Consider the following 115,343-nt stretch of genomic DNA (forward strand, 5'->3'; position numbering starts at 1 on the left):
GAGCCTTCATTTTGTCCATTGGCGGTTATTTCCGCTTTTAACGCAGTAACAAAGGAAGATTCATAGGTATTGGTGCCCGTGGATGCAAACAGCGTTCCATTGTCCTGCAGGAAAAAGGTTTCTCCGCCGTCATATGGGGTCATTGTGCGAAGCATATCCGCAACCTTCTCCTTGTCGAGACGGATTAACAACGCTCCGAAAGGTTTTAAGCTGCCCCCCGGAATATGGTGAACCAGCGTCAGCTCCTTGTTCTCGGGACGCTGCGGTTCAAACGACATTTCGGTCCAATAGGTTACTTTGTCGGATTCCAGCAATCCCTCGTAGAGGTTACGTTCCTGCTTATTCGTAAGAGGAGTGTATTCAGGCTCGAATAACACAGGCTCCTTGTCTCCGCCTAAATACAGCTCAACGGTCTTATTTATTGTATTCGAGCCCTGCATAACTAGCAGCGTCTTAGATATGTCTCTCGCCTTCTCGAAATCCTGAATGAAATTGCGGCTTTCGAGACTGTAATCAAATTTCGAGTCAAATGCCCAATGGGAGAGCGTCAGCTCCAAATTCGTTAATTGCATGTCTATGTTTCGGGCTCTCTGCTCGATTTGCGTGTTGTGCATTTGCAGCAGCTCACTCTCCAGCCGCCCGCCAGCGATGCCATACACGAGCGCGCCAGTTATTAAGCCAGGTATGCTGGCTACTAGCAGAATCATAATTAAGCTTTTCCTGTAAAAGCGCCGCTTCGTGCCTTTTTTCGTTGTTTTGCCAGCGATGATCTTTGATTTCAATTCCTTCAGCATATTCTCACCAACCGAATCTGAAATGTATTTCCCATCATTAACCCATTAATGTAAACGCATTCAATTCCATTGTCCAAGAATATCTCGCATTGAGGAAATGAACAAGACCTTTTTTTTACTTCTTTTATAGTTCTTTCGGATTATGCCAATAGACAGAGACCCGCTGAATTCAAAGCGGACTCTGTCTATTATGCTGCTTAATTTATTTGCTTGCTGCGTAAAGCTCATTCATTTCTTTGATCAAATCGTCGCCGCCGTTTTTCTTCCATAGCTCGATGGCTGCAGCGAAGCCCGCTTCATCAATCTGTCCAACGATAAATTTAATGCGCGCGTCATTTAATATACTATCAAGCTGCGCGCCTTTCTCGGTGTAAACCTGAGAGATGAACGGTTCTGCCGGATTCGTTACGATATATTTCTCATTCTCCTTTTGAAGCTCCGTTTGTTTCAATCTTAGCGGCGTTTGCTTTACTTTCTTCGAGCGGTCCTCCGGAATAAAGGTCAGCATTTGATTAAGGCCCTCTACCTCTGATTCCAGCAGCACGGTATCCTTACTCATCACGACCGAGTCCTCTTCGATCGTGTGATGCTTACCTTCGAGTCCATAGCCAAGCATTGTTTGCAGCTCTGGCGCATTAAGCTGATCCATGAATGCCAGAACGCGTTTAAGCTCGTCTTCCGTCTTAACCGACGATTTCGGCACAGCGAGCATACCCGCAAATCCAGAGGTTGGCAGTGTGTGAAGCACGCCTTCCGCATCCTTCACGCCGCTAAACACGTCCATGAAATGCTGATCCGGCTGATCCTTTCCTTCTGCCACGAGCGCTGCATGGATTTTGTCATCGACGCGGGCAGCGCCGTCTATTACGTCAATAATAACGCCAGCCTGGTTGTTTACGAGCGGATCGGTCCATTTTGCGGAATCCATAATGGCAAAATCTTGGTTAATAAGCTTCTCGTCATACAGTTTTTTCATAAATTTCAAAGCATCTAGGTATTCCGGCGTCATATGCTCGGGCACAAGCTTACCGTCTGATTCGCCCCATTTGTTCGGCGCTCCGAACCATAATTTGATGTTATCGAAGCCGCTGGACCATTGACCGGTCCACTTCACAAGCACAAGGCCATACGTGTCTGCTTTGCCGTTTTTGTCCGGGTCCTTTTCTTTAAACGCTTTCAACATGTTATAGAAATCATCAATCGTCTCCGGTACGGGAAGCCCTACGTTATCCAGCCAGTCCTTCCTGTAATAAACGCCGTTTCGCCCCAGCGCTCGGCCCCGATAAATGCCATAATTTTTCCCCTCGATGGAGGAATTGCTTAAGATTACGGGGTTGGCTCCGCTCAGGTTGGGATAATCCTTGAGATAGCCACCCAGTTCCCAAAAAGCGCCTGATTTGGCCGCATTCACGAAGCTTGGCGATTTCACGTCCGGCACATACATAATCGTCGGCAGCTTGCCTGATGCCAGCGTAATATTGAATTTATCCACATAGGATGCATTCGGCACCCACTCGAAATGAATGTCCGAGTTCGTGCTCTTCTCTAGCTCGGCGGCAACGGGACTATCGTCCTTCGGATAATTCGTTTTGAAAATCGGCAGCATGATGCTGAGCTTAAGCGGGGTTTCTGCTTGGCTGCCTCCGTTTGTCGGCGCCGTTTCCGGGGATGCCGTACCGGATGCCCCGTTATTCGCTCCGTTATTTTGCTGCGAGCAACCGATAAGCGTACCTGCGGCAAGCGTTCCGACCAGCAGCAGCGATGCCCATTTTTTCCCTTTGATCCGAGTTCCTTTCATGCATGTACCTCCCTTAGTTATTTGTATTATATCGTAAAACCGCCTGCCTTCGGCCAATCAACCATCCGGCAGTCGGACGTTACCGGGATTAGCCCTTAATCGATCCAATCAGCACGCCTTTGGCAAAATGCTTCTGGAGAAACGGATAGACCATCAAAATAGGCACGGTTCCAACAACGATGACGGCCATTTTGATCGATTGGTCAGGCGGCTTGACGAAATTCGGGTCCATGGAATTCAGGTCGCCCGCCGCAGCCTGCGACAGCAGCACGATTTGACGGAGAAGCACCTGCAGCGGCCATTTTTCCGGATTGTTAATGTAGAGCAGCGCGGCAAAGAAATCATTCCAATGCCCTACCGCATAAAACAGCGTAAAGGTTGCGAGTACCGGTTTAGAAAGCGGGAGCACGATTCTCCAGAGCAGGCCAAGCTCCGTGCAGCCGTCGATCTTTGCAGCCTCTTCCAGCCCAGGCGGGAGCTCCTGAAAAAAGTTTTTGACGATGATCAAATTAAACGCGCTAATCGCGCCGGGCAAAATAAGCGCCCAATACGAATCCAGCAGCGACAGCTCGCGGATGACCAGATAAGTCGGAATCATCCCGCCGCCGAACAGCATCGAGAAAACAACCAGGTTAAGGACCGTATTTCTTCCCATTAAGCTGCGGCGTGCGAGCGGATAGGCCATCGTAACGGTGAAAAACAAATTGACAGCCGTTCCAATGATCGTTACGTACATCGATACGCCAATGCTTTTCAGAATCGTATTGGTTGAAAATATAAACTCGTAGGCTGCTATGGAAAATGTCTCCGGTATAAGAAATACCGCCCGTTTCGTCAGCTCCGCATCCGTCGCGAAGGAACCGGAAATGACATAAATAAACGGCAGAATTGCCGCAATGGCGAACATGCCCAAAAAGAGATAGTTAGCCACGTCAAAAATCGTACCCGAAACCGTTCGATATGTTTTTGCCACAAGCCTGCTCCTTTCTCTCGCGACTCCTTAGTAGAGTCCGGATTGACCGAATTTTTTCGCTAGATAGTTGCTTCCGAGCACGAGAATGACTCCGATAATCGATTTGAACAAACCAACCGCCGTACTGTAGCTGAAAGCCCCTTGCGTAATCCCCATCATATAGACGTAAGTATCGAATACCTCGGCGACCTCGCGATTAAGCGGGTTAAGCAGCAGGTAAATCTGTTCAAAGCCGTTCTCAAGCACGTTCCCCATCCTTAGGATAAGCAAAATAATAATCGTGCTGCTGATCGACGGCAGCGTAATATGCCAGATTTGTTTCCAGCGGTTAGCCCCGTCCATGATCGCCGCTTCATATTGCTCGACATCTACAGCTGCGAGCGCTGCGAGGAATATAATCGTTCCCCAGCCGCATTCCTTCCAAATCGTTTGCAAAATAATAATCGGACGGAACCAATCCGGACTCGCTAGAAACTCGATTTTTTGACCCGTATACGCATAAATCAGTTCGTTAACCGGACCGCCTGCCGTGGTCAAAAATACATAAGTCATACTGGCTACGATAACCATGGAAATAAAATGCGGCACGTAAATCATCGTTTGAACCGAGCGTTTGAAGAATGCGATCCGTACCTCATTCAGCAATATCGCTAAAATGATTGGCGCCGGGAAGAAAAACAATAAATTATAAAAGGATAGGAGCAGCGTGTTGCGCAGCAGCATGAAGAACTCAGGGTTTGAGAAAAACAACCGAAAATGCTCCACACCCACCCATTCACTGTTCCAAAAGCCTGTATAAGGCTGATAGTTTTTGAAGGCGAGCAGCACGCCCCACATCGGAACATATTTGAATAGTAAGAAATACAGCAAGCCTGGCAGCAGCAGAAAATAAAGCCACTTGTCCTTTTGCAGCCTGCGCAGCACATTCGGTCGGTAGCCGGAAGATGGCTTGTTTACATTTGGAACTGCAACCTGCTTCATTAACGTTCACCTCCGGATGTCGTTCATCGCCTCGTCGGCGGTGTACACCCATTATGCAAACATCGCTTGATTTCCGGCAATCAGACATTTTTGTCCCCGGTTTATAAGGACTTTCGCGCTGCCGCACAAGAAAGTGCAAAGCCTGCAAAACTATCCTAATACCCTTGCTGGACCCGCCAAAAAAGTCTGATTGTTCGCAATCCCCCCTTTCCTTACAGTAGAAGAAATGGAATTGGAGAGGATGGTAAGCATGCGGAGTAAAAAGCTTTATCACGGAGCTGCTTGGTATCCGGAGCTCTGGGAGCAGGGTGTGCTGGAGCAGGATATTGCCTATATGCTTGCGGCAGGCATCAATGTCGTTCGCATCGGTGAATTCGCTTGGTCTACCCTAGAGCCAACGGAAGGAAAGATAGACCTCAGCTTCTTTGTCACTGTTATTGGGCGGCTTTACGAAAACGGAATTGAAACCATCATGTGCACGCCGACGGCCACGCCTCCCATCTGGCTGTCGCATGGCCATCCGGACCGCATGTATGTTAATGAACGCGGGGAAACGATGGGCCACGGCTCCAGGCAGCATGCTTGTACGAATAACGCTTATTTTCAGAAGAGAAGCTCTATCATTACGAAGCATATCGCGCGAGCTGTCGGTTCGCTGCCAGGTCTCATAGGCTGGCAGCTTGATAATGACTTTAAAGCACATGTATCAGAATGCATGTGCCTTAGCTGTCTTGGACTATGGCATCGCTGGCTCGAGAAACGATATGGCGATATCGAGCAGTTGAATGATGCGTGGGGGACTCAAATATGGAGCGAGCGTTACTCAACCTTCGAGGAAATTCCGCAGCCCGGCCCTGTTCCTTTTCTTCATAATTCCTCGCTGAAGACGATGTATCAGCTCTTTTCAATGGTAATGGTTGCTGATTTCGCCAAGGAGCAGGCCGATATGATCAGGACATATTCGAAAGCGCCGATTACTCATAACAGCAGCATTGCCTTTCATCTGGATAATGAACAGCTGTTTGACGGTCTGGATTTCGCTTCTTATGACACCTATGCTTCCGCAAGCCATTTTCCCGCTTATATGATCAACTGTGATTTATGGAGAAACGTAAAGCGCGGAAAACCTTTTTGGATCATGGAGACAAGCCCTTCCTTTAGCGGTTCCTTGGAGAGCTATGCCGTTCCGCATCCAAGCGGCTATGTTCGAGCGGAAGCGGTTGCCGCTTTCGCGCTTGGCGCGGGAGGGTTTTGTTACTGGCTTTGGAGGCAGCAGCGCGCGGGCTGCGAGCAATTGCACGGTTCCGTTTTAAGCACATGGGGTAAACCGACAATCGGCTACCATAATGTGTTGGAGGTGACAAAGGCAAAAAACGAGTTGGAGCCTATTTTGCTGGCGAGCGAGCCAATGCAGGCTGAGGTAGCGATGAGCTACTCCGATCGATCAAAAGCTTTTTTTAAAACAGAGCCCATGCGCAAGCTGAATTTCCGAGGTTTAATGACCGATATTCGCGATTGCTTCATATGGGGATTCATCGTGACTTGCTTTTGGAGGGGGCACGCTTAGAGGGCTATAAGCTTCTGCTTACACCTTATATGCCGTATGTATCGGCAGATTACCTGCAGCGGGCACTAGCATTCGTGAAAGAAGGCGGGATCTGGATCGCGGGCCCGCTGACAGGAGGAAGAACCGAGCAGCATACGATGCCAACGGATGCCGCGCTTGGTAAGCTCGAGCATGAAGCAGGCGTAGAGACGGTTCATACCTATCCTATGGATGATACCGGCGCAATGGGCAAAGCCTTCGGCTGTACAGCCCCGCTTGGGATGTGGAGTGCTTTATTTGAACCGCGAGAGGTGACTGCCAAAGCTGTCGGATCGGTTGCAGAGGGAATAACACCGGGGTTTTCATTTCTGACGGAACGGGAATACGGCCGCGGAAAGCTCGTTATGCTGGGTTCGATGCCGCAAGGAGAAAACGGAGATGCCATGCTGAAGAAGCTAATCGACCACTACTGCATGGAAGCAGGTGTCACCCTGCGGTCAGATGTGACACCCGGCACTATCGTGGCACCTAGAAGAGGTGACGGCTTAACGTTCTGGATCGTTATTAACATGAACGGCGCAGGCGGCAGCGTTACGCTTCCGGTTGGGGGAACCGATGCAGTTTCAAATATGTATCTGCCGCCCGGCCGCCTTGAAATAGGCAGATACGAATACCGGGCCATTCAATTCAAAGGCACCCTATAAGCAATGATCTTTAACGCTTCGTGACAATCGGCTTTTCCAGCGCGTAAAGCTCGTCCTCCAGTGTTTGCATTCGCTCAAGTACTGCTTTGCGCGCATCATTTATCGCATGATTGTACAGATGCGGTCCTATTTCTTGTATCATAAAATCAAGCAGCTGCTCCGCTGCGATCGAACCGATCGTCTCCGAGCGCTCCAGCTCGAAATAGTGCTGGATTCTTGCGGCCAATTGCTCCTTCTGCTCCTTAGGCAGCTTCATCATCAACATAGTCTCACTCCTCCAATTGTCCCTTAAGAATCGTTACGGCTTGTCCAGACAAATAAACGCGATCGCCCTCAGGCCTTACCCTTACGACGCCGCCGCGTTCTGAGGCTTGGTAGCCGACCAGCTCTTGCTTTCGAAGCCGCTTCGCCCAGTAAGGCGCGAGCGCGCAATGAGCAGAGCCTGTTACGGGGTCCTCATCAACTCCCGTGCCTGGATAAAATGCCCGCGATACAAAATCATAAGGCGAGCCTGACCCGCGGCTCGTTATGATGACGCCGCGCGCGTCCAGCCTCGCAAGCAGTCCAAAATCCGGACGCAAGGTTCGGAGCGTCTCCTCGCTGTCTACCTCAACGAAAAAATCCATCCGATTTCGGCCAACGAATCGCGGAATAAGTCCAAGCCCTTGAACAAGCTCCTCTGGCGCAACTGCAGCCACAGGCGGCTCTGCGGGAAAATCCATGTCGATCCATGTTCCGCTTTGTTTAGCTGTTAGAAGCCCGCTTCTCGTCATGAAACGTGCCTGCTCCCCTTGAGGCAATCTGCCAGATTCCCATAAGATATGCGCTGTCGCAAGCGTAGCATGACCGCATAAATCCACCTCTACGGTCGGCGTAAACCAGCGGAGGCCATAGCTCTCTTCACCCGGAACCACAAAAGCCGTTTCCGACAGATTCATTTCCGCAGCTACCTGCTGCATCCAGCCTTCTGACTGCGGCTGCTCCAAGAAACAGATTGCAGCCGGATTTCCTTTGAAGCGTTCCTTGGTAAAAGCATCTACGATATATAAGGCAAAGCTCATTTTTTATCCCTTCCTTTCTCGATCCACAATTTCCCGAAATACGCCAGCACTGTGCCGTAAAATAGATGGCCTGTAATCCACCACATCAAAGCAGCAATATCGACCGAGGATGGTACTCGTTCCGATAGCTGGGTCAGCGGTATCCATGTACAGCATGCGAGGGCTAGGCCCATTCCTAGACCGAGCCCAAGCGGAGATTTCCAAATCCGCAATAATACCAAAAAAAGCATACCAAGCGGCAGAGCTACAATCAAATGCAGCGCAAATTCTGCCAGTTCGGACAGTGGATGCGGCAGCCACTGAATAAAATCAACATTCAAGAGGTGCATGTAGACTGCTGACCCTGTCAATCTTTCTAACAGCTTCATGGTAATGCCAAGAACTAATCCGCTTAACACGCCGGCTAATAATCCATATCGCAGTATTGGAGTCGTTCCACTTATGAACGCATCTATCCCGTCGTTTCTCTTCAATCCAATCACGGTTCTCCTTCTCACTTCCTCAAACAAAAAATGCCTGCCTTCGCAGAATGAGGCGTATGGAATGTCAGCCATTCCATATGCCGTTCATTTGCGCGCAAGCACTTCATATAAGTTATCCTTTGAGAGGTATAAGCAATTCGACCGGCTCTTCCTCCAAATGATGCTCGTCAATATAAAATATTTCCAGCGACACAGCGTTTTCCTGCTTCTCTAGCCGCATCTCATTGATCCAAGCGTGCAGCAGCTCATACCCCTCGCCAATCCTTTTATTGGAGCAGGCGACCATCGCGTAACGATGTTCGGGAATGGTGAACTGTACCATGCCTAGCGGAACTTCTTCCAGATGCTGAACCTCGTAGGCTGCCCAGTAAGTGGCAAACACTTCATTTCCGAAATACGGACTGTATAGCACCGTAGATTTGACTGCGTCGTTGAGCTCATGTTTGCGTGTCAAAAACTCGGTTTGCAGCCTGATCGCTTCATCCGGAAAGGATGAATAGGGACCGCAATAGCTAATTCCTGCCAAATGAAGCGCAGGCTTTGTTACGATTGAGCAGTTTTCCACGCGATTTCCTCCTTCGGATCTGTCAGGACTTGTGCGCTAGGATGAGCTTTCTCTGCCCATAGTGTATCATGTTTTACAAGGAAATGGATAGTTGTTTACATTTTAATCATCCTTTGTACCAAGTTAGCTTCGTGCTACAAAGAGCTTATTCAACTTCCAAGCGTTTCATGAATTCTTCCACTGCGCTGTATCCCTGCTGCTTCAAATACCAATTGTTCGCAGCCGCTTCAATTAATCCGGCAACATCCCTTCCGGGCTGAAGCTGAATTTCGATATGCGGGATTTGTACGCCCATGTATTCCGTAAACTTAGGCTCCAGCTCCAAATCATTGTTCAGGTCATTGTCCCGCCACTTTGTCAGTTCAATGTCCAGTACGATTCTCGTCTCGTCCTGAAAGGCTTGCCTGCCGTATAGTCTCACGACGTTAATAAGCCCAATGCTGCGCAAGGCCAGAAACTCCTTGGTCTTCTCGTTATGGGTGCCCAGCAGCGTTCGTGAGCTCAGCTTCTTCAGCACGACGATATCATCCGCCACTAGTCTGGAGCCTCGCCGTATCAAGGTATGCGCGGTTTCACTCTTTCCAATGCCCGACTTGCCGCGGAGCAAAATACCGATGCCCGACACATTCAAGCAGATGCCGTGAATGGAAATTTCAGGTGCGAGTGTCTTAAGGAGATACGCATCCAGCATCCCGAGAAACTGCGCCGTCACCACGTTAGTTCGCAGCAGCGGGATGCCCTCCTGATCGCAATATTTGGTCAGATACTTCAATCCTTCTTGACCAGCAGTTACGATGAAACACGGCGGATGATATTTAACGATATTTCCTATATGGTGATTTCGCTCAGCCTCGGTTAGGCTATGCAAATACGTTATTTCTTTCTTGCCTAAGATTTGAATATGCTCCTGCGGAAAAAACTCGAAATATCCGACAAACTCCAGGCCTGGACGGTAAGCTCTCGCCTTAACAATCTGCCGCTCCAACTGATCGACACCCGCCAGCACCTCTAATGAAAACTGCGCCGCGAGCTCTCGGACCGCTATCGATTTCAAAATGCTGTTCCCCCTTAGCCGTTATAATCTCCATTCATTTCATTATAGCGTTTCCACATCTCTCATCATTTCCCTGCCGCTGTAACCAAATCGTCATCATCTATGAGCCCGTGGAGCGATAATGACGAACCCCAAAGCGCCATACCAGCAGACAAGGGATAATAAAGAGAATGCCGGACAGCGGTGCCAGCATGTACGGCAGCTGATTCCCAGGCGCTTTGTCCAGCAGGTAAAGCAAGGGTAAGTAGTTGACGCACCCAAAAGGAATAATGAAGGTGAAAAAACGTTTTACCCATTTCTGATAAATATTTAGCGGATACTGCGCCATCTCTCTGCCGCCGTCCGTGAATATATTTGCGATCTCCAGCCCCTGAACCGTCCAGAAGCACATCGCTGCAGCCAGCATAAATATTCCCGTAAAAATAAAAACGCCGCTTGCGATCATCAAGAGAAGCGTGATGATCTTGAGCACCGTCCAATCAATCGACAGCCTGCTGATTGCCCAGCTCAAAATGATCACGCTTTGCAGCAGCCTGCCAACGCGGGTGAATTCGAACTTCGAGCCAAGCACCTGAAGCACCGTGCCGCGGGGACGGACAAGTAAACGGTCAAAATCTCCGTTGCTAACCAAGCTCGAAAACGAATCGAAGCCGCGAGCGAAGCATTCGCTAATAGCAAAAGCCATGTGAATTATCGAGAAGCAAAGGGCCACTTCGTGGAAGCTCCAGCCCTTGATCTGTCCGAAGCGTTCAAACATGAAATACAATCCCGCGAATACCGTGAATGGCACAAGAAATTGCCCAAAGGCCAGCAGCCAAAACGAGGTCCTGTATTGCATTTGCGATTTGAATAGGATAACGATGTATTTTCCATACAAGCTCATTTCGCTTACCCTCCTTGAACGACGACTTTGTTCAATGCCTTGGCCATCGCCACCCTGCCGATGCTGACCAAAACAACAAACCAAACGAGTTGAATGCCGATACCGATCAACGCTTCTTCCTTTGAGATATGTCCGGAATAGACGCGGAATGGAAAGTCCGCGGTCCAGCGGAATGGAAGCACGTAGACGATATCTTGAAGCCAAGCTGGCATTAGCGGAACCGGGATGACCATGCCTGCAAGAAATTCCCCAATTACGCCAAACATCAGCAGCGAGCCTGCGGGGGAAAGCGTGACAAACACGGAGATGTACATCAGCATGGAAAGTGATACGATCATAAGCAGTCCTAACAGCAGCGCGATGATAAATAATAATAAAGCTGCAAGGTCTGACGGAAGCGGCATCCGGTAAGGCTGCGGCAGGAAGAAGGCAACCGCCAAGATGGGAATGCTCCGCAAGAGGGCGCTCGCAAGCCGCTGCGCAAGAAGTTTGGCATACCATAGTCCGTAGATTTCATTCGGCCTGCACAGTTCATAGGCAATGTTGCCCGTCGTTATGAGCTGAAACAACTCATTATCACGGAACCATAACATGACGAAGGCCAAAAAGGCTTGCTGCAGCCACACATAGGTAATGAGCTGCGATAATGAAATCGGGGTCTGAACGGCAGTACCGCTGTAAAACGCTTCAAATACCATGATGATGACGAAGCCCCAGAAAAATTGCGTCGCCATCCCCGCAAGCGCTGCGGTTCGGTATTGCAATCCGTTCTTCAGCCGAAGCTTAAAAACCGAGACATAGGCCCGCATTATATTTGATGCTCCTTATATAGCTGTACAATCATATCTTCAATCGGAAGCGTGTCGATCGTGACGTCAAGCAGGTCAACCTGCTCAGACAAACGGATCAACACCTCGCTTATGACGATCTCCGCCGTATCGACGCGAAGCACGGCCCGTTCGGGCGACCAAGACTCCACGGTCGCTCCATCCACCCGCAAAGGCTCCGAATGATGGTTGTAGACGACCGTCATTGTTTTTTGCGTGCCAAATTGACTGCGTATCGCACTCAGGCTGCCGTCGTACAGCAGTTTTCCTTTACCGATGAGAATAATGCGGTTCGCCAGCGCTTCGATATCGTTCATGTCATGCGTAGTCAGAATAATGGTAACGCCCTTCTCTTCATTAATCGTCCGGATGAAGCGGCGAACGGCTATTTTGGACACCGCATCCAAACCGATTGTTGGCTCGTCAAGGAACAGCACGCTTGGACTGTGCAGCAGGGAAGCCGCAATTTCGCAGCGCATCCGCTGTCCTAAGCTAAGCTGCCTGACCGGCATTTGAATAATTTCCTGCAGTTCCAGCGTTTCTGTAAGCAGAGCCAGCGTACTTCTATACTCCTCCTCTGGCACCTTATAAATATCCCTGAGCAAGTCGAAGGAATCGATAACCGGAACATCCCACCACAGCTGGGAACGTTGGCCGAAGACCACACCAATATTTTTCACATAGGCAACCCGATCCTTCCATGGCGTGTACCCCATAACCGTACAAGTGCCGCTGTCCGGCACGAGTATCCCGCTCATGACCTTAATCGTCGTGGATTTCCCGGCGCCGTTAGGACCGATATAACCTACGATCTCGCCTGGCTCGATCGTGAAGGAAATATCGTTAAGCGCTTCCACGATTTTATATTCCCTTCTGAATAATGCTTTCACCGCCTGTTTAACGCCGGACGAGCGCTTTGCAACCTGGTAGGCTTTGCTTAAACCATGAACTTTTATCACGCATGTTACCTCCGCACAAGATTTGAGAGGGAAATATTAACATCAAACCTATGTTGTGTCAATCCTTTTTCAAACACGTCATTCGGAGCGGAATTAAAGCGACTCTCATTAATTTTTTCCCGATCATATTTCGGTTACTATAAAAAAAAATCGCTCCCAGCCAGCCGCAAGGGACCGGACAAAGAGCGATTTTTTTGGTGCAAATTAGGATGAAACAGGACGCAATAACCGGATAAAAAGGCCGCCGACGACAGATCGGTTTTGAAAGTTCAACTGCTCGCCCGTCAACGTATCATACCAATCGGTCATTGGAACCCGGCTGGGAGATTCGTTCAAGAAATGCAGTATTGGATCAATCATCTGTTCAAAATCTACTTTGGACTCCACCATGGCTGCGCACCAAACGAGCCAATCTAGCTTCGTATACGTGTTTCTGCTATCGAGCGGAACACCGTACTTATTTTGTTTGGTAGTATAATATCGAATTTCTTCCTCGATAATATTTTCCGGAAACAGGTGAAGCCTGAATAGACGGTCCCAAATCAGATTATACTTCAAACTCCAAGTTTCCGGTGTGCTGTCAAAGGTTAGCTTGTAATGATCGCCTGCCTTCGCCATACTCGACCAGTTGGCTGCCATTTCTTCAGCCGCTTCATAATAAACGTCCGCCTCTTTCTCCCCTAGCATTTTGCATAAAATGGAATAGGCGCCGATTCCGATGATCGCTTTAATCGAAAGGTTCGTATTATGAGCCAAATGACCAGCAAAATCATCTGTGCACAATTGATTGTCCGGGTCCATTCCGTGTTCTTTTAGATAACCGGCCCACTTTGTCAAAAGATCCCAATGTTCTCTGGCAAAGCTCGCATCTTTCTCATATAAGCAAACCGCAGCGGCCATAATGAGCATATTCCCGCATTCTTCGATCGGCATCTGGTTTTCTGGCTCATTCTCGCCGTATACTTGGCCGTTTGCTTTCGGGTAACAGCCCACATCATGCGGCGCAAAATTAAACTTCCAAGCCTCGCTGTCTGCATATCTGAATATCGGCCTCATCATGCCCTTAACCAGCTCGGGATTATAGAGCAAAAATAACGGAATTGACGGGTAGCTGACATCCACGGTGGCGATGCAGCCGTTGCTGAAGTTTTCTTTGGAGAAAAACAAGATATCTCCGTTTTCATCGCTAACCAGCTTATGCGCCGCAATGGCCTGCCGGTATGCAAGCGAGAGCAAATTCGTATAGCTGTCACCGCCCGCCATTCCGCTCTCTTGTGTCAGCTTACGGTTGAAAGTATCGCATTTCGTTTGGATTTCTTCATATTGCTCCACAGCCAAGTCCAACATTTCCTCGAACGTCATCCCTGTCCTGCGCCAATAAGCATCCAATCTCTTGCCAAAATATTCGATCGACTGAATGTCATCGTATGCTGCGATCACGTATTGTGATGCTTGCCGTTCATTTACCTGGTTGAAATCCAATACGGCAGCCATGACCGGCGTATTTTCCGCAGCGGGGCGCGGCTGAGATTCATCGTCTCCCTGCGGCAATTCGCCGGTTTCCAAGAACTGTTTTCTTACCTGATAAGAATGAATCGTTGTTTCAAGACTGCTTGTGTGTGGCGCTGCCAAATAAACGTATCCCCAGTCGATCCTCGTATCGTCTCCGGTACGCGCTAATACCGGCTGTTCCTCGGTACCCATACGCATGGCGGCGATATTGCCATTGATTGTTTTGCGCGACCAGCCTACGGATTGATCCCCTGTATTCACGCACAAGTCAGCGGATAAATCGACATATACCTTAACGTCATGCGGCCTGCCGTCTATCGAACGAACACGGAACGTCATGTAGGAAACCGGTCTTGATAATACATCCAAATCATCAAGAAGCAGCGGTGTAGCAAATACCGCCTCCAGCTCGATACCGTCCGCTTCAAACGTGTACGTGCTGGTTAAAGCTTCAACCTTCAAGCTTGTTTGCTGCATCGCTGAAGGTTCGTTAACATATGTATCTTCAGACAGCTCGATCTTCCCCATAAAAAGGCTTGGCTTGCCATCTATCCTGATGATGCCGGTCATGCTGTTGCGTTTGTTGGTCCAATGCTTCGTATGATCATCGGATAGCTGATCCGCCGCCGACCAGACGCTGAAGTAAGGATCTACCGCAATGAGCGGTACGGAGGGTGGTCTAAAAGGGTGGGACACTGTAAACATCTCCTCTGTCTCCATAATTAAAGGGAGAGCGTAACCGCTCCCCCAGCAGCCCAAATCAGTTCGGCATCTGCATCATAACGACTTCTTTGCCTTTCAGGCTGTCATTCGTAAACTTCATTGCCTCTTCGTATCCGGTTTTTCTCATTTGATCGCGGAGCTCATTCAAAATTTTCAGCGCCGCTTCATCCGATTTGGCGTATACCGCCTCTTTCCATGCATCGCCTGTTTTGTCCATCGAAGGCTTCAACGACTCCCACTGATCGGACTTAATGATGACATCTCCCGGGTTATAGGCGGTAATTACCTTGATGCCATCCGGACGTAAAATTTTACGGGCATTATCCATTGCGGCAATCCGCTCTTGATCCAGCCAGATATCGCCGCCTCCAACGGAATTAATACGATCCATCCCTGACATGGAATTAAAACCGATATCGATTCCTTCGTTTTTGCGCGCGAGCAGCTTACCCGATGTATCAGCCGCAAATTTATCGAACCATTCCTTCTTCGCTGTCGGCTTGCCGTTCTCCATATCCCAGTGCACGCCTTGAACGCCGTAACGAACGAGCATGAAGCCCTCATCAGAAGCGAGATAATCCAGAAGACGCAGCGCGGCGTCCACGTCTTTGCACGCTTTCGTAATCGCCGTTACGTTGTTGCCTTGAATCCCCAGATCGACCGGACGGTTAGGCTCCGCGCCTGCCCGCTCCAATGGACCTACAGGCACATAGTCGCTGCCCGGATTCGACTTGACGTATTCCTTGGATGCATCAAGAATAGCGGGGTAATGAGCGGCAAGAACCGCGACGCGTCCCTGCAATATTTTCTCTTTCGCAATCGGATCCGTTTGGGTGAAAGCTTCCGCATCCAACAGCCCTTCGGACAGCAGCTTGCGATAATACAACGTATACTCGTCATACCCTTTGGAGAAGAAGCTGTTCTCGAGTGTGCCGTCGCCTTTGTCGACATAGCCGGCGCCGCCATAAAACATCGTATTGGCGATTCCCACGGCCCAGCCGTTACTGAATCCTCCAAGCGGAATAACCGGTTGGCCGTTCGCCTGCAGGTTCGCATCCTGGATCTTCTTCAGAAATTGATAAAAGTCGTCTTTCGTTTTGACGGATTGCGGGTCGACTCCGATAGCCGCCGCGATATCTTTGCGCACGTAGAAACCGTACAGCCAATCCGAGCCGTCCTTATCCGTGGCAGGCTGGTTCTGCAGCAGCAAATATTTCTTGCCGTCATATGCATCGATACCCTTCTCGTACAATGCAGGCGGCACGTTCTCTTTGGCGATCGACTTCGCCAGGTTCGGATATTTGTCCAGCTTATCCGAAAGGTCGACCAGCTGATCTTCCTTAGCCGCTTTAATCATGCCGTCAAGCTCACCGCCCCATGCCGGACCCGTATAAATATCGGGCAGATCCTGCGTAGCGAAGATCGCATTCACCTTCTCAGTTTCGCTGCCTGTCGTATATTCCCATTCCACGGTGACCCCGGTCTTCTCTTTGATGACTTTCTCTACTGGTGTCATGTCAACCTCTGCTCCCGAGGAACCGTTCCAGTTATGAAGGACTTTCAGCGTGACTTCCTTCGTTCCCGTAGTGCCCCCGTTAGCACCCTCGTTTTCGGATTCCTCTTTGTTCATACAGCCTGCCAAAACGCCGGTAAATAGTGCCGCTGCCAGTAAAACTTTTGCCCCTTTGTACCAAATCTTCTTCATATTAACCCTCCATTTCGAGTTATGTTTATATGATAAAGTCCTTGGAGCGGACCGTTATCCTTTAACCGAGCCGATCATGACACCCTTTACGAAATACCGCTGCAAGAACGGATAGATGCAAAGGATCGGGAAAACGGTAATAACGAGCAGTGCCATCCGAAGCGATTCCGGCGTGGATCCGGCCACGCTGCCGCTGATGGTCTGGCCGCCCTGCTGCGCCGATCGCTGCATGGAAGAAGATAAAGCCTCCGCTTGCGTCAGCATCTCCTGCAGCAGCGTTTGGACGGGAATCAAATCTTTATCCGACACGTAGTAGGCACCCGTAAACCAATCGTTCCAGTGGGCGACGCCGATAAATAATGAGATCGTCGCAAGCACCGGACCCGAAAGCGGCAAAATGATGCGCATGAAAATCTGAAAATCACCGTACCCGTCAATCCGCGCCGACTCCTCCAGCTCCTCGGGTATTCCTTGCAAGAAGGTTCGAATGATGACAATGTGCATGAAGTTAAACAGCATTGGAATGACGTACACCCAGAAGGTGTTGATCAAATGAAGCTTTTGAAGGGTGATAAAAAACGGAATGAAACCCGCGCTGAAGATGGTCGGCAGGAAAATATAGAAAGCGAAAAACGATCTCCCCGGCAGCGACTTTTTGGACAAGGCGTATGCCATCAACGTACTTAGCCCCACATGCAGGAAAGTGCCTAGAAGCGTCCGCATCAACGTGATTTTGTATGCCTTCCAAATGCGGGCGTTGTCAAACACCTCCGCGTAATTATCAAACGTGAGTTTGCGCGGCAGGAAATATAAGGCGCCGAGCATCGAGTCTTTCCCGTCGTTCAACGAGTAAACGAGAATGTAAATGAACGGGTAAATCATCGAAAATCCGACCAAAGCCAGAAAAATATAGTTGATTGTCGTAAAAATGGACAAATGGCGTTTCATCTCGTCACTTCCTTTAGAAGAGGGATACGTCGCTGGCTTTGCGAGCGATTCGGTTGACCGTCAGAATCAGAATCAAGCCAATGACGCTTTGGAACAGTCCCACCGCCGCCGCGTAGCTGAGCCTGCCCTCGCTTATGCCGGATTGAATGACATGCACGTCCAGAACGCTGCCGATTCCGGCAGTAGCCGGTCCGCTTAGAAGGAGAAGCTGCTCGTATCCGGCGCTCATCAAGCTTCCGATCGATAGAATGAATAGAATAATAGCGATATTGCGGACACCCGGCATTGTCACATGCCAAATTTGCCTAAACCGGTTCGCTCCGTCAATCTTTGCCGCTTCATACAATTGCTGATCAATGCCGGCAATCGCGGCCATATAAATGATGGAGTTCCAGCCGATGCTCTTCCAGATTTCCGAACCGACGATGACCTGATAGAACCAGGATGTGTTGTACAGGAATTGGATAGGCTTCATACCAAGAGCCATCAACATCTCGTTGACCGGACCGCCATTTAACGTTAAAAGCCGCTGCATCAGGGTGACGACGACAATCCAGGAAACGAAATGCGGCAGGTAGGAAAGCGTTTGCACGGTTTTCTGAAATTTAAGGTTTCGAACCTCGTTTAATAGAATCGCCAGCACAATCGGCATCGGGAAACCGATCGCCAGCTTCAGGAAGCTGATGATAATCGTATTGCGAAGGATCTCTTCGAACTTGTAATAATCGAAAAATTGCTGAAAATATTTCATCCCGGCCCATGGGCTTCCGGTAAAGCCTCCCGAGAAGGTGTAATCCCGGAAAGCTACCTGAATACCGAATAAGGGAACATAGGAAAAGATGAAAAACCAGACGATGCCGGGCAGCAGAAATAAGTAAAACACTTTATGCTGCCAGATCCTCTTCCACAGCAGTGATGCTATCATAAGCCGTACCTCCTTTACTTAAGAATCGTAGCTTGATGTGTCAATCGCAGCGTTTTGATCTCAAACGGGGTAAAAGTAAGCTCTACTTTTCCGCCGTCTAAAGGTAAGGATTCGATTTTTTCCTCCATCAAATCAGCCAGCCATGCCTTCTCGACATGGAATCCGAAGGACAACGGCGTTTGCACGCTTGTCCCCGCCGTTTCGTACATCCGGACGATGAGATCCTCTCCGTCCTCTGCCTTCTTTACGGCTTCCACCATGACGTTCGGGTGATTCGGATGCAGAAACATCTGCGATGCCGGAAGTCTGTCTGAATCATCGGACTGCGGAATAGCGATTGCCCGCAGCGGGATATTCAACTCATAACCTTGCTTGTAGACCTCGGCTTGCACATGGTCTCCTTGATGCGGATAGAGCGAATAAGTGAAGGTATGCATCGCCCGATCCGCTTCGGGGTCGGGACTGGAAGTGCTGCGCAAAAGGTTCAAATCGAGCACATTTCCATCCGCGCGGTGCCCATACTTGCAGTCGTTAAGCAGAGCTACGCCGTAATCCGGTTCCGAGAGATCTACCCAATGGTGTGCGCATATTTCATCCTTAGCGTAATCCCACATCGTATTGCGGTGGGTCGGACGCTTCAAGTAACCGAACTGGATTTCGCAGCTGACGCTTTCTGTGCGTACATTTACCGGGAAAGCCGTGCGGAGCATTTTTCCTGATTCCCGCCAATCGACTTCGGTTACGAAATCGATTCTTCTGCTGCCTTGGGTCAGCACAATTTTTTGCGTTAACACGGACTCTCCGAACTGGTACCGTTGTATAAGGCCTGACGTGGGGCCGTCTGTGAATTCAGCGGTCTCGTCCGGCAGAAGCAGCATCCCGCCAGCCTGGCGGTAATCCTGGCGGAAATCCCAAGCGTCACCTGAATCATGATAAATGCGCAGTTCATTGGCGCGCTGGTCCCGCTGAACAACTTCCCGCCGGTGCTCCTTATCGTAAATCGACGTGATCGAGCCGTCTGCTGCCAGGGTGATCGCAAGAAGATCGTTTTCCACGAGACGGGCTGAAGCTTGAGCCTGCGGCTCTGGAACCGAAGACACCGTTTTCACTTCCGCCGCGGCCGCTGACTCGGCTGATGCCTCTGAAGCTGCAATCGGTTCTGCGGTCGCGTATCCCATCGACGGCACGCTTACGCGCATCCATTGCCCATCCTTCTTCACCCATTCATTGCGTTCCCAAGACAAGGAGTTAAAGACGGCGAGCTGCCTGCCTCCAACTTCTTCAGGCAGCTGCCTAGCCAACGTTCCGTAGGTTTCGGCAATCATGCTCTCGACACGTTCCTGCAGTATCGCATAACGTTCAAGCGACTCATCATATACCCGTTTAATCGAGGAGCCCGGTAAAATATCATGGAACTGGTACAGCAATACTTCTTTCCAGATCTCCTCCAGCTCCTCAGCCGGATACGGGTTCCCATTCGCCATTCCGGCAAATACCGCGGCAAACTCCAGCTCCCGCAGCGCTTTCTCCAGCTTTCGGTTGTACCATTTGTTGCGTGCTTGGCTCGTTAACGTTCCCTGATGCTTCTCCAGATACAACTCTCCGCGCCATGTTTGATAGCGATCCTTGCCTTCATTCAGCTTCTCGAAAAAGACCGAAGACGGCTCTTGCTCTACTGGACTCAAACCGAGCAAATTTTTCTCGCGGGCCAGTCGTTCCAGATGCTCTTCACCAGGACCTCCGCCGCCATCACCAATTCCGAAAAGCATGAGACAGTTGTCCGACACGTTTTTATCCAAATAATCGGTTTCCGCCTTTATAATGGAGCGCGGCGCTGCCGGGCTGTTGTATGTATCTTCCGGCGGCATGTGCATCAGCACCTCCGTACCGTCGATACCCTGCCACATGAAGGTATGGTGAGGATGTTTGTTATACACGCTCCAGGACAGCTTCTGCGTCATCATGTAATCGACGCCTGATTTTTTCAGCAGCTGCGGCAGGCTCGCGGTATATCCGAATACATCCGGCATCCACAGCGATTTCATCTCTTGACCGAATTCCTTCTGAAAATACCGCTTCCCGTACAAAATCTGCCGGACAAGCGATTCTCCACCGGGCACATTCGTATCCGATTCTACCCACATTGCACCCTGAAGCTCCCAGCGCCCTTCCCGCACACGCTGTCCGATCTGCTCGTACAGCTTAGGATAATGCTTCTTCATCCAATCATAGAGCTGGGGCTGGCTCGCCCCGAACACATAGTCAGGGTAACGTTCCATCATGCGCAGCGCTGTCGAGAAGGTTCTCGCGCCTTTACGGACGGTTTCACGGATCGGCCAAAGCCAGGCCAGGTCGAGATGCGCATGGCCGACGGCGCTAATCTTCAGCACCGGGTCTCCGCCTCGTTTCGCAAGCTGATCGCCAAGTATTTGCCTTGCTTTGCCGACACGGTCATCTGACAATTCGGTCAGCAGCAGAGATACCTCATACAATGCCTGCAGTATCCGTTCTTTCCGCGCCGAGCCGGCGGGCAGCCGTTCCGCCGTTTCAAGCAGTACCTCAGCATCGTAATAGAGCTGCCGTACTTCCTCCCGGCATACGGCGATACTGGCTTCTTTCAGCGTCCCGCTGCGGAAACGCCCGAATAAATCATTGCAGCCCCCATCGCCCCACAGATCGATCGTCTCTTTACCTGTAGACGATTCGCTCACGTGCACGACCCGTTTGCCCGGCAACCCAAGGGAATAATCGAATTCCGAGTTGATGTTCGTCAATCCCTGCACCGGTGAGCCCTCGTCGTCGACAAGGCACAGCTCGCCGTTTATATCGATCAACAATACGATCTTGGCGCCTTTGGCGGATACCGGCAGTTTGCCGCTAAAATGAAACCAAGCGCAGTCCCACAAATTTCCCCATCGATCACCGGGCGAGAGTTCTACGAGCCGTCCAGACTTTCTCTGTTCATAGGGAACAGGTTCCGGCGTCACCCAAGCCGTAACGCGCAAATCCTCCAGCGGTATATAAATTTGTTCCTTCCACTCATTTATCATCGATTTCAACTGCTCCGGCCTTACAATTTCATATGGCATATCCTGTCTCCTTTTCCGGAAAATGATCAAGTTTCAAAGTTTACTTTCACTACGACATCCGTATCGCTCAAATGGTAATACTGGAGTAAAACCGTTTCCGAAGCAGCATCCCACTCGAACGGAATCGATTCCGTCTCGCCGCGGTAATCCAGTACGGCAGATACAGGCTGGCGCGGACAATAGAATCGCGCCGTCGCCCGCATATCTTCGGGTCCCTTTACCTGAAATTCAAATCCCGATTCACTCAAGGCGAGTGTTTCGATCCGCGATGACGCTGCGATACAGCCAATTGCAACGTCAACAGGCCGGCCTTTCTCCAAATCGAACAAAAATGCTTGTTCACCGGCTTCAATCTTAACTTCTTGCAGCACGGAAAGCGCTGGATCGAACAGATCGACCAATTGGCCCGAAATCGTTAGCGGCGTATCCGCAATCGATTCATTCAGTACGGCGGCAATGATATAAGGACCGCGCCGCATCTGGAAATAATGCTTTGGATGCAGCTGGAAACCCGGATCGCCGAGTGCTTTAATCGTCTCCGCAACCGTCCTGCGCAAGGCTGCAGCGCCTTCAACCGATTTCGCACATTCATCGGGGGCGACGGCTAGATAACCGACTGCACCTTTGCCTGCATGATATACGCCGTTCCCAGCTCCCTGCAGGTCCAACTGCTCAAATAGATGCTCGCGGGGAGAATAATAATTTGAACCGCCCTCATTCCACCAAGCGCGAATGCTGTGGTACGCATCGGAGTCGTCTCCGACATACACCAGCGCGCCTCCGTTCCTGACCCATCCGGCTAAAGCGAAATGAAGATCAGGATATTCCGGTTTCATAAATTCGTAGCTGAGCAGCAGCACACGGTAGTCCTTCAAGTAATGGGGGAACCGCCGCACGTTGTCGAGCTGGACAGGGCGAATCGGAATTCCGTGTTTGAGCAAAGGCAACGCGAGCCCGTAGAATGGGGAGAAATCGAGCATCTCCGTATCCCCTTCCATTCCGAAGGCCTCTGTATTTGTACCGTCATATTTAGTGAGTTGGTCAGGCGCTTGGTCGTCCATCCTTAAACGCTGGAACATAGCCGAATCCGCAATCAAAACCCCGACTTGCTGCATCGTTTCGTCCGTCTGCTCCAGCTCTTGTTCCATATTCCCAAGCGTGTGCATTACGTTCAACAGCGTCGTTGCATACTCCGGTGGGATTCCTTCTTTCCCTTTTCCATCCTCCGAAGGGTATTTCCCTTCAAAAACCCGTTTCGGCCATGGGGACACCTCATAATGGGAAACGGCTGGATGCAGGAGCGATGCTGTAACGATCTGGAAGTAGTTCTGCTTATAATCCGTCCATGTATAGTTCGGATTGTCTTCGATCGGATCATGTAGAAACCACATCCGCCGATCCGTACCCCTGACCAGCTCCTGCATGATGCCATATTCGAGATAGGCGGTTTCGAAAGTCCTTTCTTTCCGTATGCCGTGGTATACATTGGCCGTCCTTGAAGTTCCGGTCCAAATCTGGGCAATGTAACCGTCAATGGAAGGAAGGTCGATCAACTGCGACTCCGGACTGACGATTCTCCATTGCGTGTAGTTGATCAGACTGTGCGTTGGGACATAAAATCGTAAGTCCCGGCCATACGTCGTCAAAGCATATTCCTTTAATTCCGTGCACAGACGATCCAGGCTGCGCGTGTATAAGTACGCTTTTAGCTTTGAAGCTCTGAACTGCGCATCCGGGGATTCGTGCGGGGCCGACCACGGCTCCTTATAGTACAGCCTCCATTCCCGTTTGAACGCTTCGGAATAGCCGCCGTTTACCCAAAACTCAGGCTCCTCCAAATGAATCGCTTCAACGCCCGCATCAACCGCAAGACGAATGGGTCCTGCCAAAAAACTCGTATAAGAGAGGGTCGGCACCATATATGGAATATCTGGTGTATCGCCATGTATGATGTGATCCCCGTTTCTGTCCATCTGCGCTTCATCCCAGTGGCTCCGCCCATCTATTTCGCCATTCAGATATTTTTGGTAATTACCCCATGCTACTCCGGTCATCAAGTGAACGATATAGCCCTTTTCCTTCCACTGCCGGATCCGTTCAGGCATCGTATTATCGATCCCATACACCATGATGAAATCTGTCTGCAAGTCATATGCAGCGCGATAGGGAGCAGATTCCTGAAAGCCTGTTCTTTCTTCCCTTCGATCTCTGGCCAAGCGCAAGACCTCCTTACCGGGTTTTCCTTCTTTTCGATAAATGAATAAGGTTGGTTTTTCCTTCCTCAGTATAACCTTTATTATGTATATATTCAATATAATTTTATAAACTTTTATTCATGCTGATTGCTCCGTCAATTTCAAAAATAGATGAAAATAAATGATGAAACGTTTATTTAGAAGCACTAAAAGGAGTGAAAATTGCATTTAACCACTGACTTTCAACCTATTTTAAATAACTTTCGTTGTCATTTGGTGATAAATCCTGTCGATTTTCAATAGTTTTCGATATTAATATATTGAATATATATTTAAAGAGCATTATGACGATTCCAAATCAATTCTTCGAAAAAATGAATCCTTCGCCAAGTCGTTTTTGCAATGCGAGAGGTATTATTTGCATGTTTACAGTCCGTTAGAGGAGCTAAAAGCAGACATTGACGACTACATCTACTTTTACAATAACGAGCGATTACAGGAAAAATTAAACGGCCTCAGTCCAGTGGAATTCAGGACCAAGGCCGCTTAACGGACTTTTATTTTTTTTATTATCTACTTGACGGGGTACATTTCATCCTAATTATGCTAGCTTGTTCAACAAATTGTATATGACTTGCGCAGCTTCAGCACGTGTAGTCATTCCTTTTGGAGAGAATTTGTTCCCATTACGTCCTTTGATGATACCTAGCTCTACAGACGCATTCATAGCATTCACAGCCCAAGATGAAGTTTGATTCATATCATCGAACTTGGAGTCCGTGTAAACGTCAAGCTTCTTATTTGTTGCCGCTTCGTAGGCTTTTATCACCATTGTGACCATTTCTTCACGCGTAATCTTACCGTTCGGATCGAACACAGACTCACTCTTTCCGTTAACGATGCCCGCATTCACTGCTATGGAGATAGCCTCCTGGTACCAAGCATTGTCCGCTACATCCGCAAATTTGATTTCGCCAGGCGTTGTGAGCTTCAACGCCGCCATTAGCAGAGAAGTAAATTCAGCCCGGGTTATCGAACGATTAGGCTCGAATGCAGTAGGGCTGGCGCCTTTAATGATCTGCTTCGCAGTCAATGCTTGTATGGTGTCAGCAGCCCAGTGCGTACTAGGAACGTCCGCGAATTCTTTCTTAAACTCCAATACCGCGTAATAGCTGAAATGAATGACTTTAGCGACCATTTCTCCATTCGTATATTCTCCTCCGATATATTCCAAAGTACCGTTATCGGAAATATTGTAGATTCCCGCTAAGTCCGGGTTTATGGACGGGTCCGTTTTCAACCGAACGGTAACCGCTTGTTCGAATTGTGATAGAGTCGTTGTTTTGCCGGCTTTCGTTACGATTGAAAGGCTAAAATCGTATATTTCGCCAGAGAGTTTAAGTTTTGCATGGCTAAAAGCCTCTCCTTTGGCCAGAATCGCCGTCGCGGAAGATTGGGACAACGGATTGATCGTCAGCACGATGCTGCAGTCCTTCAGATCATCAGCTGATACCAATGCAGTCAACTGTTTAATGATTTCAGCGGATAAAGCTAACGACAATTTATCCGTTTGAACCACTAATTGATTTTGCCCGAGCAATTCAGCTGTGTTGGCAGGAAGCATGATGTGCTGCGCATCATCCGAAATGGGCAGGATAACCTTGCCATCTACCGCCGGTTTTCGGATTTCATCAGGCAGAACGACATGTTTGCCCGGCTCTGCGCCGCTCGAGTCGCCGCCTACGGTTCCGCCTGGATTATTGCCCCCAGAGTTATTATCAATCTTCTTAAACGTGGCATGAATCGTATGAGAGTCGGATATGTTTGTAAATGTGTAGCTATTGTCCACCGTTACCTCCATGCCGTCTACCATCACCTCGTCAATCGCATAACCGTTGTCAGGCGTAATCGAATAGACTTGGTTTGCCCCTTCCATGACATGAACGGCGCCGCTCGGAGTAATGACACCGTTCTCGCCTGCACTTGCTGTAATGGTATGGGTTTCTACCGCTTCGATTACGATTTGACCATCGGTTGCAATATTTGAAATTTCGATCTCATTTATTTCATAATAAGAAGGAGAGCTATAGAATCGGCCGTCGTAAATGACGATCTGCATTTCGGTAATGCCTTCCTGTGCAAGGATCGGCAGCGGTTCATTGTGAAAGCCGCCCTTATTCTCCGTGTTGATCCCCTCGTAAAGAGGCCAAAATACCAAATCGCCGCCCTCTTCCCAGTACCATGTATAATTGTCAGACATGATTTGGGTCCATGGGTCTTCCGCAGCTTTCCTCACTTTTATCGCGAGAACCGACGGTTTATGGTCAACAGCCCCGTCAGGAACGACCATGGTTACCGTATTGAAGGTTTGAGGCGTTGCCCATTTTAAATCAATTGTATGGGGAAATTGAAAGTCATCCCAATTACTTCCCTTACCATTAGTAAATACGGTGGTGTGATCTCCGTCAATGAGACTAGCAACATCCGTTGCGCCTTCCCTTACCTTATCCAAGGCAATCGAAGACACATTCGCAGCAAGATTTTTGACCCTCTTGATCGCGATGTTGTATTCCTTAAAGGCCCCTTCGTCTCCAATGGCTTTTACCGTCAAGGTTTGCTGTCCCTCGGGAATGGCTGCTGCAGCGATCTGGCTTGGCGAGATAGGAACGCCGTTAATCTCAAGCTCCCCATAATTATCTTTCAGAGATGGCGCAATCGCGATTTTATTTATTTCCATCCCGATTTCAATCGAATAATCCCTTACATTTGGATCAAACGGAAGCTCAATCGGCAAGCCGCTGTTCCAATCCTTTATTTCCAATCCGGACAACTGGGCTTCCTTCGTTACTTTTATGTCGCTAATCTCGCCGTTCTCCGGCAAGCTGTAAAGCTCCAGTTCATAAACGGCGTACATATTCCATGATTTATAGTAAGCGTCGTTAATTTGCACTCTCAGCTTGAGAACGTCACTGACTGCCGGGATATTGGCATACGTGTATTCCATCACGCCGTCGTCTTTGTCACTCTTCCAAATAAGAGGAACTCTCTGTGCTACCGTCTCCCAGTTCTCTCCGTCTTTAGAAACCTGGACATCCACATCATTGATGCCCTGAATAAGGCCGGAGGCAGTCGCCATAACAATGGTGTTAAAGACCTGTGGCTCATCCCAAGCCATTACGATCTCGTGCGGGAAAGGATGAGTATCGTTATAGCCCTGCAAGCTGGCGAACATGGTCCCGTAGTCCCCATCTGCCAATTTAGCCGGACCGTAGGTAACTCCTTGGTCACCCGAACGCGCGGCTGATGCCGTGATTTCAGAATAAGCTCTGGCCGCATTGGCGCCAGCTTCATTCACATTGCCCTTCAAAAAGTTCAACGTATACAGCTTGGTCGTTACCCCGTCACTGGCCGTGCTCAATAGATGGATGCTGCTCTTTCCATTCGGAATCGATGCAGTGGCCACCATACCGTCTCCAATACTCTTGCCATTGATTGCAATCGTGCCGCCTTTGTCCATTAACGTCGGAGTAAGAGTAATCGTATTTACATCCTCCGGCAGCATAATTTGGTAATTGGTAATGCTTTTGTTGAATTTAAAATTAGTCGCGTTGGTAATAGTAAGGCTTGCCAGAGAGGCATTGTAAATTTGCTGGCCTTCGTACATTTTCACTCTGAACGCGTCAATGCTAAGCTCTTTGTTTTCCAAGTTCACAACCTTTACCGTATGTCGCTCGCCTTCCGACAGATTGTTTATGCTGAAAATCGTATAATAGTCATGTTGAACCTTCTCATACAGATCAACCGTAACCGGGTCTGACCCGTCAACGGAAATGGCGGCTTTACCGGATAATTGGTTCTTTTCGACGACTACGTCAATTCCGGAGCCGACAAAAGTATATTCTGCGTAAGCATTGGCGCCCGATGTCGCCTGAGCGGTGCCAAGGTACGCGAACTGCCGGTTTCTTCCGAACCAGCTGCCCGAATATTTGATATCGCTGTCCGTATTGTCTGCCAGGTGAGTCATGGGCAGTTCCTGTCCGATGAATGGATTCACGGGCTCCGGTATCTCTCTCATTATTTCACCTGCGGCTGCCATAACCGAATAATCATGAAGCGTTTTGACGTAGTTCGGGTCTAGTGTGTATTTTTTCGGGTCATCGCGATTAACAACGATATTGGCAAGCTGCTGAGCCAGCTCCGGATTCGTTTGCTTGATGATGTGCAGCAGCTCGTAATCTTCCAGTCCGTCCCTCATGGCTTCATGACGCAGAGAGCTCTTTATCGTCATATTTTTCTTGTCCGGATAGACAATATAGGAATCGCCGTTCCAAGGTCCCACATACCATGCATTCCATGCCCAGTGCAGATGGCCAGTGACGTTCTCTTGGCTAATATTCCAGTATAGCAGCCTTCCGGTCAGGGTTGGCTGAGTCCAAAAACGATTCAGCCACGGCGGTTGATTCACTTCCATCGTGTAAACCCATAGGTCTTTACCGGCAGCTTGCTCCGCTTGATACTGATCCTTCAGTTCATGGAATTTGGTCGTATAAGGAACCATGACATCCAAATAATCAATGGTTCCATCTGCCAATAACAACGCGTTTGGATCCGCGTCCATTGTTTTAAATTCCGAACCGAAATCCGCGTTGATCTCTTTTATTTTTTTGGCAACATACGTCCACCAGTTTTTGTGGATGTCATTTTGCGGCTCATCGAGAATATGTTGATACCAAGTGAAGCCGTTCTCACCCAGCCAACCTTTATCCTTCAAATGGTCGTACAGGGCGGTCAGGTAATTCTTCAGAAACGCGTCGGTTACGGGAAGCGATTCGGGCAGTGCCGTATTCCACGCCGCCGTAGGTTTTTCATCGTCAGGCATTTTATTTAAGTAATGGATTAAATGCTGGTTGGCAAAGTGTGTGACACCATTCTTCATATAGGTTTCAACGTATCTGTCAAACAGAGACCAGTCGATGTCGGCAGGAATTCCGTCAACAAAGTCCGAAAGCTGTGTCCCCGTAGCATTTAAGAAAAGGTCAGTACGGACCCAGACCATGTTCGTCCGATATTTGCTCATGGCTTCGGCGAACTCATTCATCAAATCGAACCATTCGTCGCTGTAAGTTTCTACGCCATAATAATATTTGCCTACGTCATATGCTTGAGATCCGCTGCCCTCCCATGTCACGCCGTCCCATGTAAAACCGTTCGTCATATTCCAATGGTAATTGACGAAATCGGTCTTATCTACTTCGGGAATGGTTACATCGTATACGCTCACACGGATGGGCACCGTATAATCGTCTAATGACGTTTTTACCGTTATGATCCCCTCATAGATACCGGCTTTCGCATCAGAAGGAACATAATTGGTAATAAAAATAGGCTGTGTTGCATTTGCAGCAACCCCAATAGACCCTTCGTTTGAAAGCGGATCAGGAACATCTGAGAGCGGATAGAGCTCAAGCCCCTCTCTTTCCGGCCAGAAGGGATTCGCTTTGGCCGTTTCCTTGTCTTCGTATTCAACAAAGTGGTAGGAAAGATTGCTAGCTGCAATGATGTCATTTCCCGGTGATATCAGGTCAGAAAACTGTACTTCGGTGATGTCGAAGGCTTTGCTGCTTCTAACGGCAATTTGCGCACTTTCATATTCGTTTTTGGCCGATACTATATCGATTTCCGGCTGGAGGCTTTGGGGCATGGTGCTGGTTCGATACACGGTTTTCAACGCATTTTCCACCCAAACGTCTATCTCGCCGGTTTCTACATCGCCTGTGCCCGCATAGGTTACAGGCGCGGCGGACAAGAGTAAGCTGATCACAAGAACGAAGGACAGCATCTTTATTCGCATTTTCTTCACTCGCTTTCATTCAGAATGTTGAACCCCTTAATAAGCCGGTTGACTTCCATTCTTTTCTCCAACAACCAACTGCTGCTCTTTGGATATTGACTAAAGGTGAATGGATGATTGAGGCCCCTCTCCAACAGCTCCAACACACTTTCCCTTCCAATGAACCTTTCCAGAAGCTCACAGGCGGCCCTCAGGTCTTGCAGTGCTTCATATAAAACTTCCATGCGGATGGACTCATTCGGCCCGACCTCCCCTGGATAGACAAGGAAAGCATCTCCGGAAGTAAAAGCACCGTCAACATCGGTTAATTGATAAGCGTTTAATTTATTGATGGAATATTGCGAATACCAAAAGTTATATCCCCAGTGCAAAAATCCTTTTAGGTTGAATTTATACAGCTGCATGCCAAGGATCCGGTTGCGGAATGATGGGAAGGCGAGAAAACGATTAGAAACTTCCTGTACGCAGCAATAATAGGTCCACAAATCCTTCACATCGCGACTAAGAAAGGGTTCCAAGTGATTGCTCGCGCTCACAGGCTGTTTAACAGCGAACTCAAACATCTTGTTTCAAGCCGAATTGCGTTTTCGCTCATGTTAGACCTCCTTGCCGGATGTCATATCCTCTTTTGCTTCCCAGCAGCAAGCCTAAAGCTCAATGACGATCATCTGATGGCAATCGACTTTGGGCACCGTATATTTCAAAATTTTATCCCGCTGTTCGAAGGCAAGCGGTATCGATTGAGGCGCAAGGTATACTCGCTTCGCGCATTCAGGCAGCCTCAATTCGACCTCTACATCATAAATCGGGACGATATCTTCAATAACTTCGGTATTTTTACCTCGTCGCACCGGCGTCCGGATCGGCAGAGAAATTTCCCTTGCGGTTACGGCTTCCAGAGGCAAATGAGATCGCTTCCAGTGACAAAAGAGCGACATCAGCGACACTTTGAACGTCTGAACACCATTCTTCCTTCGCCTCCACTTCGCTGTAAGCGGCACCGATCAACCGATAAGTCGCTTCATCCATTAATCCTCTCGGGTGAAGCTGATCCCCGATGGAGCACCCCGCTCCATTGGCGATGCTGAGCGCTGTCTCGTACCTTAGTGCGTTTGGATGCTTGTAGCCGCCGAATTCCCCCCATGTTGTATGAAACTTTCCAGTCATGCCAAGAAAAGGCATGCCGATCGTCTGTGAATACCGCGCGGACAACGGGAAATGATCGTAACCCCAGCCACCGGTCGGCAAGGATTCCAGCTCAAGATGGGTATTCTTTTTTGCCAAATCGCGCCTTCCGCGCCTGATATGACCGCCATTGTGGAATATGTTCATCCCAGGCTTAATCGCTTGAACAGCTTCCTTGATTCTGTTCGTATAAATCGCGTATACCCTTTCGCCCAAAGCTTTCACCGCTTCATCATCCCGCGGATCCCGTCCCTGTTTCCGAAGGGCCGCTACACAATGCTGACAATAGCACATCTGAACCCCGACAATATCGAGAAAGATCCCGTCGACATCATAATTTCGTACTACTTCTTCCACTTGGCTGACTAGCACGTCCAAGTAGGGCGTGTTCATACAAAAACCATGATAACCGGGTTCCATAAAACTTAATGTCTGGTCTTCTTTGTCGCGGCTCAGCCATCCGACCCGGCGTCTCGCCAGCTTTTCATCCAAACCTGCAGAGAGGTACGCCGGTGTCTTCACACCGATTTCATGTGCTGCTTCGATCATTACGCCAAGGAGATCGAATTTCAGTTCCGGATGCATTTCGTTTGCGTCGGACGGGTGATAAGCCCAGCCGTGGTGACACTTCGAGAAGAGGGTAATGGAGTCCACATGCCCTTGCTTCAGCATGTTCTGAAATTGATGTTTGGAAAAGTCAGCACCTATGCCCGAGATCGCTTCGGACGTATGGAAATCAAGATGAACCTGTCGAAATCGCATCGATCCTTCGCCTGCCTTTATTCAGCTTTACACACGCACTTTAATGAACTCATCCAATCGAACAACACGTTTTTCCTTTCGTGAGCGTTCTGCGGCAAATGCCATCATGTGGCTTTCCACCGATTTGGCGGCCGACGTTAACGTATCTTGGCTGCCGTTTTTACGGATGACATTAACAAAATCACGTATCAATCCGTAATCGCCTCCTCCATGTCCCACATGTCCGCCCTGCTCGGTAAACGTGATGAGCTCTCTTCGACCGGTGCCGAAATACCGGATTTCAATCTCGTTTTTCTCCATTGAGCCCCGGATTTCGCCTTTGGTGCCCATCAGCTTGATCGTCCTGTCGCATTCTTCCGTAAAAGCCGTCATCGTAAATACAGCGGTTACTTCATTATCAAACTCCATACTGACTACTTGATGATCCACCACATCGTTATCGCAATGGTACACACAACGGCCGTATGGCCCCGTAAGAAGCGCTTGATAGCGTGCTTCATAGCTGAGATCATTACTGATTGCCATATCCATCCATCCCGGTTGATTGGTCAGATAAACCTTTGGCGCATAATAAGCACATGTATCGGCAGCCGGACATCCGTCAAGACAGCGCAGCGGCGCTCCCTCAGGAGCTTGCTCGGCTTTGAAATGGGATAATGCCCCGTAGGAATTAAGACTGCTGCAATCCGCTCCTGCCAACCAAAGCAAAATATCCATGTCATGGCAAGACTTAGCAAGAATCATCGGACTCGATTCCCTTTCATTACGCCAGTTTCCCCTTACAAAGCTGTGCGCTTGGTGCCAATAGCCTACATTTTCATTATGCTGAATAGACATAAGGCACCCGATCTTGCCTTCATCCAGCAAACTCTTAAGCGTTTGAAAGAAACGCGTATAGCGGAGCACATGGCAGATTGTAAGCACGCGATTGTGCTTTTCCGCCTGTTCTTGCATTTGAATGCATTCTTCGAAGCTGGCGGACATCGGCTTTTCAAGCAGTACATGATATCCGGATTCCAAAGCCTGCATTGTCGGTTCGAAGTGCATTTTATCTTGTGTGCAGATCAGGACCGCATCCGCACTCACCTCCGCGTCCAGCAGCTCCTCCCACTTCTCAAAACACATCTCATTATCAATGCCGTGATCCTTCTGCAGACTTAACCGGCGCTGCGCATCTGGTTCTGCTACAGCAACCACTTTCATATCCAGCGGATTGTTCAGCGCATAGCCCGTATAAACCCCGCCTCGCAATCCAGCACCAATTAACGCAACGGTAATCTGTTTCATAATGATTCCCTTCCTCTCTAAAGCGGCGCGAAATATCCTTCACGCTCTCTTATTCTTTAACACTGCCGATGGTCATTCCCTTAACAAAGTATTGCTGCAGGAAAGGATAAACCAGCATGATCGGAAGTGCGCCTAGAAATATTTGCGCCGTCCTGAGCGTTCTTTCGCTTAAATTTTGCAGCATCGACAGATCCTCGGTCGTAATCATCTTAATATTAATGGACGTTACCAACGTTGAAAGATAGGTTTGCAGCGGATAATTATCCGGTGAATTCATGTACAATATACCGTCAAACCAGGAGTTCCAATGCCCAACCAGCGTAAACAGGCCGATTGTTGCAATGGACGGAAGCGACACGGGCAAATACACTTTCCATAGGATAGACCAGTGGCCGGCGCCGTCGATCAAAGCGGCCTCTTCCATCTCTCTCGGAATTCCCCTGAAGAAATTAAGCATCAATACGGCATTCCATACGCTAAGCGCACCGGGAATAATAAGTGCCCAAATGCTGTTCATCAAGCCAGTCTCTTTGACGACGATATAAGTCGGAATGAGACCACCGCCAAAAAACATCGTTATCGCAAAAAACCAAACATAGACGACTCTATGACGGAATTGCTCAAATGTCTTCGAAAGCGGATACGCGGTAATAAAAACAAGAAACATATTAATCGCCGTTCCGAGGACGACCCGCTGCAGCGTTATCCCAAGCGAACGGAGAAACTCAGGCTTCTGCCCGAGAAAACCGTACGCTTCAAGCGTAAATCCGATAGGCCACAGTTTTACCGAGCCGGCTGATGCGGCCGCGTTTGAGCTTAACGATACGGCTAGCAGATGGATGAAAGGAACAACGCACAAAAACGTTATAAATGTCAGAAAACATAGGTTAACAATATTGAAGATTTGTCTCCCGGCAGACTGCTTATAGAAATGCAATAGGTTCCACCCGCCTTCTAGAATATTCTATAGTTGCTGAATCTGTATGCGAGGTAGTAAGACAGCGATACCAAAACGACCGAAATAGCGGATTTGAACAATCCAATAGCCGCAGCCGGCGCATATTGATGATCGAACAAGCCAAGTCGGTACACAAAGGTATCTATTACATCGGCTTTCTCATACACGATCGGATTATACAGAATCAAGATTTGATCGAATCCTGCATTCAGYACGCCTCCCAAGCTCAACGTGCAAATCAGGATAATAATCGTAGACATTCCCGGCAGCGTAATGTGCAGCATCTGTTTCCATCTGCCTGCTCCGTCAACCTCGGCAGCCTCATAGAGATTAACGTTAATGCTGACAATGGCAGCCAGGAATATGATCAAGTTGTATCCCATACCCTTCCAAACGTCGGATGCGATGATGATGGAAACAAACCAATTGTTGCTCGCCATAAACATAATCGGATCAACGCCGAAGAAAGACAGCAGGCCATTAACAGGACCGCTGAGCGAAAATAGCTCGATCATAATTCCGCCTAGCACGGCCCAAGAAAGAAAGAAAGGCAAAAAAATGCTCGTCTGAATCATCCGCTTGAACCAGTTTTTCGCAACCTCGTTCAGCAATAAGGCCAAAATCAACGGAACAGCCAAGCCGAAAATAATTTTTAATAAGGAAATGAAAGTGGTATTCCACAGTACCTGATTAAAATCAGGCAAGTTAAATACATAACTGAAATTTTTAAAACCAATCCATTTGGATTTAAAAAAACCGAGCGCCGGTTGAAACTTCTGAAATGCCATCACGATCCCTAACATCGGTCCGTAAGCATAGATCAGCGTTACAATAACGCCGGGGATAAGCATAAGATGCAAAGGGAGTACCCTTTTCAATTTCCAGCGATTCTGAGGCAGTGTCAATGATACATTTCCGATGTTCGTTTTCGTTTGCTTCACATCAGGAGCCCTCCGATTTTTAATAGAATGTTAGAATAAAAAAGAAGGGGAACGATGCTGTGCATAGCTTCCCCTCCCTTGCCCTTCCGATGGACCATGCCTTTATTTATTCGCGTTTTCGGTATACCATTTATTCACTTCGGCGGTAATGTCGTCTCCGCCCAGCTTCTTCCAGTCCTCGACGTATTTATCGAAATCGGAAATAGGAGCGGAGCCTACGATAATCTTCATGAACGTTTCATCCCTCATCTTGTCTAGCGATGAACGCCGTTCGATCATTGTTGGTGTAGGAGGTCCGAAATACTCGTCCCATACGACCATTCCATCGTCAACAATCTTCTTGGAGAAACCGATTCCACCGTCTCTGGCTCCTCGGCTAAACCACATCCCCCAGGCGGCGTTGTCTGTCGGATCTGCAGCGTATTTCTTCGCGTTCTCGAAAACGGCCTGCGCTTCGCCTGCGCTCGGGAAATCTTCAGGCAGATTAAGTGTCTCCTGGCCCGCTTCCACGGCTGCGCTGACTGTTTCCATTATCAGATCAAATACGCCAGGATAATAAAATCTAGGTGTGTACCAATTATAAATGTATCCGTTGGATGGTCCTTTATAATCATCACTTTTTTTATCTGTATACTTGGGTTTATTCGTCTCAAGGAAGTAATTGGCCATCTTGATCGCCGCTTCCGGATGCTTCGCTTTTTTATTGACGACCAAAATGCTGTTAATAGATCTTTGATTCAAAGTCTTACCCGGTTTGCCTTCAAAGGATGGCAGCTGCAGCGGAATCCAGTCTGCTTTCGGATCGTTATCCTTGTTCAGGTTAAGCGGCCAGTTCGGATACCACCATTCTCCAAATGAAATCCCTACTTTGCCGACCACGATATCTTCACTGATCTTGTCTTCATCCGCAAGCATGAACTCTTTATTCAAAATCCCTTTCCCGTACCATGATTGCAGAGTTGATAGCGCTTTTTTTGTTTCTGGCTGAATATTGCCAGATACAAGTTTGCCGTCAGAATTCTTTAACCAGGCATTCGGATAGGAACCGTGGCTGTAGAACAACCCTTTGGCATCAAACCCCCAGCCAAAAATATTTTTGTTTAGTATGACGCCGTAAGTATCATCTTTGCCATTGAGGTTTGGATCATCTTTAACGAACGCCTCTGCTACCTTTTCCAGTTCTTCCAATGTAGCAGGAGGCTGCAGCTTAAGGTTGTCAAGCCAGTCTTTGCGAATCCATACGATTTGTGTCCCACCCGTTCCGCTTCCCGTAACGCCCAGCAATTTGCCGTCGAAGGTAAGGGAATTCAACGCAAAACGATCGTCCTTCTCGATGATTTTCTTCAATGCCGGCGACGCATAATTTTCATAAGCATCAGTCAGGTCAGCCAAAATGCCCTGCTCCCGGAATTTCTCAAACGTTGTCAAATCTACCTGCATGACATCGGGCAGATCACCTGACGCAATCGACAAGCTAAACTTCTGATCAAATTGGTCTTGAGGGACAGACCATAAATACTTAAGATCAATGTTCAGCATTTCTTTTAAATCCTTGACAAACCCGCTAGTTTCAGGCTTGACGCCAGGCAGGGCGTCGGCATCCTCAGGGGGGCGGTATGAAAGGACCTGGGTAACGGTTACAGGCTCATCATATTTGCCTAGTGGATCAAAATTTTCTACCTCATTCGTTTGAGTATCACCTGCTGGCGGTTCTGTGGTAGTGTTGTTTGCAGTCTCCCCATTGCTGCATGCAGGCAAAACCACAAAAGTAAAAATGGTTGAAACGATGAGTGCATAGCTAGCAAACTTTCTCCTCATGTTATTCCTCCCCTTTAATTCGTGTCCGTTTTCTTTACAAGTTCATCATATCCCGGCCATTACTTCGGAACAATAATAAGATCTTTACATGCTTCTGTTCTATTTACTTTTTATGATAGCAGTCTCTCTATACTCCTGAGGCGTAGATCCAGTCATTTTTCGGAAAAAGGATGTGAAATAAGAAGGCGACTCAAACCCCAGCTTAAGGGCGATTTCATTCACCTTCAACTGCGTGTGCATAAGCATGTCCATCGCCGCTTCAGCTTTCGTTTCATTGATGAAATCAGATAAATTACGTCTGGTCAGCTGCTTATAAAAGCGGGAAAGATAGGATGGATTGAAATAAACAACTTCCGCAATGCGGGCAAGCGATAGATCATTTCCTAAATTTTCGGTCACGAAACGGTGAATCCTCTCCACAATCTGATTCTCGCTTTTCTCCACCTGCTCTTTTTTTATATGGCAGATCAATACGCATAATCGGTTCAACTGCTTTTCGATTGTCTCCCATTCCGCTGCCGGCTCCATAACCGAAATACTTGCTACCCCGATGTCATGGAACGATTTATCGTAGCAATCCATGCTGTTTAATGCAGACAGATAGACTAGAAGAAGCTTATAATACCGCTCCATCCCGACTATATAGTTAGGATTTATCTCCTTCTTTAACCTTTCAACCAATTCGGAGGTTAACGAGTACGCTTCCTTCTCGTCTCCTTCATCAAGAAATTTTTCTAACACCTTAAGTTTTTTATTGAATTCAACCGCTGGAGGTACAGCGGACTTTCTTGTTTCCCCCTTGAACCATTCGTCGGACTTGTCGAGATCGATGATTGCCATTACCGGTCCGAATACGGCTCGTTGCTTGAAGGCCGCTTTTATCAAATCAAACGTTTGTCCAATTCCATCCCATTCGACGGCTCTCTTACCAACGACAAACGATATCGGAATTCTGAGTTCATTGCGGCAGCTGTTTTGTATCGGCTCCAGCATCCCTTTCAAATAAAAGACCAGCGCCTGCCAGTCCGTTGCGCCGCTTTCTTCGTTAAATTTATCGGCAGCCGCGTCAGGCTGTACAAACCACACAAGCTCACTGCGGTCATGGATGACTGTTTCCGCTTTGATTTGCAAAGGCAGATGCTCAGCAAATAGGCTCTGAATAGAATAAAAGAGTTCCATTTTTTTCATGTAAGTAGTTTTTTCTTCCCATAGATCCACTTTTCCCGCAATAATCATTAATGGCCTTCCAAGCTCGATTCGCAGAGAAAGCCCCTCATACCATTCGCTGCGCCAAACATTTACGGCATTATCCCCTGTCAGCAGCGCTTCAAAAAATTCTTTTTTTAATAAAGGCTCTGCCACCGTTAGCTTCAAGCTGGCCCTCTCAAGCAGATTCCGATTACGGTGTTCCTCATCAAGCTTGTTAATCGCTGTGCTTACCGTTTGATGAATAACCTCCATTCCTTCCATTTTCAGAATATAGCTGTCCACATTTTTCTGAATCGCTTTATATGCATAATCAAACTCACTATGTCCGGTTAACAGAATAACCCTGCAGGAAGGCCAATAAAACAATACATCATCGACAAGCTGCAGCCCGCTTTTACCAGGCATCCGGATATCGCTTATAAGCAGATCGATCTTTGTTTTTTTTGCAATTTCCAACGCCTCGAGCGCCGAATACGCTTTGCATATGTCGAGCTCCCATTCTACATTTTCCTGAAAATGCTGCAGCAATCCGTCTACAATGGAAGGCTCGTCGTCAACAATCAATAATCGATACATCTATCCCATCTCCTTAAATGTCAAAGTAAATGCTGATCTCTGCTTTTAATCCGCCCAATGTACTGCGGGAAACAAAAACACCGCTTCGTTCCCCGAATTGAAGCTGAATCCTTCGGCTAACGTTAATCAGTCCCGTTTTTTCAGGGATAGATGAGGCAATATTTAGTTTTTTTCGAAGTTCAAAAAGCGAATCTTCCGTGATTGCGCTGCCATCGTCCTCCACAACAATGGACAAATGGTTATCCTGAAAAGTCGTTTCCAGTCTTACGTTCCCACGACGCATCCCATTTTCGAATGCGTGTTCAAAGGCATTTTCTACAAGCGGCTGGACGATCAAACGAGGAACCTCAATCGATTTAGCGGCCTCGGGCAGCTCAGTCGCTTCCACATTTATCCGATTGGAGAAGCGGATGCTTTGAATTTCACAGTAGTCAAGCGCATGTTGATACTCCTCTACGAAATGTACCGAATCCTTCCCGCTGCGCGTTATGAATTGGTAATAGCCTCCAAGCTTTTGTGCTAATGTCGCAGAGCTATCCATATCACCGCTCCGGCAAATCATATAGAGGTTAAAAAAACTGTTATACAGAAAATGAGGATTGATCTGCGACTGCAGCTGCTTCAGCTCGGATTGCTGGAGAGCGATTTTTTGCTCATAATTTTCATTGATCGATTGCCTCAGCTTATCGACCATCTGGTCAAAATTACGGTACAAATAACCAAATTCATTATCGTGCTGCTGGTTCCGAAGGGAGACGATCAGGTTGTCTGTCTCTAATTTTTTAAACGCTTGGATTAGCTTTTTTATAGGCCTGTGGATCATCAAATTTACTGAAAAGGAAAACATGATAACGATTGCTATCGATACGAAGGAAAAGAGGATTAACCAGAAGTTGAAGTTTTTGAGCGGTTTGATCACTTCGCTCTCATTCATATAAGTGTATAACGTCAATCCAAGGGCTCGAATATCCGTACTGGTGATCATATAGTTTTGACTCTCAACCTTAACCATAGTAAAGTCCATTGTTTGTTCAGGTTCATTAAGCGCTTTAGTTGCTTTAATAAATCCCATTACCGGATCTTTAGCTTTCACCGATATAACGTTATCGAGCTTTTCATCTGCCAGCAAAGCGCCAGAATCCTGAGAGTGCTCAACAAGCTTTAAAAGCGTCTCCTTAAGTTTCGGGATGGAGAGCTCCATATACACTATGATATTGCCGTTGTTTCTGGATTCGATAAAGAGCATTTTTTCATCATCGAAATAGAATGGCTGTGCAGGCTGCTGGCTACTATAGCTCGATATAATGGAAAATTCCGAATTTCCTTCGGTCTTCTCGACACCGCTCTGCGTTGATATCGTTCTGCCGAGGGATTTCACATATGCTCCTACGTTAACGAGGAAATCGCTAGAGTCTTGAATCGTGACCAGCCGTTCAACGATTCGATTCACTAATTGAAAATCTTCAAATTCATTAAGCTGTTCGCCAAGAAAACTTAACTTTTGTAAATCGGAGTCATTCAAAAGATGCAGCTGCTGTTTGCGGACAAAAGCAATTTGATCATCCAACTGGCTGGAATAAAAAGTGACATTTGACAAGCTTGAATTGGCATACCCCTGTTTCATAAGCGAGAGCCCCGACATATTCATCCATAGATTAATCAGATAAACTGGAAGCATCATCACCATAAAAACGATGATTACCTTCTGATATACGTGCAAATGGGACAGCATGTTTAGTTTCTTCAAAGCTCGGCTCCTTTCAATTGAGATAATCGCAGTTTTGCCCAGAGGTAGTTAGGTTGTTTTGTATCATTTACGACTCATTAAGTAAAATATCCTTCTTTTTCGACCTCTAACATTGGTTAATAGAAACCGGGCTATCTGGACCGTGATATGCCCCATTTAGTAGACAGGTTAAATAATAAGACCTGCGTGTGAGAGGAGCTTGTTCATGTCAAAAGAACAGTATAGCGCACTAGAGAAGCTTGCGATCCTTGATGAAATAAAGAGGGGACAAATTGTCATTAAGGCTGCAGCTGCTGAATACAGCTCAAACAAAACAACCTTGGAAAAGTCGAGTCGTCGTTATGAGGGATATGGATATGAAGGGGTGTCTCAGTATCAGGAAGCGCTTAAAGGCAAAATTAAACGGCCTCAGTCCAGTGGAACTCATGACCAAGGCCGCTTAACGGGCTTTTATTATTTACTTTCTACCTGACGGGGTCCAGTTCACAGACCAAACAGTCTTTTCTTGCTTATCTTCTTATTTACATTCACTTGTCGTATGACGGGTAATCAACTCTGGTTTTATTAATATTTTGTTGTATTTCCCCTTAGGCTCCCCATCGGCGTTTATGCGGTTAAGCAGCAGCTCTGCCGCTTTAAATCCGATTTCATGCTCGAACTGCTTTATGTGGGTGAAGTTGGTGACGCCTTCCATGATTGCAGTCGAATCATCAAACGTAATGATCGACAAGTCCAGCGGCACATTAAGCCCTGCCATCTCAGCCATTTGATGAATATAAGCGCCAAGCCTGCCGTTTAAAGTAATATAGGCGGTAGCCATCCGGTTTTTCACATATCTGAACAAAGGATGAGCTTTAACATCATCCGATGTTCTCAAGCTGAATTCGGTAATAATGTGCGCGGGATTAATTAGCGCTCCTTTATTTTTAAGAGCGTTCATATATCCGTCTATTCGCTCTTGAACCGTTACCGTCTGAAGAGGAGAATCGGAGCATATGGCGATTTCACGGTGACCCAGCTCCCATAGATAATCTACAGCAAGCTGCGCGCCGATTCGGCCGTCCGATGCAATGTAATCCGTCTCCACGCCAGGCAAGAAGCGGTCGATTAGCACAAACGGAAATCCACTGAACTTCATGCTTAAAATTTCTTCGTTATACTGCCCTTCGTCAACCGGGAAAATGAGCAGACCTTCGACACCAAAGTCCATAAACAACTTTATGGCTTCTTTTTCTTTATCCAGCTGTCCTCCGGACAACTGAATCACAGATCGATATCCTTTTTCAAGCAGAGCTTTCTGCATCCCGTCAATCAAACGTATCGAGAAATAATCTTCAATCGTCGGCATCACGATGCCTATTATTTTTTCCCTAAAGCTGCTTTCCCGCTGCTCATGCAGATGGCTTGCCGGGCGTCCGGTATCGGGCGTCTCCATCTTCGCTTTATTTACGAAACTGCCTCTTCCTGGAACGCGGGTGATCGAGCCTTCATTCGATAACCCTGCCAAGGCATTGACGACCGTAATTTTACTCACATTAAAAAGCTCCATGAGTTCCTTCTCGGTCGGAATCCGATCACCTTGCTTCAGCCCCGAGGACTGAATGAGCTCTTTAATATAATCCTGAATTTGCTGATACAGCGGCATTCTCTCATTTTTCATGTTTATTCACCAAAAATTCTGTATATTTGTTATGTTATATATAATATATGTTTGTTCTCTTTTTTTCAAGAGAGTTCGAAAACAAATTATGCCCGAAAACGTTTTTCGGGCATTGGTTTACCTTATATTTCTTCGGCATACGAGCCTAAAGTTCTTCATGCTCCTTCGCTAAAAGGAGTGTTGTACAAGCGCAAACGGCTGTCGCCGTCCTCTGTGGCAAAAGTAGTCGTTTCGCGGAGATATATAAGCACATTTATATGTGAAAACATATAAATTCTTATATATTAAAAATAGAGAGGACAACCGATACAAACGGCGTCCTCTTCTATTCAATCGTGCAAGCTCTATTAAGGCTTAGCTGGCAGCCCGTTTGCACTGCGAATCAATGAGAAATACTGATCTGCGCGAACCGCTTTGTACTCAGGTCCGAGCGACGCTTGCAGCTCAGCGATGTCTGAAGGCGTCATGCTCCAAGCAAGCAGCCCCAAGGAGATGAACAACGGCGACTTCCCGTCCCATTTCGCCTTGGCATCAGCAAGAATCTTCTCACCGTCTTTCACCGTGCTTATGCCTTGAATAGTCGAGACAGGAAGCTTTCCGCCTACAATCTCTACGCCATGACGATCTTCCCAGCTTAGGAACATCCCCGAAGGCTTATACTCCTTGATATAGGCAGCAGCATGAGCATCGCTGAGCGGTATGTTCTGACTGTTGATACGGTTCAAAACGTAAGGTATCGTCATGCCAGTCTTCTCCATATACGAATTGGACTGCTTCAAGAAGTCAGCAAATGATTTTGCAGGCCATGCATTCGGATAGAAGTATCCGGCGCCGGACGGTCCTGCGATAAGCAGGTCGTTATCCGTAGCGGTCTCCCGGTAATAATTCAACATCACAGGCGCACCATCGTAGAGCAGCGGACTGGAGGTCCAGTTCAGCGGAACCTTACCTCGGCTCGGATCATCCCATAGGATGCGCATTCTATGTTGATTATATTGGAAGTTGTCGCCTTCGCTGAATGTATACGTTACATAAATTTTGTTCTCAAGCTTAGGTGTGTTCACTGTTTTGGCCTTAACTGCATTCGCCTTGGTACCGGAGAATACTGTCAGGTTACTGAACCAATCGGCCGCCAGCACATAGACACCATAATTAGAAGTAATCTCGACGCCGCTGAATTCTCCGTCCGTATCATTGCTGAACCAGCCTAGATAAGGCGTGCCCGGCTTTACGCCTGAGAGAATCTTCTGGAAAAGTTCCTTTTCTTTCGGCACGTTGGAATCCAGCCAGAAAACCATCGCTTTGTTCGCTACCGCATAATCGCGCAGGTAGCCGTACGGCTCTTTCTGTTCAGAGGACACTGGTTGTACGTTACCAACTGACACTTTATATTGATTCCACATGTCCACAGAAGCCGTCAACTGCTTCGTACCGGCAGGCGGCGTGAATTTGTAGATAAAGTAACGGCCGTTGTCGGCGAATCGATGTCCTCCGTTACCTGCAGATACCTGCGAGCTCTGCCGATCGTATAAGAAAGGCTCCTCTTCCGGCGTACCCGGAATAAACTCCGCGATCGTCTTCCCGTCAGCTTTAATCGTAACCTGATGCACAGCAGCTCCCCAGCCGTCCTGCGTAAACGCATCGTCAAAACGGAGAAAAACATCCGTTTTACCGAGACTCGAACTGAGGTCAAGATCATATACTTTTCTATTTTTACCGTCTCGTTCCTGTGTTTTATCCTCGTCAATAACCTTGAACAAGTCCGCTTGGTTTTCCGGAAGCTTGATTGAAGATTCCGGATTAAGTCCTACGAGCATCCGATGCGTCGTCTGACTCCATAGATTCTCATACTGCCATGTGTAAGCATCAAGTCTATCCTTGAATTTCCCTTGAAGATCGTCCAATACTTTCAAGCTGAATGGTGCTGCTTGCAGCTTCTGCGCGAGCTCAGGACTTGCTACTACAGCATTTTTCAAGCCGGCCAACGTCGTTGCTACGTTAACGGAGTCCGGTACTTTGGGATCGTATATAATGATTCCGTTGATTTCCTTCTTGTAAGTACGGACGATCTGCCAATAGTCGTCCCTGACCTTGTAAGTAACATCTAAGTCATTCAGCCAAGTGAATGCCCCTTCCTCTTTGTTCTCAAGTAAATAGATGCGGGGCTCGGCGCGATTTACGATACCTTGCAAGGACGCCATCAGAATTTTTATGTCGCCAGGCGCATCATAAATATCCGCCACATCCAGCTGCTTAATCTTCGAGAAACTTGGAAGCGCTTGCTTTTCTGGCCAAGAAATCGTATTCGTTGGCAACTTCTCTTTGGATTCGGCAGCGGCTGCACTTAAAGACATGGACAACGTGCAGACGACAGCAAGTCCGATAACAGTAAGTTTACGTAACATGATTACACCTCGGTTAGATTGTTTTTTGGAGGATATTCGTGGTGCATGCCATAACTCTTTCCCTCCTTTACCCGGCAGCGTTCCTTCAAGTCCTCGCTTATATATATTTATTATATTCATAATATTATTACAACCACTTCGACAAAAGTTCTTATGCTATGACATGAATATGATCCTCCCGTTGCAGGCTCTTTTAACTGAATTAGTTATTGCTTCCTATTTATTGGAAAGCATTTCCGAGGGGTTGCAGCTGATGTTCTCACGGGCTGAGTAGCCCCCCATTCTCCTAATAGCTTCTCTCTTTAACAAGACAGACAAAGAACCCCCCGCAGCTACAAGTAAGCTTGTAGTACGGGAGGTTCTTTGTTCTGGCTATAGATGCTTAGCCATAACATGAAGCTTAGAATCTATTAAAAGTTAAATACGAAATCATCATCATTCAGTGGCTCAACGTGAATCGTACGTACATAACCGTTTCCTTTTTTGGAGAAGAAATCATGCTGCTTAGTATGCGTGCTTATTCCGTTAAACACGATCGGATTCACAGGCTCTTCAGGGAAATGCGGCTCCATACCAAGGTTCATAAGAGCTTTATTTGCATTGTAGCGGACGTAGACGTTGACCTCCTCAGCTAAGCCGAGGGGAGCATACAAATGCTCGGTGTAGATGATCTCGTTCTCGTACAGCTCGTTTAAGAGCGCATAGATCTCAATTTGAAGCGTTGCTTGCTCTTCAGGGCTAAAGGTCTGGAAGAGCTCTTGCGCAAGAACGCCAACATATAAGCCATGAATACTCTCGTCACGCAAAATCAAATCGATAATTTCGCCGCTGCTCGTCATTTTGCCTTGACCAGCCAGATAAAGCGGATAGAAGAAGCCGCTGTAGAATAGGTAGCTTTCCAAGAATACGGACGCAGCCATCGCTTTATAAAGCTCTCTCGGGCCCGTAATGTTCGAATACCAGGAAGAAATCAAATTCGCTTTCTTCTGCAGCTGTTCGTTTTTCTCCACCCATACGAAGATCTCGTCGATCTCTTCGCCTGATGCCAGTGTCGTGAAAATGCTGCTGTACGATTTGGCATGGATTTGTTCCATCATCGACATAAAGGACAGCACTGCTTTACGCTGTAAGCCATCTACATGCTCCAAAATTTTCGGCATGCCGATACCGCCTTGAATCGTATCAAGCAGTGTAAGACCGCCGAGCACGTTTTTGTAGAGTGTGCGCTCAGCGTCTGTCATTTCCATCCAATCCATCTTATCGTCCGACAATGGAATTTCTTCATCCGTCCAAAATTGCATTACATTTTGCTGCCAGAATGTTAATGTGAAATCGTCATCCGGGCGGTTCCAGTTTACTGCTTTCATTTGATGAGCTCCTTCTTTGCTACGTAAGCATCAATTAAAATAAAACTTAAACGGCACAGCTCGTGCATTCCTCAACGGAAAGCCGCTTCGTTCTTGTGTAATAGAGCGATTTGAGCCCTTTTTGTGCAGCGTAAACATAGAAGCGCGCCAGCTCGCGAGTCGTCACATTACTATTTACATGCAGCACCGATGAAATACCTTGGTCTACGTGCTGTCCAATTTCAGCAATAAGATCTATCAGCTTGAATTGATCGATATTGTAAGCTGATTTGTAGTAGAAATAGTTTTCCTGTGCCAAATACGGCATCGGATAATAGGTTGTTGAGTTCGCATACGTGCGTGTCTCGATGTGCTCGACAATCGGCATAACGCTCGATGTTGCGTTTTGGATATAGGAAATACTTTGTGTTGGCGCAATAGCAAGCCGGTACGCATGGTATAAACCGTGCTCTTGTACTTTTGCTTTTAGAGCTGCCCAATCCTCAGGTGAAGGGATTTCCATACCCTCGAACAATTCCTTGACTCGATCCGTTTTTGGACGGTAATCGGTCTCTACATAACGAGTGAAATAGGTTCCCTTCGCATACTCGGAACGTTCGAAATCTTTGAATGTAATGCCGCGTTCTTTGGCGATTTCCATACTTTGCTCAAGGGAATAGTAGTTCATCATCATAAAGAAAACGCCGGCAAAATCCTTTGCTTCTTCGCTTTCGTATGCGATTTTGTTTTTCGCTAGATAGCCATTCAAGTTCATCGCGCCAAGTCCTACGGAATGAAGCTCCTCGTTTGCTTTGCGAACGCCTGGGGCATTGTCGATATTAGACAAATCGCTGACAGTCGTCAATGCTTCGATGCCCACATGTACGGACTCTTTTATCTTCTTATGCTCCATAACATTAACAATGTTTAGTGAAGCAAGGTTACAGCTGATATCACGTTGAATAACATCATCAAAGCCATAATCTTTTATTTCTGAAGTCTCCTGCAGCTGGAAAATTTCCGTGCAAAGGTTGGACATTTTAATCGATCCGATATCTTTAAGCGCGTGAACGCTGTTAGCATTTGATTTGTTCATGATGTATGGGTAGCCTGATTCAAGCTGAATCGAAGCGATTTTTGTCAACATGTCGCGTGTGTTCATTACTTTTTTCTTTGTTACCAGTTCATTAGCGAGCAATTCTTCGTACATCTCGTCCATATCCATGTCATCGAGATGCTTGTTGTATGCTTTCTGAACGGAATGCGGACCAAATACGAATAGCGGTTTGTTTTGAGCTGCGAGCTCATAAAATTTATTCGGAATAATGAGACCGATAGACAACGTTTTAATACGCGCCTTCTCATCAGCGTTAATTTTTTTGCAATCTAGGAATTCGATGATATCCCAGCCGAAGATGTTGTAATAACCAGCTCCTGAGCCTTTGCGCTGACCCATTTGGTCTGCGTAAGAGAATGCATCCTCCATTAGCTTAAGTACTGGCATGATGCCTTTTGCAGCACCTTCTACGCCTTTAATCGGCTCACCGCGTCCGCGAAGCTTCGAGAGGTTGACGGCAACGCCGCCGCCAATTTTGGATAGCTGCATGCATGTTCCTAAAACGTAGTTGATGGAATTAAGCGAGTCGTCCATTTCAAGTAGGAAGCAGGAAACCATCTCACCGCGACGGCTCTTGCCCGCATTCAGGAAGGTGGGAGTTGCTGGCTGCAAGCGTTGATCGATCATCGCTTCAGCGATACGGAGTGCTCTTGCTGCGTCGCCTTCGCCTAAGTGCAAAGCAACGATCGCTACACGGTCGGAGTATTGCTCTAAGTATTGCGCTTTGTTGTTGGTCTTCATCGCATAGTCTTTATAGAACTTCGATGCTGCCATGTAGGACTGAAATTCAAAGCCGCTGTTCGCTGTTAACGTAAATACAGCCTCAACCTGCTCATGTGTATATTTTTCATATACATTATCGTAATAATCGTTCTCGATTAAGTAATCTAGCTTGTGTTTGAGGGAATCGAACTTTACGCTCTTCTCTTCCACTTCTTCCATAAATGCAGCAACAGCCTCTTTATCTTTTTCCAGCTGGTAAAATCCGTCTGCACCGCGCTGCATCAATTCGTTATTCAGTTCAATATGCTTCAATGGTTCGCACCCTTTCGACAAAATGTTGCGTATCTTGATTCGTGCCTGACAATTCAAACTTCAAAATTACGGGGACATCATACTTTTGGGAGATCGTATCCGCGCTTTTCGCGAAGCCGGTTCCCCAGTTTCGGTTGCCGCTGGCAGAAACGCCGCGAAGCATGTCCGCATTGTTCTCCAGAAACGAAGTTACCTTCTCTGGAACTTGGCCGAACCCTGTTGTATACGTGACCAGCACGAACGGCTCGTCCACTGCTGCCTTCTCATCGATTGGCACTGCCCGCATATTCAATTTTTTAATGAAACGCTTGACATTACCTGTTTTGGAATCATAGACAACTAGCATAGCGCGTTCGCTCCCCTACTGAAATCAAGCAATCAAAAAGCGCTTCTGACTAGCAAATCCGTCAGCTGCGCCGGTTCAAGGTTTACCGATGGTAATCATTGAAAGCACCAATCCACATCAATATGTAGTTGATGTTTTTGATTCTACATCAATATATAGGAGTAGTCAATGAAAATTATGGAGAAAATATTAATCTATTTTTTTGGCGCACTCGACTATTTTAACAGATGCGGATATGATGGGATAGTGACATTTTATTGCTATTGTGGAGGTTCCAATGAACATAAAAACACCGGCAGAACAAATGCGGGAAACGATCGAACAACTGTTCAAGGACGCCGGATATACGGTGCCTGAGCTGCTTTCTTATATCGAAATGCTCGAAAATGAGCATGATCTAATGGCCGAACAAATAAAGAAAATGAAGCTGGATTCCGTGCGAAAAGCATCGGCTGCGGCCGGAATGAACAGCCGTTTGAAAGATGCGCTGCGTGAATAATCAGCTTAAGAGACACAAGATCTAGTAATATACAAGCATGCGATTCGAAGATTCCGATAGCACTTCTCGTTCACCGAGACTCTCCTGATAAAATATTACAATCAGTCTCAAAAAACGACAATTTTCGCGAAAAAACTAGATATTGTTATATTTCATGGAGAAATCAAAAAGCCCGCTAGTCGAACAGCGACTGGCGAGCAGCGGCAGAGCATTGCCATTGGCATGGCTTACTTTTTCGATTTCTGAGGCGACTCCGGCATTCGTTTTTCATCTTGCGGGATCCCGCAAGCCTCGACGGCAAAGTTCCCCTGCATGAGCCTTGTGTCAATGAGAGTAATAATTTGCTGTAACGAAGCCATTTGATTCTCGATTTTCTTCTTATGGTTTAAAATCATCGCATGCAGTTCCGGCGATGCCGTTAGGTCTTCATTAATAGATATGTTTAAATACGGCTTCATCTCGTCAAGCGACATTCCGGTTTTTTTCAGACAAGCAATGAGCTTCATCGTTTCGACATCCGAAGGCCGGTAAATGCGATGCCGATTCTCCTTCCGCTCCGCCCGCGGCAGCAGTCCTATTTTCTCATAATAACGAATGGTATCCTCAGATAATCCAGCCTGCTCCGATGTTTCTTTAATCGTCAGCCCTATACTTCCCATCAGCCCTCCAGCCTCCCTTATGCTTCCGAAAATCAATTATACATCTTGGAGTCGACTCCAAATTATATAGTGATCACATCGGATCGGTATCCGGAATGAACATTATATAGGAGGCTCTCATTATGAACATAATACGAAAAGATCAAACCGCATTAATTACTGGAGCAAGCAATGGCATTGGACTGCAGTTGACCCGCAGAATGCTGGCCGAAGGCTGGCAGGTCATCGCACTGAATCGGTCCAGCTTCCCTGAAGACGACACCCTGATTCAAAGCTCATTAAGAAAAGGTGAGCTTCGCTCCTATCATGCCGACCTGTCGAATTTCGAGAGCTTGAAGCTCGCACTGGCACAGATTAAAGCCGGCGAAGAGAAAATAGACCTGCTCTTCAACAACGCTGGAGGCAGCAGCGATGTGCTTTCTTACACCAAGCAGGGGCGGGAGCTGCATTTTGATCTGCAAACCGTGGCGCCTTACGTTATATTCATGGAATTGAAGGAGCTTTTAGGGAAGGGAGAAGGGAAGACCATCATCAACACCTCTTCCTACGTGTTTAAGTTCCGCAAGAAATTTGATCCGGATACGTTGGAGCGTCCAAACGAGTTTACGAAGCTGTACGGCCCCTATGCGGCCTCAAAACTAGCCCTCTCCTTATGGTCCTATGAGATTGCTTCCGAGGTCGCTGGCGAGGGCTTAAAGATTTTGAGCGTAGATCCAGGTGCGAACAACACGATTAGAAAAGGCAAACGTTCGGGTATCCCCTTTTATTTGAAACCGATCATAAAGCTTTTCTTCCCTCAGCCAAGTAAAGGCGCGGCTTTATTATATGATGCAGCTATGCTCACTAATAAAGCCGCGTCGGGCAGTTTTCTGGTGAATGGGCGAGTTACGGAGTTGAAATTCATTGAGCAGAGCCGAAAGGTTTTAGAGAAAGTCAGCTCGATTTACAAGAAAGAGTTTTCCGCAGCCGCGAGCCCTGAAATAATTTAATCAGCCGATAAAAAGGGCAATCTAAAAGGTTCATTACCTTGTAGGATTGCCCTGATTTTTTATAAGTAGTATGTCGTTATTTGACAGCCGCAAAGAACAAACGCTCCGACTGGCTGTTAGGTGGAAACAGTTCGAAATCCGCATAACGGTCAACCGTTTGGAAGCCGGCACGGCGCAAGGCAGACTCGATCCAGTCCGGATCATAAGCACGCTGCACATGCGATTCCTCGAACCGGTAAAATTTCTGATCCTGGTCACGCGAGAAAATCGTTAAGTGATGCTCGATCTCGCAGCGCTCCTCTTCGAAATCACAGGTCCATATGTACGCGACATCCCGCTCGTCAAGCACGAAAGGCTGCTCCTCCGCATAACGAATAAGCTGCTTCTGTGGATGCATGTCAAACAGGAAGGTTCCGCCGCTGCGGAGGCCCGCGTAGGTTGCACGGAAGGCTGCTTCAACATCGGCTTCCTCGGTCAAGTAATTCAAACAATCACAAAACGATATAACCGAGTCTACGGGCTCTTGAAGCTCCCATTCGCGCATATCCTGCTGAAGCCACCGGATAGAGCCTGAGCGTGGCCTTACCACTAACTGAGGCGGCTCATCCCATTTGCTGCGGGCAACGGTAAGCATATCGGATGACAAGTCGATGCCGTAGACATGGAAACCTGAGCGGGCCAGGGGAATGGAGATACTCCCTGTTCCGCAGCCAAGGTCAACTACGGTCGCTGGCATCATTCCATAACGCGACCAGCCGGCCCTGGCGAAGCCAAGCCAGTCAGCATAAGGCATGTCCTCCATGAGCTGATCATAAACCGTTGCAAACTGTCCGTATGAGCGTGTCATTGCCCATCCGTCCCTTCCGCCTCGTTACTCGAAGCTTTTGCCTGCTCCTCCGCCTCAGCTTGCGGATTTTCCGCCAGGTATGTCCAGCTGCCTTTCTGCGTTACGAGCCTTTCACGCATCAGCTTACCTATCGCGCGTTTAAATGCGCCTTTGCTGATTCCGAATTTTTGTTTAATGATGTCAGCATCGGTTTCGTCAGAGTAAGGCATGCCGCCTCCAGGCCGTTCTTTCATAAAGGCTAGGATACGATCTGCATCCTCAACTCGTCCTACTTCCTTGCGCTGCGCCATCGACAGATTTACTCTGCCGTCCTCGCGGATAAAGGTGACCCGGGCACTCACACGCTCACCAAGCCGAAGCGGACGAATGCGCTCGGCGCTTGGAATTAGGCCGTAGACGCCAAAGCCTACAACGCCGCCGTCGATCATGACAAACGAACCGAGCTGCAGCGTTTTTGTTACCCAGCCCTCAACCCATTGGTTGTTCCAGCTCTCAGGCGCATGGAATACGAGCTCCGAGAGCTCTTCCTCAAATGCGATCTTAGCAACAAGCCTTCCGATTTTGTCATGCTTCATCACAACGAACACTTCGTCTCCAAGGAGAGGTCTGTAGTCGATACTCTCCGGCAGCTCCGAGAGGGGAAGCAGCAATTGTCTGCCGAGTCCCATTTCTAGAAAACAGCCGAGCCTTGGATGAACGTCCGCGACACGCAGCCGGGCTAGCTCGCCAAGCTGCAGCAATGGCTTCTTCATGGTTGCCGCCAAACGATCCTCCGAGTCATAGAACAGGAAAGCTTCCACATCATCGCCGATTTTCGGCTTAGAGCCCACAAGCTCTGTATAATGCATCAGCACATCCGATTCTCCGTCGCTCAAAAAATACCCGTAGGGTGACACCTCGCGTGCCACCCTTAACGTTTGAGTCGTACCGGCTACAAAACTCATGCGAACTCCACAACCTTCGCATCGGACCATAGCCGCTCGATGTTGTAATATTCACGTTCATCGCGGTGGAATACGTGAACAATCACATCACCGATATCGATCAGTACCCATCTAGCAGAATCCATGCCTTCGATACCGCGAATCCGGTTCCCGTTTTTCTCTGCTTGCTTGCGGATTTCGGTTGCAATTGCTTGGACCTGCGTATCCGAATTACCGCTGCAAACAACGAAATAATCCGCTACCAAAGAAATCTCTTTTAAATTCAAAGCCACAACCCGTACCGCTTTTTTGTCTTCTGCTGCTGCGACCGTAATTTGAAGCAATTCATCTGAATGTAACGCCATAGCTCAGCCTCCTATAAAATATTATTATTCCAATAAACCGTTTCTCGCTTCTACCGTTAGCGGAAATATTCGTTTTCCCTTTGCCAATAAAAAGGTAATCGTAGAATTGAATCCCGCAATCAGTGCCTTATCCAAAAACTGTTCGCTTAGCTTGCGTATGATGTCCACGCCTGGAAAGTCGCGTCCCGGCTCCATGTAATCGGCCAGGCATACAATCTTCTCCAGCTTCGACATTCCCCGGCGTCCGGAGGTATGGTAACGGATGGCATCGAGTACTTCGGCATCCGTCACGCCGTATTCATGCTCAGCTACCCAAGCGCCAACCGGTGCATGCCACAGCTCTTTATCATAAAAAAGCAGCTCAGCGGGCAAGGATTGCTCACGAATCACCTGCTGCATCCGCTCTGTCGGCCAGTATTTGGCTACATCATGCAAAATGGCAGCCAGCTCCGCACGTACGGGGTCCTCGCCAAATCGCTCAGCGAGCAGAATCGCGGTATCCATGACTCCTTGCGTATGAAGCCATCTTCGCTCCGGCATTTCCGCTTTCACCTTGTCGATCATTTGCTCACGATTCATACAGCTTGTACCTCCTCATGTAGCTATTCACCGAATCCGGCACTAAATACTGAACCGTTTGCCCGGCGTTTCTCCTGCTGCGAATCTCTGTAGAAGAAATATCGATTGCAGGCATATGAATGAGGTTTATCCGCTCCTGCAAGTAAACAGGCAGAGCAGCAAGATTTACCGGATCTCCGGGACGCTCCAGACCGATAAATGAAATTCGAGAAGCAAGCTGCTCGATTTCATACCATTGCGGCAAGTCATTTATCCGATCTGAACCGATAATATAGGAGAAAGAGTCATAAGGATTTCTTTGCTGCAGCTCCCTAACCGTATCATAGGAGTAGCTGACACCGCCGCGAAGCAATTCAATATCCAATGCGCGAAATGCCGAATTGCTCCGTATGGCTTCGCAAACCATTTCGTAGCGCCGCTCTCCGCTAACACCCGGCTCATTTGCTTTGAGCGGAGGACCGTAAGACGGAATGAACCATACCTCATGCAGGTCACACTGCTCGCGAGCTGTTTCCGCCGCGATCAAGTGGCCGATATGGATGGGATCGAAGGTTCCGCCCATAATACCTATCTTACTCACTCGTTGAACGCCTCCCTGCATCAAGCCGAATCAGAGCTATGAAAGCCACTGCGGTTTTAGTATGCCCTTTATGACAAAAATCCGCATGGCCAACCAAACTCCGAACATTCATAATGTTTTACTTGCGAGCTGCGCTAGGAAGCACAATTTGTTTGTTGTCCTTTGATTCCTTATAGAGGACAATCGTTTTCCCAATGACTTGAACGAGCTCGGCTCCAGCTGCCGCGGCAACCTCCGCACCAATTTCTCTAGGATCATCAAGGCAGTTGTTAAGCACGGATACCTTGATTAGCTCGCGTGATTCTATGGCTTCCTCGATATGACGAACAAGGTGATCGTTCGTGCCGCCTTTACCCACTTGGAAAATAGGTGTCATGTGATGGGCGAGTGATCTTAAATAACGTTTTTGTTTACCTGTAAGCATAATAATGGTTCCTTCTTTCATCTCGATGTTTCGTCTGTTTATTTGTTTATAACCAATAAAAAAATATCGGGTTAGCTTTGTAAGGAAGCTAGGACTGTCTCTCGCATCGCCGCTGCCGGAGCCGGCTGGCCTGTCCAATATTCGAAGGCATATGCGCCTTGATATATGAACATGCCCAGTCCGCCGTGGATACGGCAGCCGCGCTGCTCGGCCTCCTTGAGAAATCGCGTTTTTAAGGGATTGTAAATTAAATCGCTTGCAACCGCATCCGGCTTAAGCCAGTTTGCATCAACCGGTGTCTCATCCGTATTCGGGAACATGCCAACCGAGGTCGTATTAATCACGATATCCGCATCCAGGCACGTGCTTTGCAGCTCCTCGTTCGAAATCGCGTAAATTTCGGCTTTCCCTTGCAATGAGTCCGCAAGCGCCTTGGCGCGCTCAACGGAACGATTGGCAATCGTAATGCGGGCGGGCATCTCATTTGCGAGGGCAAATATGATTCCGCGGGCAGCACCGCCGGCGCCGATTACAACGATTCGTTTGCCGGTAAGCTCGCTTTCCGCTTCTTCCTTTAATGAACGTACATATCCGATCCCGTCGGTATTGTAGCCAATGAGCCGGCCTTCGTCATTTACGATCGTATTTACCGCGCCGATTGCTTGCGCGCTCGAGTCGATCTCATCGAGCACCGACATGATGTCCAGCTTATGGGGGATCGTGACATTAATGCCGCGAATCCCCATTGCGCGAACGCCTGCCGCAAAGTCTCCGATGCGGTCAGCGGTTACGTGAAATGCCGTATATACGCCGTTGATTCCCGTTTCCCGGAAGGCACGGTTCATCATGATCGGTGATTTTGAATGTCTAATCGGATTGCCGATTACACCAAACAAAAGGGTATTGCTATCAATCTGGTTTCCTGCGCCCGCGTTCGTCACAGTGAATTCCCCTTCCAAGTGCCATGTCGTTAAATCATTGAATCGCGAAGCATAACCTTTACGCCTTTGGGCGCGTAGATATCAATTACGGCTCCGCCGGTGCCGTTCACCTGAATCCAGCCAAGACCGGAAATGAATACATCCTTGTTTACGCCGCGCTTTACGCGCAGTGAATGTCTGGTCCATGCCGGAATAGTCTCCAGCTCTTCAAGCGACGGTCCGCCAAGCAATTGTCCACGGTGATCGGCATAAAGCTCATCCGCCCGCTCAAGCTTCGTCCGGTGCATGTTAAGTGCATTAGACACATAAAACGTAAAGGATTGACGATCGCCCTCGACAAAATCAAATCGGACCAGGCTGCCGATGAACAGCGATTGGCCTGAATTCAATTGATAAACAAGAGGCTTGATCGGCTTGTCCGGCAGCAAAGAACCGAGGAAGCTGCGCGGTACGACCTCCGTCATCCGTGATGAATATACGATTCCAGGCGTATCAATAATCGCTTTGCCATCTTCAAGCGGAATATGAACGGCATCGAGCGTAGTTCCCGGGTACCTTGAAGTCGTCAATTCGCGTTCCATATCGCTGTAATCACGGATCAGTCGATTGATTAAGGTAGACTTCCCGACATTCGTTGCGCCGACCACATAAACGTCACGACCGTTGCGATATTGCTCGAGCGCTTCGATCACGCGCTCAAAGCCCATGTTGCGCTTCGCGCTGCACAGTACGACGTCCACTGTACGCAGGCCCTCTTCCTTCGCTTGCTTCTGTACCCAGTTTCTTAGGCGATTGACGTTCATCGCTTTCGGCAGCAGGTCAATCTTGTTTACGACAAGCAGCACCGGGTTATTTCCGACAAACCGCTGCAGGCCTGAGATCAAGCTGCCCTCAAAATCGTACAAATCTACGATGTGCACAACCAGGCTATCCGTGTTTCCGATGCTGCCTAGCAGCTTTAAGAAGTCATCCTGATCAACCGCAACGGATGAAGCCTCATTATAATTGCGAATCCGGAAGCATCTTTGGCAAATAACCGGTTCGCGTCCTATAGCCGATTCCGGCAAATATCCCGGCAAATCGGAGCTTTTTGTCTGAAGCGCCACCCCGCAGCCCGCACATGAACCAGATGCCTGACTAAGCTGTTGTTCCATCACTTTGTGTCCCCCTCATACCATAACCCTTTTTTCCTCAAGCGTACTAATGCAAAACGTTCGATACGGCGATTCACTCGTGTCATGATTCCTTCATCTAAAGGAGCAATCGGCGTAACCAAAATGGTGTAAAGTCCCATTCGGTTGCCGCCAAGCACATCAGTAAGCATTTGATCGCCGATAACGACTGCATGATCTGCGGCTAGGCCTAGTACGCTGAGCGCCTTCCTGAACGCTTTTCCAGCAGGCTTGCGAGCAGCGTGAATATATGGAATATTCAGCGGTGCTGCAAACTTCCCAACACGGGTCTCATTGTTATTCGAAACGATAACAACCTGAAACCCCCGTGAGCGCACGTAATCAAGCCACTGCACAAGCTCAGGCGTAGCTAACGCCTCCTTTGCACCGACGAGCGTATTATCCAAATCCGTAATGATGCCGCGAACGCCTCTCGCATGCAGCTCATCTAAATTAATTTCATAAACTGTATTAACGCGCATATGCGGCAACAGCCGTTCAAACATAATGGATATCCCTCTGCTTTCTGCCTGCTATCTTACGAAACTATACCATACAAACCAAATTTGTTGCAAAAAATACCGCTGCCAATTTCTCTGGCAAGCGGTATTTGCTCAAGTAAAATGAAGAAATTCGGTTTGTTATTCCAAATCATTCCAACCTATGGATAATGGATCCATTTCCCATAAGAATAATCGTAATTTCACCTTAATTGATCGATGATTGATCTGACTTTTACAACGAAACGATCCGCTTCTTCCGATGAAGCCATGGAAGGACTGTATTTCGCCTGCTCAAACCGGTCTAGCACCGCCCTAAAATCATCGCGCAGACGTTTCTGGCTTTGCGACCATCGCATTACCGCTTCCCTTAGCGTCTCATGCTCCTCGCGCTCCAGTCCGCGCTTCTTGCAAATACGAAGCAGCTTCTGCGTCTCAATTACGATGCGGTCATTCGAAGTATAGGAGCCGTGACGCAGCTTGCGCCAGGCCAAAACAAGCTTGTCGCGACGAATGAATAGCCAAACGGCTGCCGCAATGAACAAGAGTGATCCTGCGCTCCAAGCCCACACCTTCGAGCTCGATGAGCTCTCATTGCTGCTGACTGCATCAGCCTCGCTGCCTTCCGTATCTACGTCCGGCAGAGCAGGAGCTTCATCCTCCGCTAAAGTGTACGGGAAGGTAAAGCCCGCTGTTGCCTCGAAAGGAATCCAGCCAAACCCGTCAAAATAAATTTCTACCCAGGAATGGGCGTCGGAATTCCGAACCGTATACGTACCGGCGCCGCTCGGATTAATATTCTCATCCAAATACGCGCCGGGCGGACCGTAATCGCTAATCGGCAGCACACCAGGGGCAAAGCCTTTTACCCATCTGGCGGGAAGTCCTAAGCTTCTTGCCATGACAGCCATAGAGGTAGAGAAATAATCGCAATAGCCCTCTTTGAGCTCAAATAGAAACTGATCCACAAAATCTTGCGACGACCCGGTAAGCTTGGATTCATCCGGCAAGTTATTGTAGGTATAATTAAGTCTTAAATAAGCTTCAAGCGATTTTGCCTTGTCATAGTCGTTGGTGGCTTCCGCGGTTACTTCCTTTGCCAATTGCTTGACGCGATCCGGCAATGTGTCCGGCAGCTCCAAATAATAAGCATTTCTCGACGCAGCTGCCTGATCGGGCCAGCCCGCCGTTGTCTCCCTCAGCAGCTCTTCATCAATAATAGGCACTGAAGAGGTGACTGAATAGGTTTGTGGATATTTGCGGTTTTTCATGGACCAATTCAATAATCGCAGCTCGCCGGAGGACGCTTCCCATCTTAAGCCTGACGGCAAAGATGCTGTGTCATCATCCATCCAGTTTACGCTCGTAAGCGGGGCCGCCGCGAACAAAACTGGAAAAACATCCTTCCGCACCATCGTAACGATTTGATCAATCTTGGTTGTACCCGCTGCCGGAGTAGGATCGAGTGAGACGAGTGCCTCACCTTTAGGGACCGAAACAAGAACTTCACCGCTCGTTTTCGAATCAACGTCCATCCAGCCGGCGCCCGTATAGATCGCTTTCGATTCACCCCGCCAGTAGCTGCGATGCGAGGTTGTGACGGTCATCATCGGCGAATAATCAAATTCAAACCCTCCGCCCAGCTGATCATCATTGCGGCTGTAGCCAGAGCTCGCATTGCCGGTTTTGTTCGGCGTTATCGTATCCGTTCCTTTATCGCCCAGGAATACTTGTACTTGCTCCCCGTTTGCTTCCTTCCAAATTGTATAAGGATCCTGCAGAAGCGGCGACAAGGACGGCATGTTTAGACCGACAGTCATCAGCACGGTAAGTACGAGCGCAATCGGCAGAATTAATTGCAGCGGATATTCGATCAGCTCCCTCCAGCTCTTCGGATGCTCACGCTGCAGCCGTGACAAATGACTGGCTACCAGCCAAAGCAGGCCTATGAAAACAACCATCCCTACTTCATCCCACAGCCAGATTGGCGTAAAGGAATCCGCAATGGTTAGGACAAGGATACTTACACCGACGAAGCCGAACATCCGCACGCGCGTGGCTGTCCATATTCCGAACAGGATATATAAAAGAAGTAAAGCCAAGCTGATCCAAATAAATGGATTTAACTGCGCGGTATGGACTTGCAGCCACCAGATCCACTCCTCCCAGCGCTGCGGGGTTGCGATCAGCCAGTCCATTTTTGCTATCCGGGAGGTAATAACTATCGCCGCTACCGCTTGAAGCAGCAGTTTTAGCAGCTTCATCCGAACAGGCAGCAAAACATCGATTGCCACTGCGGCAAACAGCGTGTAATAGACAATGGAGAAGGTTTCCTCCCACCAATAGCCTTCAAATATCGTAATCGTATTGGATAAAATGATGGCAATAAAAATAAATCTGAGCTTATCGAACCAATTTTCTGCAAGATAAAGGCCTATTGATACCATGCTGCGCTTCATGCGATACCACTCCCTTCTAAGACAGCGGGGAGCTCTTGGAGCTGGCGAATTTCAAACACTGGCCAGCCGCGCTCACGCATCACATGCTTCCAAGACGTATTAGGGCTAAGAGCGTCAACAACGGATGAAATATGCAGCAAACATGGCGTCATTCCTTTTCGGGAAAGCCACTCCATGCTTCGTATCACGTCAGCACCGGTCTCCGGAGTAATCACGACAGCAAAGCTGCCAGGCTCTAAAATCGTATCCGCTTGCTGCAGCGAGGCATACAAAGGCCGGACCGCATCCGCATTAACAAAAGTAAGATGCCTCATCATCGCATTCCGTTGATCCACGCCCGATTTAGGGGGAATCATCGTCAACGACTCACCAATCGAAAGCAAGCCCATAGCCGTATCATCCTTCAAACCGTTCTCCAGCAGCGAAGCTGCCGCGGATACGGCTAATTCAAAGCGGGTTGTCAACTCCCCGGAATAGCCTTTTGCATGACGATCTAGGATGACAACTGTACGCGGTAATGACTCTCGTTCGAAAGCCTTTGATTTCCACTCCCCCGTCTTGGCCGTCGCATTCCAATGCACGCGCGATAAGCGGTCGCCGTATAAATATTCCCGGACGCCGTTTATTTGTGTTGTTTCCTTCGCGGACCGGGTAGCAACGGCATGGGAGTAAGGTCCGCGAATTCCGCGTTGGATCCCGTTCCATTGTCTTAGCGGCACCGTTTGGGGAAGCACGTTGAACACGGTCTCCGTGCCGAACTGGCCCGAATGTTCGAATAAACCAAATACATCGTAAGACAAACACTGCGTGTGCGTAAAACGATATTCCCCGCGCAGCAGCGGAGGTGTCTGGTACGCCACCTGCCCCGAGCGTTTCCAATTCGGCACAAAGGAGGTCTCAAAGGCCATCCTTTGCCCGTTATGACGTTGGAGCTGGTCCCTAACGATAACATAGGGCAAAGGGTAATAGCCTGGGATTTTCATGGTAAGATTTACTTCAAGCGAGCTTCCAGCCGATAGGGACTGATCGAGTGCGTTCATGCTTGGCACCGAATAACTTCTGCTCCCCGTTACTTTGTTTATGCCGCTCCAACGCCCGAGCACTAAATAAATGAGTAATAGATTTAAGATCATAAAGAGCATCATTGCGGTTTTGCCGCCTTGAAATAAAAAATAAAAAAGACTAGTCAAATAAATAACGGCGACATGCTGCCAGCGCAGCTTCGTAGATTTAGCCGCTGCCATCTGATTATCGCTCTAGCCGAACCGGCACTTTCGTGGACTGGATCACCTGCGCGATGATGTCCTCCGCTTTAAGCCCGTTCATTCTGGCCTCTGTACGAAGCAATAGCCTGTGGGAAAGAACATGTGGCGCCAGCTCCTTCACATCATCAGGCGTTACAAATGTACGCTCCTGGATATACGCACTCGCTTTAGCCGCTCTTGCGAGCGCCAGCGCTGCGCGGGGACTAGCCCCTAGCATGACGTTCGTATGCTCTCTCGTACCTCTTATTAGGCTTACCAGGTATTTTCCTACCGCATCATCGATGTGCACCTGTAATACTTGTTCTTGAATATGAATCATGTCCGATATATTAATCATTGGCTCAATGCGGTCAGACGGATGGATTCCTTCATTAGATAACACCATTCGCTGCTCATCCGATTCGCTCGGATAACCAAGCGAAAGCTTCATCATAAAGCGGTCAAGCTGCGCCTCAGGGAGCGTATAGGTGCCTTCAAACTCGATTGGATTTTGGGTAGCAAGCAGTACGAACGGACGCGGAAGCTCGTAAGTGTCTCCATCAACCGTAACATGCCCCTCTTCCATCGCCTCAAGCAGCGCGGATTGAGTCTTCGTTGTAGCTCGGTTTATTTCATCGGCTAGCAGTATATTAGACATAACCGGACCCGGTCGAAAAATAAAGGTTTCCTGTTTGGGATGATAGATGGAAACGCCTGTAATATCGGTAGGAAGTAAATCAGGATTGCATTGGATACGGCGAAATTGCCCGCCGATTGACTTTGCCAGCGCTTTCACCAGCTGCGTCTTACCTGTGCCGGGCACATCTTCCAACAGAACATGTCCGCCTGCAATAACGGCGATGAGCAATCTCTGGATTTCTTCCTGTTTACCAAGGATACAAGTTTCTAAGTTTCGTAGAATAGTAGCACATAATTGCATGTCTGCAGGACGAATATCCATTCCATTACCTCCCGAAATAACGCTAAAGTACATACTCAATACTACTATTTTACAGTACTTCCTTTCCCGTACACAAACTTTTTCGCTACAAAAAAAATTGGAAGATCCCACAGGATCCTCCAACTTATGTCCTATATTTATTATCCTTTTGGTCTGACCACCAGTGCTGCCAGAAAGGAGAAAATAATAGCTGCAGAGATGCCGGCGCTGGTGACTTTAAAGATACCGGAAATGACGCCAATCCACCCCTGACTATGCAGCTCGGTCAATGCCCCGTGAACGAGCGCATTACCGAAGCTTGTGATCGGAACGGTAGCTCCCGCTCCTGCGAACTTGACCAAAGGCTCATATAAATCAAAGCCGTCAACGATGGCACCGATAACCACCAGCGTCGCCATCGTATGAGCCGGAGTCAGCTTAAGCACATCAAACATGAGCTGACCGATCACGCAAATTCCTCCGCCAACTAGAAAGGCCCATAAAAAAATCATACTGATTTACCCTCCTTTTGCGCTAATGGCGACAGCATGCGCGATACAAGGAATACTCTCCCCTTGCTGGAACGAAAGCGGTGAGAGCAATGCGCCAGTAGCAACAACTAAAATTCGCTTTAATTCACCCTTTTTGATTCGTTTAAGCAAATGCCCATAGGTCACTACAGCAGAACAGCCGCAGCCGCTTCCCCCAGCTTGCACTTTCTGCTTCTGCACGTCATATACCATCAGGCCGCAATCGCTAAAGACCGTATCATTCATCGGCACCCCGTTTTTCAAGAGCAGTTCCTTCGCAATCGGATGACCTACTCCAGCCAAATCTCCCGTTACAATTAAGTCATAATCGCTGGGCGTACGGCCGGTATCATTAAAATGAGCTTGTATCGTATCGACAGCGGCCGGCGCCATCGCTGCTCCCATATTAAAAGGATCCGTTATCCCTAAGTCGATTACTTTGCCGATTGTCGCACATTCAACGACTGGGCCGTTTCCTTCAGCAGCTACGACGGCAGCGCCTGCCCCCGTTACGGTGTACTGTGCTGTGGGCGGCTTCTGAGAGCCGTATTCGGTTGGATAACGAAATTGCTTCTCCGCCGTACAATTGTGGCTGCATGTTCCGGCAAGCACATGCGTGCCTGCTCCGGAATTCACGAGTAATGAAGCGAGCGCAAGAGTTTCCATCGATGTTGAGCAGGCGCCAAAAACGCCGATGTAGGGTACACCGAGCGAGCGAGCTGCGAAGCTGTTACTAATGATTTGGTTCATCAAATCTCCGCCAATAAAAAATTGAAGCTGATCACGCTGTATACCTGCATTTTGAATGGCAAATTCGGATGCTTGCTCAAGCAGGAGCCTCTCCGCCTTTTCCCAGCTTTTCTGCTGCATATCAAGTTCGGGATGAACGAGATCAAAATCAGCCGCGAGCGGACCCTCTCCCTCGTCAGGGCCGACCACAGTTGCTTCGCCAATAATAACCGGGCGCTTCTCAAACCACCACGTTTGCTTCCCACGCAGCATATTACTGACCCCCAGTACCTAGTATGAGATGGGCAATTCCGACGAAAAAAGCAGCTACTGTACCAAATACGATGACGGATCCCGCCAGCTTAAACATATTTCCGCCCACGCCGAGCACAAGGCCTTCACTCCGGTGCTCCAATGCTGCCGAGCACATCGAGTTCGCAAACCCGGTTACGGGAACAGCGGATCCGGCACCGGCCCATTGCGCGATTTTGTCATACACGCCGAGACTCGTCAGTATAACGGATATTAAGATAAGCGTCGCAACCGTGGGGTTGCTTGCTGCTTCTTGACTCATTCCCATCAAATGAACATAAAGTTCTTGAATGACTTGTCCAAGCACGCATACTGCTCCGCCAAAAACAAATGCCTTCAAACAGTTTCCCAAAATCGCTCTTGGCGGCTCCATGGATTTCGCGAAAGACTGATATTCCTTCGGTGACATCGCCATTTTTTTGTAGTTATTTCGGCTTTTGCTTTTTGTAGCCACTGCGCCATCCTCCTTTTCCGGCACGGTATCTCGTTAGGCATAAGCTCGAGGTTCCGTATCCGCATTACTTTCTTCTCGTTCATTATTTGTAATAGCAGGAAGCAATATTCCAGCAAAAAAAAGGATTGTCTCAGACGAATGCATACGTCTTGGACAATCCTTTTCTCAAATTAATATCGCTAACAATAAAAGAACGAGCAATACATACAATACAAGCACAAGTATGCTCAATAAATAACGCTGCCGTTTTTTCGACACAAACGCTGCTCCCCTCACATCGGGCTTATAACTACAGCATATGCCTAATACCCAGTCAGAGAGCTTGTGTACATCGAATTTTCTAGGCAAAGTTACTCTTCAATAATCATAACGCCTTTGGCTGCAAGGCTGTGTGTGCCGCTGACAGGCTCTCCGGTCAATAGCTCAGGACGCGGCTGAACGCCCAGCTCGAGCTCTGCCGCCTCCGAATTATGATTCAAAATAAAGGTATATGCTTTTCCGTCCTTGTTTCTGCGCGTGACTTCAACGCCGGAAGGCGCTGCAAGTAAAGGCTCGATTCCTTTATCCTTGCAAAGATTGCTAAGCAGGCCTTGAAGGAAATGCCCATCAGGGCTGGAAGCGATATACCAAGCTTCCCCTTTGCCAAATTTATTTACAGTAACTGCCGGCATGCCTTTGTAAAAATCAGAGCCGTACTCCGCAACAACCTCCGCGCCTTCGGAATGAATCAAATCACATAACAAGCTGCATGTATAAGTTCCGCTCAAAGCTCCGTCTACCTTTTTCATAACCATTTGGTTTTGCTGACCTGGCAGCAGAGAGTCAATCTCCTCGGCCCAAATGCCAAGAACCTTGCGAAGCTTGCCAGGATATCCGCCTGTGGTTACCAGATCATTCTCATTCACGATGCCGCTGAAGAAGGTTGTAATGAAAGTGCCTCCCCGCTCAACGAAGGCTTCGACCTTCTCCGCAAAGCCGGGCTTAACCATATACATGACCGGAGCAATGACCAGATCATACTGGTCGAGCTGCTCTTCGACGCTGATCATATCGGTTTGAATATTGAGCTCAAACAGCGCATCATAATATTTATGAACCTCATCCACGTATTTAAGCGCTATGCTAGGTCCGCTTGAGAGCTCGACAGCCCAGCGGTTCTCCCAGTCAAATATGATCGCTGCCTTCGCGTCAATCCGTGAATCGAGCAGCTTGTCAGAAAGCTTGGTAAGCTCATGTCCGAGCTCCGCGCATTCGCGGAAAACACGCGTGTGCTCATGCCCCACATGCTCAATAACAGCGCCATGATATTTCTCGCATGCACCGATGGAGCGGCGAAGCTGGAAGAACATAACGGTATCCGCGCCATGAGCGACCGCTTGATAGCTCCAAAGACGCATAACGCCAGGACGCTTCAAGGCATTGTAGGCCTGCCAGTTCTGTTGGCTTGGCGTTTGCTCCATCAGCATAAACGGCTGCCCGCTCTTAAGGCCGCGCATTAGCGCATGCGTCATAGCTGTATAGCTGACTGGAGTGTCAATGGAAGGATAGTTATCCCAAGATACAACATCCAAATGCTTAGCCCATTTAAAATAATCAAGCTCCGGATAAGTGCCCATTAAGTTGGTCGTAATTTGAATATTAGCCGAATGCTTACGAATTTCATCATATTCAATTAAATAGCAGTCAAGCAAGGCGTCAGATTGGAATCTGCGATAGTCTAGCGAAATGCTTTGGAAGTTGGTGCGGTTTCCTCCCCACTCCTCGCTTAGCGCATTAGGAGGTACAATCTCATCCCAATCATAGAACGTATGCCCCCAAAAACTCGTATACCATGCTTTGTTCAATTGCTCAATCGTGTTATAGCGCTTTTGAAGCCATACGCGGAAAGCGTCGGCGCAGTTGTCGCAGTAGCAATAGCCGCCGTATTCATTCGAAATATGCCATGCAACAAGCGATGGGTGGTCTTTGTACCGCTCAGCTAATTTACCGGCGATCAACTTCGTGTATTTACGGTATGTAGGGCTGCTTGGACATGAATTGTGGCGCCCGCCGAATTTACGCTTGCGGCCATCATAGTCAACGCGGGTAACATCTGGGTAACGCTTAGCCATCCAGGCAGGATGAGCCCCCGTGCTCGTAGCAAGGCATACAGCGATATTGTCGCCATGAAGCCTGTCGATTATTTTATCCAGCTCAGTAAAATCATAGGATTCCTCGCTTGGCTGAATGCGGGCCCATGAGAACACGTTAACAGTCGCAACGTCAATGTCCGCAAGCTTAAACATGCGAAGATCCTCCGACATTGTTTCATCGTCCCATTGCTCCGGATTATAATCGCCGCCATACCATATTTTCGGAAGTTTATCATTTATCATGTTATTCTGTTTCTCCTTTCATTCTATGCACATTGTGAACGCGTGAAGAGAGCTCATCAAATGAGCTCTCTCCTTCCTCGCTTATTTTAAACTTATTTGGACCAAAGCGCTACGCGGTCTTGCACCATTTTCGTGAACTCGGCATTCAATTTTTCTACGCCTGCATCTTCAAGATCTTTCAGGAATGCATCGTAGATTTTGTCGAAGTCAGCCGGTTTAGCAAGAATAGCTTCCGGAATGCGTTTTTTCATAATATCTTGCGTTTTTTGGAAAATAACGTTTGCTTGGGAGCCTGTTTCGAAAGGAAGCGTCCAAGCTGCGCCGTATTTAYGCTCTGGGAATGCATCGTCTGCAGGCCACAGATCTTTATACGTTGTCGCATTGTATTTCGCAAGCGTCTTTTTGTCTTCTTCGGAATAAGCCGTTTGGATTTGCTCCGGGAATGTCGTTGTATAGTAGTTTCCGGATGGATCCTTCACGCCGTCGCCGTAACGAGCGGATATCAAGTAGTTGCCAATGCCCGTTGTTTTCTTGAAAGTGTTGTTGTCGTTCGATTTTTGAGCTTGAACATCCGCAGGAATGACGCGTTTGCCATCTTCTACGTTATAATGTTTGCCTTCGATACCCCAGTTAACGAGTACTTGGCCTTCATCGGAAGCAAGGTAATCAAGGAATTTAATCAAACGTACAGGATCTTTAGCGTTCTTCGTAATACCGATTCCGTAGCCGGAGAGGTAGCCCGTACCTTGGAACGAGTGATCTTGGAACGTTTCATTCAATGTTACGGGGAAACGAGCGTAAGTCGCTTTGAAATTACCTGCTGCTTTCAACGCGTTTTCCGCATCGCCGTAATCCCAGTTTTGATCGATAAGGCCAAGAACACGCCCGGATGCCACTTTAGCTTTGTATTGATCGTATTTTTGAACGAAGCTTTCTTTGTCAAGCAAGCCGATATCGTTCATGTGGTTCAACCAGCGGAAATATTCTCTTTCTTCAGGACGTTGGTAGTGCATAATGGCTTCATGAGTTTCTTGATTTACATAGAATTCGCCGTCATCAGGAGCGCCCGTAGCATAGAATGCAGGGTTTGTTACGGAAATCAGAATTTGCCACTCGCCGCCGTTAAGCGACATACCGATTGTCGGTTGGCCGTCTGCCGTTTTTGGGTTTTTCTCAATGTAAGCTTTGATTGCTGCTTCATAATCTTGAACGGTTTTGATTTCAGGGTAGCCAGCTGCTTCAAGTACTTGGTGCTGCAATTGGAAGCCGCCGCCTGCTTCGAAATAAGTTTGGCCAACACCGTCTTGCGGAAGCATGTAAATCGCATCGTCATCCTCGCTCCAGCGAAGGCGGTTGAAGTATTCGCCGTAAACCTTTTTCAGGTTCGGCGCGTGCTCCTCGATCAATGGACGAAGGTCAATCATTGCGCCGGCATCAACCAATTTGCCTGCGCTTCCTTTTGGCATAACTAGGTCCGGATAATCGTCGCTTGCCACCATAAGTGCGAACATATCGGAATCGGTACCGCCAACAGGAAATTCCTGTTTAATCGTGATACCTGTTTTTTCTTGAATAAATTTACCGACATCGGATTGCATGTCATCCCAGTTCGCGTTGTTGTCTCCTGATGCTACACGAATGGTAATCGGTTCAGCCGCTGCGCCTTCGTTTGCCGAATTGGTCGCTTCATTTGTCGTACCGTTGTTCGTGACGCCTTCGTTATTCGAGTTGCCACATGCGGTGACGAATACGAATACAAGTGCCAACATCAAGCTTAGTGCCATCTGCATCTTTCTTTTCATTGCTGGAAAGCCTCCCTTTTTTTCTTGTACGTGATAAACATGTATATAACAGGATACCTGCTATTACCAAATTTAGCTTTTTACAGCTCCAAGCGTCATACCCTTCACGAAATACTTCTGAAGGAAAGGATATACCATCAAGATTGGAACGGTAACGACAATCGTAATTGCCATCTTAATGGATTCAGGTGAAACCGATGCGATAGCCTGCTGCGCATTCGGGTCGCGGTAATTACTGCCCGTTTGCGTGGACAGCAGCACCTTCATCAGCTCGTACTGCAGCGTCGTATTCTCGGGACTCCTGTTGTTGAACAGGTATGTGTCAAACCAGGAATTCCAGTGGCCGACCGCAATGAACAAAGCGATTGTCGCAAGCACGGGCTGGCATAGCGGAAGGATAATCTTCCAAAATATCGTCCAATCATTCGCTCCGTCGATTTTGGCTGATTCTTGAAGCGCGTAAGGAAGCCCGTCAATATAGGAGCGAACAACGAACACGTTCCAAACGCTGAGGAGTGCAGGAATGATATAAACTGAGAAAGTGCCGATCAAGCCAAGATTTTTCATAAGCAGGAAGCCCGGAATCAGGCCGCCCGAGAAATACATTGTCAAGGCGAATGCGACTGACATCCATCTTCTAGCTTGGAAATCGGGACGGCTAAGCGTGTAAGCCATCATCGATGCGGATAGTACGCCGATTGCTGTACCGATCACGGTACGCAATACGGAGTTTTTGAAACCGACAAGCAGTCCATCGAAACCGAATATCGTCTCGTAGTTTTTGAGCGTAAATTCACGAGGGTATATGGTTAGTCCGCCTCTCACCGTATCCACAGAATCATTGAATGATATAGCGAGTACGTTGAGGAATGGATATAACGTTACAATTGCGACAATAACCATGAATACATATACGAATATATCGAATATTTTGTCGCCCGTATTTCTGATAGTACCTTGCATATGCGTTTCCTCCTATATGATTGATTCTTTGGTGACTCGTTTGTATATTCCGTTCGCGATAAACACTAATAGGATGCTGACTACGGAGTTAAATATACCGATTGCCGTACCATACGAATATCGGCTCATTTGAATACCGTACTTAAGCGCATACAGGTCGAGTACCTCTGAAAAATCGGATACGAGAGGATTTCCTAGCAAAAACTGTTTTTCGAAGCCAATGCTGACCAAATGTCCGATCGACAGGATGAATAGCACCATGAAGGTTGTCCGGATACCTGGCAGCGTGATATGCCACATTTTGCGGAACCGGCCTGCGCCGTCAACCGTCGAAGCTTCATAAAGCTCAGGATCGATTCCTGCCATTGCAGCAAGGAATATGATCGAATTCCAGCCCATTTCTTTCCACAAATCGGACAGCGTAACGATACCCCAGAACCATTCGCCCTTTGCCATAAACTGTATCGGCGAATCAATAATGTTCAAGAACATCAGCAATTGGTTAATGGCGCCGCCGTCTGTCGACAGCATTTTGGACACGAGTCCCGCCACAACAACCCAGGATACAAAATGCGGTAAATACGAAATGGTTTGAACCGAACGTTTAAAGAACTGTCCTCTCATTTCATTTAACAATAACGCGAAAATAACTGGGATTGTAAATCCGACAATCAATCCCATCGTGCTCATGGCTAGCGTATTTCGCAATACGATATAAAATCTTTCGTCTTGGAACAGCTCAATGAAATTATCAAGCCCGACCCACTTTTGATCCAATATGGAGTTTTTTGGTTTGTAATTTTGAAAAGCGGTTAACCAGCCCCATACCGGTACATAGCTGAATATGAATATCCAGATGACGAATGGCAATGACATTAAGTACAAATAACGCTGCTGGAATGCTTTGAACCAGAATTGGTTCTTTTTGTTTGTCGACCTTATTTTCGGGCTACCTTCTGTTAGCGGTTTCATCGCTGCTCCTCCTATTGTTTTTGCACCAGGCAAAAACGTCGTTCGTAAGCTTCCTCTTTGTCTGTGTAGCTTACCCTCTCTTATCTGTACTTATCATAAACGAAGAGGGCCACACTCTTACACCCGGTAAATTAGTTCTAAAATCATATCAAAATACGCACTTTCAAGCGCTTTCATAACCATTGGTTATATTTAAGCGCATAAAAAAAACGCCTATATCACTGGCTGCTTCAAGAGCACGGCGATATAGGCGTTATTTGATTATATCTATCATTCGGTTACGGGTCCCCTGCTATTCAGAGACCGATTTGCCCGAGATACTCTTAAAAGAAGAAGGAGAAACGCCTTTATACTTTTTGAATTTGCTATGGAAATAATCGACATTCGCATAGCCGACACGTTCTGAAACTTGATGCACTTTAAGCCCTTCCTGCAAAAGCTCGATCGCGTGCTGAATGCGCACTTGATCCAAATACGTATTGAAATGCTCGCCGGTATAGTTTTTGAACATTTTACCCAGATACCCGCTGTTGTAATTGAATAGGTCAGCAAGCGTCTCCAGTTTAATATTCTCGCTGTAGTGGCGTTCAATAAAATCCGTCATTTGCTTCATGACAGACAAGCTGTCGGATTTCCCGATTTTCACCGTCAGATCCGACAAACGCTGCTGCAGCTGTACGATCATTTCTTGATAATGATGGGCGAGATACAGCGCGGTAATCATCGATAGATCCTCCTGTACCGAAACCTGGGGATTCGATGTCGTTGCTTTATTCAGCACAATCGTGAGCAGCTGCGCCCAGCTAGACTTGACGAATTGCTCCGCCGTATCGTGCGCGCAAATATGATCCGACGCCTCTTGAATCGCCTTGTCTACGCCGTCCTTACTTCCGATATCAATCATGTAGTAAAGCTTCTGGGCAAGAGTCTCTATTGAAAGCTCCTCTTCCTGCTTGGGCGCCAATGGTTTAGCTTCTCCGGATACAGCGGCGAAATGAATATGCTGTCCCTGCAGCATGAAACGCTGTTTAAGCAAGCCTCTAACCGACTGAACAGAGAGCATGAGCTCTTTCGGTTCGCGGACCGGTTCACTGGCAACCGCTACAAATCTCACCTTCGTTCCGCAGCACTCTTCAATCCAAAGCTTCATTTGCTCTTGCGAGCCATTTTGCAGCAAATAGTCCTTCAACAATATGCCGACATAAGGCTCTGCCGAGAAAGCCCATCCGATCTGCTTTTGCGTTACGATATCCGCCAGTTTTTTCTTAAGCGTAGCATTCATCGTGAGAGAATGCTCCCTGCTGTAGAGCTCTATTAGCAGCAGCTGATAATATTTCGCCGGCTCCCCTAATAAGGATTTCAGGTCTTGACTCCCGGCCAAATCCGGATCGAGCTTCCCGGCTGCCAGCTGCTGCAGCATTTCTTCCCGCAGGAGCACGTTCGTCTGCTCCGTATTCTGCTGCTGCTCGGATTTACTTTTGAGCTGGCCCGCTATCCGCTCAACATAGCTCTCCAGTTCGTCCTCATCAATCGGCTTCAAAATATAACCGTCCACATTATGCGCAATCGCCTGCTTTGCATAATCGAATTCCGCATAACCGCTCAATATTAAGAAATGACAGACGCTGTCTGTTTTTCTTATTTCCTCTATCGCTTGAAGCCCGTCCATACCGGGCATCCGAATATCTATTAGTATCAAATCGGGAGCGAGCGCTGCATGCTTTTCAACCGCCTCACGGCCGTTAGATGCAATTCCCACAACCGTGAACCCGTATTTGTTCCAGTCGACCAAGGTTTGCAGCCCTTCTCGAATCATTGGCTCATCGTCGACAATCATTACTTTATGCAAAAGGATGACCCCCTATCGGAATTTCAAAAGTAATTCGCGTTCCGGCGCCCGGCTCGCTCCTCAGTGTCAAGCCATTGCCGTCTCCATAAGTCATAACGAGCCGTTGATGTACATTTCGCAGCCCAATACGGTATTCTTCCTCTTCTTCCATATCGTATAGCGCGGTATTGATTTGATTGATTTTGTCTTCGCTGATACCGACCCCGTTATCGGAAACCTCTACGCGAAGCATTCGATCGCTCACCTTCGCCGTTACCGAAACGAAACCGCCCTCCGCAATATTTTCCAGGCCATGCACCACCGCATTCTCAATAAGCGGCTGTATGATAAGCGGAGGAATTTCGATCTCTTGGCCAGATGGATCTACATCGATGTGAAAGGTTAAACGGTCATTCCCATATCTGAATTTTTGGATTTCCAAATAACAGCGTACGATTTCAAGCTCTTCCTTCAAAGCAATTTTCCTCGTGCCAATCTCTAAATTTCGTCGGATCATCTTGCCCAGCATGCGAACGATTGAGGATATCTCAGTCTCGCCCTTTATATGCGCCTTCATGCGAATCGATTCAAGCGCATTGAACAAGAAATGCGGATTGATTTGGCTGGCCATCATCTTGAGCTTAATCTCTTTTTGCCTAAGTTGGAGCTGGGCTTGCTGCTTATGTGACTCCGTAACCTCATCCATCAAGCCCCGGATGCTGACCACCATGTTGTTGAACTGCTTGGAAAGAATACCGATCTCGTCATTTCCTGTCACGTGAGAAATAACATTCAGATCACCCATCGCTACTTTGTTTAAATCCTTGTTCAACACAAGCATCCGTTTTGCCAATATGGTTGAAAAAATATAAATCAGAACAAACGCAATGACCAAACTTAGCATAATGATACCGAAGCCAAGCAAGCTGATGCGGTTAGCCCCGCTTACGATACTGTCAATTGTAAATACAGAAACGATTTTCAGGCCGTTATGGCTGGATTCGGGAAGCAGATCCTCGATAACGATTTTGGACGGCTTGCCATCATATTTAAATTCGTAGGTCCCCTCCGCCTTATCCGTTAATTGACTGGCAAAGTCCAGTTCATCGATATTCTTGCCGACCCACTTGGGGTTTTTTGCCGCAATCATATAGCCGCTGTCATCAATGATCATCGTATCAAAGGGCTCTTGGCTGATCATCGCGTTCAGTTCGTCTTGATTAACGCCAATAACGAGGACGCCGCTTGTCCGATAGGTAGGAAACGTGATTTTTCTAATGAGACTTAAATAATGGCGGTTTTCTTTCGTTTCATCGGCGATATATGCCCAATGAATGCCATCCTGTTCCATGGCTGATTTATACCAAGACTGTTCCTTTGTCGACTCCGTAAGCTTCAGAAACTCCCAATTGTCTAAAATCGTCATGTTCGTCGTATAGAAGCGAATGTTATAAATCTCGCTGTACAAATGGATATAGTCGCGAAAATCACGATAATCCCAAAAGGCCTTTACGACATCAAAGGTGGAGCTGTATTGTGTATTGACGACATTCGTTAACCGGCTGTCGACAAGCAGCTTATCCGAAATCTCGATCGGCATTCGAATGATATCAAGCGTTTGCTTCTTAATTCGTTCCACGTTATTCGTAATCTGCTGGGTCGCTTGATCAAGCACATTTTGGCGAAAAGCTACCGTTAGAAAAATCCCGACAATTAGCACAGGCACGAATACGACGAGGATAAAAGAAAAAATCAGCTTGTTTTTGATTCGAATATTGTTCATTTTAAGTGCCAGCGCTCTGATGCTCATCATCATATAGGCTGCTCCTCCTTCTCAAAGGAAAGCGTTTACTTTTGTACGCATAATTTGAAGCATCCTATATTATAAAGCGGGTATAGACGCATTCATACATGACTTATTCGTTATTTTATCATATAAAAATTAGACATTGTTGATTGAATTATTATTTTATATAGAAAAAACCGCTCTGATTAGAGCGGAATACGGTAGGACGAATGCTGTTCAACGATATGCTCGCCTTTATTGTAAACCCATTTAAAAACAAAATCATCGCCTACATAGTTTGTTCTGGCGCGAATATCCGGTAGAATCACCGTTTGGAAATTTTCCAATATGATCTGCTGAAGCGAATCCAGACGTTCCCTATTCTGCTCTTGCAGCGTTTCCGCCTCCTCGGTTGATTGCGCGGTTTGCATGAAGTAAGCCAAAGCAACCTCACTGTCGCTGATTCCTTCATGAAACGGAACCCCCGAGCCTCGGAATATTTCCTTTACCGTATCGATCCAATCCTGATATAAGTTGATTTCCATCCCATTCATAAATAAGTTAAGCTCCTCTGCCGATGTTAAATACTCCTTTCAAGGATAAAGAAGGCTTCGCGAAAAAGCAACCGCAGTCGTAAGCGTAAATGGATGACGCCGTGCTTGGCGGTAAAATCCCGTTTCGCAGCGAAATAATAGCATCATATGTGGATACAATTTATACTTTCTTATTTTCCAAAAAAAAGCGGAGCTGTACCAGGCCTCTTTCGGCCTTTTGTACAGCTCCGCGCGTTGCTCGGTACTTATTTGATTAATGGATGCGGAAGCTGCTAAGCTTCACACTTCCCTTTAACCCGACAACCAAATCTCCATCAGGTTTCGCGTCCGGCAGCTCAATTCGTACGTTTTGCCACACTTGCTCTCCGCTGGCATCAACCGTGCTTGAGCCGATAACCGCCGAATCCGATCCGCCAATTCGAATCGAAAGCTCTCCGCCTTGTTCGCCGCCGCTAACTCGGGCCTCGAATACTGCGGAGCCGTTCGACCAATCCACGTCGGCGAATTTGATCCAGCCTTCAGCTTGCGACAACCGCACCGCCGTTCCGCCTTCTTTGCTCTCGTCCAAATAAACATTTGCGTAATCATCATAATTTTCCGCGCGGGTTTGCATCGATAGATTGCGCGCAGGGATAATTTCGCCATCGATTCGGATAGAAGCGGAAGCATTCACGTCAGCGGAGGAGCCTCCTGCGCTGAACGTATACTCTGCAGCTTCAAGGCAGAAGCGATCACGCGTTACATCCCAGAGAGCAAGCTCTTCAGCCGGTACGACAAGCTCAACATCCTTCGTCTCGCCCGGCTGCAGTGTAATGCGCGTAAAGCCGACCAGCTTCTTCAGTGGACGCTGGGCTCTGGAGCCTTCCGTACGAACATACAGTTGAACGACCTCGTCGGCTTTCATGTCGGACGTATTCATCACTTGAAGGCGAACCGTCACGCTACCGTCAATAGTTGCCGCGTCATTTGTAATTTCCAGCGGACTATACCGGAAGGAACCGTAGCTGAGTCCATAACCGAAAGGATATAGAGGCTCTCCGTCGAAATACAAATACGTCCTTTTGCCCTTCAAAATATCATAGTCCATCAGATCCGTAAGCTGCTCCTCTGATTTGTACCAGGTCATATTTAAACGTCCTGCTGGGGAGTAATCGCCAAATAATACATCTGCGATCGCGTTACCCAGCTCTTGTCCCGCATGAGACAGATAGATAATCGCTGGAATTTGCGCATTAACCGCATTCAGCGTAAACGGATAGCTGCCGATGACGACAACGACTGTATTCGGATTCGCTGCGTATACAGCGCTGATTAATTCGTTTTGAGATGCGGCAAGGTCAAGGCTTGGACGGTCAATTTCTTCCTTGCCGTTAATCAGCGGATTATTGCCCACGACAACGATTGCCGTTTCCGCAGCTTTAGCTGCCGCTACCGCTTCAGCGATTCCTTCCGCAATCACATCCTTTGTGAATAGCTCGTTTACGCCGATCTCTGCTGACTCCGTGACTTGAAGCGAATCTGCACCAGCGTTAGGAGCCGTAACCAGCTTACCGTTCCAAGTGCGGATCGCAAATTGATGATTGGATTGCTCATCCAGCTTGAATACTTCCTTCACATACCATCCGAACGCTTCGCTTGCTGCCGCAGCGATATTCACATCATCGGCGCTCGTAAGCAGCTTGCCAGTCGTTTTGCTCTCTAGCGTGTAGCTGCCCCAGCCCCAATCGGTTATTTCGAACGTTTCGCCAGCCGCAGCCGAATCGCTTGCTTGCAGACGGCTTTCGTTGTCAGCTGAAGCGCTAAGCGCTTTGCCGTTTGCCGCTGATTTCAACACAACGCGGTCATTTCCGCTGCTATAAGTGACCGTTTTGCCGGCCAGCTTGCTTTGGATACCTTCAAGCGGCGTAACTTTATACGGCAGGGAACCGGAATACCAGTCGCGGTATACAACATCGGCAAGCGGTCCGATAACGGCTACATGATTGAGCTTTTCTTTGTCCAAAGGCAATGTCTTGTTATCATTTTTCAGCAATACGATGGACTCGCGGGCAGCCTGCAGCGACAGCTGACCATGCTCAGGCGCGCAAAGCTTCGATTCCGGCATATCGGCATAAGGATTCTGCTCGGCTGGATCGAATTCGCCGAGGCGGAAACGAACGCGGAATGTATTGATGAGTGCTTTGTCCAAATCCTGCTCCGTCAGCAGTCCGTCAGCCAAAGCTTCGCGAATAGCGGTGCATGATTTTTCCTTGTCATCGGTAATACTGTCGATTCCCGCTTTGATGGAATGCGCGACTGCATCTTTATAGGAATCATAATATTTATGATCATTGACGATCCCGAGAAGATCGCCGGCATCGCTAACGATAAAGCCGTTCATGCCCCACTCTTCTTTAACCACTTTGTTTACGTCCTCATGCAAAATCGTCGGCGTACCGTTAACCGAATTGTACGAGGTCATCATGGAATGCGCGCCGCCCTTAACGAAGGCCGGCTTAAACGCCGCTTGATAATATTCCTTCATATTGCGCGGATCGATGCTCGCCGAGCAGCTGCCGCGATTGATTTCGTTATTATTGCCGATAAAATGCTTCAAGGTGGCTACCGCTTTGAAATAAAGCGGATGATCTCCTTGAATGCCTTGCACGAGCGATGCCGTCAGCTCTCCCGTCAGCTTTGGATCCTCTCCATAAGCTTCCTCCGTCCGTCCCCARCGCGGATCGCGCTCCATATCTACAGTCGGTGCCCAAAGGGTCAAGCCGTTAATGGCAGGGTTGCGCTGAAAGTAGACGCGAGCCTCATCCCCAATGACAGAACCCACTTCTTTGAGCAGCACGGGATTCCAAGTACAACCCAGGCCGATCGGCTGCGGAAACGTAGTCGCTTCACCAAGCCAAGCCATTCCGTGTGCCGCTTCTGTTCCGTGCTTGTACGGCTTCACCCCTAAGCGTTCGATTTCAGGCTGATACTGCACCATGGAATCAATTTTCTCATCGAGCGTGAACCGGGAAACGAGGTCCGTTACCCGTTCTTCCAGCGGAAGCTCGGTATTTTGAAATGGAAAATGCGTATTCGTTGTCATTATGGTTACTCCCCTTCTTTAGGTGCAATTATGATGCTATACCATTCATTTTTAATGGTTTTGAATGCCTTCGACGCATCTATGAAGTTGCCATCGGAAGCCTGAATTCGGATAGAATCCTTGGATTGAAGTCTGCATACCGCTCCATGGGTGGAGTAAATCCGGCCTCCCGCCAGCTTTCCGCCAATCCATTCGATATCGACGACAAAGCCGCCTCTTGCCTTGAGGCCTTTAACATAACCGTCCGGCCAAGCTGCTGGCAGCGCCGGCAGAAGCGCGATGCCATCCAAATGACTTTGCAGCAGCAGCTCTGCTATGCCAGCCGTACCCCCAAAGTTGCCGTCAATTTGAAACGGCGGATGATCATCGAATAAATTCGGGTGCGTTGATCGCGCAAGCAGCGTATGGATAAAGCAATACGAGGACTCTGAGTCCTTGAGACGCGCGTATAGGTTAATGAGCCACGCACAGCTCCAGCCTGTATGGCCGCCCCCGCTCCTGATGCGGCTCTCCAAGGATAGCCTGCTTGCTTCGACCAGCTCTGGCGCAGCCTGCGAATTGATCGTTGTTCCCGGATATAAACCGTACAGATGAGAAACATGGCGATGTCCTGGTTCATGCTCTTCGAAATGCTCATGCCATTCCTGCAATAAACCGCTTGGCGCAATTTGCAGCGGAGGAAGCTTGCGCCTTGCCTCTTCTAACCGCTGAGCAAACGAATCGTCCTGCTGCAGCAGCCCCGCCGCGATTAGGCAATGATCGAACAGCTCACCGATTAAGGTAATATCCATGGCAGACGATTCCGCTACGCTGCTCACCTCGCCCTGCGTGGTCAAAAACTTGTTCTCCGGCGAAGTGGAAGGCGCCGTCATCAGCAGCCCATCTTCGTTCTCCTGCAGCCAATCCAAACAAAACAGCGCCGCTCCCTTCATTAGGGGATAAGCTTTCTCCCGCAAAAAGGCTTCATCCGGGTTGTATAAATAATGCTCCCACAAATGCTGAGTCAGCCAAACTCCGCCCAGCGGCCAGAAGGCCCAGCTCGGATGGCCCGCGGTCGGTGTCGATGTCCGCCAAAGATCAACATTGTGATGCGCTACCCATCCCGCGCTGTTGTAATGAATGGCTGCCGTGCGTGCGCCCGACTCGCTAAGCTCCTCAATAAGCTGAAACAATGGCTCATGGCATTCGCTCAAGTTAGCCAGCTCGGCTGGCCAGTAATTCATTTGCGTATTTATATTTGTTGTATAGTCGCTGTTCCAAGGCGGCTGAACACGGTCATTCCATATCCCCTGCAAATTAGCAGGCTGTGTCCCGGGACGGGAGCTTGCTATGAGCAAATATCGGCCATATTGGAAATACAAAGCTTCCAACTGGGGATCCTGCTCGCCTCTCTTATACGCCTCCAGACGCTCGTCGGTCGGTAATAGCGCGTTCGGCGTTTGTCCTAAATCGATGCTCACCCGCTGAAATAATTGGCGGTGATCCTGAGCATGCCGTTCTCTCAGCTGCTCATAGCCAAGTGATAAAGCTGCCGCGAGCAAATGGTTATTTCTTTCACTTAGCTCAGCCTCGCTCTTGAAAGGTTGTTGATCAAATTTCTCGAAGCTGGTCGCGGCACTGAGCAGAAAGGTAGCCGTACGGGCGCCATGAATCTTTAGCTCATTATCATTGCTTATCGATACATGACCGCCGTCAACAACCACTTGAAGCTTAGTCTGAAAAGTAATGCCGCGATTATCCTCATACTGCACGGCTCTTGGATGATCGCCCATATAATTGTCTGCTACATGGCTTGGACAGCGTCCGTGCAGCACGATCGCCACGCCACCGGCAGATGAAAGAGCAAACTGCACCGGTGCTTGCAGCGAAGCCGTGAGCTCCAGACATTGATCGCCACTCGCTTCATATCTTGCGCATATCACTTGATCGACCGCGCTTACGAATATCTCGCGCATAAATTCCGTTTGCCCGACTTGAAACCGCGTAGAAGCGATCCCTGAATCAATATCAAGCCTGCGGACATAGCCTTCCGACCGACTATTATTCGCAGAAAAATGCTGCTCAACGTACCAGTCGCCCATCGGCTGGTACGATTCTGTATTCGTCCCTAACATTTTTGCTTCTACTAGCTGTTCTGCTTCAACAAATCGTTTTTCCTTTATTAATTCGCGCGAACGCTTTAAATAGCGCAATGCCTCGTAATTGTTCGTATCGCGCGGAAAGCCTGACCACAACGTATCTTCATTTAATTGAACGCGTTCCTTATCTACGCCGCCAAATACCATGCCGCCCATTCGGCCATTGCCGATCGGCAGCGCTTCTTCCCAGCGGGAAGCCGGCTGCTTATACCAAAGGTTCAACGGATGTACCTGCTCTGACCCATAGCCCATATTGTTGGTCTCCTGTTATCTCTCGTTTTATGATCATAGAAAAACGGTTATTATCCATCATAACGGAATATACCTCTCGTACAGTACCCATCAGATTTCGTAAAAATTCATATGAAAATTAGCGCTTGCTTGCGGCAAAAACTTCAATCAAATGACGGCTGCCGTTACAAATGAGGCAGAAACACAAAAAATCGTTGTAAGCACCTGCCGATGCCAACAACGATTTCGCACAATAAGAGTGAACCTAGCTTTTTAAATTACAAGCCTGCTGCTCCAAATACCTTATCAAATCCTGCTTTAGAGCGCTGAACAAGCTCCTCTGGTGACTGTGTTGGCGCTTCTGCCGTCAAAATCTCCTGCGATACGGCTCCTTTGTAGCCAATTTTCGCAAGTGACTTCAGAAAACCAGCCAAATCAATAACACCTTCACCCGGATAAATCCGGCCATTATCAAGTGCTTCCTCAACAGGAACGTTAGGCGCATCATTGATATGCACATGGACGATTTGATCGGCGCGAAGCGCTTCGATATCCGCAGTGGTCAACTCATTCGTATACCAATGATAAGCATCAAACAACAATCCGACATTACTCTCGCCAATCGCGTCGATCCACTCCAGCGTCTCCTCAAGCGTCCATATAAACGGGTTCGCCCAACGAGTACGCAAATGATGCGGGCCAACGAATTCAAGACCAAGTCGAATGCCGTAAGCGCCTAATATTTGCGCACAGGTACGCAATCTGCGCGTGGCAAGCGCCATGAAACGCGCGGCTTTCAAATCCGTTGACGGCAGGATATAGGTACAGCAGCTTGTGCAGCCAAGAGCCGCTGCTGCCGAAGCAGCACTTGCCAACTTTTCTAAACCCTCAAGAAAAGCCTCTTCTGTCGTTCTCCATTCCACAGGCAATCCGATCGATCCAATCACCAAGCCATTGCTCGCCAGAAGGTCGCGTGCTTTCTCCACTCCATGACGTTCGATAAGCGATCCGGCATCTAAATCTACGGCTTGGAAGTCGTATGCTCCAGCAAGCTCGATGAGGCGCTCATCGCTTTCAATACGTCCAAGCCCTGCGCCTGTTAAACCTCTCAACATGTAAAAACCTCCTCATTTCATCTATGATATTATTTATTTAAATTCCAATCCAGCTTCACTTCATTGCCCGTACGGGATGATTCGTAAATGGCATCCAGCACCAGGTTGTTCGTAAAGCCTGAAAGCACAGAAGTAATCGGTTGTTTGCCTTCACGGATGCATGCCAAGAAGTGACGGCTTAGACGTGCGCGTTCTCCTTCGTCATTGTCCGATTTGCTCAGCACGCTTTCAATGGGACGATCGAACTTTTCAGTAAGCAGCTTGCCTTCGGAACCGCGGTAGCTGGCTCCGCCCTCTGAACCCATCACGTGAATGAACGGGGAATTGTCCGTATCCATATGGACAGCCCAGCTCACTTCCAGCGAAAGCGTACTGCCGTCTTCCATTTTAATCAATGCCATTGCCAAATCCTCTACGTCATAAGTTCCGTCCCAATCCGGCGTTCCCCATGTTCCGATCCCTTTGCGGCTTGGGCCGAATTCTGCATAGGTAGAGCCATAAACCGAAACCGGCTTCGGATTGCCCATTAAGTATAACGCAAGGTCAAGCATATGAACGCCGATATCGATTAGCGGACCGCCGCCGGATTGATCCATTTGTGTAAACCATGTGCCCCAGCCCGGAATGCCTTTGCGGCGGAACCAACCTGTTTTCGCCGAATAGATTTTACCTAGCTCGCCCCGATCAATTTGCTCTTTAATTTGCATCGCGACAGATTCCCAGCGCATTTGATGAGCAACCATAACGATGCGGTCCGATGCTTCGCTTGCGTTTAATATTTGGCGCGCTGCATCGCTGTTGATGCCCATCGGCTTCTCCAACAGCACATGTTTGCCAGCCGCTAGTGCTTGTACAGCCAGCGGTGCATGAAATTGGTTAGGTACGCCAATAATGATGGCATCGATATCCGACCGCCCGATCAGTTCATCATTTGAAGCGATTACATTTTCAATACCGAACTGCTTCGCCATCTTCTCCGCACGCGACAAATCCAGGTCGGTTACCGCCGTAATAACACAATCGTCACCAAGCTTCGAAAATTCGCCTGCATGGACATTGCCGATGTTACCCGCGCCGATAATGCCTATTCTCGTTTTATTTTCAGTAGTCATTAGAATTCCTCCTGCGATTTTTTATGAGGCAAAGCTCGTTTTATAAGCATTCATTTTGCTAACGCTTGATCTCGTTATTTATGTTAGAATAAACGGGATTAGAAATCGTGCTTGTTTTTCGTTAAATGTCTCAGTTTTTCGGAGGATTTGAATCATTCATGACTTACATACCTGATTATCTGAAAACGTATCCAAATATGAATACCTCATCGCCTCTCCATATCAGCATGAACCGCCTCTATCACGGCTTTCGTCCGCATCGTCATGATTTTTTGGAATTTTCGTATGTAGTCGACGGCAGAGGCTCCGAATCCATCAACGATGCCCGGCATCAAATGCTGCCAGGCACGTTTACATTCGTATTGCCCTACCAGGTGCATGAGCTGTTTAYGGAGCCCGGAAGCACCTTGGTTTTGTATAACTGTATGTTCAGCATGGATCTATTAATGGAGCCTGGGCAGGAAGAGGGCCTTATGGATCTGATTGATCAGAACACGCTGCCTCCATTCGTACAGCTAAGCGGCGCGGACAATGAACGGATGAAACAGCTGATTGAGGAGATGTTCCAAGAGTATAAGGGGAAAGAGCCTTGGCGCCGCACGATGCTGCAAGTGAAGTTAAAGGAGATATTGGTTTGCTTCGACCGGTATCGCCGCAAGGCAGCGCCGCAAGCGGCCGTCTCCAAGCTCGCTTCGCGGTCTAGCGCCTCCATATGGCCAATCATTCATTACATTCATCGCCATTACCAGGACGAGCTTGCGCTGTCTGATCTTGCAAGCCGCTTTTCCCTCAGCGTTTCCCGGATCAGCGAGGTGATTAAGCAGACAACCGGACAAACCTTTGTACATTTCCTGCATGATTTGCGCTTGCGCCATGCGTGCAGCCTGCTTGTATCTACGGATATGAGCGTCGCCGAAATTGCGCTCGAAGTCGGCTACGGATCCTATAAAACGTTTTCGCGTATTTTTCGCGAGACGAAGGGTGTCGTTCCAAAGGATTACCGTAAAATGAAGCTTAGTCAAGAAACACTTGGTTAATAATAATGGCTATCTTCCATAAGCAAGGGCTGCCTCCAGCAGATTATTCTACTCACGAGGCAGCCCTTGCGCTGTTATGTGTTTATTCGAAAATAGACAAAACCACGAATAAAATGGCTAGCAATGCATAAATGACAAGCGATACCACCATTAAAGTCCGCTTACTCACAGCGCTACTCCCCTTCCAGCACCGATTAGGCTATACACCATTATTGTATGTGTGCGGGGACAACGCGGAAATTGTCCTAGTGAGAAAATCGTCCTCGAGTACGTTTCGAATAAAATGCTGCCTCGCCTTTCCTTCTTATCCTTATGCTTCCAGCCAATTCCAAATGCCTTACTTCCCTTTTACCACTTGGCCTAATTGCTTGCAGCAGCCTTCCGATCGGATGGCAGCAGGATCGTCAGCATACCTAGCAGCGGCAAATACGAAGTGCATCTTATAACAAACTCGATGCCCATGGCATCCGCTAAGTTGCCAAGGATAGCCGAGCCTATGCCGGCAAGTCCAAACGCCATACCGAAGAACACACCTGAGACAAGTCCAACCCTGCCCGGCAGCAGCTCGTTCGCATAAACCAATATGACGGAAAATGCAGATGCCAATATAAGTCCCGCGAAGAAAATTAAGATGACCGAAAAGGTTAAATTCGCATAGGGCAGCAGCAGGGCAAACGGCGCCGTTCCTAAAATAGAAAACCAGATTAAGCTGCGTCTGCTGAATTTATCAGCGAGCACTCCCCCAAGCAATAAGCCAATGACATTCGCAGCAAGAAAAACAAAAAGCACCATTTGCGCATGACTGACAGAGAGACCAAAATGATCGATCGCGTAAAAAGAATAATAGCTGCTGATCGCGGCGATATACACATTTTTGGAAAAAACAAGAATCATTAGAATCGTAATAGCAAAGATGACCTTACCTGTTGATACGTTAAGTTTCGAGACTGGCTTAGCTGCGTTTTTTTGATGAATGGCAGGTACAAGCGCAAGCTGCTTCCCATACCATTTTGCCACATTGAATTGAATTACAATGCCGATCGTAACGACGAGAGCGAACCAGATTACCCCCTGTTGACCCGTATGCACGAACAGCACCGCAGTCATAATGGGAGCCAGCGACTGTCCAATATTTCCGCCAAATTGAAAAATCGACTGTCCCGTACCTTTTTTCGCCCCTGAAGCCAAATAGGAGACGCGCGCGGAGGCCGGGTGGAAAACCGCTGAGCCGACGCCGATCAGCATGACGGCTGCCATCACCATCCAGAAATGCGTCGCATAGGACAACGCCGCCACGCCCCCCATCGTAAACAGCATACCGATTGGGAGCAGCATCGGCTTCGGATGTGAATCAGATAATATGCCGATGACGGGCTGAAGCATGGCCGCCGTAATATTGATCATTAACGAGATCAGTCCGATTTGAGCGAAGGTGAGCGATAGCGAATCTTTTAGGATTGGAAATAATGCCGGGACAACCGATTGAATCGTATCATTTATCAAATGAACGAAGCTAATCGCAAACAATAACGGGTATATCGTCTTTATGGCTGACGGCGATGCTGCTATAGAAGCTTGGGTGCTTGACATGCTCATTTCTCCTTTATCAATAATCAATTGTCTTAACGGATATGCAATATATCGCATATTATATTTCCTCTTTCTGCTAAATGCAATACAAGAATTTTATTCCCATAGGGTTTGCGTCCGCCGTTCATCCTGCGATATATTATATATTGTGTAACTTTCTCAACGGTTAATAAGGTTCCAGCACAATATAAGGAGGGTCTCCACTGCCTATTCCAAGCGACTATTCATCCCCGGTTAGACTGTCTGCCAAAGAACGTACCTTAAGCCAGCTGCAAAAATGGATTATCGACGGCACGCTCCAGCCTGGAGAGAAGCTGAATGATACCGAGCTGTCCGAGGCGCTTGGCGTAAGCCGCACCCCAGTAAGAGAAGCCTTTCAATTACTCGAGGTTCAAGGGCTAATCCAAACTTTTCCCGGCAAGGAAACGCGCGTCACGACGCTGGAAAAGGAAGATATCATAAAGCTGTACGCGCCCCTTACCGCACTTCAGGCACTAGCTGCCGAGCTCGCGGTCCAAAACATCCAACAGGAGCATATCGATCAGCTTCGCGCAATCAATGCCAGCTTCAACGAGTATGTTAACGATGAGCAGCTCTATGAAGCGATGGAATATGATGAAGAATTTCATCAAACGATTTTACATATCGCAAATAACCAGCATATCTTATCCTTTTGCTCCGCCCTGCAAATGCATATTAGAAGGTATAAATATATCTTTATCAAACGGCCGAATTGGGAGTCGCAAGCCGCCGTTGATGATCATGAAGCCATCATAAAAGCGCTGGAAGCACGCGATGCGGAAGCAGCCGCGCGCTTGATGAAGCATAATCTCGAAAGACCGCTCGAACATTTGGATAAATTGCTTCACTCGCTTTAAAGCTTACGCTCAAACTACATAAATAAAAGGGATCAAGCAAATGCAGCCGGCGCTTGATCCCTTTTTTTCGCTGTCGCGACGATTCTTATCCTTCCCTAACGCACAAGCGTAAACGGCTGTCGCCGTCCTCTGTGGCAAAAGCAGTCGTTTCGCGGAGATATATAAGCACATTTATATGTGAAAACATATAAATTCTTATATATAAATAAAAGGGCGATACCGCTCCCGGCGTAAACACCGGAAACAATATCGCCTTCTGAAACTAAGATTTGGTTAGGACTAAGCTTCGTTGCTATCTTCACGCTCATAATAACGGACAATCTCGATGATCAAAGCACCCATTCTTTCGATTTCCGGTACAACCATTCGTGCCACGCCATATTCCTTCAGTGCTTCAGCTGTTACTTTACCTACCGCAGCAGCAACTACTTGCTGCTCAAAGCAATCTAGGAGCTGCTCCTTGCGGCCTTGCGCGATYGCATGTCTGAACAAATAATGCACCTGAACCGCAGTTGTAAAGCAAACCGTATCGACGGCAGCTTCCATTAGCTCCTCCATTAGCATTGCCAAAGTAGCATCTGCAGGCGGAACATGTCTATACGGCAGCACCGACTCTACATGAGCCGCGCCCTTATTTTCGAGAAAGCGGACCAGCTCCGGCGCCGCTTCACCATGAAGCTGAATCCATACGCTCTGTCCTTCAAAATCAAAAGACGCAAGGTTTTCTATGAGCCCCTGCATGGTTCCGTCATCATCACTGACGACCGCCTTTAGCTCGTTCCGCTTCAAAAACGCAGAGGTTTTATAGCCTCTTGCCGCGATCTTTGCATTAGAAAGCCGATCAATCACATCTTGCCCAATCCCAAGCTTACCAGCTGCGGTGACCAAGCTTTCCGATCCCATTCCCGTCGTTAAAATAACCCAGTCCGATCCCTGCTCTGCGAACCTGCGCAGCGGTTCTTCCAGCTGTTCCTCTTCAAACATCGTTAATCCCTGCAATGAGCGAATGATTGGAACTCCGCCCTGCTTCTCTATGATCAAGCCCATTTCATCCGTTTTCCGTGATCCGGCAATGACGACTCGTTTTCCCTGTAATCCGTTAATCCCCATATTATTCAAGCCACCGTACTTTCGGTAAATTAGCCTTAGCTGAGGTCATTATACCAAATGGAGCTGTAATACACATCCTTTGTGTCAGATCTATGTCAGGCATTTTCCCATTGCTGTTTAAAAAAAAGCTCATACACTCTGCAATATACAATTTTTAGGATCATGTAGACCGGAATAATCAGTAAAATACCAAGAATGCCAGCAATGTCTCCACCAACCAGCACTAAAATGATCGTCGTCATGGGATGGATATCAAGCTGCTTGCCGAAGACATAAGGCGCTACCAGATTGTCCTGAATCTGCTGGGCTACCGTAATGATAACAATCGACCAGATGGCGATAGTCGGGGATTCGATGAAACCAATAATTACGATCGGCACGGAAGACAGGAATGAACCGATAAAAGGAATAAAGTTCAGAATGACAGCCACAACCGTCAGCAAAAGCGCATATGGCAGATCGATGATAAGGAAGCCTACATACATGAAGACGCCAAGCGCCAGATTCACGATTACGCGGCCGACAATAAAGCTGCTCAGCATATGATCGATATCCTCCATCACTTCCGTTCCGTCCTTGCGGAACCTCTTGGGAATGAAGCTGACGATTTGTTCTCCGAACTTCCCTCCTTCCTTCAGCATGTAAAACAAAAGGATCGGGAAAGTAATAAGTACTATCGCAAAATTAGAGAAGAACGTGAGCATGCCGGAGAAATAATCCGTTAACAGCGTAAAGCTTTTATTCAGATACTCTGTCAGCTTGGACAGCGGACTTGAATTCTCTGGCAGGAAAGAGGAAATAAAGCCGTTATGTTCAAGCTCTGCCACCTGCTCGCTTAAGGAAGTGAACAGCGTTGGCGCATTTTCGACCAAATTAAGCAACTGCGTGCGAAGCGATGGCCAAACGCCAAGGCTGAAGACGACCATGATGGCGGCGAAAGCCAAATAAATGAGCAGAATGGCGAATGTCCGATTGACCATGCGGCGTTCCATAAGATTGACGATTGGACGCAGAAGGTAATAGAAAAACCCTGCTAGCATAAGCGGTACGATAATCATGCTGAATAGCGAGAGCACTGGTTTGAAAATAAAATCGACACGCGAACCCAAATAAATAATGATCAGTATTAAAATGATGGAAACACACCATCTAATAAATCGATTATGTCTGGCCATATGAACACCTTCTTCTCCGTTTTAGATGGGCGGTTCAACCACGCTGCTAAACGTAATTCCCCCTATGAACCAATCGTCTCCCCAAAAATAGGTTACTTACCTTTTACCCGCTGCTGCCTCAGGTGAAACCTTGACACACAAGCGTAAACGGCTGTCGCCGTCCTCAGTGGCAAAAGCTATCGTTTCGCGGAGATAGATAAGCACATTTATAAGTGAAAACTTTTAAATTCTTATATATAAAAAAAGGATCGCATCAGGGGCGACTGCTCCCTTATGCGATCCTTTGCTTATTTCGTAAACAGCTTCTCTGCATCATCAAGCGCCATACTATGGCCGATAGAAGAGTAATCGAGCCACTTCTGTCCGTCCAAAACATAGACATGATCGTTTTTCACGGCCTTCAAATTTTGCCATACCAAATTTTTCGCGAGCTCGTCAAATTTGGCTTTCGCTTCGTTCCCTTTGCTTATGATAACGAAAATCGCATCCGCATCAAAGTCCGGGAGCACCTCTTGCGAGATGACCGCGTAAGGATCTTCCGTTATTTTTTCTACTCCTGTCGCCGGATGTAGAGCAAGATCCTCAAACATGATAGGTCCAACCGGCCGCTTCATTCCCATGACTCTCAGCTCCTTGGCTGTCATGCGTATTGCCATCACCTTCGCATCTTCCCCCAGCTCCGCGTTGATTAAACCCTTTACCCGCTCTGCTTTTGCTGCGTATTCTTTAATGAACGCCTCGGCTTCTTTCTCTTTGCCGACCTGCTGTGCAATCCGCGTCAAATGGTCTCGCCAAGTGCCTTGCTCCATATCAATGCTGATTGTAGGCGCAATTTTCTCGAATTTAGCCTGATCGCCGCCGGAATAAACCTCATCCAAATAAATAACATCCGGCTTCAGCGCCAGCACGGATTCCATGTCCGGATCGGTGACTACGCCAAGCTTCGCCGCGCCTTGCAGCTGATCAGCGACATGAGGCAGAAAATCCTTAACATCGCCGCCAACTACCGAGCCTGCAGGCTTAATGCCGAGTGCGAGCAGATTATTCGTAATATGAATGGACATCGATGCAATTTTCGCATTCGCATCATGGGTGGTTGATCCTTCCTCAGCAGCAGGCGCTTCGGATGGGGCTTGCGACGGCGTGTTCGTGCCGGATTCCGATTGATTGGATGCTGACGGCTTTCCGCATGCAGAAAGGACAACCATAAGCATTAGTGCAGCAAACATAGTAAACATTTTTCTGGTCATTTTAACGATTCCTCCGGGTGTTAGGTTTTGTGTGCAAAAGTAAATATAGAAAAAACGGGCCACCAATAGCCGCTACGACAACGCCTGCCGGGATGGCATTCGGCTGAAAAAGCGATCTGCCAACGGTATCTGCCGTTACAAGTATGACAAGGCCAATAAGACCGGCGATCGGCAGAAAATGCCGATGCTGCGGCCCAGCCAGCCGCCTCGCAAGATGCGGCGCAATAAGACCGATGAAACCTATTCCGCCGGCCATCGACACGCTTGCGCAGGCCAAAGCAACAGCAAGGCTTGCCAAAACTAAGCGGCTTCTCCCAACCTGGCTCCCGACACCTAATGCGGTCTCATCACCAAGGGCAAATAAATCGAGCGAGCGCGAACGCATATATATGACCGGTACAAGCAAAACAATCCACGGCAGCAGCGCCTCCGCATTCACCCATTCCCTGCCCCATACGCTTCCGGCAAGCCAACGGGCTGTAAAAGCGTACGTATCCTCGTCAAGCCGGAGCGAGAGAAACAACGTAAATGCGCTGACTCCTGCTTCCACTGCAATGCCGACTAATAGCAAACGAATCGGTATCAAGCCTTTAAACCGGTCGTAAGCAAGGACAAAGATAAGAACCGATATAGCTGCCCCGCCGGCAAAGGTAAACAATGGAATCAGCAGCGCCGCAGGACCTTCCATGGTTCTAAAATAAGTAACAAACATAATTAAACCCAATGCCGCCCCTGCATTTATGCCCAGAATTCCCGGATCTGCAAGCGAATTGCGGGATATACCCTGCAAAACCGCTCCTGATATGCCAAGACCGATGCCTGCAAGCGCGGTAACAACGATACGCGGCAGACGATATTCAAACAGCACAAGCCTCTCGTCTGCAGTGCCGCCGCCAAGCAGCGTCCTCCAAATTTCAGTAGGAGACAATCGGATCGTTCCTGTATTTAAACTCACAATGACAACAACGATGGCAACCGCAATCAAAACAATCCCGATGAGAATTGCTCTAGCTGCTCGTTTTTGCTCCAAGCTGGCCATTCTAAAGCTCCCGCCTTTCTTGCCTGGCCAGATATAGAAAAAATGGCACGCCGACTAATGCAACCATCGCGCCAATCGCAAACTCCCGCGGCGGATTAACCATGCGAGAAGCAAAATCCGCCCAAACTAGCAGTATCGCGCCAAGCAGGGCCGAGAAAGGAATCAATTTCCGGTAGTCTACGCCGATCAGACGCCGGGCGATATGCGGCACGACAAGCCCAACAAATCCGATTGAACCCGCAACGGCCACCGAGGCTCCCGCAAGAATAACCGCAGCCGTCATCCCCAGCATTTTCACTCTTCCCGTATGTATACCGAGACTTGCTGCAGTCTCATCGCCAAGCGACAAAAAAGAAATGGATCTGCCCATTGTCGAGATACCAATAATTACGACCAGAACAATGGGCGCTAGAAGCTTAAGATGCTCCCATTTCACTCCCGCAACCCCGCCGGCGTACCAAAAAGCGAGATCTTGACTCAGCTCGTAATAAATTGCAATCCCGCTGCTGAAGGAGTGAAGAATCGCAGCAAGAACGGCTCCCGCTATCGTTAACCTAATGGAATTCATTCCTCCCTGCGTTGCCGTTCCTAATAAAAGAATGAGCACTGTGCTGAGTGCAGCCCCGGTAAAGGACATAAGTATAAGCTGCATGTAGGTTAGATTCGGCAAAAAAGCGAAACAAAGCGCAACTACGAATGCTGCCCCCGCGTTTACTCCCAAAATGCCGGTATCCGCCATCGGGTTTCTTGTGACGCCCTGCATTAGCGCGCCCGCAACAGCAAAGGCCATGCCGGTAATGACGGCACCAAGCACGCGCGGGAGCCTGTATTCCTGTATAATTTGATGGGCAGTCAAATCCGGATTGTAATGAAAAACGGAAGCCCATACCACCGCAATGCTTAGCTCCTTCGCCCCGAAGGATACCGACAAAAATATGGATATCAATAGTACGGCCCCTGCCGCCGTAAACCAAAAGCCGGTCACCCATGATTTATTCCGTTTCATCTCTCTATAGATCTCGATATCCCCCCATTTGATAATATTGATAATCATTATCACTATTTAATTATAGCTTCCCCTCTTAACCCGTACATGACATATTTCAAGAATCATTCATGGATTATTCCAAGATTGACACACTTCGGCTGCTGTCAAAGGAGCAGCAGCCGCTCGACCTCTTCTAATTGTTGGTTAATTCCGTGCGGAGCATACACGATCCACTTCTCCCAATCCAGAAAAAAAAGCTTACCGCTTCGAATAGCCGGATGCTTTATCCAGTGTGGATTTGAATGAATATATTGCATAATTCGCTGGCGGTCATGTTCCGTCTCGCAGGAGATGAATAAATAATCCGCTTCAAAATCTTTGATTTCGTCCGGTTTAATAGACATCCAGTTGAAGCCTGTTCCTACTGCGTGCGCTCCCTGCGCTTGTCTAATCCGAGTAGGCATGGCAAGCTGCAGCGAGCGGTAAAATACATGCCCGATATTCCTCGTCCCGTACATTCTCAGATCATTTTTACGGGAAACGCATATGGCAACGGAGGCATCGCCAATCAATGCCTGTGCTTTTTTTCGCAAACGCTTTGATCTCCGTTCGTGATTATCCATCCAGCGGAGCGATGACGATTTCCTGTCCACCAGCTCAGCAATCTCTTGATGATGGGCATATATATCTTTGCTTGCCCAGGAAATCGGAATGATCGGAGCGATATCGTTAATATGGGCTTTCGCTTTTGCCAGTACATTGTCCTTGCAGAGGATCAAATCAGGCTTCATATCGCTGAATGACTGCCGGCTGATATCCCAAGGATCCGATGCATGCTTCGGCAGTGTAAGCTCCCTTGTAACGAGCGGCATAAAACGATGCACCTGCGCTGCGCAAGGATGAAGGCCAAGGGTATAAAGATGGTCCGTATAAGGCGAGGAAAGGGAAATGATGTTCAAATCCTGTTTCTTTGTATAAATGGTTGGAGAATACCCGTTTGTTTCCTTAAACCGCCGGCTAAAATAAAACTCATCCTCGTAACCCACATCGGCAGCGATATCATTAACCGGCTTATCGGTTGTCAGAAGCATCTCTTTCGCCTTGTTCATGCGCAAATGGGTTAAATACGACACGGGAGTTTTGTCCATCGTTCTCTTAAAGATTTGCGAATAATAAGACGGATGAAGCCGCGCTAATTCAGCCAGCTTATTGACTCTGATTGCTTCCCGGTAATGGCTTTGCATATAATCAACCGTCAATCTAAGTCGGTCTTCCATCTCGTTATTGTCGGCAGGCTCCGCATGCCTAAGCATCGCGTTCAACAAATCAGACAAGTGATGCTGTGCAAGCAGTTGACTTTGCCCGCTGTCTTTCTCCCCGGCGGCGGTCAGCAAATACAAATAACGCTTGAAGAGACTTCCGTTCATTTGCAGCCTCCCTGTCAGCGGAAAAGTAAGCTCGCGCCGATAGGATCTCCCCGCTTCCGTTCGTTCCGTCAAGCGGTACCAATCAAATGTTACCCAATATAGCTCCGTTCCAAGCAACGACAAAAGCTCCATATCCGCAATCGTTCCCGGGGCAAGCATATGCAGCGAATCCCGCTCTAAGATACTAGATTGTCCGTTTATCGTTAAATGCCCTTCGCCTTTGGCCAAATAAAGCAAAGTATGCCGGGCTAACGGCGTGTAACCGTCAACCCAGCTTGGCTTCTCTATTCCTGTTCCCGCATGTCCGATTTCAAAAATGACATCGCGCAATAATTGATAATGATCAAGCGTGCTCATTTCAGCCGCGCTCCTCTCCTTAACCTTACCGCTGCCTTCGGCAGCAATAAATGAAAATCATTATCAATTGTAATGAAAAACCATGCTCAATACAACGCTTTTATTTTGTAAATTTCTTCAATATAATAACCGCGTTATGACCGCCGAAGCCAAAGGAATTGGACATCCCGATTTCAATATCCGCCTTACGAGCCTCGTTTGGCACGTAATCGAGATCGCAAACGGAATCAGGCTCCTCCAGGTTGATGGTCGGCGGGATCACGCCCTCCTGTATGCTCTTCACTAAAGCGATGGCTTCCACTCCGCCCGCAGCCCCGAGCATATGTCCTGTCATCGACTTGTTCGCAGTCACAGGAATTCGATAGGCTTGCTCGCCGAACAGTTTTTTGATCGCCGCAGTTTCCGAGCGGTCTCCGATTTCCGTGCTGGTGGCATGCGCGCTGATCACATCAATCTGGTCAGGCGCTAGGCCCCCTTCTCGCAAAGCATGCTTCATTGCTTGGTAAGCACCAATGCCCTCCGGATGCGTGGCTACCATATGATAGGCATCTGAGCTGGCGCCGTAGCCGATGACCTCTGCATGAATACGAGCGCCTCTGCGCTGCGCATGTGATAAAGACTCCAGCACAAGTATGCCGGCACCCTCAGCCATCACAAACCCGTCGCGACCGGCATCGAAGGGCCGGCTTGCCTGCTCTGGCTCTTCGTTTCGGGTCGAAATGGATGTAGCGTTGCCGAAGCTTGCCAGTGATATATCTGTAATTGCTGCTTCTGCGCCTCCTGCGATAACCACATCCGCGCTGCCTGAACGTATGAGACGCCAGGCTTCCCCGATTGCAGTATTCCCTATGGAGCAAGCCGTAACAGGCGACATGGAAGGACCCTGCGTACCGAAGCGAATGCTGATCATCGCTGCGGCCATGTTCGCGATCATCATCGGGACTAGAGTTGGACTCACCCGGTCAGGCCCTCTCTCGTGCAGGACCTCAGCTTGGCCGAGCAAGGTTTGAATGCCGCCGATGCCGGAGCCTACATAAACGCCTACGCGTTCACGATCCGTATCGTCCATTGACAGTGATGCATCCTCCAATGCCTGTTCCGCCGCCGCAATCGCAAATTGGCTGAACCGATCCATGCGGCGGGCTTCCTTCCGTCCAAATCGCGCCTCTGCATCAAAATCCCGCACAAGGCCTCCGATTTTCGATTTATGCTTACTAGTATCGAAAGAATCGATTGATGATATACCAGATCTCCCGTTTACTAATCCGTTCCAAAATTGTTCCACGCTGTTCCCAAGCGGCGATATGACGCCCATCCCTGTAATTACGACTCGTTCCATCGTGAACCCTCCTTCGCAAACTCCTTTATGAATTGTAGTTTGTCACAGAAGTTATCCTATTACAAGTTGTAGTTTATTATAGTATAATGAGTACCACGATAATGGAAGAACAGGGATGATAGATATGATTAACCAAGAAACAAGATTACAGGCTCTCTCTTCGTTCTTAAAATCAAAGCGGGCCAAAATCTCTCCCGAAGCCGCGGGATTCCCTCCCGGTGCCCGGCGAAGAACACCTGGCTTACGCAGAGAAGAGGTTGCGCAGCTTGCCGGCGTAAGTCCAACCTGGTATACATGGCTTGAGCAGGGCAGAGATATTAAAGTATCCGGCTCCGTTCTCGATTGCGTGGCTGCGGCGCTGCAAATGAATGACGACGAGCGGAAATATTTATATGCACTTGCCTTGGGGTCCGGTCACATCAATCATATGATTGACGAGGAGCATTCGGAAATTACGCCATCACTCAAGCGAATCCTGCAGGAGCTGCGTTTTTGTCCCACGATCATATCCGATCGCCGCTGCCAAATTGTCGGATGGAATGCAGCAGCCTCGCATGTGTTTATGGATTTCGAACAAATACCTGCCGAACAGCGAAATATGATCCAGCTGTTGTTCACGCGCAAAGAGTTTCGCAGGCTTGCGGGAAATTGGGAGCATTTTGTAGGCGGCTATCTGGCTATCTTTCGCGCCTATTACGGCCAATATGTGCAAGATGATTGGTATGAGCGGTTTATTGAGGAAATGAAGGGCAGCCATCCGGAGTTTCAGTACCTTTGGGAGCAAAGCCAGGTCAGCTCAGCTCCGGATGTACTGCTTGAATTTCGGCATGCGAAGGTGGGGAAAATGTTATTTCATCTGACTTCTTTTCAAGTGCAGGGGCCTTCCGATTTGAGATGCAGCGTGTATACGCCGGCGCCTGAGTCCTCAACCGAGTCTAAGCTGCGCCGGCTGATGGAAAAACAAGACTAACGAAACGGTTTGATTTTGATACAAAATGGTACGGGCATTTATCCGAATGGAACTGTGCGGTCGCATATTTTGTTCACGAGCGCATGATCATGACTGATGACCAGCAAACCGATTTGTCTGGCCGCAGCGATATCCAGCACGGTATGCCAGATTTGAGCCTGCGTAATCGCATCCAGCATCGTCGTCATTTCATCCGCAATCAGAAATTTGGTGCCCGGTCCCAGCGCCCTGGCTATACAGCATCGCTGTAGCTCACCACCGGACAACTCGTTCGGATAACGCTGCAGAAAGTCTTCTCTGATCCCTAGCGCCTCAAGCAGCGGATCATCCGGAGACCAGCCTTCTGATAACGTTTTAGCCATTCGCCACCTTGGATTGACCGCGCGCTCCGGATGCTGGAATATCATTTGAACCGGATCATAACCGTTATTGTGTTTTTTTCGGCCCGCTACGATTACCTCGCCCGCGATTGGCTTCACATAACCCGCGAGCAGTCGTCCCAATGATGTTTTCCCGCTTCCGCTCGGCCCGATAAGTCCGACGGTTTCGCCCGGCTGCACCGAAATGTTAAAGTCGGTAAACAGCCATGGACCGCTCTCGTATCGCCAGCCTAGATTCCTGCCCTCAAGTTGCATGTAAGCACCTCACGATTCCGCCCCGGATGGAACGAGGCTCCGGCCGCATCGTCCCGCATTGCTCCCCAGCCGAAGGACAGCGATCAACAAAGAGGCAGCCTTGCTGACCAAGGCTTCTTCCTGGCTGCGATCCGGGCAGCGGAACAAATCCGTTTTTCGGCAGCGCGCGCCATAACGCTTGACTGTACGGATGTCTAAGCCTCTCGCCATCACCCGCAAAATCACTGGCAGGAGCGAGCTCGACCGACGTTCCCGCATAAAAAACGGCGACCTTATCCGCTATACGTACAGCCGCCTCAATATCATGCGTAATCAACAATACGGCGCAGCCTCCTTCTGCCAGCTGCTTGAATTGCTTCAACGCTTCCTCAACATCGCCCGGATGCATGCCCGGTGTCGGTTCATCGGCAATAATCAGCCTAGAACGGCCAAGTGCGGCCGTCGATACAAGCACCTTGCGGGCCATGCCGCCCGAGAGCTGGAACGGAAAAAGCCGTTCTACATGCTTCCCCAAATGAAATCGCTCGAATAAGCTTTTACGCTCAATATGCTGCTCCAATCCATCCTCCCTCGTCCGAAGCTGCTTGCCAACTCGCATGAGTGGGTTCAAATAGCTGACGGATTGCGGCACAAAGGCGACTTCTTTGCCTCGGTAGCGTCTTAGCCTTGCTTCGTCAAGCGGCGCTCCGCCGTATGAGATGCTTCCGGACATAACGACATTTGGAGGAAGAATGCCCATGATCGCATGCGCGAGCAGGCTTTTACCCGATCCGCTTGCTCCGACGAGCGCAACGATTTCTCCTTCGTTTATCGCAAAATCCAGCTCTTCGATGACATTGACCGGCTCCTGCCGGCTTCCCTTCGTATATTGCATGAACGAGATCGATAGTTTATTTACCTCTAACAGCGGCACGGGTTTCCCTCCTTTCTATTTGAAATGACGACGATCGGCTTAACTGTCAAAGATGGGTATGGCGTGGATCAACCAGCTGCCGAAGATGATTGCCAAGCTTGTCGAATGCTCTTACGGTGAGCAGCAGTCCTAAGCCGGGAAATACGGCAAGCCACCACATACCGCTCGATAAATAACGCATCGATTCAGAAAGAATGATGCCAATGGCTGGCTGATGCGGGAACATTCCAAGACCCAGAAACGTTACAGCCGCTTCATGCAGCACGGCATGCGGAAAAAGAATAAGGAACCCCACAAGCAATTGCGGCAGTAAATGCGGCGCCAAATGGCGTGTCGCAACGGCATAGCGAGAGCTTCCAAGCTTTCTCGCTGCGAGCACATATTCCGCGGACATCAGCTGCAGCGCCTCAGCGCGAATGATGCGGGCAAGGCTCGGCCAGTGTGTGAGCATAATTCCGACAGCGACTCCCTTCAGCCCGCCTCCACAAACAAAAGCGATCAAAATGAGCATGACGAGATGAGGAACGCTTAAGAACACATCGATCAGCCAAGTAATGATGCGATCAGCGGTTTTGCCAAGCGTTGCTGCCATAAGTCCCATGATGGCAGCGATTACGACACTGCATGCCGCACCAAGCAAACCTACCTGAATGCTTAAGGCAAGTCCTTTTACGGTTCGGGAGAGCATATCCCTGCCCAGCCAATCCGTGCCGAATAGATGAGATAGAGATGGCGCCAGGTTTCGGCTTTCCAGCTGAACGGAGAGCCCTGAAGCGCCGAGCAGCCAACTGCCAATTCCTATGCTTGCAAGCAGGACTGCCGCAGCTGCCGCGGATACAAGCGTCCTCCGCCGTTCGTTCCAGCGCCGCCGCTCTTTCTCTTTCTGAACTGAGGCCGGTTGATTCACCCCCTCATCCCCTTCCCCAGCCGCAGCCTCGGATCAACCATCCGATAAAAGTAATCTGCTAAGGCATTTCCCGTAAATACGAACAACGTACTGCATAGAACGAGCCCCATAAGAAGCGGCACGTCGCCTCGCAACCCGGATTCTACTGTGGCTTGCCCCAGTCCGGGATACGAGAAAACTTGCTCTACGAGCACCGCTCCCCCGAACAACTCACCGAATGAAGCGAATTGCAGCGTAATCGCAGGCAGCGCAATATTGCGCAGGCTATGTCTAAAAAATAAGCCCGCGCCTCTTTCGCCTCTTGCTTTGGCAAATAAGATATAGTCGCTATCCATCACGTCGATCAGCTTCTGCCGCGTGTGCAAAGCAATCGGCGCAATCCCGACAACGCTCAAAGTAATGCCAGGCAAAATCATATGGCGGATATAGTCGCCGGCTGTGACGCTTCCTGCCAGCACCCCTGCCGGCACGCCGAGCCCGACAGGCAGCCAGCCGAGCCAAACCGCGAACACCATCATGAGCAGCAGTCCGATCCAAAAGGCCGGTGTCGAGGCAAGCGTATAGCAGTAGCTTGTGATCATACGATCGATCCAAGAATCTCTTTTTAACGCCGAAACCACGCCCGCAGCAAAACCCATGACACCCGAGAGCATCCATGCGAACGCCATGAGCAAGGCTGAATGCATAAATCGCTCTCCGATAACTTTGGTCACAGCCTCTCGGTAAATCATCGAGGTTCCCAAATCACCTTGAAGTAAAGCAGAAGCCCACTTTAAGAATCGTTCCGCAAACGGACGATCTAGTCCCCAATACGCGGCAATCTCTTCCCGCTGCTCCGCTCCGACACGCATCACATCCGCACCGATGTATGATTGTACGGGATCAATGGGCGACATCGCGACAAGCGTAAAGGTAATGATGCTGACCGAGGCCAGCAAAAGAAGCAGACGAATGATTTTTTTACCTATAAAAACTGCAATTCCTCGAAACATGCAAGAACCTCTTCCCGCTTTCTACTTTGTCCAGCTCCAGCTTTCGATGTTGTCCGTAACCGGCCATCCGTGACCATGCGGCTGAATGCGCTGCTTGCCGATGTCTAGCCCATCCTTCACCAAATAAAGATGATCGATATTGACGAGCCAAGCCCAAGGCGCATCGCCCTGCACGCTCAGCCCTGTTTGACCGTCCCATTGCGCTTGCTTCCAGAAGGACAGAGCTTCTTCTTCGGTACGGGCATCAAGCGCTTGCTCAAACAGCTTATCCACGGCCGGATTGCTGTAATAGCCGGTATTATAATAATCAACACCGCCATACTCACTGCTGTAAAGATTGAACATTTCCAGCGGATCATGGCTGCCCCAGCCAAGCAGCACTGCATTTGAATGCATGAGCTTCTCTATCTCATCCCAGCTCTTGCCTTCAACGTTGATTTGAATGCCAGCTTTTTTTACCATATCAGCGGCTGCCAAAGCAAGCGATTGCCGGGTAACGTCTCCGGATGGATAAAGCAGCGTAAACTCCGCCTTAAGCGATCCTTTCTCAACAATGCCGTCCTTATCGCTGTCAATCCAGCCGCCATCGGCTAATATCTGCGATGCAGCGTCCGCATCATTGTCTTTGATTACAGTGTCCTCGTTCCACCAAGGCAGTCCGTCGTTCGCGGTGAAAGCTGGTGAACCGTAGCCTTCCAAAATACCCTCGACCAGCTGTTGACGGTCAATAACGGTGTTGATTGCTACACGAATCGCTTTGTCTGCCGTAACATCATTCCCGATCGCATATCCCTTGTCCGTTTTGCCGCCCGCCGTCACGTAAGGAAATGCGATTCCCCGATTATCCACCGTCTTGACTGCTTCAAGGCGCATCCCGGCAACTTCTTGATGGCTAAACGCAGAAGGAATGTAGGCCACATCGACGCTGCCCGCCTTCGCTGCCGCAAAAGCAGCATCCTCATTCAAGAATAGAAAGGTCAGCTTATGGATTGAAGGTTTGGCTCCGTAATAATTTGCATTCGCCTCTACGATCAGCTGCTGTCCCCGATCCCATTGCACGAATGTAAACGGTCCGGACCCAATCGGTTTTTCTGCATAAGTGCTGCTATAAGCATGCTTAGGAACAATCCCTGTAGTGATCAGATTATAAACAAAGGTAGATTGGGGCTTATGAAGCTGGAAAATCACTTCATCCTGACCCGCCTTTACGCTTATCAAATTTTTCAAATCAATGGCCGCTCCATTGCTGGCTATCGTATCAAAGGTAAACTTAACATCCTCGGCTGTTAAAGGTTCCCCGTCTGAGAAGGTAACGTCGTTCCGAAGCTTAACCGTCCACGTCTTACCGTCTTCGCTGACCGTGTAGCTTGTCGCAAGATCGTTTACGATATTTAACTGATCATCACGCTTCAGCAGCGTGCTCTGGAAAAGCGGCGACCCATAACGGCCCCAGCCCTTAGTCGGGTCAAAGCCCGTATCCGGCTCTGCGCCTATGGCTACAACAAGCTCATCCTTTGGCGCAGAGTTTTCTGCCGGCTTTGCCGTGCTGCAGCCGGCAACAAGCAGAAGAACAGCGAGCGCAAACACCGTTCTTGAATAAAATCTTTTCATTTTAATCCCCCTGTTTGTGTTGATTTTCGTAACACGATTATACGATATTGTAACACGACCCAATTGCGAATTCACCATTTTTTCTTGGCTTCGCTTGGAATACGTAACAGACAAGCGTAAACGGCTGTCGCCGCCCTCAGTGGCAAAAGCTATCGTTTCGCGGAGATATATAAGCACATTTATATGTGAAAACTTATAAATTCTTATATATTAAAAAGACTGTAAGCACGTATTCGCGCTCACAGCCCTGGGGATTGCTCAAAAATAATTAAAAATATCACTCATGCGTATGCTCTTTGCCATGATCATGCTTGTCCGCGTAGGTTACCGAAAGCTCGGCATAAATGACGCCCTTTTGCGCTTGAATCTGCTGATGCAGCGAACGCAGCCGCGCAAGCTGTCCTCTCACGACGATAACCTCCAAGCATTGATCGTGATTCAAATGGACATGCATATTGGAGATGATATCATGATGAAAGCGATGCTGTACCTCCATCAGCACGATCGGAAGATCGCTTGCGTGATGGTCGTAGACGAGTACGATCGTTCCCGCCACATGCTCCTGGCCGTTCATTCGGGACGGTTCCAGCAAAGCTCGCCTAGCCATGTCACGAATGGCCTCGGATCGGTTTGTGTAGCCTTGCTCATCGATATAACGGTCAAACTGATCGATTAAAGGCGCCGGGAAAGAGACCCCGAACCGGACCAACTCTTCCTTGTCTGCCATACATTCACCCTGCCTGCTTCATTTTCGTCTTGTGATATCTTCAATGATAACCGTTAAACGATTGGATAATCAATGACGATCACATTATCAATAAGTCCGTCCAGTAAGCTTACGAAGCTTTGATGCGCGGGATGCGGGCCATAATCGAGCAAAGCCTGTTGATCGGTAAAGGTTACCCTAAGCCCGAGTGTATAGCCTTGAATATTGCCGGTTTCCGTCGTTTCGTTACTGCCGGCTGTCAATTGTATGATTCCCGGAATTCTCGACGGCAGCGAATATAACGCATCCAGCAGCTCCTTTTCTTTGCTGGCGGACAATTTTTCTTTGAATTTAAAGGAAACCAAATGCTCAAACATATGACGACAATCTCCCTTCCATGCTCATAGCGCTATTTCACTTTATCATATCATGCATAAGTGATGTGAAAAACAAAAAAAGCAGAGCATATGCCCTGCTTTTAGTCTATGTGCTTACAACCGCTCGATATTAAATTCAAAAGACAGCTCTTGATTCGCCGGAATCAAATACTCGTCATGGACTGGAGCACCCCAGCTGTCGTCGCCGCCGACACCCATTTGTCTGCCAGCTACTGTAACTACGGTGTAGTGTACGTTAGGCAGCTCATAATGGTGATAAGCACTCTCCAGCTCGAAGGCTGTGAACGGCGAAATATTGCATTCGACCGGCTGCTTCGCAGGAGCCGTAATCCGAATCCCTTGACCATAATCATTGCTGATGCTTACACGGCGTACTCCTGTGTGGTTGCCTGATTCCTGTGGAACCACATACMCGGAAACATTATCGGCAGCGTCATTTTGGAATACGCCGAGTCTCGCTCCAAATGCCCGATCGATATAGTTTTCCTCCGGCCCCATCGCATACCAGTCCAAATGGCAATAATCTGCCGGAACTTTGAAAGAAAGTGCAAATATCGGAAGCTTAGGCAGTCCTTCTGCTCCTTCATAACGTGATTTCACGTTCAGGCTGCCATCTGCAAGAACCTTATAGGAAACCGTAACCGACACGTCAGCGCTAATACTTAGCTTGTAACGGAAGGTGACGGTTGCGCTTCCCGCTTCCTCCGACAATTCAACGCCGGTACACTTACGTGTCAAGCTCGCCGCAAACCAAGCGCCGGAATCAAAGCCTAGCGAGAAACCTTTATCATTATCGGTAGTCGCGCGCCAGAATAGTGGAGCCGGTGGAATCGCGATCAGCTCTCTGCCCGCATAATTCAAGGAAATAAGCGTTCCGGCCTGTTTCGAGAACATAATGCTGAAATCTCGGCCATGAACGCCAATGTTGACATCCCCCTCGACGACTCGGAGCGACCCCGACGGCTGTTTTGGTGCTGTATCTTGTTCCGTTACAAATACATATTGCCCGAATGAGGTTTCGTGTCCGGCTTCTGCCCAAAGAGTACGCTCTTTCAAATGAAGCGAGGCATGGAGCGCATATTCGCCTGGCTCATCCGCGCTCGGCAGCTCCAGCTTCACATAAGCTTCCGATTGCGCTGCAACGTCAACAGCCAGCTTGCTTCGGAAAATTTCTTCGCCTTCAAGATGCAGCGCAATAACCAAATCATAAGCATCTGTGCCCTCGAACAGATTTTCATTGATCACCTTCACGCCATGCCGATCCGGAATAAGCTTGATATTCTGGTAGAGGAACTTAACCTCCTGCATTTTAGGCGATTCCTTGCGGTCCGCATACACAATGCCGTTCGTACAGAAATTGTAATCGGTCGCTCGGTCGTCGAAATCACCGCCGAAGGCCAGGAATTCTTTGCCGTAACGATCCTTTTTCACAATGACTTGATCAATATAATCCCAAATGAAGCCGCCTTGGTACATGGCGTATTTCTGCTCAAGTTCCGTATATTTATGCATGCCGCCGACCGAATTGCCCATGGCGTGCATGTATTCACAGCTGATATATGGCTTATCCGGATTATCATTCAAATATTGCTCGATATCCGCAGGCTTGGCATACATCCTGCTTTCCATATCGCTTGTCGCATTATATTTCCGGTTATGGAATACGCCCTCATAATGGACGAGCCTGCTTGGATCCGTCTCGCGGAAGTAGTTCGAAACATTAAGCAGCACTTCCCCTGCGTAAGCTTCATTACCGACGGACCAAATGAGAATCGATGGATGGTTCTTATCGCGTTCAACCATAGAAATCGCCCGATCCATAACGATTGGCTGCCACTCCGGCTTGTTTTCCGGGATGTTCCAGGACGGTTCAACAGCGCCCATTTTTTGCCATGAGCCATGTGTTTCAAGGTTCATTTCGTCGATGACATAGACGCCGTATATATCGCAAAGCTCATACCATAACGACTGATTCGGATAATGTGAGGTGCGGACAGCATTTAGGTTGTTACGCTTGATGGCGGCAATATCCCACAGCATATCTTCCTTCGTAATCGAACGTCCCCTGCGGCTGTTGAATTCGTGACGGTTGACACCCTTGAAGACGATACGCTTGCCGTTGAGATGCATAACCTTATCCATCATTTCAAAGGTACGGAAGCCGACTCTCTGCGGAATCGCCTCTATAAGGTTACCTAACGAGTCATATACCGAAATATACAGCATGTATAAATAAGGATTTTCTGCGCTCCAAGGTGTTACTTTGCCAGCATCAAGAGACAAAGAGAAAGTGTCGCTTGTTACAGAACCAGACTTCTCCGAAGCGGTTGTACGTCCATCCGCATCCTTTAACTCGATCACTATGCTGGACGGCTGCGCGCCGGACAGCTTCAAATCTACGCGCAGATTGCCCTGCGTATACGTGTTATCCAGCTCCGCATGCACAAATAGATCGCGAACATGAATGCTAGGAACGGTATATAAATAAACATCGCGGAAAATACCCGAGAAACGCCAGAAATCCTGATCTTCCAGCCAACTGCCGGTACTCCGCTGATACACTTCTACTGCTAGTTTATTTTCTCCTTCTGCTAGAAACGGAGTGAGGTCAAATTCCGATGGCGTAAAGCTGTCTTCACTATATCCGACGAATTCGCCGTTCAGCCAAAGATAGAATGCCGATTCCACCCCTTGAAAGGAAAGGTACACAGGTTTGCCCACCATTTGGGCAGGTACCGAAAAATATTTTACATAGCTGCCCACTGGATTATGATCCTCCGGAATAGCCGGCGGACGTATGTCGTTATGACCATCCCATGGATACATCGTATTAACGTATTGAGGCTTGCCATAGCCTTGTAATTGAATATGTCCAGGCACTTCAATATCTTTCCATCCATCCACATCATAATCAATTTGATGAAAATGTTCGGGACGGTCCGCAGGCTTTACCGCATAGCTGAACTTCCAGCTGCCGTTCAAAGAATGACGCAAAGCCATCGGAGCTTCCGCTGCCGCTTCCTCTATCGACTCGTAATAACGGTGATCAGAATGCGCAGGCAATCGGTTCACAGCAAATATGCTCACATCAGTGAGCCAGCTTATATTCGGTTTCATCTTATTCATTGTTTTTCCCCTTAAATTTATTTAAAAGTCAGGGGCCGCGTAAGAAGCACGCAGCCACCTGACTTTTCGTTTGACTATTTCACTGAACCTGTCATCCCCGCTACAAAATGCTTCTGCATTAAGAAGAAAACGAGCGCGGTCGGAATCGTCGAAATAACGATAGCCGTCATAATAATACCATAATCCGGGGAATAGCTTGAACCCAAGTTGGAAATTAGCATCGGGACTGTCTTTTTCTCCGGTGATTGCAAAACGATGAGCGGCCAGAGATAGTTGTTCCAGCTCGACATAAACGTGATAATGCCTGCTGCCGCATAGGTCGTTTTCATCGTTGGCATGAAGATCCGGAAAAAAAGACTGATTTCATTTAGACCATCAATCCGGCCGGCTTCAAGCAGCTCCCGCGGAAACATTTTTGTATTTTGACGGAAGAAGAAAATCAGGAACGCTGTCGTAAAGGTCGGCAATACAACCCCTGACAATGTGTCAAGACCGATGAAAGGAATGACCTGTGAAATTCCCCCGAACATTTGATACAACGGGACCATAATGGCTGCGAAAGGAATCATCATGGAAAGCAGCAGGATGTTAAATACAACATCCTTTGCCTTGCTGCGATAAATTTCAAAGCCGTAGCCCGCCAAAGAGGCAATAACCATGGCGAGAACCGTCGTCGTTACTGAAATTTTTGCTGAGTTCAGCAATGCGGGCAAAATGTCCACCGTACTGAACAGCTGATTGATATTTTCGAAAAGCTGACTGCCGGGAAGCAATCTTCCTTTGGTTACGTCGGCCGATTTATTCGTAGCGCTGATGATCATCCAAAGAAACGGGAAGATCGAAACGAAAGCAAGCACGCTTAGAAAAATATAGACAAAAACACGCTTGAGCTTATCCATTTTTATCACCTGCCGCTTTGAACTGAATGAACGCCAAGATGACGATCATGATAACAATTGAATACGAGACGGTAGCTGCATAACCGAAATCGGCCGAATATTTGAAGGACAGGTTATAGATATACTGAGAGATGGACATGGATGCGTTACCCGGTCCGCCCTTCGTAATATTGACAACCTCATCAAACAATTGCAAGGTACCGATTGTTGAAGTAATGGAAGTGAACAAAATGATCGGCTTTAGCAGCGGCACGGTAATTCCAAAAAACTGTCTCGTGGAAGAGGCACCGTCGATTTTTGCTGCTTCGTAGATCGAATGATCAATATTTTGAAGCGCGGACAAGTAGAAAATCATATTATAACCTGTCCAGCGCCATGTGATTGCGATAATAACGGTTACTTTCGCCCAGAACGGATCCGTAATCCATTGAATGGGGTTTGCGATCAAATGAAGGTTCGTTAACAGTTTATTAACTAAGCCCTCCGTAGCAAACAAATATTTAAAGATAACGGAGTAAGCTACAAGCGAGGTAACGGCAGGCAAAAATATTGCCGTACGGAAAAATCCTTTAAATTTCAATTTGCTGTCGTTTAGTAATACAGATATAAACATAGCAAGTACGATCATGACTGGAACTTGAATGACCAAATAAATAAACGTGTTCTTCACTGCGGTTAAAAACGTCTTATCGCTAAATAGCCGAACATAATTGTCAAAGCCGGTAAATTTCAAATTCATTCCTTTACCTGATTTGAACGATAGTAGTAGCGCCTGAATCATCGGATAAAAATAAAACGCCGCAATCATGACAACCGCAAGAATGATAAACATCCAGCCAGTCAAATTAGCTCTAGTGCGAATTCTCACGCCAGGCTTCGCTGCTTTCACGTTAGCCTAACCCCTCTCTTTACGGGAATAAAACCATAGGGGCCCTCCAGCTCCTGTAGCCGGATCAATCAATTGCGATGCAGGAGAAGGAGAAGGCCCCCGGTCTTATTTCATAGCCGTATGGTCTGTTTTATTTAACTTGCGTTTCAGCTTGCGCTTGCGCGTCTTTGAGCACATCGTCAATTGCCTTGCCGCCTAAATAGTTTTGCATTTCCACGACGAGAATATCTTCAACTGCGTACGTGTGCATGCCGTAGTTCACGCTAGGAATTTGCTCTGTCCATTTTGCGAAATCCTCGATTACCTTTTGCCCGCCAAAAAACTCATCAGCCTGCTTGTACGCGTCGCCGGCAGCCGCAGCTTTCAGGGTACCGATCGCACCGATCTCCGTCACGAGCTTCTGATAAAGATCAACATCGGAACCGAAGGTTTGTTTCAGAAATTCTGCCGCTGCTTCTTTTCCGTCAACGTTCATGACATACCACGAGCTGCCGCCTAGGTTGGAAGCATTTACCGAGTTCGGGTTGTTAGTCAGCTTAGGGAAAGGAACGACTGACCATTTGCCGGATTGAGAAGCCTCTGCCTTAACGGAAGCCGTAATCCAGTTTCCAGTAGGAACAGTTGCAACTTCTCCGCTGTTAAAGCCGCCTACAAACTGGCTCCAATCTGAAGTAACCTTCACAATGTCAGCGCCCATGAGCTCTTTGTAAGTTTCAAACGCTTCTTTAAGCGCTTCATTGCCCGCAAGGTTAGGAGTCGTACCGTCTTCCTTCAGGTACCATGAACCGGCCGATTGAATCATCATACGGATCAAGCCAAGGTCATTCGGATCTTGCGTAAGCAATGACTTGCCTGTTTTTGCTTTCACTGCTTTACCGATCTCAATGAATTTTTTCCAGTCGATATTTTGCAGGTCTTCGATTTTATAGCCTGCTTCTGTCAAATAGTCGCTTCTTACGTACAAACCGGCTACGCCTGAGTCGAACGGTACACCGTATTGCTTGCCGTCTACGCTTGTAGGTCCGATTTTGTAATCTGCGAAATCAGCCGGTTTAATGAAATCCGTTAATTCGAAGAAAGCATCCGGATACGCCTGCAGGAAGCTTTGCGCACGGTAATCCTCAATTAAAACGATTGTCGGCAAGCTTTTAGTCGTTCCTGCATTCAAGCCTGCGTTCAATTTTTGAATAATATCTGCCTGTGCATTTTCCACGATGTTGACCTTCAGGTCAGAATCAGGATTTTTGGTCTTGTAAGCTTCGCTGGCACGTTCCATTGCCCCGATATTAAATGCTTTATCCCATGCCCATACTGTAATTTCCTTCGTGCCTTCAGCGGGAGTGCCGCCATTGTTTGGTACATTGTTTTCTTTGCCTGCGCATGCTGTCAGCAGTACGAAGCTGGCAAGCATAACTGCGAGTAGTTTTTTCAATTCCATTCAACCCCTTTAAGCTTTGTCTAAGCACATTTATTAGCTAACGGTTATCAGTATAACAATTCAACAAAACGACTCGTTAGCAATATATTTGTGCGGATTTGTCATTCTATTGTTACCTTTCCAATCGTTATTATGTAATTAGAAAATTATTTGCTTATTGGTACTTTCTTTAGGTCTTATGAAGAGGCAGCCTAATCTTCACTCTCGTACCGTCACCGATATTACTCACGATGGCAACGCCGAATTCTTCTCCGTACAGCAGTCTAAGCCGATCATGCACATTGCGTATGCCTATGCCGGAGAAGAAATGGCTTGTGCTAATCGAGCTGTGGGCAGGATTTTCATGATCATAGCCCTCCATGCCAACGCCGTTATCGACAACCTCGCACACAAGCGCATTCTCCTCGCGTGAAACAAGTACATAGATATGCCCTTCGCTGCGCTCTTGGAAGGCATGGAAGAAGGCATTTTCAATAAAGGGCTGGATAATGAGCTTGGGAATGTGATAACCGTAACAGTCCTCGGCAATGAAATAATTGACCGTAATCTGCTCGCCATATCGCACGTGGTTAATAAAAACGTAGTTTTTCAAATTCACGAGTTCTTGGGCCACACTAATCGTTTCGCTGATATTGCTTACCGTGTTTTGCAACAGCGATATAAGCGCATTGATGGTAGCTGCCGCTTTCTCCTTGTTTCCCTGTTGAACAAGGATCTTGACGGACGCGAGCGTATTGTATAAAAAATGGGGGTTGATCTGCATTTGCAAAGCGGAGAGCTCTGCATTTCGTTGATCCTTCTGCGTCTGAATCAGCTTTTGGATATAATCGTTTAACTCATCCAGCATGTAGTTGTAAGCTTTTCCAAGCTCCTTGATCTCGTAGCTGCCCGTCACGGTTATGTAATTGTCAAAGTTATTTTCAGCAATCCGCGGCATTTGTCTGGCAAGGAGAGTTAAGGACTTCGTTAATCGTCTGGATATTAGAAAAACAATGATCAGAGCGACAATTACGATAGCAACACAAATAAGCGCGACTGTCTTGAAATCGACCATCTCGCTCAGCACCTGTTGCTTATCAATGAGATTAACCAGGTAAAAGTCGTATACAGGCAAGTATTCGGACAGCACCAGACTGTTTTTCCCCATCACGCTAACTTCTTTGTATTTCAGCTGCTGCTTTTCGATTTCTTGCGCATAACCGAGCAGGCCCTGCTCTTGTCTGCCAATCAGGTCGGAGCGGTTGCTTGATACAACCATGCCGGATCGATCCAATATGGCAACGTCATTGCCGCTGCTCGTAAAGCTTGTGTAAAATCGCTTGAAGTCGCTTTCCCGTATGGCAAAATAAAGAATGCCGTATTGATTGCCGCTCGTCCTCTCCATTAGCGCTCTGGAAGCGACGATGACCGGATCTTCATTGGACGCGCCGGTAAGGTTTTCTTTATCCAACTGGTAGATAAGTCGCTTAGGCTGTATGAGCGTGTTAACGGTTAACAGGCTGTTTCTCAGCTTCTCCACCGAATTAGGCCAATAATAGCTGTCCGTCGAATGGCTTTTTCGATTGATTCCCGTAATGGTCATCGTGACCGGATATGCCGCTACGTTGGATTGAATCCGATCCATCTGCTGACTGGCTTGGTAATAGCTTTTTAATGAGGCAAGCGTGTCCATGTCGGGGTTCGTCAAAAAACCTTTAATTGCCCCGTTCTGCAAAACATTGTTGGAAGCCGTGACGACCGAATAATTAAAAGACTCAAAATTTGCCTGGATTTGGTTGATGATTTTTGAATTCGTAATGCTGAATGTATTCATAAACAGCTTTTCTGACATTTGAATCGTGACCAGGGTCGTAAGTAACGATACCGTGATAATACTGACCAGAGTAACCATAAACATTTTAATAAACAGACTTTGATACTTAAATTTATCCAAAAAACCTTTCATCGCTTAATCCCTCTTCTTACCTGTGTATTGTTTTCTGTAATGGCTTGGGGACAAACCCGTTAACTTCTTAAATACCTTCGTAAAATAACTATGGTCTGAATAACCGACCATACCGCTAATTTCAGCAATGGATGACGAATCGTCCTGCAATAGCTCTGCGGCTTTCTCCACCCTGATCTTATTCAAATATTCGCTGAAGCCCTCCTTATTATGYGAGGTGAAATAGCTTGATAAATAGGATGGGTTAAAATGAAAATGCTTTGCTAATTCCGTGAGGCTTAACGGTTCCGCATAATGCTCGCGTATAAAATGAAGCAGCTGTGTCATGTTCGAATTGGTGCCTGCGGCCCCTCTCTTCTCGATCACTTCATTTGCCTCGTTGATAAAAGCATTAAGCAGCGTTATCGTCTCGCTCGCATGCGTCGATTCTCCGATCAGCTTGAAGTATTTATATTTTGATTCCTCAAGTTTCTTTATGTCGGACTCCAGGCGACCAAGCAAAATCGTAATATTGAAAATGACATTGCTCACAAAAGATTTAAATTCGAATACATCCGTCTTGTAATTTCTTGCTAGAACATTCACATGTTCAAGCAGCTTGCCGAACGCGTCGTCAAATTGCCGCCTGTTCATCAGCTCCGTAAAATGATTCATGTTAAAGCTCTGGATTTCATCCGTGCTCTTCGGGAGCTCGTCATAAACGATGAGATGCTGGGATTCTGGAAGAAAGAAACGATAAGCATTCATTTTGAGAAAACGATCCTTGTAATAGAGGGCCAGCTGCCTCAAATCAGAAAAAGACTCGCCTACCGTCCAGCCAATCCCCGGAAACTGAGCGTTTGTCCATGCCGCCAGCTTACGTGTGATATTCGTTACAGCAGCCATCTCGCTGCTATCCAAGTTAATGAGCATTACGACCATATTCGATTCGGTAGGCAGGTGGAAATAAACGGCTTGCGGCAGCTCCGTCTCAAGCTCCGCTTTCATTCGGTCCAGCCACTGTGGAGCGCCATTCCCATCTATGCCCTTGGTTTGGATTTGCTTTAAATCGGCGCCCAGCAGCTGATATTTGTTATTGGGAAATGCTTCCGCAATGATCTCGTCATTTGCATCAATTTCATAACCGGATAGGAGCTTGTCCAGCATCGCATGGATGGACAAACCTCCTTCATCCTCTGATTCTACAAGCTTCAATGAAGGAATTTTCTGAGCTGTACGCTTTACTATGTCCAATAACTGAAAGGCTTCCAGCTTAGGCTTTAAAATATAATCGGCAACGCCACTTTGGAAGGTCGATCTTACGTAATCAAACTCGCCAAAGCTGCTTAAAATAATGACTTCGATTTGAGGAAACCTCGTCTTTATCGCACGGGTCAGTTCCTCTCCGCCCATAACAGGCATAACGATATCCGTAATGACGATATGGGGCTCCAAACGCTCGATCAATTCAAGCGCTTCTTTGCCGTTAGAGGCTTCTCCGACAATTTGAAAGCCTTCATGCTCCCAATTCAGCAGATGCTTAATCCCCTGCCTGACTAATAATTCATCATCTACGATGAGAACACGACATGAAATGGCCATAACCTATACCTCCGCTATCTGATCTATGTTTTGTTGCTTTCAGAGTCCGACTGCTCATAATAGCTCCGAATGACGATATCTTGATCATAATTCCCAAATCCTTTTCCGTACAGCGTCAGTCCGCCGCGGCCTTGAGAGGTATCCTCCGCGCGTATTCGAAATGTCCACTGGGAGTTATCCCAAGGCACGTCCATTATCGTAGTATCGGATATTTGCATACCATCAATGAATGAACCGAATTTATTAATTCTCAGTACCTTCATTAAACCATATTGGTTAACGTCGTTCTTCCACCAATCCGGGGACAAGCGTCCACGCATGCGGCCGAAATCCCCTGGGCTTGTCCATGTGCCAAGCTCGGTACCGTTTATCGCAAATTGTATATCCGAAGGCCAATTTTCATTGATATAAGGAGCCTCCGAACCAATCTCCATCGATATTTCGATTTCTTGCACCTTTTGATCCTTGAATAAATAATTAGGAATTTTGTATTCGACAAATCCTCTGGTGAACCATAGGATCCCGGCATGCACGCGTTCAGGATCCAAAAAATAAGCAGGATTGTCATAATGCCCGATCATCTTCTCCGTTGTGGCAAGCCCGCAGGTAGGGGAAGCTTCAATATCCGTGTATTGGCCAATCGGGATGGATACCTCTGCGAACTTTCTTGCGGCGGGCGTAAATCGAGACAGCTTGATTTGGAGATACTCCGTAGACAAGGAACAGAACTTATAGGTCCCTCCATTGATTCTGCGCATCTTGCAGCTGACGAGACCGGCCTTCTGCAGCTTGTTCACATGCGTGCTTACAATTGCGCTGCTTAGAAACAGTTCAGATGCCAGCTCTTTGATATGCATCTCTTTCGTATTTAATAAGTCGATAATTTGCAAGCGAGCCTCGCTTGCCAGCGCTTCATATACGCGCAGCGATTCCGCGTCGGTCGATAAATACATGCAATACACCCGCTTTTACAATTAGTAATTTAGTTAATCCTAAGACAATCATAGGTAACCGTATTGAATCTGAGTTGTTAATATGATAAATATTAATTAGATTATCAACAATTATGAATTAGTTTATTAATTAATTCAACTAGGAGGTTGTTATTTATGTCTATTCAATCAACCATGCTTATCGATAAAAACTTTCCCGTTTCCGAGGTAGATCCTAGGCTCTACGGTTCCTTTATCGAGCATTTGGGAAGAGCAGTTTACGGCGGAATCTATGAGCCCGGCCATCCTACTGCCGATGATAACGGTTTTCGCCAAGATGCGCTGAATGCCATTCGTTCCTTGAACGTTCCAATCATTCGTTATCCAGGCGGAAATTTCGTTTCCGGATATAACTGGGAGGACGGCGTTGGTCCTAAATCGGAGAGGAAACATCTTCTGGATCTTGCTTGGTGGACGACCGAAACAAATGAAGTCGGCACTAATGAATTTGCGGATTGGGCCAAGCTTGTCGGCTCAGAGGTTATGATGGCTGTTAATCTCGGTACACGCGGCATTGATGCGGCTAGAAATCTCGTTGAATATTGTAATCATCCTTCCGGTTCCTACTATAGTGATCTAAGAATATCACACGGTTATAAAGAACCTCATAAATTTAAAACCTGGTGCCTCGGCAATGAGATGGACGGCCCTTGGCAAATCGGTGCAAAAACAGCAGTGGAATATGGCAGACTTGCGAATGAAACGGCAAAAGCAATGCGCTGGGTCGATCCTTCCATCGAGCTTGTTGCATGCGGCAGTTCATCCAGCGGGATGAGTACCTTTGCCGATTGGGAGGCAACGGTGCTTGATCTCACTTACGATCAAGTAGATTTCTTATCGCTGCATACCTATTACAATAATAATGAAAATGATTCCTCCAACTTCCTTGCGAAGTCGCTCGACATGGATCAGTTCATCTACGATGTCACGGCCATTTGCGATTATATAAAGGCCAAAAAGAAGAGTAAAAAGAAGCTCATGCTGTCCCTTGATGAATGGAATGTATGGAATTCCATCGGTTCAAGCCGCGCCGAGGAGCTGTGGCAGGTTGCGCCGCCGGAATTCGAGGATGTGTATACGCATGAGGATGCGCTCGCTGTCGGCTGCTTCATCATCACGTTACTAAAGCATGCTGACCGTGTGAAAATGGCTTGTATTGCTCAATTAATCAATGTCATCGCACCTATTATGACAGAAAACGGCGGGCCGCTTTGGCTGCAAACGACCTATTATCCTTATATGCACGCTTCGATTTACGGCAGAGGAACGGTGCTTCAGCCGATTACGACTTCGCCTAAATACGATTCGAAGGATTTCACGGATGTTCCGTACTTAGAAGCGATCAGCGTTTACAATGAGGAAAAAAACGAAGTAACGATCTTTTCTGTCAATCGTCATTTAACAGACGGTATGGAGCTTAGTGTTGACGTTCGCAGCTTCGGGAATGTTAGCGTGATTGAGCATATCGTTCTGGAAAATGACGATTTAAAGGCAAGCAACACGAAAGCAAATCCAGAACAAGTTGTGCCTCACAATCGCGGAAATGCCATTGCCGATAATGGTGCGGTAACATCCGTGCTGGGTAAAGCGTCTTGGAATGTAATCAGGCTGCAATTGAAATAACGCAATACCTTCACCGAATTGCGTCTAATCTCAAAACAAAAACCGCCGAAGTATACGCTCCGGCGGTTTTTTGTTTTTGCGACTGAAATAGGCGAATTAGAGAACGTCGATTCGCAGCCGCTGAACTGCGACCGAGTGTTTATCCTCGTCACTTCTAATCCAACAATGTCCCTCATTATTGTGCGCTTTTGATCGCCGTGGCCCATGCTTTATCCATGCTGCTAATAAACTGCTCCTTTGTTACCTCTTTGGCGTAGTAGCTTTGAAGCAATTTTGCCTGTTCGTCCGTCACGCCGTTTGGCAGCTTTAAATCCTGATAGGCTTTGCCGACCGCCACGTATTCGGATGCTTCATTCACCCACGGAAACACTTCGTACTGGTGTACGGTAGACACCGGATTGAATTTTAGCTCCTGGAATAACGCGGAGGAATCCTTCCCATCATAGAAATAGTTCAGCAGATCCAGCGCCACTTCTTTGTTTTTGCTTTTTTTCGAAATGGCTAACGTTGTAGAAGTGGACAGATTGATCATCGTGCCTGTTGTATTATTGCTTACCGGCAGCGGCGCGACGCCAAATTCCATCTCCGGATTTACCTTGAGGATCGTTTCCGCATTCCAGGGACCTTGCACCCACATCGCTGCCTTGCCGCCCGCAAAATCGGCAGAGCCCGTTTCATTTCCGACCTCGAACGGTTTTGCAGTCCCATTTTCCATGATGAGATCAATCACATTAAAAATATCCTTGACGTCAGCATAGGACGCTTCGCCCTTATTCATTTTCTCGATCCAATCCGGATGTTCCGAGGATACGATGCCGCCTAATGTCAAAGCAGTCATTAACTGCGGCACCCATGATTCTTGAAAGGCAAGCAGGAACGGCTTCTTATCTGCTTGGTTCAATTTCTCTACAACCACTTTCATTTCATCCAGCGTTTGCGGCGGCGTTAGGCCAAGCTCGTTAAATATATGTTTGTTGTATAGATAACCCCAAGATAAGCTCTCAAGCGGCAGCGCAATGATCCGTCCGTCATTCATTACCGTATTTTTAACCGTTTCGTACAAGGTTTCAGCAGCCGGCTGGCCTGTGATATCCTCCAAATAACCGGCTTTATCATACGTACTCAAGTCATTTGCATGAACGTCAAAGATGTCGGGCGCATCGTTTGAAGCAAGCCTTGCCTGCAGGAATTGCTTCGCCTGATCTGTGTTTGGCATCTCCAGATCGATCGTTACGGCAATATTTTTCTCGGCAAGCTCCTTTGCTTTAAATTGCTCGAAGTATTTCTCGAATTGCTCCTTAAACCTTGGTGAACCAATTTGCACTTTCAATTCGACCTTTTGCGCCTCGGTCTCGCCGCTATGGCTTCCCTTGTTGTTCGAACCGCAAGCAGACAGCGGCACGATTAGCATTAGGCTTACCAGTCCTAAATAAAGCGTTTTCTTCATTTTGAATCCCCCCTGTTTGTTTGGTTGATTGCCTTAGTAGTACCGTTAGGCGGGAAGCAGGAATCATACAGCCGATTAGCGGCTTTGAATGCATAATATTGATCGTGTTTTGTTGTTTATTTTCCGCTCTTCATATCGCCAGGCGTCACGCCAAAATGTTTTTTGAAGACGCGATGGAAATAAGGAAGCTCGGAATAGCCGGTTAGCCTCGCTGCTTCTTTAATGGAGACATGCGGCAACATCAGCAGTTCCCTGGCTTTCTCCATCCGTTTGCGAATAATATATTCCGTCAAATTCTCCCCTGCGGCCGCTTTAAAGGTACGGCTAAGATGCTCCTTGCTGACATAAAATTGAAGGGCGACGCTTTCAAGCGCGATTGGCTCTAAATAATGCTTATCCAGATAATCTTTCACCTCTGCAATAACCAAATTGCCTCTCGTTTTTTGGACTGCTTCAAGCATATCGATAACTTCACTATACAGGTTTCCGATTTTTGCGATTACTTCGCTTAGGCTAACGCAAGGCGAGATACGCTTTTCGGGCAGGTTTTCTTTACTGCCTTCAAACGAATATTCGCCTAAGAACTGCTCGAGTATATCTGTAAAATCGACATCCAGCCGCTCAAGCTGTTCCGCCTTTAAGCCTCCGGGAAAGGCTTCCGCCAATAAAAGTTCCACCTTGCTCAGCGAATGAAGGGCCGATGGCTTGCTAAGCTCAAATAATGCAGCAAGCGCACGCTGTTTAAGAGCGATATAGCGATCTGTTTGGGGCACGCTTGAAAATAGCAAAGGCGATCTCCGGAGCGAACCATCCGAATGCTCCAAGGCCTCCAGCTCTTCGACGCATTTCTGTAAAGCGGCATTCAGCTCCATGGGGTCAACAGGCTTCAGTAAATATTCCACCGCACGCGAACGGATGGCCTGTTTTAAGTAAATAAAATCGTCATACCCGCTCATAACTATAATTTTTAGCAGCGGAAACCGTTCGTTTATTTGTTTTAGCAGCTCAAC

At 48.0% G+C, this 115,343-nt stretch carries 91 protein-coding genes and 2 pseudogenes (2 of these 93 cut by a window edge); 9 read left to right on the forward strand and 84 right to left on the reverse strand.

All coding sequences use genetic code 11. The annotated features are described in order from the left end of the window. The 4 genes from AC1DLI_RS16260 to AC1DLI_RS16275 form a co-directional block, all read right to left on the reverse strand. Nucleotides 1-794, reverse strand: partial view of a helix-turn-helix domain-containing protein gene (locus AC1DLI_RS16260; RefSeq protein ID WP_477604271.1) — the 5' end (the start) only. 1,552 nt of this gene lie to the left of the window's left edge; 794 of the gene's 2,346 nt are visible here — the first part of the coding sequence; the start codon lies at nt 792-794; its stop codon lies off the left edge, out of view. A gap of 202 nt (nt 795-996) precedes the next feature. Next, on the reverse strand, nt 997-2,592 hold the full coding sequence (locus AC1DLI_RS16265; RefSeq protein ID WP_477604273.1) for an extracellular solute-binding protein: 1,596 nt from the start codon (nt 2,590-2,592) through the stop codon (nt 997-999). Between the two features lie 88 nt (nt 2,593-2,680). Continuing rightward, on the reverse strand, nt 2,681-3,565 hold the full coding sequence (locus tag AC1DLI_RS16270) for a carbohydrate ABC transporter permease (RefSeq protein WP_477604275.1): 885 nt from the start codon (nt 3,563-3,565) through the stop codon (nt 2,681-2,683). A gap of 27 nt (nt 3,566-3,592) precedes the next feature. Continuing rightward, nucleotides 3,593-4,546, reverse strand: a complete 954-nt coding sequence (locus AC1DLI_RS16275; protein ID WP_477604277.1) for an ABC transporter permease — start codon at nt 4,544-4,546, stop codon at nt 3,593-3,595. A gap of 250 nt (nt 4,547-4,796) precedes the next feature. Here AC1DLI_RS16275 and AC1DLI_RS16280 point away from each other — a divergent pair. Further along, a pseudogene (locus AC1DLI_RS16280) lies at nt 4,797-6,796 on the forward strand (beta-galactosidase). 10 nt (nt 6,797-6,806) lie between these two features. On the opposite strand, the gene AC1DLI_RS16285 reads toward AC1DLI_RS16280, so the two are convergent. From AC1DLI_RS16285 to AC1DLI_RS16350, 14 genes are all read right to left on the reverse strand, one after another. After that, nucleotides 6,807-7,061 (reverse strand): DUF2164 domain-containing protein, encoded by a 255-nt coding sequence (locus tag AC1DLI_RS16285; protein ID WP_477604279.1) that lies wholly within the window; start codon nt 7,059-7,061, stop codon nt 6,807-6,809. Between the two features lie 4 nt (nt 7,062-7,065). Continuing rightward, nucleotides 7,066-7,857 carry a PhzF family phenazine biosynthesis protein gene (locus tag AC1DLI_RS16290; protein ID WP_477604281.1) on the reverse strand — a complete coding sequence of 264 codons (792 nt, stop codon included), beginning with the start codon at nt 7,855-7,857 and terminating at the stop codon, nt 7,066-7,068. Further along, nucleotides 7,854-8,330: a hypothetical protein gene (locus tag AC1DLI_RS16295; RefSeq protein ID WP_477604283.1), complete on the reverse strand. Its 477-nt coding sequence runs from the start codon at nt 8,328-8,330 to the stop codon at nt 7,854-7,856. Before AC1DLI_RS16295 ends, AC1DLI_RS16290 begins: the two co-directional genes overlap by 4 nt. Before the next feature lie 121 nt (nt 8,331-8,451). Beyond that, nucleotides 8,452-8,904 (reverse strand): GyrI-like domain-containing protein, encoded by a 453-nt coding sequence (locus AC1DLI_RS16300; protein WP_308999720.1) that lies wholly within the window; start codon nt 8,902-8,904, stop codon nt 8,452-8,454. A gap of 145 nt (nt 8,905-9,049) precedes the next feature. Further along, on the reverse strand, nt 9,050-9,958 hold the full coding sequence (gene hprK, locus AC1DLI_RS16305) for an HPr(Ser) kinase/phosphatase (protein WP_308999719.1): 909 nt from the start codon (nt 9,956-9,958) through the stop codon (nt 9,050-9,052). Between the two features lie 100 nt (nt 9,959-10,058). After that, on the reverse strand, nt 10,059-10,841 hold the full coding sequence (locus AC1DLI_RS16310; protein ID WP_477604286.1) for an ABC transporter permease: 783 nt from the start codon (nt 10,839-10,841) through the stop codon (nt 10,059-10,061). A 5-nt stretch (nt 10,842-10,846) separates the two neighbouring features. Beyond that, entirely contained in the window at nt 10,847-11,650 is an 804-nt protein-coding gene (locus AC1DLI_RS16315) for an ABC transporter permease (protein ID WP_477604288.1), read from the reverse strand. Beyond that, complete coding sequence (locus tag AC1DLI_RS16320; RefSeq protein WP_477604290.1) at nt 11,650-12,627, reverse strand: ABC transporter ATP-binding protein; 978 nt, start codon at nt 12,625-12,627, stop codon at nt 11,650-11,652. The genes AC1DLI_RS16315 and AC1DLI_RS16320 overlap by 1 nt, the downstream gene beginning before the upstream one ends. Before the next feature lie 204 nt (nt 12,628-12,831). Then, nucleotides 12,832-14,844, reverse strand: a complete 2,013-nt coding sequence (locus tag AC1DLI_RS16325; RefSeq protein WP_477604292.1) for a glutaminase family protein — start codon at nt 14,842-14,844, stop codon at nt 12,832-12,834. Between the two features lie 55 nt (nt 14,845-14,899). After that, nucleotides 14,900-16,567 (reverse strand): type 2 periplasmic-binding domain-containing protein, encoded by a 1,668-nt coding sequence (locus tag AC1DLI_RS16330; RefSeq protein ID WP_477604294.1) that lies wholly within the window; start codon nt 16,565-16,567, stop codon nt 14,900-14,902. Nucleotides 16,568-16,621: 54 nt separating this feature from the next. Next, entirely contained in the window at nt 16,622-17,515 is an 894-nt protein-coding gene (locus AC1DLI_RS16335; RefSeq protein ID WP_477604296.1) for a carbohydrate ABC transporter permease, read from the reverse strand. A 13-nt stretch (nt 17,516-17,528) separates the two neighbouring features. After that, nucleotides 17,529-18,440 (reverse strand): ABC transporter permease, encoded by a 912-nt coding sequence (locus AC1DLI_RS16340; protein WP_477604298.1) that lies wholly within the window; start codon nt 18,438-18,440, stop codon nt 17,529-17,531. A 14-nt stretch (nt 18,441-18,454) separates the two neighbouring features. After that, entirely contained in the window at nt 18,455-21,529 is a 3,075-nt protein-coding gene (locus AC1DLI_RS16345) for an alpha-mannosidase (protein WP_477604300.1), read from the reverse strand. A 26-nt stretch (nt 21,530-21,555) separates the two neighbouring features. Beyond that, entirely contained in the window at nt 21,556-23,745 is a 2,190-nt protein-coding gene (locus AC1DLI_RS16350; RefSeq protein ID WP_477604302.1) for a hypothetical protein, read from the reverse strand. A 340-nt stretch (nt 23,746-24,085) separates the two neighbouring features. Between AC1DLI_RS16350 and AC1DLI_RS16355 the strand changes: the two genes are divergently transcribed. Continuing rightward, entirely contained in the window at nt 24,086-24,274 is a 189-nt protein-coding gene (locus AC1DLI_RS16355) for an IS3 family transposase (RefSeq protein WP_477605032.1), read from the forward strand. A gap of 51 nt (nt 24,275-24,325) precedes the next feature. On the opposite strand, the gene AC1DLI_RS16360 is transcribed toward AC1DLI_RS16355, so the two are convergent. The 10 genes and pseudogenes from AC1DLI_RS16360 to AC1DLI_RS16405 all read right to left on the reverse strand — a co-directional run bounded on the left by AC1DLI_RS16360 (nt 24,326) and on the right by AC1DLI_RS16405 (nt 40,058). After that, nucleotides 24,326-29,575: a glycoside hydrolase domain-containing protein gene (locus tag AC1DLI_RS16360; protein WP_477604304.1), complete on the reverse strand. Its 5,250-nt coding sequence runs from the start codon at nt 29,573-29,575 to the stop codon at nt 24,326-24,328. A 5-nt stretch (nt 29,576-29,580) separates the two neighbouring features. Further along, nucleotides 29,581-30,138 carry a DUF4091 domain-containing protein gene (locus AC1DLI_RS16365; protein WP_477604306.1) on the reverse strand — a complete coding sequence of 186 codons (558 nt, stop codon included), beginning with the start codon at nt 30,136-30,138 and terminating at the stop codon, nt 29,581-29,583. A gap of 84 nt (nt 30,139-30,222) precedes the next feature. Further along, complete coding sequence (locus AC1DLI_RS16370) at nt 30,223-30,426, reverse strand: hypothetical protein (RefSeq protein ID WP_477604308.1); 204 nt, start codon at nt 30,424-30,426, stop codon at nt 30,223-30,225. Next, nucleotides 30,416-31,522 (reverse strand): annotated as a pseudogene (locus AC1DLI_RS16375) (alpha-amylase family protein); the annotation flags it as partial. The gene AC1DLI_RS16370 and the pseudogene AC1DLI_RS16375, both read right to left, overlap by 11 nt. A 27-nt stretch (nt 31,523-31,549) precedes the next feature. Continuing rightward, a complete protein-coding gene (locus AC1DLI_RS16380; protein ID WP_477604310.1) occupies nt 31,550-32,809 on the reverse strand; it encodes a Gfo/Idh/MocA family protein in 1,260 nt (419 codons plus the stop codon). Between the two features lie 49 nt (nt 32,810-32,858). Next, on the reverse strand, nt 32,859-33,746 hold the full coding sequence (locus AC1DLI_RS16385) for a carbohydrate ABC transporter permease (RefSeq protein WP_477604312.1): 888 nt from the start codon (nt 33,744-33,746) through the stop codon (nt 32,859-32,861). Between the two features lie 17 nt (nt 33,747-33,763). After that, the gene (locus AC1DLI_RS16390) at nt 33,764-34,618 is read right to left on the reverse strand and encodes an ABC transporter permease (protein ID WP_054028635.1); all 855 of its coding nucleotides are present in this window, start codon (nt 34,616-34,618) and stop codon (nt 33,764-33,766) included. Nucleotides 34,619-34,810: 192 nt separating this feature from the next. Further along, on the reverse strand, nt 34,811-36,526 hold the full coding sequence (locus AC1DLI_RS16395; protein WP_477604314.1) for an extracellular solute-binding protein: 1,716 nt from the start codon (nt 36,524-36,526) through the stop codon (nt 34,811-34,813). Between the two features lie 99 nt (nt 36,527-36,625). Further along, nucleotides 36,626-38,311, reverse strand: a complete 1,686-nt coding sequence (locus AC1DLI_RS16400) for a response regulator transcription factor (RefSeq protein WP_477604316.1) — start codon at nt 38,309-38,311, stop codon at nt 36,626-36,628. Nucleotides 38,312-38,324: 13 nt separating this feature from the next. Beyond that, entirely contained in the window at nt 38,325-40,058 is a 1,734-nt protein-coding gene (locus tag AC1DLI_RS16405) for a sensor histidine kinase (RefSeq protein ID WP_477604318.1), read from the reverse strand. Between the two features lie 205 nt (nt 40,059-40,263). On the opposite strand from AC1DLI_RS16405, the gene AC1DLI_RS16410 reads away from it, so the two are divergent. Beyond that, nucleotides 40,264-40,530 carry a hypothetical protein gene (locus AC1DLI_RS16410; RefSeq protein WP_477604320.1) on the forward strand — a complete coding sequence of 89 codons (267 nt, stop codon included), beginning with the start codon at nt 40,264-40,266 and terminating at the stop codon, nt 40,528-40,530. Nucleotides 40,531-40,575: 45 nt separating this feature from the next. On the opposite strand, the gene AC1DLI_RS16415 is transcribed toward AC1DLI_RS16410, so the two are convergent. The 5 genes from AC1DLI_RS16415 to nrdI form a co-directional block, all read right to left on the reverse strand. Next, nucleotides 40,576-41,718: a GntR family transcriptional regulator gene (locus AC1DLI_RS16415; protein ID WP_477604322.1), complete on the reverse strand. Its 1,143-nt coding sequence runs from the start codon at nt 41,716-41,718 to the stop codon at nt 40,576-40,578. A 347-nt stretch (nt 41,719-42,065) separates the two neighbouring features. Further along, nucleotides 42,066-44,123: a GxGYxYP domain-containing protein gene (locus AC1DLI_RS16420; protein WP_477604324.1), complete on the reverse strand. Its 2,058-nt coding sequence runs from the start codon at nt 44,121-44,123 to the stop codon at nt 42,066-42,068. Between the two features lie 410 nt (nt 44,124-44,533). Beyond that, on the reverse strand, nt 44,534-45,490 hold the full coding sequence (gene nrdF, locus AC1DLI_RS16425) for a class 1b ribonucleoside-diphosphate reductase subunit beta (protein WP_477604326.1): 957 nt from the start codon (nt 45,488-45,490) through the stop codon (nt 44,534-44,536). 46 nt (nt 45,491-45,536) lie between these two features. Further along, entirely contained in the window at nt 45,537-47,621 is a 2,085-nt protein-coding gene (gene nrdE, locus AC1DLI_RS16430; protein ID WP_477604328.1) for a class 1b ribonucleoside-diphosphate reductase subunit alpha, read from the reverse strand. After that, a complete protein-coding gene (gene nrdI, locus AC1DLI_RS16435; RefSeq protein WP_308998475.1) occupies nt 47,608-47,967 on the reverse strand; it encodes a class Ib ribonucleoside-diphosphate reductase assembly flavoprotein NrdI in 360 nt (119 codons plus the stop codon). Before nrdI ends, nrdE begins: the two co-directional genes overlap by 14 nt. Nucleotides 47,968-48,244: 277 nt before the next feature. Here nrdI and AC1DLI_RS16440 point away from each other — a divergent pair, with 277 nt between their 5' ends. Next, nucleotides 48,245-48,466, forward strand: a complete 222-nt coding sequence (locus AC1DLI_RS16440; RefSeq protein WP_477604331.1) for a hypothetical protein — start codon at nt 48,245-48,247, stop codon at nt 48,464-48,466. 227 nt (nt 48,467-48,693) lie between these two features. Here AC1DLI_RS16440 and AC1DLI_RS16445 read toward each other — a convergent pair whose 3' ends face one another. Beyond that, nucleotides 48,694-49,125 (reverse strand): MerR family transcriptional regulator, encoded by a 432-nt coding sequence (locus tag AC1DLI_RS16445; RefSeq protein WP_477604333.1) that lies wholly within the window; start codon nt 49,123-49,125, stop codon nt 48,694-48,696. 122 nt (nt 49,126-49,247) lie between these two features. On the opposite strand from AC1DLI_RS16445, the gene AC1DLI_RS16450 reads away from it, so the two are divergent. Then, on the forward strand, nt 49,248-50,114 hold the full coding sequence (locus AC1DLI_RS16450) for an SDR family NAD(P)-dependent oxidoreductase (RefSeq protein ID WP_477604335.1): 867 nt from the start codon (nt 49,248-49,250) through the stop codon (nt 50,112-50,114). Between the two features lie 76 nt (nt 50,115-50,190). Here the strand turns inward: AC1DLI_RS16450 and AC1DLI_RS16455 are convergent, their stop codons facing one another. The 26 genes from AC1DLI_RS16455 to AC1DLI_RS16580 all read right to left on the reverse strand — a co-directional run bounded on the left by AC1DLI_RS16455 (nt 50,191) and on the right by AC1DLI_RS16580 (nt 81,071). Continuing rightward, the gene (locus AC1DLI_RS16455) at nt 50,191-50,961 is read right to left on the reverse strand and encodes a class I SAM-dependent DNA methyltransferase (RefSeq protein WP_477604337.1); all 771 of its coding nucleotides are present in this window, start codon (nt 50,959-50,961) and stop codon (nt 50,191-50,193) included. Continuing rightward, nucleotides 50,958-51,905: a CvfB family protein gene (locus tag AC1DLI_RS16460; protein WP_477604339.1), complete on the reverse strand. Its 948-nt coding sequence runs from the start codon at nt 51,903-51,905 to the stop codon at nt 50,958-50,960. Before AC1DLI_RS16460 ends, AC1DLI_RS16455 begins: the two co-directional genes overlap by 4 nt. Beyond that, complete coding sequence (gene rsfS, locus AC1DLI_RS16465) at nt 51,902-52,249, reverse strand: ribosome silencing factor (RefSeq protein ID WP_477604341.1); 348 nt, start codon at nt 52,247-52,249, stop codon at nt 51,902-51,904. Before rsfS ends, AC1DLI_RS16460 begins: the two co-directional genes overlap by 4 nt. 24 nt (nt 52,250-52,273) lie before the next feature. Beyond that, nucleotides 52,274-52,828: a bis(5'-nucleosyl)-tetraphosphatase (symmetrical) YqeK gene (yqeK, locus tag AC1DLI_RS16470; protein WP_477604343.1), complete on the reverse strand. Its 555-nt coding sequence runs from the start codon at nt 52,826-52,828 to the stop codon at nt 52,274-52,276. Beyond that, on the reverse strand, nt 52,818-53,429 hold the full coding sequence (nadD, locus tag AC1DLI_RS16475; RefSeq protein ID WP_477604345.1) for a nicotinate-nucleotide adenylyltransferase: 612 nt from the start codon (nt 53,427-53,429) through the stop codon (nt 52,818-52,820). Before nadD ends, yqeK begins: the two co-directional genes overlap by 11 nt. Before the next feature lie 97 nt (nt 53,430-53,526). After that, nucleotides 53,527-53,832, reverse strand: coding sequence for a ribosome assembly RNA-binding protein YhbY (yhbY, locus tag AC1DLI_RS16480; RefSeq protein WP_308998467.1), 306 nt, complete (start codon nt 53,830-53,832; stop codon nt 53,527-53,529). A gap of 71 nt (nt 53,833-53,903) precedes the next feature. Then, entirely contained in the window at nt 53,904-54,773 is an 870-nt protein-coding gene (gene aroE / locus AC1DLI_RS16485) for a shikimate dehydrogenase (RefSeq protein ID WP_477604348.1), read from the reverse strand. A 29-nt stretch (nt 54,774-54,802) separates the two neighbouring features. Continuing rightward, on the reverse strand, nt 54,803-55,927 hold the full coding sequence (gene yqeH, locus AC1DLI_RS16490) for a ribosome biogenesis GTPase YqeH (protein ID WP_477605035.1): 1,125 nt from the start codon (nt 55,925-55,927) through the stop codon (nt 54,803-54,805). Further along, nucleotides 55,927-56,451: a YqeG family HAD IIIA-type phosphatase gene (locus tag AC1DLI_RS16495; RefSeq protein ID WP_477604350.1), complete on the reverse strand. Its 525-nt coding sequence runs from the start codon at nt 56,449-56,451 to the stop codon at nt 55,927-55,929. Before AC1DLI_RS16495 ends, yqeH begins: the two co-directional genes overlap by 1 nt. Before the next feature lie 197 nt (nt 56,452-56,648). Beyond that, the gene (locus tag AC1DLI_RS16500) at nt 56,649-58,904 is read right to left on the reverse strand and encodes a DUF4129 domain-containing transglutaminase family protein (RefSeq protein WP_477604352.1); all 2,256 of its coding nucleotides are present in this window, start codon (nt 58,902-58,904) and stop codon (nt 56,649-56,651) included. Continuing rightward, a complete protein-coding gene (locus AC1DLI_RS16505; protein ID WP_477604354.1) occupies nt 58,901-60,148 on the reverse strand; it encodes a DUF58 domain-containing protein in 1,248 nt (415 codons plus the stop codon). Before AC1DLI_RS16505 ends, AC1DLI_RS16500 begins: the two co-directional genes overlap by 4 nt. A 4-nt stretch (nt 60,149-60,152) precedes the next feature. Next, nucleotides 60,153-61,109, reverse strand: a complete 957-nt coding sequence (locus AC1DLI_RS16510) for an AAA family ATPase (protein ID WP_477604356.1) — start codon at nt 61,107-61,109, stop codon at nt 60,153-60,155. A 140-nt stretch (nt 61,110-61,249) separates the two neighbouring features. Continuing rightward, nucleotides 61,250-61,600, reverse strand: coding sequence for a stage V sporulation protein AE (gene spoVAE / locus AC1DLI_RS16515; RefSeq protein WP_308998461.1), 351 nt, complete (start codon nt 61,598-61,600; stop codon nt 61,250-61,252). 6 nt (nt 61,601-61,606) lie between these two features. Further along, on the reverse strand, nt 61,607-62,620 hold the full coding sequence (spoVAD, locus tag AC1DLI_RS16520) for a stage V sporulation protein AD (RefSeq protein ID WP_477604358.1): 1,014 nt from the start codon (nt 62,618-62,620) through the stop codon (nt 61,607-61,609). Nucleotide 62,621: 1 nt separating this feature from the next. After that, nucleotides 62,622-63,074: a stage V sporulation protein AC gene (gene spoVAC / locus AC1DLI_RS16525; protein WP_477605037.1), complete on the reverse strand. Its 453-nt coding sequence runs from the start codon at nt 63,072-63,074 to the stop codon at nt 62,622-62,624. A 389-nt stretch (nt 63,075-63,463) separates the two neighbouring features. Beyond that, entirely contained in the window at nt 63,464-65,488 is a 2,025-nt protein-coding gene (locus AC1DLI_RS16530; RefSeq protein WP_477604360.1) for a beta-galactosidase, read from the reverse strand. A gap of 92 nt (nt 65,489-65,580) precedes the next feature. Continuing rightward, nucleotides 65,581-67,290: an ABC transporter substrate-binding protein gene (locus tag AC1DLI_RS16535; protein WP_477604362.1), complete on the reverse strand. Its 1,710-nt coding sequence runs from the start codon at nt 67,288-67,290 to the stop codon at nt 65,581-65,583. A gap of 72 nt (nt 67,291-67,362) precedes the next feature. Next, nucleotides 67,363-68,253 (reverse strand): carbohydrate ABC transporter permease, encoded by an 891-nt coding sequence (locus AC1DLI_RS16540; protein ID WP_477604364.1) that lies wholly within the window; start codon nt 68,251-68,253, stop codon nt 67,363-67,365. Nucleotides 68,254-68,265: 12 nt separating this feature from the next. After that, a complete protein-coding gene (locus AC1DLI_RS16545; protein WP_477604366.1) occupies nt 68,266-69,225 on the reverse strand; it encodes an ABC transporter permease in 960 nt (319 codons plus the stop codon). Between the two features lie 292 nt (nt 69,226-69,517). Continuing rightward, complete coding sequence (locus AC1DLI_RS16550) at nt 69,518-71,074, reverse strand: response regulator transcription factor (RefSeq protein ID WP_477604369.1); 1,557 nt, start codon at nt 71,072-71,074, stop codon at nt 69,518-69,520. Further along, nucleotides 71,067-72,869 (reverse strand): sensor histidine kinase, encoded by a 1,803-nt coding sequence (locus AC1DLI_RS16555; protein ID WP_477604371.1) that lies wholly within the window; start codon nt 72,867-72,869, stop codon nt 71,067-71,069. Before AC1DLI_RS16555 ends, AC1DLI_RS16550 begins: the two co-directional genes overlap by 8 nt. A gap of 176 nt (nt 72,870-73,045) precedes the next feature. Further along, a complete protein-coding gene (locus AC1DLI_RS16560) occupies nt 73,046-73,393 on the reverse strand; it encodes a hypothetical protein (protein WP_477604373.1) in 348 nt (115 codons plus the stop codon). 253 nt (nt 73,394-73,646) lie between these two features. Then, on the reverse strand, nt 73,647-76,475 hold the full coding sequence (locus AC1DLI_RS16565) for a glycoside hydrolase family 3 C-terminal domain-containing protein (protein ID WP_477604375.1): 2,829 nt from the start codon (nt 76,473-76,475) through the stop codon (nt 73,647-73,649). A 5-nt stretch (nt 76,476-76,480) separates the two neighbouring features. Then, a complete protein-coding gene (locus AC1DLI_RS16570) occupies nt 76,481-78,865 on the reverse strand; it encodes a glycoside hydrolase family 95 protein (protein ID WP_477604378.1) in 2,385 nt (794 codons plus the stop codon). A gap of 257 nt (nt 78,866-79,122) precedes the next feature. After that, entirely contained in the window at nt 79,123-79,959 is an 837-nt protein-coding gene (locus AC1DLI_RS16575) for a sugar phosphate isomerase/epimerase family protein (protein ID WP_477604380.1), read from the reverse strand. Between the two features lie 29 nt (nt 79,960-79,988). Beyond that, nucleotides 79,989-81,071: a Gfo/Idh/MocA family protein gene (locus tag AC1DLI_RS16580; protein ID WP_308998450.1), complete on the reverse strand. Its 1,083-nt coding sequence runs from the start codon at nt 81,069-81,071 to the stop codon at nt 79,989-79,991. Nucleotides 81,072-81,229: 158 nt separating this feature from the next. Here AC1DLI_RS16580 and AC1DLI_RS16585 point away from each other — a divergent pair, with 158 nt between their 5' ends. After that, the gene (locus tag AC1DLI_RS16585; RefSeq protein WP_477604382.1) at nt 81,230-82,108 is read left to right on the forward strand and encodes an AraC family transcriptional regulator; all 879 of its coding nucleotides are present in this window, start codon (nt 81,230-81,232) and stop codon (nt 82,106-82,108) included. 360 nt (nt 82,109-82,468) lie between these two features. On the opposite strand, the gene AC1DLI_RS16590 is transcribed toward AC1DLI_RS16585, so the two are convergent. Further along, nucleotides 82,469-83,698 (reverse strand): MFS transporter, encoded by a 1,230-nt coding sequence (locus AC1DLI_RS16590; protein ID WP_477604384.1) that lies wholly within the window; start codon nt 83,696-83,698, stop codon nt 82,469-82,471. A 239-nt stretch (nt 83,699-83,937) separates the two neighbouring features. Here AC1DLI_RS16590 and AC1DLI_RS16595 point away from each other — a divergent pair, with 239 nt between their 5' ends. Then, the gene (locus AC1DLI_RS16595; protein ID WP_477605039.1) at nt 83,938-84,576 is read left to right on the forward strand and encodes a GntR family transcriptional regulator; all 639 of its coding nucleotides are present in this window, start codon (nt 83,938-83,940) and stop codon (nt 84,574-84,576) included. A gap of 279 nt (nt 84,577-84,855) precedes the next feature. Here the strand turns inward: AC1DLI_RS16595 and AC1DLI_RS16600 are convergent, their stop codons facing one another. From AC1DLI_RS16600 to fabF, 7 genes are all read right to left on the reverse strand, one after another. Further along, nucleotides 84,856-85,686: a uroporphyrinogen-III synthase gene (locus AC1DLI_RS16600; RefSeq protein WP_477604386.1), complete on the reverse strand. Its 831-nt coding sequence runs from the start codon at nt 85,684-85,686 to the stop codon at nt 84,856-84,858. Between the two features lie 95 nt (nt 85,687-85,781). Next, nucleotides 85,782-86,861, reverse strand: a complete 1,080-nt coding sequence (locus AC1DLI_RS16605; RefSeq protein WP_477604388.1) for an AI-2E family transporter — start codon at nt 86,859-86,861, stop codon at nt 85,782-85,784. Between the two features lie 287 nt (nt 86,862-87,148). Continuing rightward, entirely contained in the window at nt 87,149-88,111 is a 963-nt protein-coding gene (locus AC1DLI_RS16610; RefSeq protein WP_477604390.1) for an ABC transporter substrate-binding protein, read from the reverse strand. 1 nt (nt 88,112) lies between these two features. Further along, nucleotides 88,113-89,150: a FecCD family ABC transporter permease gene (locus AC1DLI_RS16615; RefSeq protein ID WP_477604392.1), complete on the reverse strand. Its 1,038-nt coding sequence runs from the start codon at nt 89,148-89,150 to the stop codon at nt 88,113-88,115. 1 nt (nt 89,151) lies between these two features. Next, a complete protein-coding gene (locus AC1DLI_RS16620; RefSeq protein ID WP_477605041.1) occupies nt 89,152-90,156 on the reverse strand; it encodes a FecCD family ABC transporter permease in 1,005 nt (334 codons plus the stop codon). Nucleotides 90,157-90,302: 146 nt separating this feature from the next. Further along, complete coding sequence (locus AC1DLI_RS16625; RefSeq protein WP_477604394.1) at nt 90,303-91,922, reverse strand: helix-turn-helix domain-containing protein; 1,620 nt, start codon at nt 91,920-91,922, stop codon at nt 90,303-90,305. A 100-nt stretch (nt 91,923-92,022) separates the two neighbouring features. Beyond that, the gene (fabF, locus tag AC1DLI_RS16630) at nt 92,023-93,261 is read right to left on the reverse strand and encodes a beta-ketoacyl-ACP synthase II (RefSeq protein WP_477604396.1); all 1,239 of its coding nucleotides are present in this window, start codon (nt 93,259-93,261) and stop codon (nt 92,023-92,025) included. A 127-nt stretch (nt 93,262-93,388) separates the two neighbouring features. Here fabF and AC1DLI_RS16635 point away from each other — a divergent pair, with 127 nt between their 5' ends. Then, nucleotides 93,389-94,231, forward strand: coding sequence for a helix-turn-helix transcriptional regulator (locus tag AC1DLI_RS16635; protein WP_308998487.1), 843 nt, complete (start codon nt 93,389-93,391; stop codon nt 94,229-94,231). 38 nt (nt 94,232-94,269) lie between these two features. On the opposite strand, the gene AC1DLI_RS16640 is transcribed toward AC1DLI_RS16635, so the two are convergent. The 14 genes from AC1DLI_RS16640 to AC1DLI_RS16705 all read right to left on the reverse strand — a co-directional run bounded on the left by AC1DLI_RS16640 (nt 94,270) and on the right by AC1DLI_RS16705 (nt 111,224). After that, nucleotides 94,270-94,866, reverse strand: a complete 597-nt coding sequence (locus AC1DLI_RS16640) for an ABC transporter ATP-binding protein (RefSeq protein WP_477604398.1) — start codon at nt 94,864-94,866, stop codon at nt 94,270-94,272. Beyond that, nucleotides 94,856-95,779: an oligopeptide/dipeptide ABC transporter ATP-binding protein gene (locus tag AC1DLI_RS16645; protein ID WP_477604400.1), complete on the reverse strand. Its 924-nt coding sequence runs from the start codon at nt 95,777-95,779 to the stop codon at nt 94,856-94,858. Before AC1DLI_RS16645 ends, AC1DLI_RS16640 begins: the two co-directional genes overlap by 11 nt. Nucleotides 95,780-95,825: 46 nt before the next feature. Further along, nucleotides 95,826-96,686, reverse strand: a complete 861-nt coding sequence (locus tag AC1DLI_RS16650) for an ABC transporter permease (RefSeq protein WP_477604402.1) — start codon at nt 96,684-96,686, stop codon at nt 95,826-95,828. Beyond that, entirely contained in the window at nt 96,683-97,678 is a 996-nt protein-coding gene (locus tag AC1DLI_RS16655; RefSeq protein ID WP_477604404.1) for an ABC transporter permease, read from the reverse strand. The genes AC1DLI_RS16650 and AC1DLI_RS16655 overlap by 4 nt, the downstream gene beginning before the upstream one ends. A gap of 21 nt (nt 97,679-97,699) precedes the next feature. Next, nucleotides 97,700-99,289, reverse strand: coding sequence for an ABC transporter substrate-binding protein (locus AC1DLI_RS16660; protein ID WP_477604406.1), 1,590 nt, complete (start codon nt 99,287-99,289; stop codon nt 97,700-97,702). Between the two features lie 277 nt (nt 99,290-99,566). Beyond that, nucleotides 99,567-100,016 (reverse strand): nickel-responsive transcriptional regulator NikR, encoded by a 450-nt coding sequence (nikR, locus tag AC1DLI_RS16665; RefSeq protein ID WP_477604408.1) that lies wholly within the window; start codon nt 100,014-100,016, stop codon nt 99,567-99,569. A gap of 53 nt (nt 100,017-100,069) precedes the next feature. Next, nucleotides 100,070-100,372, reverse strand: coding sequence for a Dabb family protein (locus AC1DLI_RS16670; RefSeq protein ID WP_477604410.1), 303 nt, complete (start codon nt 100,370-100,372; stop codon nt 100,070-100,072). 114 nt (nt 100,373-100,486) lie between these two features. Then, entirely contained in the window at nt 100,487-103,519 is a 3,033-nt protein-coding gene (gene lacZ, locus AC1DLI_RS16675) for a beta-galactosidase, LacZ type (protein ID WP_477604412.1), read from the reverse strand. 74 nt (nt 103,520-103,593) lie between these two features. Next, a complete protein-coding gene (locus AC1DLI_RS16680; protein WP_477604414.1) occupies nt 103,594-104,418 on the reverse strand; it encodes a carbohydrate ABC transporter permease in 825 nt (274 codons plus the stop codon). Beyond that, on the reverse strand, nt 104,411-105,250 hold the full coding sequence (locus tag AC1DLI_RS16685) for a carbohydrate ABC transporter permease (RefSeq protein WP_308998486.1): 840 nt from the start codon (nt 105,248-105,250) through the stop codon (nt 104,411-104,413). The genes AC1DLI_RS16680 and AC1DLI_RS16685 overlap by 8 nt, the downstream gene beginning before the upstream one ends. A gap of 187 nt (nt 105,251-105,437) precedes the next feature. Next, on the reverse strand, nt 105,438-106,739 hold the full coding sequence (locus tag AC1DLI_RS16690; RefSeq protein WP_477604416.1) for an ABC transporter substrate-binding protein: 1,302 nt from the start codon (nt 106,737-106,739) through the stop codon (nt 105,438-105,440). 175 nt (nt 106,740-106,914) lie between these two features. After that, nucleotides 106,915-108,690 carry a sensor histidine kinase gene (locus tag AC1DLI_RS16695; protein WP_477604418.1) on the reverse strand — a complete coding sequence of 592 codons (1,776 nt, stop codon included), beginning with the start codon at nt 108,688-108,690 and terminating at the stop codon, nt 106,915-106,917. 3 nt (nt 108,691-108,693) lie between these two features. Beyond that, nucleotides 108,694-110,271, reverse strand: a complete 1,578-nt coding sequence (locus AC1DLI_RS16700) for a response regulator transcription factor (protein ID WP_477604420.1) — start codon at nt 110,269-110,271, stop codon at nt 108,694-108,696. A 23-nt stretch (nt 110,272-110,294) separates the two neighbouring features. After that, nucleotides 110,295-111,224 (reverse strand): ArsR/SmtB family transcription factor, encoded by a 930-nt coding sequence (locus AC1DLI_RS16705; protein ID WP_477604422.1) that lies wholly within the window; start codon nt 111,222-111,224, stop codon nt 110,295-110,297. Nucleotides 111,225-111,380: 156 nt separating this feature from the next. On the opposite strand from AC1DLI_RS16705, the gene arfA reads away from it, so the two are divergent. Beyond that, nucleotides 111,381-112,886 carry an arabinosylfuranosidase ArfA gene (gene arfA / locus AC1DLI_RS16710; protein ID WP_477604424.1) on the forward strand — a complete coding sequence of 502 codons (1,506 nt, stop codon included), beginning with the start codon at nt 111,381-111,383 and terminating at the stop codon, nt 112,884-112,886. A 175-nt stretch (nt 112,887-113,061) separates the two neighbouring features. Here the strand turns inward: arfA and AC1DLI_RS16715 are convergent, their stop codons facing one another. Both AC1DLI_RS16715 and AC1DLI_RS16720 read right to left on the reverse strand, forming a co-directional pair. Continuing rightward, nucleotides 113,062-114,333 (reverse strand): ABC transporter substrate-binding protein, encoded by a 1,272-nt coding sequence (locus tag AC1DLI_RS16715; protein ID WP_477604426.1) that lies wholly within the window; start codon nt 114,331-114,333, stop codon nt 113,062-113,064. Nucleotides 114,334-114,449: 116 nt separating this feature from the next. Further along, nucleotides 114,450-115,343, reverse strand: partial view of a response regulator gene (locus AC1DLI_RS16720; protein WP_477604428.1) — the 3' portion only. Its footprint extends 189 nt past the window's final position; the window shows 894 of its 1,083 coding nt (coding positions 190-1,083); its start codon lies off the right edge, out of view; its stop codon occupies nt 114,450-114,452.

Source organism: Paenibacillus sp. 01T443, from assembly GCF_056398325.1.

What these genes read in the sequence shown, in the direction of transcription:
- AC1DLI_RS16265 (WP_477604273.1), bottom strand. Translation starts at nt 2,592, where the DNA reads ATGAAAGGAACTCGGATCAAAGGGAAAAAATGGGCATCGCTGCTGCTG.
- AC1DLI_RS16275 (WP_477604277.1), bottom strand. Translation starts at nt 4,546, where the DNA reads ATGAAGCAGGTTGCAGTTCCAAATGTAAACAAGCCATCTTCCGGCTAC.
- AC1DLI_RS16285 (WP_477604279.1), bottom strand. Translation starts at nt 7,061, where the DNA reads ATGTTGATGATGAAGCTGCCTAAGGAGCAGAAGGAGCAATTGGCCGCA.
- AC1DLI_RS16290 (WP_477604281.1), bottom strand. Translation starts at nt 7,857, where the DNA reads ATGAGCTTTGCCTTATATATCGTAGATGCTTTTACCAAGGAACGCTTC.
- AC1DLI_RS16310 (WP_477604286.1), bottom strand. Translation starts at nt 10,841, where the DNA reads ATGAGCTTGTATGGAAAATACATCGTTATCCTATTCAAATCGCAAATG.
- AC1DLI_RS16315 (WP_477604288.1), bottom strand. Translation starts at nt 11,650, where the DNA reads ATGCGGGCCTATGTCTCGGTTTTTAAGCTTCGGCTGAAGAACGGATTG.
- AC1DLI_RS16325 (WP_477604292.1), bottom strand. Translation starts at nt 14,844, where the DNA reads ATGTTTACAGTGTCCCACCCTTTTAGACCACCCTCCGTACCGCTCATT.
- AC1DLI_RS16330 (WP_477604294.1), bottom strand. Translation starts at nt 16,567, where the DNA reads ATGAAGAAGATTTGGTACAAAGGGGCAAAAGTTTTACTGGCAGCGGCA.
- AC1DLI_RS16335 (WP_477604296.1), bottom strand. Translation starts at nt 17,515, where the DNA reads ATGAAACGCCATTTGTCCATTTTTACGACAATCAACTATATTTTTCTG.
- AC1DLI_RS16340 (WP_477604298.1), bottom strand. Translation starts at nt 18,440, where the DNA reads ATGATAGCATCACTGCTGTGGAAGAGGATCTGGCAGCATAAAGTGTTT.
- AC1DLI_RS16345 (WP_477604300.1), bottom strand. Translation starts at nt 21,529, where the DNA reads ATGCCATATGAAATTGTAAGGCCGGAGCAGTTGAAATCGATGATAAAT.
- AC1DLI_RS16360 (WP_477604304.1), bottom strand. Translation starts at nt 29,575, where the DNA reads ATGCGAATAAAGATGCTGTCCTTCGTTCTTGTGATCAGCTTACTCTTG.
- AC1DLI_RS16365 (WP_477604306.1), bottom strand. Translation starts at nt 30,138, where the DNA reads ATGTTTGAGTTCGCTGTTAAACAGCCTGTGAGCGCGAGCAATCACTTG.
- AC1DLI_RS16380 (WP_477604310.1), bottom strand. Translation starts at nt 32,809, where the DNA reads ATGAAACAGATTACCGTTGCGTTAATTGGTGCTGGATTGCGAGGCGGG.
- AC1DLI_RS16395 (WP_477604314.1), bottom strand. Translation starts at nt 36,526, where the DNA reads ATGAGGAGAAAGTTTGCTAGCTATGCACTCATCGTTTCAACCATTTTT.
- AC1DLI_RS16400 (WP_477604316.1), bottom strand. Translation starts at nt 38,311, where the DNA reads ATGTATCGATTATTGATTGTTGACGACGAGCCTTCCATTGTAGACGGA.
- AC1DLI_RS16410 (WP_477604320.1), top strand. Translation starts at nt 40,264, where the DNA reads ATGTCAAAAGAACAGTATAGCGCACTAGAGAAGCTTGCGATCCTTGAT.
- AC1DLI_RS16415 (WP_477604322.1), bottom strand. Translation starts at nt 41,718, where the DNA reads ATGAAAAATGAGAGAATGCCGCTGTATCAGCAAATTCAGGATTATATT.
- AC1DLI_RS16420 (WP_477604324.1), bottom strand. Translation starts at nt 44,123, where the DNA reads ATGTTACGTAAACTTACTGTTATCGGACTTGCTGTCGTCTGCACGTTG.
- nrdF (WP_477604326.1), bottom strand. Translation starts at nt 45,490, where the DNA reads ATGAAAGCAGTAAACTGGAACCGCCCGGATGACGATTTCACATTAACA.
- nrdI (WP_308998475.1), bottom strand. Translation starts at nt 47,967, where the DNA reads ATGCTAGTTGTCTATGATTCCAAAACAGGTAATGTCAAGCGTTTCATT.
- AC1DLI_RS16440 (WP_477604331.1), top strand. Translation starts at nt 48,245, where the DNA reads ATGAACATAAAAACACCGGCAGAACAAATGCGGGAAACGATCGAACAA.
- AC1DLI_RS16445 (WP_477604333.1), bottom strand. Translation starts at nt 49,125, where the DNA reads ATGGGAAGTATAGGGCTGACGATTAAAGAAACATCGGAGCAGGCTGGA.
- AC1DLI_RS16450 (WP_477604335.1), top strand. Translation starts at nt 49,248, where the DNA reads ATGAACATAATACGAAAAGATCAAACCGCATTAATTACTGGAGCAAGC.
- AC1DLI_RS16455 (WP_477604337.1), bottom strand. Translation starts at nt 50,961, where the DNA reads ATGACACGCTCATACGGACAGTTTGCAACGGTTTATGATCAGCTCATG.
- AC1DLI_RS16460 (WP_477604339.1), bottom strand. Translation starts at nt 51,905, where the DNA reads ATGAGTTTTGTAGCCGGTACGACTCAAACGTTAAGGGTGGCACGCGAG.
- rsfS (WP_477604341.1), bottom strand. Translation starts at nt 52,249, where the DNA reads ATGGCGTTACATTCAGATGAATTGCTTCAAATTACGGTCGCAGCAGCA.
- yqeK (WP_477604343.1), bottom strand. Translation starts at nt 52,828, where the DNA reads ATGAATCGTGAGCAAATGATCGACAAGGTGAAAGCGGAAATGCCGGAG.
- nadD (WP_477604345.1), bottom strand. Translation starts at nt 53,429, where the DNA reads ATGCAGGGAGGCGTTCAACGAGTGAGTAAGATAGGTATTATGGGCGGA.
- yhbY (WP_308998467.1), bottom strand. Translation starts at nt 53,832, where the DNA reads ATGCTTACAGGTAAACAAAAACGTTATTTAAGATCACTCGCCCATCAC.
- yqeH (WP_477605035.1), bottom strand. Translation starts at nt 55,927, where the DNA reads ATGGAACAACAGCTTAGTCAGGCATCTGGTTCATGTGCGGGCTGCGGG.
- AC1DLI_RS16495 (WP_477604350.1), bottom strand. Translation starts at nt 56,451, where the DNA reads ATGTTTGAACGGCTGTTGCCGCATATGCGCGTTAATACAGTTTATGAA.
- AC1DLI_RS16500 (WP_477604352.1), bottom strand. Translation starts at nt 58,904, where the DNA reads ATGAAGCGCAGCATGGTATCAATAGGCCTTTATCTTGCAGAAAATTGG.
- AC1DLI_RS16505 (WP_477604354.1), bottom strand. Translation starts at nt 60,148, where the DNA reads ATGGCAGCGGCTAAATCTACGAAGCTGCGCTGGCAGCATGTCGCCGTT.
- AC1DLI_RS16510 (WP_477604356.1), bottom strand. Translation starts at nt 61,109, where the DNA reads ATGGATATTCGTCCTGCAGACATGCAATTATGTGCTACTATTCTACGA.
- spoVAE (WP_308998461.1), bottom strand. Translation starts at nt 61,600, where the DNA reads ATGATTTTTTTATGGGCCTTTCTAGTTGGCGGAGGAATTTGCGTGATC.
- spoVAD (WP_477604358.1), bottom strand. Translation starts at nt 62,620, where the DNA reads ATGCTGCGTGGGAAGCAAACGTGGTGGTTTGAGAAGCGCCCGGTTATT.
- spoVAC (WP_477605037.1), bottom strand. Translation starts at nt 63,074, where the DNA reads ATGGCGATGTCACCGAAGGAATATCAGTCTTTCGCGAAATCCATGGAG.
- AC1DLI_RS16530 (WP_477604360.1), bottom strand. Translation starts at nt 65,488, where the DNA reads ATGATAAATGATAAACTTCCGAAAATATGGTATGGCGGCGATTATAAT.
- AC1DLI_RS16540 (WP_477604364.1), bottom strand. Translation starts at nt 68,253, where the DNA reads ATGCAAGGTACTATCAGAAATACGGGCGACAAAATATTCGATATATTC.
- AC1DLI_RS16545 (WP_477604366.1), bottom strand. Translation starts at nt 69,225, where the DNA reads ATGAAACCGCTAACAGAAGGTAGCCCGAAAATAAGGTCGACAAACAAA.
- AC1DLI_RS16555 (WP_477604371.1), bottom strand. Translation starts at nt 72,869, where the DNA reads ATGATGATGAGCATCAGAGCGCTGGCACTTAAAATGAACAATATTCGA.
- AC1DLI_RS16560 (WP_477604373.1), bottom strand. Translation starts at nt 73,393, where the DNA reads ATGAATGGGATGGAAATCAACTTATATCAGGATTGGATCGATACGGTA.
- AC1DLI_RS16570 (WP_477604378.1), bottom strand. Translation starts at nt 78,865, where the DNA reads ATGGGCTATGGGTCAGAGCAGGTACATCCGTTGAACCTTTGGTATAAG.
- AC1DLI_RS16575 (WP_477604380.1), bottom strand. Translation starts at nt 79,959, where the DNA reads ATGTTGAGAGGTTTAACAGGCGCAGGGCTTGGACGTATTGAAAGCGAT.
- AC1DLI_RS16580 (WP_308998450.1), bottom strand. Translation starts at nt 81,071, where the DNA reads ATGACTACTGAAAATAAAACGAGAATAGGCATTATCGGCGCGGGTAAC.
- AC1DLI_RS16590 (WP_477604384.1), bottom strand. Translation starts at nt 83,698, where the DNA reads ATGTCAAGCACCCAAGCTTCTATAGCAGCATCGCCGTCAGCCATAAAG.
- AC1DLI_RS16605 (WP_477604388.1), bottom strand. Translation starts at nt 86,861, where the DNA reads ATGGCCAGACATAATCGATTTATTAGATGGTGTGTTTCCATCATTTTA.
- AC1DLI_RS16610 (WP_477604390.1), bottom strand. Translation starts at nt 88,111, where the DNA reads ATGACCAGAAAAATGTTTACTATGTTTGCTGCACTAATGCTTATGGTT.
- AC1DLI_RS16615 (WP_477604392.1), bottom strand. Translation starts at nt 89,150, where the DNA reads ATGGCCAGCTTGGAGCAAAAACGAGCAGCTAGAGCAATTCTCATCGGG.
- AC1DLI_RS16620 (WP_477605041.1), bottom strand. Translation starts at nt 90,156, where the DNA reads ATGAAACGGAATAAATCATGGGTGACCGGCTTTTGGTTTACGGCGGCA.
- AC1DLI_RS16625 (WP_477604394.1), bottom strand. Translation starts at nt 91,922, where the DNA reads ATGAGCACGCTTGATCATTATCAATTATTGCGCGATGTCATTTTTGAA.
- fabF (WP_477604396.1), bottom strand. Translation starts at nt 93,261, where the DNA reads ATGGAACGAGTCGTAATTACAGGGATGGGCGTCATATCGCCGCTTGGG.
- AC1DLI_RS16640 (WP_477604398.1), bottom strand. Translation starts at nt 94,866, where the DNA reads ATGCAACTTGAGGGCAGGAATCTAGGCTGGCGATACGAGAGCGGTCCA.
- AC1DLI_RS16655 (WP_477604404.1), bottom strand. Translation starts at nt 97,678, where the DNA reads ATGTTTCGAGGAATTGCAGTTTTTATAGGTAAAAAAATCATTCGTCTG.
- AC1DLI_RS16660 (WP_477604406.1), bottom strand. Translation starts at nt 99,289, where the DNA reads ATGAAAAGATTTTATTCAAGAACGGTGTTTGCGCTCGCTGTTCTTCTG.
- nikR (WP_477604408.1), bottom strand. Translation starts at nt 100,016, where the DNA reads ATGGCAGACAAGGAAGAGTTGGTCCGGTTCGGGGTCTCTTTCCCGGCG.
- AC1DLI_RS16670 (WP_477604410.1), bottom strand. Translation starts at nt 100,372, where the DNA reads ATGTTTGAGCATTTGGTTTCCTTTAAATTCAAAGAAAAATTGTCCGCC.
- AC1DLI_RS16680 (WP_477604414.1), bottom strand. Translation starts at nt 104,418, where the DNA reads ATGGATAAGCTCAAGCGTGTTTTTGTCTATATTTTTCTAAGCGTGCTT.
- AC1DLI_RS16685 (WP_308998486.1), bottom strand. Translation starts at nt 105,250, where the DNA reads ATGTTTATCATTCTTGCGGTTGTCATGATTGCGGCGTTTTATTTTTAT.
- AC1DLI_RS16695 (WP_477604418.1), bottom strand. Translation starts at nt 108,690, where the DNA reads ATGAAAGGTTTTTTGGATAAATTTAAGTATCAAAGTCTGTTTATTAAA.
- AC1DLI_RS16705 (WP_477604422.1), bottom strand. Translation starts at nt 111,224, where the DNA reads ATGTATTTATCGACCGACGCGGAATCGCTGCGCGTATATGAAGCGCTG.
- arfA (WP_477604424.1), top strand. Translation starts at nt 111,381, where the DNA reads ATGTCTATTCAATCAACCATGCTTATCGATAAAAACTTTCCCGTTTCC.
- AC1DLI_RS16715 (WP_477604426.1), bottom strand. Translation starts at nt 114,333, where the DNA reads ATGAAGAAAACGCTTTATTTAGGACTGGTAAGCCTAATGCTAATCGTG.